The sequence below is a fragment of the Gloeotrichia echinulata CP02 genome, from assembly GCA_038087035.1.
In the GTDB taxonomy this organism is placed as follows: domain Bacteria; phylum Cyanobacteriota; class Cyanobacteriia; order Cyanobacteriales; family Nostocaceae; genus Gloeotrichia; species Gloeotrichia echinulata.
In genome coordinates this window covers 6,265,073-6,380,415 of record CP051187.1, presented here as the reverse complement: position 1 = coordinate 6,380,415, position 115,343 = coordinate 6,265,073, and the positions used below count along the sequence as shown (strand labels likewise).

Here is a 115,343-nt window from a genome sequence, read left to right as displayed (position 1 = left end):
ATTCTAAAGGATTAAACGGTTTAGCGATCGCAGTTGCTATTCCCATTTGAGCATACCGACGCCTGTCTGAAGCTTGGATTTTCGCCGTCAACAAAATCACCGGGGTTGCTTTGGTTGCTGGATTTGCTTGTAACTGCTCAAAGGTAGCAATGCCATCCATATCTGGCATCATCACATCTAAGAGGATAGCATCTGGTTGCCAAGTTGCGGCTTTTGTAATGCCATCCTGACCAGAATTAGCCGTCACCACTTCCCAGCCTGCGACGGTTTCTAAGCAAATTTTGGCAACTTCTTGGATATACTGCTCATTATCAACCACTAGAATTCGCTTTGTTGTCATTGCTTGTGCCCTCTGCTCGATTTTGAGTAATTCGCTGCAGTAATTCCATTACCCGTTGTTCAAATTCTTGGGTGGTCACACGTCCTTTAGTCAAAAATTCCGTATGTCCTAATTGGAGTCGATTGCGTTCGGTCTGTTGCAAATCCTTGGCGGATTGACATCCTCCCACCACTAATTCGGAGTACCGAATATAGTGGGGGATTCCAAAGATCGCTCTTTGGGTTTCCTCTTTCCACGACCCGACTTACTTGGAGGAGTTTCCCCACCCATACAGAGGTCGATGTCTCCAGAGGCGTTAGTTCCGACGTGACCCGCCGTACTTAATGCTTTTTCTAGTATGTTCCGCGCTGCGTTCCAATCCCTATCTTGGGTATACCCACAATGAGGACAAACATGAGTTCTGGTGCTAAGAGTCTTTTTGACAACCTCTCCACAATTAGAGCAATTCTGTGAGGTATAATGTGGTGGAACGGCAACCGTGACAACACCAAACACCTTACCAAAATACTCAACCCATTCACGAAACAGCGACCATGAAGCGTCACTAATCGACTTAGCCAAGCGATGATTCTTGATCATATTCCGCACCATCAAATCTTCATACGCCACAAGGTCGTTAGACCTCACCACGCACCTTGCTGTCTTAACAGCAAAGTCTTTACGCTGGCGACTTACTTTGAGGTGTTTACGAGCAAGTTTATTTCTAAACTTAATTCTATTTTGAGAACCCTTTCTAGTCTTAGACATCCGCCGTTGCAAACGTCTCAAGGACTTTTCACTTTTACGAAGATGTCTAGGGTTGGCGACTGTTTCTCCGTTGCTATCTGTATAGAAGTGGTTTAACCCCAGGTCAATACCAATAGTTTTACCAGTTGGTTCTCGCTTTTCTACTCGTTCATGGTCAATGCAAAACTGGCAATAATAGCCATCTGCACGACGCACAACCCGCACCCTCTTAAACTGTTTCCTGTGGTAGAAGTGCAGGTCACGGGTTCCCCAGAGTTTGAAAGTTCCCGCTTTAAATCCATCAGAAAAAGTGATATACCTGCGGTCATCAGAAAGTTTCCATCCACAAGTTTTGTATTCAACAGAGCCATGTGTTTGTTCTTTCTTGAACTTTGGAAATCCCTTTTTTCCTGGCTTATTTTTCTTGCAGTTATCAAGGAACCGAGCAATTGCAGACCACGCTCTTTCAGCACTGGCTTGACGAGCCATCGAGTTCAGCTTGGCGACCCAAGGAAACTCAATATTAGCCGCAAGTACAGCGCAGAACTTACTGAGGTCGTATCGCCCAATACCCTTGTTATCCATCCAGTATCTAAGGCTGGCATTGCGAACAAAACGCGCAGTTCTAATTGCTTCATCAAGCGCTTGATACTGTCCGTCTTCTCCCTCAAGTTTGGCCTCAAATACCAGCATATTTACGTCATGTACATTAACGTAAACCATAACATAGATTTGCAAAAAACTCAACTGTTCCCTTTCCCTTACTGGCTTGCAGCCAGTTGTGGTCGGGGAACGTTTCGTTTTTTGCCCTCGATTCATCTCGCCGCCAAATCAAAGATTATGGCGGGAGCCTTCTCTCCGATTTAGGTAACTGGGCTAAATCGTGATCATCCTCAACAATCAAAATTCGGAGGCGCTTGGAAGATTTAGTTACAAATTGCCTAAGTGATTGTAACAGGTAACTTTCTGGGACTGGTTTACTCAACCAATCGGCAAAGTCTGTACTAGGTTGACTATTTGTTGTTGCTTGGTAGACGCTGCAAATCACAATGGGGATTTCTTTGGTATCCGCCCGTTCTTTTAATACTGCCATTGTTTCCCAACCATTCATCCCCGGCATGAGTAAATCGAGTATAATCACATCTGGTTGTTGAGCAGCGGCTACGGCGATCGCTTCCGGACCATTAGCCACTGTCACCACTCGATATCCGCCTTGTTGCAGTAGTCTTTGCAGTTCACTGGGGATGGCGAGATTTTCCTCACAGACTAGGACTAGTGGTGAGTGCTGAATTGGGTCTGGTAATTCAGGAGTTAGGGGAGCCTCTAGAATCGGTAATGTAAAGCCAAAGGTGCTACCTTCACCCAATTTACTTTCTACCCAAATATTTCCCCCATGCTGCTGGACAATGCTTTTGCAAATTGCCAAGCCTAAACCGCTGCCGTCATGGTTGCGGGAATCGGAGGAATCGACCTGTTGAAAGCGTTCAAATACACCCTCAAGTTTATCATGGGGGATACCACGCCCAGTATCTTGGACTGTTAATAAAACTTCATACTTTTGTTTTTCAGCCCGCAGCCAAACTGTGTTTCCAGGGGAGGAAAATTTAATGGCGTTACTCAGCAGGTTAGTCAGAGTTTGGACAATGCGGTCTTCATCAGCCCACAATTCGATAGATAAGCTAGATATAGATAGTTTGACTCCGGCTTTATCTGCCAGGGGCTGCATGATATTGACAGATGATTTGATCAAGTCAGCCAGATTGCAGGTTTGTTGTTCCATTTTCACCCTGCCTGACTCAATCCGCTCAATGTCTAGGATATCATTGATCAGGCGTACTAGACGGTTTGTGCTATCACAAGCAATTTGCAGCAGGCGTTTTCCCTGCTCCGAGTCGGCTTTGAGCAAACCACTGGCTAACATTCCCAGTGAACCGTGGATTGAAGTCAGGGGGGTGCGGAGTTCATGACTGACGACGGAAACAAATTCATCTTTCATCCGTTCAACTTGTTTACGCTCTGTGATGTCACGCAAAATTACTGTGTAAAATATCCCTTCGCCCATATCTAATTTGGAAATCGAAGCCTCAGCGGGGAATTCTGTACCATCCTTATGACAACCAAATAATTCGCGCCGTTCTCCCATTCTCCGCGCCAAGCTAGGAGATTTGCCAAACTCAGTTACATAATGACGATGGGCGTCGGTAAAGCGCAGTGGTAAAAGTAAGTCTAGCTGTTGTCCGATGACTTCTTGAGCGGTGTAGCCAAAAATCTTTTCTGCTCCTTGGTTAAACAAAGTGATCCGTTGATCTGCATCAATGGAAATAATTGCATCATCAGCAATATCTAAAATTCGAGCAAATCTGGTTTGAGAAATCCGCAATTCTGCTTCTATGCGTTGACGTTCGTCGAGTTGTGACTGCAATTGTTGATTTACACCAATTAACTCACCCGTGCGCTCTGCCACTCGCAATTCTAGTTCATTATTAACTTTTTGCAAATCTGCCTGACTTTGTTGCAATGCGATTTCAGCTAGGGTGCGATCGCGTTGATTTCGCAATGCGATAATACCATAAGTTAGGTCTGCTGCCAGCTTTTGCAAGAGTTTAACTTCATCAGCATCAAAGGCTTCGAGTTCTGAGGCGTAAATATTCAAGACGCCTAAAGGTTGACCATCAGCCATTAAGGGTAAAGCAATAGATGAAGCATAACCTTGTTTGGTCGCCTGACAGCGCCAAATTTCATAACTGGGGTTGGTGAAAATATTTTGAATAATACAAGGTTGACCTGTGCGAATTGCGCTTGCTGATGGGGTTTGTCCGCGAATTGTGTCAGACCAGGTGAGGTTCAACGATAGTAAATATCCATCTTCATAGCCTGCTTGAGCCACTGGGCGAATAGTTTGCTGTTGATCATGTTCAGCAAAACCAACCCAAGCCAGACGATAACCCCCAACTTCGACAATAATTTGGCAACTTTTCTGTAGCAAGTCTAACTCATCTTTGGCACGGATGAGTACCTGATTGCAATCACTCAAAGTTTGCAGGGTGCGATTTACCCGGCTAATTTCTGCCTCTGCTTGTTTTGCTTGACTAATATCTCGCGTAATTGTCAACATGAGCATTTTACCATCAGCTTGGTTAAGCAGAGGTACTGCATGGGTTTGCGTCCAGCGACGATTACCTTTACAGCTAATCATCTGACACTGTAAAGTACCCTTACCACCTTGACAAACATTGGCGTTGAGTTGGCGAAACGCCTCGCGATCTTCTGGAACAATGAAACTATAAACTGACTTACCAATTACGGCAACGCTGCTGTCTGTTTCCAGCATCAAAAATCCCGCCGGGTTAATTTCCAACACAGTCCCATCAGCCGCAATCATTATCACACAATCTGGCTCGCCTGCAAAAATGGCTCGCCAGCGGGTTTCATATTGGTTAACTTGCTGACTGTGAGTTTGCGCCATGCGTCGTAGCAGTTTCATTCGCTCTAAACGATTGATAATGCGAGTAACTAGTTCAGGTCCAACAATTGGCTTGCTCACAAAGTCATCAGCACCAACGCTAAATACCCGATTCAAAATCTCAGCATCGTTATGAACCGTCAGAAACAGGATGGGTAACTCACTCCAACGGGGATCATTCCGTACCACCTGGCACAGTTCAATGCCGTTAGTGTAAGGCATTTCCACATCCAGAATCAATATATCTGGGGTAACAGCTTCTAAAGTTTCCCAAAACTGGCGCGAGTCATCAAGAGTAATCACCTTGAGTCCCCAAGGACTGAGTAAGGTTTGCAACCATGCTAAAATTTTGGGGTCGTCGTCTACAACTAATACCTTAGCTTCGGAGTGGGGAGATTCTTCTAAGACTTGGGTGATAGCTTCTAAGACCTGTGTAGTCCCCATCGGCTTCTGTAAAAAGGTATGTCCACCGTTGCGAGCAATTTGTAGGCGATTGAGAAAATCAGTTTTCTCGGTTAAAACTAGTACAGGTAAGGGAGGTTTGCGCCCAGAAAGTTCTGCTAAGAAGCTCAAGCTTTGCTCTTGCTGAGAAGAAACACCCAAATCTAGCAATACCACATGAGGACTTTGGCGGTAAATCTGATTTCTAGCTGTTTCAATGTTAGTGGAAATAGCAAATTTTAACCCCCATTTAGCAGATTCTTTAGTTAACTCTTCAGTTAAAATAGATTTGCGAGCAATTATCAATACTAAAGGAAGAGTTTCAGCAGTAGGCGATGAGATTGGTGGATTATCTTTGCCTTGAATTTCTTTACGTAATAACCTCACCCAATTTTGCAAATTTTTCGTTTCCGCAGCAGTCAATGTTTTCTTGGAGTTTAGCAAATGTTCTATTTTTCGCGCCAACTTCGAGCCAATAGCCAAGCCAAAAGTGCCTAAAGAACCCGCCAGAGTATGAGCTTCTTGAGCTGCTTGCAAATGCAATTCTACATTTAAACAATCGCCACCATCTGCGGCTTTCTCCAGTACCCTTAACTGTTCATCAATGCGCCCTTGAAATCTGTGCCAAATCCCCGCAACCCCTGCGAGTGTTTGCTGCTGTGATTTGAGATCAGAGATTTTGGAATGGGGATGGTCTAGCCCTTTCCCTTTCTCACCCTCCTCTTCCAATGGCTTGAGCCGATAGCCAATACCATAAACTGTTTCCACCAAATCACTATTAGCTCCCACCGCTTTGAGTTTGTGCCGTAAACCTTTGATATGGGTACGCACAGCTTCTTCTGTGGGAGTATCATCATAAGACCACAGATGTTCTAAAATCATGCCACAGCTAAATACTCGGCGACTGTTTCGCAAAAATAACTCTAACAGGGCATATTCTTTTGGAGTTAATGATAGTAAATCTTGTCCAAATGTGACTTCATAGCTACTAGGATCAAGCCTTAAATTACCCCATTCCAACACAGGTTGAGATGTTGCGCCTCCCCGACGCAATAAAGCCCGTACACGCGCTACTAACTCTTCTGCATCAAAAGGTTTAACTACATAGTCATCAGCACCTGCATCTAGTCCAATTGCCTTCTCGTGACTACTATCACAGCCGGTCAATAACAACACAGGCATTTGCAAACCAGCAGAGCGAATTTGACGACAAAGACTGATGCCATCGAGCTTCGGCAACAAGACATCTAAGATGATTAAATCATAGTCATAAGTTTCAATTAAATCAAGAGCCGCATCACCATCACTGGCAACTTCAACAGCATAGTTTTGGGTAGTAAGAATGGCAGTGAGGGCGACCGCAAGTAAACTATCATCCTCTACAACTAAAATCTTCATATCAAAAGCTGTGATGATTTAAAACTTAAAACAAAAAATAAACACTAAATTAAAAACATAAATTATATTTTATATTTATTCTATCTTACATCTTATAGAAGAGAACTGTACATGTCGTTTGAATTAGTTAACAAATAGTAACATTGATTAATCTTATCGCACTTTTCACAAAAATTAGCTTGGTTGCGTGAGGTACAACCCACCACCCCCAACCCCCTAGGCGAAATCTATATGTATCAGCATTTTGGTGGTATCATATAAGACGTTGAAATCGCGGAACTAGCCCCTAAGCGTAAGCAAGGAGGGGAATAAGAAGTTTTTTTCATGTCTCCTGCTCTACGCAGTTCATGAAGGCTACTTAACCCGAATTTCTCACCACATCTCAATAATTAAATAAGTAATGAGTAATGAGTAATGAGTAATGAGTAATGAGTAATGAGTAATGAGTAATGAGTAATGAGTAATGAGTAATGAGTAATGAGTAATGAATCTTACTTCTTACTTCTTACTTCTTACTTATTACTTCGCCCGTGAGGTTCGCGCTTTGGGAGAGTTCAATCTGCGAAGTTCAATCCCTTCTCTCCTTGTGAGAAATGCGGGTTAAGTCCTATAGCAAAAACCATAATTATTTGCAGAAGGAATGATCTTGTTGAAACTCTACCACAATTGTAACTTCCTCAAGTTGTTGCTTTAACCAAGTAAAAAACAAATCTTGCAAAATTTTTAAGCGCAGTTGCTCATTTAATTGAGGTTTAATTATTTCCTCAACCCAAATCAGATGCACTCCTTTTTGTGTGAGAATAGGCTTAATAATTTGTGGCGGACAAGCAGCAAAAACACAAGCTGCAATCTCAGATTTAAAATCATTGCGGTGTTGGATTCCGCAATATCCACCGGCGCGGCGTCTTTCTGGTTCTTCTATATATTGACGGGCAATATCTTGGAAATTAATTTCGTTTTCTTGTAGAGCATAAAAAAGTTCCCAAGCCAAATCTTCGTCATCTAAAATCACTTCATAAGTAACAGATGCAGTATAATCAATTTGATGTTCAAAAAAGAATGGTTCGATTTGATCTGCAAATAGATAATTGGCTAACTTTGCAGAAAGCAAGTTAATTGTAGCTAATTCTTTAAATTCATCTAACGAGAGATAATGTTTTTGTAGCCAAGCCCAGGTATGTTCAACCTTTATCAGATTATTAGCTAATCGCAGGTTATCTACAGCCTGTTGAAGCTCTGCTTTATCTACCTTTAATCCTGCTTCTTCAGCAGCATCAGCAATAATTTTCCGAGTCGCGATTGCTTCAATTATCTCCGCAATTTGGCAGGAAAATTTGATTTGATAAATGATGTCATTTGGCGAAATTTTCAAAATATTTGTCATGCTTCACCTTGTTTTGCAAAAAAATCGATACTGCTTGGTATGACGCCACATCAGTAATAATATTTCTGTCTCAGGTAACAACAAATGGCTAGCAGAGAAGGAGGGCATTATTTTTAATAACTGATATAATAAATTCTTCGTCCTCTTCATCAGAATTATAAATAGCGCCGAAAGTAATTAATTCTGGTAACTGTGGTAAATGATCTAGTGCTGTTTGCCAATCAAAATAACTGAGACTGTAAACTATTGTTGGCTTAATTACTTGCCAACTTTCCTCTCTAGTATTGCGACGCCGTTTGTTAGGATATTCCAAAGGAAGAGGCGCATAAATTCTCCCAGGAGTGAGAATGCGACCATCTGAGTTTAGCAGTTCCCCATGACGTAGTAGCCACAGTTTGCTGTCTTGTGTAAATTTTATCGGTACAGAGCCAATCTCTAAATTATGTCGTTGGAATACAGATAGTACTTTCAGCATCCTTTCAACACCAATAATGCGCGGAAAGGGACATTTTTGAACATATAGCAGCAGCAAATCCCAAATTTCTGCTTGATGATAAAGATGCTCGCGAATACTGGGGTATTTGCCCATTAAGTTGTACAATAAATTTGCTTTGACATAGCAAAGCCTTAAATTTGTAGAAGCTCTGGCAGTGTAAGGGTGAAATTCTGCTTCTGGAAACAGAGTTATTTCACCAAATGAACCTGTACTAGAAAACGTAGCAATTAAATTATTCGATGTATCCAGCAGTCTAACTTTACCAGTTAAAACCATATAAATTCCCGGTTCTGCATCTAATGCTCCCCAGAACAGCTTTGTTGTTTGTGGTTCACGAATTTCTACTGTTTTCAAGCAGTCTGTTAGTTCTTGTTCTGCAAGAGTTACACCCAAGGTTTGGGTGAGTGGTGCAGCTAACTGTTGATGCAAAAATTTTAATGGCATATACTCACATGTATAACAAAATTATCAGAAATATTCGGATAAATACTTGTCATTGCGAACCGCTCGTAATGACATTTTCTAAGCGATCAACCGAACATGATATTAATCATGGTTATTAACTGTTGACTGTTAATTCATTTAATGAAATTTAGTGACCATTGACAACTAGGCTCACAGGGTAATTGCAACTCGGAAATTGTAATCTCAGAATCTGGGATATCGTCAGTTTTTTGTATGAGGCTATTGTTTTGTTGTTGAGTAGATAGCCCCATTTGTTTGAGCAGACGATTGATATGGCGTTTGGTAATTTTAATTCCCAGTTCACTGGCTAAATGCTGGCTTAACCATTGCGCTGTCCAGTGTTGAAATGGATAGCCATATTCACCAGGGCTATGGCTGACCAATTCTTGTAAGCGTGCGAGATATTGCTTGTTCACACTCTTAGGTCTACCGATTGGCTGTTCTTCCCATTGATGAGCTAAACCAGCTTTTGCTACACCAACCCAATATCGCGCCATATGGTAGGAACAACCCAATATTTGACAAATTTCGGTTGGAGATTTTCCCTGATCTGCCAACAACATAATCTCGATCCGAAGATGGTATTTTGGTGGTAAACTAACTTGGATATTTTTTAGCAGAACTTTGCGCTGAAAAGGCGTTAAAAACTTGCTAGTTTTAACGTTGTATTTTTCCGAATATGGAAATTCCTTGGTATCATCTGACATAAATCTTACATGTGAGTAAGGGTTAGATGCCGTAAAGTGAATAAGTGAACATTTATAGTAAAAACTTCACAAATATTCCTCGTGGTATGCTATGATTATAGTATTGATTATTTTTCATCACGAGTGTATAAGTCCTAATATATTTTTCACTACGGTTATCCCCCCAATCCCCCTTTCAAAGGGAGACTTAGGGGGATCTAAGACTTTGAAAACATGCCCAAGGGGATTATAGCAATTTGAAAAAAGAATGGGACAGATAGGGTAGGGGCGCAAGGCCTTGCGTCCCTACAGATTATCGATGTGTTGCAAAGATTTTTTGAATTGGTATTAGGTTTCACCTTGATTTTTCCACATGAGGTGAACGCGAAAACTTAGGTTATAGCGCTGTACAATTGAGTGAGGTACAAAAATTTTGCTCCCATGATTTTATAGCAAGGTTTTTGGTGTTCTCATCCAATCGATAACCGCTATCACAAACAACACATTAGTTCACGTCCCCATACCCCATACCGGGATATGGATAGCCCGTCTGCTTGGGACACCAGCACTTACGCTGCTTAGTCCTACCGCCATCATATGGGTAATCATAATCGCGCTTTCCTCCAGATAGAAGCTCTTGCTCCTCTGTGGAAAGCTCTTCCAACAAATTGGATTGAATGACTTGATCTGACATAATTGTTACCCTCAATTTAGCTACATAGGTTTTACACACATATAGAAAAAACATATGTAATACCTATAGTCACTTTTAACTATAAACCTATTCCACGGGTAATAAATGATCCAAAAGTTATATATTAGTGAAATAAATTTACTGCTTTTGGCTGATAAAAAATAAAAAAATAAATTACATTTTCCTATTTATTTATCGTACATAAATCATCTGTCATGGTTCTCAAGAGTAAAGGGTTAAGTGTCAAAAATCCTGGGTGGACTATTGACTTTTAATGTTAGACAACCTCAACGAAAAAAATATGACACGTAGCTTTATTCCTAACTTCTTGAATTTCCCTTACGTGACATTCTCCAACACTGTAAGCATAGCCTACAGTATCAGCATCCCAACCTCGCGATTGAGAGTTCCTGCTTCATCGGAGTGCTGACGCACTAGCCTCCACAGGCACCTTCACCATGTATCCCACGGCTGCTAGACCGCGTTGCTCGACTACTTGAGCAGCAGCGACATCTCGGTCTGTTGTATATCCACATTCAGAACAGTAGAAATCGAATTCATTAACTAAAAACTCTCGTTTCCAGGTAGAGTTGATGTTAAAAAATTCAGTTTCTTTCCTGTCTGTGCGTAAGTTTTGGCTGTGTTTTTTTCCGCTACGCGCTCCACAGTTAGGGCAAATTTGACTTGTCTGCTTGGAGTCAACTTTGAGGAAAAATACACCTCGTTTGAAGCAAACCCACTGGAGAATTTCTAGGAATTGGTTTGGCTGCATTCCGTAACTATTAACTTTCGGGTTGCTATCTTGAGCAAAAATCATTCCAACTCCGTTGCAGAGTTGATGAGCAATGTCAAACTGAAACTCCCGACGAAGATTGTGAATGTGTTCATGCAATTTAGCAATTTTATGCTGTTGTTTACGGTAGTTATGGGAGCCGCACTGTTTGTTTTTCAGTTTGCGTTGCAGCCATTTCAGCTTGCTTTGCAAGTTCAGAAAACAACGAGGATGTTCCACCAACTTTCCCATTGATACAGCCAAGAACTTTTTTAATCCCAACTCAATACCGATGGAATTTCCTTGTGGGATTATATCAGGAATAGAGACATTTGTTTGCAATAAAACAATCGCATACCAACCCGATGCTTTGCGAACAATCCTAACTTGCTTGACAGCAAATCCCTCTGGAATTGGGCGATGGAAGTTAATTAACACCATACCAATTTTGGGCAATTTGATTTGATGCCCAGTGATGGGATTATCTGTGAATTGCGGAAACAGAAAAGAGCGATACTGACCAAATTTTTTGAAGCGAGGAAATCCAAATCCTCGTTCTTGCATAAAACAGAATGACTTTTCGAGTCCTCCTAATACATCTTGCAAGACCTGAGAATGAACTGCTTTGAGTTCGGGAATCTCGTTTCTAGCTTGAGTCAGATTGCGTTTTTGTGTGTAGTAATTTGGATAAAGTGTATCAGCCGCAATGATGTATTCCGAGTGGATACTGCAAGCATTAATTGCACATGTACGCGAGTTAATCCAGTCTTTGCGCTCGGCTAGCGCGTAGTTGTAAACGCGGCGACATTGCTCCAACCAGTTCAACATCATCTGTTCCTGAGTCTGGTTTGGATAGATTCGGTATTTGTAGCTCAAGTGCAACATACCACCTATTCCAAAGATTTAAGGGTAATCGCTAAAACTGCAGTAATTAATAATTAGAGAAATTGGGAATCTAGATAAAAAATTTCATATTTCCTAATTTTGTATGTCGATAATTTATAAAAATCTAGTAATTTGCAAGAGTCAAACACCAGAAAATATACCCTATTTTTATCTGAATGAATGGAGGGAAGAGGAGGAAGGTAAATGTTATTACTAGCACTTACTTTTTGTTTCTAGACTGTTGATTTAATATCTAGAGACAATCGATTAAAGCGTCTAATATCTCTTCAAATCAGAGTTATTTAGAGCTAGTTATATCAGTTTTTTCTCCCACCCCACTAATCGTAAGTTTAGCTAACTACGAGCAGTTAAGAAATAACAGATTGCGGCTGAGGCTAGAAGCCATGACTAGATCTTTATCCCTCAACTTGTCTGGCTAGGTTCCAAAATGCTCAATCTAACAGGATACTTCTTGCCTTCTTTGTCTCTTAGAAAGCCTCTAAGATTGGCAGGAAGGTAGAGTTGTCCTCCAGATAGAAACTCTTGCTCTTCTGTAGAAAGCTCCTCAAGTAACTCGGCTTCGATCAATTGAACTGACATAATTGTTACCCTCATTTTTGCTATAGAGGTATTACAAACATACATATCTAAAAAACATAAGCATGTAATACCTATACTTTTATTTATAAACGTAATTGCTAGATAATAAATTATCCAAAAGTCATAAAAAACCAATATACAATTACTGCTTTTGGATTAAAAATAAATTAAATATTTAATCTAAATCTTAATAAGAAATTACCATAATAGTACATATTTAATATTTAATTTTCTCTAGATTCCTTTTTACAAAAAAAAGCACCCATGCAGGTAAAATACCTAAACAGGTGCGTTAATACGCCTAATCCTTTTAGTTTCAGCGTAAAAATTCGTAAGTGAGTCAAAAATAATTCCATCTGGAGGAAAATTTATTAACTAGAATACTAGAATTACTACGTGGTGTTAACAAAATTTAAAGACCAATTAAAACTAGCCTCAAAAGGCAATTGCAAATCACAAATTGTAATTTCAGAATCTTGGATATCGTCAGTTTGTTGTTTGAGGCTATTATTTTTTTGTTGGGTAGACAATCCCATTTTTTTGAGCAGACGGCTGACATGGCGTTCGGTAATTTCAATCCCCAGTTCACTTACTAAATGTTTGCTTAACCATTGTGCTGTCCAGCTTTGAAATGGATAGCCATACTGACGAGGGCTATGGCTGACCAATTCTTTCAAGCGGTCAAGATATTGCTCGTTAACACTCTTAGGTCTGCCGATTGGCTGTTCTTGCCATTGGTGAGCTAAACCAGCTTTTGCTATACCAACCCAGTATCTCGCCATGTGGCAAGAGCAACCTAATATTTTACAAATTTGAGTTTGAGATTTCCCCTGATCTGCCAACAACATAATTTCGATACGACGACGATATTCTGGTTGTAAATTTGCTTGGAGATTTTTCAGCAGAACTTTTCGCTGAAAAGGCGTTAAAAACTTGCTGGTTTTAATGTTGTATTTTTCTAAATCTGGAAATTGATTTGTGTCGTGTGACATAACTATTTAGATTACGAGTACTAGTTAATATCCCGTTTTGGAGAATTAAAAAATAAATCGACTAGCGATGTAATTGTTTGGTTGGACAGTTCTGCAAGTTTCATACTAAATTTATTATCTTCAGCAGTTTTATCCTTCATGGTTTTACCTCCAGTTATTAGCATGGAATCCATGTCAGATAAATTCTCTAAAAGGCTTTCAGTATCTGGAAATGATTCTGAATGAGTAGTGTTGATATTAGTCATTGATTTTCTCCCCATTGCTTGCGTAACTTTTGTATGTTTTTTTAATAAAATTGACACCCTGGTAAATTTGAGCAGGATTAGTTTTTATCCTGCTCATTCATTAATGCATTTGAGTAGAATTCAACTTTTGATTGCTGAATTCTATTCAATGGTGAACTATAAACTATCAACAAAGGCCTCAGCCACCATGAGTAGAACCACCAGGAGCAGAACTAACAGGAGCAGAATCACTAGGAGCAGCACTAAATGACTTCGCTATGGATATAACATTATTAATTGCATAAGCGCCCAACCCAAATTCCAGTAATTTATTGATGTCGCCCCCTACTCCTCCCTGGATAACCATAGCATCCGTATCAGTCAGGTCTTGCAGAAAGCTTTCAGAATCGATAAACAGTTCGGAGCCTGTAGTATTCAGTTCTGACAATTGGATGTTTACCATTGCTTTTGTCTCCTATGTAACCTAGAAAAAACAGTAATCTTGTGAAAGATTAAGCATTTATTTCTTAACCTTATACCTGCAATTATTAGCTACAAAATTAAAACTTTCAAGGCTATTTACTTGATTGTATCGACATAAGATGACTAATTATGTCCTGGCAAATTAACAATACAAAAGCTGCTTAACAGCCGCTAATATTTGATTGGTGAAATATATCTATGGTGGGCATTGCCAAGCCTACACATACTTAGATTTTTCCAAAAATCAAATATGATTCCTGTAGTTCTGCTGATTTCCACAGACTTACTTATAGCAAAGGAGTGGAATGAGCCTAATGCAAGTCTTTTGTCATGCTCACACAAGTAAAACCATCTGAATATTCAAATTTTGCCGATAAATTTTAGAGACATAATTAGACAAGTTTTGTCGTCAAAACTTTGGTGAGACTTATCTGCTCCTAGGATATTACTCCACCACATTTTCTCATAGGTCAATTGATTTATTTGTAGTTGCGCTACCCTACGGGAAAGCTGCGCTAATAGCGCGTAGCTCTACGCTTATCGGCTAGTTTGTAAGTGTGACAAAGTACGAGTAAATTTAACCCAATTATATGGTATAAAGAAATACGATATTTCTCCAACGGGGTAATTATTGTGGAAACCAAAAATTGGTCTTGGGGGTTAAAAATCGTATTTATCCTATTGTTTAGCAGTACATTCACCGTTTTTCACCGTGTGGCTGACGCTCAGATTAAGCCAGACAACACATTAGGAACAGAAAGTTCAAGCATTAATACCTCTGGCCAAGGAGATATTATTGAAGGTGGTGCGATTCGTGGTTCTAACCTATTTCATAGTTTTGAAGATTTCAATGTCTCGGCACAACAGCGAGTTGATTTTGCTAACCCAAGCGGGATTCAAAATATTATCAGCCGAATTACAGGGGGAAAGAGTTCTGAAATTCTGGGAACCCTAGGGGTGTTGGGTAATGCTAATTTATTTTTGATTAATCCCAACGGGATTGTGTTCGGACCAAATGCTCGGCTGAATTTGCAGGGGTCGTTTATTGCCTCCACGGCGGATAGTATCATATTTGATAATGGACTGAAATTCAGCGCTACTCATCCACAAGCGCTACCACTGCTAAAAATTAACGTCCCCATAGGCTTGCAGTTCGGACCTAATCCCGGAAATATTCTTGTGCAAGGATTAGCAAACAATAATCAAAACGTTGGACTGCAGGTGTCACCCGGTCAAACTTTAGGATTAGTGGGTGGTGATATTCGCTTAGATGATGCTTATGTGAGTACTGCGGGTGGAAACATTTTATTGGGTAGTGTCACCAGCCCAGGTTTAGTCAGTTTCATCCCCAGCCCAACAGGCTGGAGTTTAGATTATACAGGTGTGGCAAATTTTGGCAACATTGAGTTATCAGGTACGGCAACAGCTAGAGAATTAAATGGTGGCGCTATCCAAATTAGGGGAGGAAAAGTTTCCTTGCGCGATCGCTCCAACTTGTTCTCTGATACAGTAACAAATATTGACGGTCGGGGCATCACAGTTGAAGCAGCGCAATTCCAGCTTCAAGACCAAGCCTTTTTTGGCACTACTACTTACGGTACAGGCGCAGGAGGTAATGTTGTTATCCACGCTACTGACTCTGTAGAACTTAGCGGTATTGGATTTGACAACTTTCAACGAAACTATCTTGAGCCAGCACTGAGTAGAACTCTTGGTAACTCCCTACCGGCGAAAGGTTTCTTATATGGGGTGAGCCTCAGCACAGGAAAAGCAGGAGATATCATAATTGATACTAAAAAACTGACAGTGGAAAATGGCGCGGCAATCATCAACCTGGCATTTACAACAGGAGATGGAGGTAATATTATCGTTAGGACATCTGATTTAGTAGATGTGAATAGCGCTGCATTACTAACTACAGCCTTTAATCTGGGAAATGCAGGCAGTATAACAGTTGATACAGGCAAGTTGACTGTTCGGGATAGCGGAGTCCTCTCCACCGCCACTTTGGGTGCAGGTAACAGCGGGGATTTAACAGTCAACGCCTCTGAGTCGGTGGTCTTGTCAGGAAATTTCCCAGGTAGTCGGTTTGCTACTGCTCTAAGTACTAATACTGCTGGTAGCACAGGAAATGCAGGAAACTTAGAAATTAACACAGGTTCCCTACTCCTAGAAGAGGGAGCTACTATCACCAGTTCCAGTGGGTTAAACATCAGAAATCTCCAGATTCCTTCTGAAGGTCGTGGTGGAAATCTGACCATCAACGCCAGAGACTCTGTAAAAGTTATTGGCAGATCAGATCGAAGTTTTGTGGCTACGGGAACCCTTGGCCAAGCCGACGGTGGCGACTTGAAGATCAACACTAGGCGGTTAATTGTTCAAGATGGAGGTGGGGTAGGCGCCTCTACTGTTGGTGCGGGACGGGGGGGAAATATCTTTATCAATGCTACCGAGTCGGTGCAAGTGATTGGCAAAACCAGAGATAACAGCGCTTTTAGTGCTGTAGCAACAGCATCTGGAGATATTCTTATTAAGTCTCCTTCAGGAAAATTCACAGGGGCGGCGGGAGAATTAAATATCACCACAGGAAAGTTAATTCTCCAGGATCAGGGATCTGTCAGTGTTGAGAGTTTGGGGTCAGGACGTGCTGGCACTATCAACATTGTAGCCGATGCGATCGCCCTTGACAATCAAAGCAGCATTGATGGTAATACTCGCTCTGGCTCCGGGGGAAATATTCATCTCCAGGCGGGGAATATACTGTTGCGTCGTCAGAGTCGAATTAGCACTAATGCAGGTAGTTTCGATGGTGGCAACATTACGATCAATACTGATACCTTAGCCGCTGCAGAAAATAGCGACATCACCGCCAATTCGACTGACTTTCGTGGTGGTAATATCACCATCAACACCCAAGGAATTTTTGGCATCGCGTTTCGAGAACAACAAACTCCACAAAGTGATATCACCGCCACGGGTCGAAATTCTCAATTACAGGGTGTTGTGCAAATTAATATTTTAAGTGTTGACCCAACCCAGGGATTAACCCAATTGCCCTCAGTTCCTAACGACCCAACAAATCAGATTGTCGCAGGTTGTCCAGCAGAACGTGGCGCTCGTTTTGTGGTGACAGGACGCGGTGGTTTACCAGAAGACCCCCGACAAATGCTCCACAGTCAGGTAATCATGCAAGATTGGCGAGTGACTACTACTAACAAAAATTTGCCCATCCCCACTCACCAATCCCCACTCACCAATCCCCAATCCCCAATTGTGGAAGCACAGGGATGGGTGATTAACAGGGAAGGAAATGTGGAACTAGTAACAAATTTTCCTCAAAACAGTCCTAGTTTTAGGGATGATCAAATGAAATGTACTCAGTTGCCACGGGATAGTAGACAGTCGTGAATCTTTACCGCCAGTTATTAAACCTGTATTGGTTTGTAGTAAGTGTTTTAGCGCTAAAATGCTTACTACAAGATAAATTTAGGTTTACATTCAAGCTTGTACTGCCATTTATTTTAGGCATTCTGACTTTCTTATTCGTAATCACAGTTATACCTGCTCAAGGGAAAAATAGTGTTTCAGTCCGCCTCATCCCATCCGAAACCCCTGTAATTGCCCATAGTCACAATACCCTACCTCTAACGCTTCCCAACCAGGGGCAAGGGGCGCAGGATTCCCAGACAATTATCTCTAATCAAGTGAATTCCATATCACCGCCTAATCTGCAATCCCCAATCTCCCTACTTGAACAAGGTAAGCATCTGTATAATTTAGGACGGTTTGCCGAGGCAGCAGAACTCTGGCAACAGGTGCATCAAGTATCAGGGAAAGAATTATCTACTCAAGCTTTAAGCTACAATTACCTAGCAATTGTATATCAAGACCTGGGACTTTGGCAAGCGGCAAAAACGGCTATTTCCCAAAGTTTAGCATTACTTAACAACTCAAAATTTAAGACTCCAGACGCAGAACTGATTTTGGCTCAAGTTCTCAATACCCAAGGCAGTTTACAACTTAACACAGGTCATGGGGAAGATGCCCTCGCAACTTGGAAACAGGCTGAGAAACACTATCGTTCTGCGAAGGATGGGACGGGGATTATCCTGAGTCAGATTAACCAATCTCAAGCCCTACAAACTTTGGGCTTTTATCGACAGGCGCGAACTATCCTAGAGCAGATGAAACAAGATCTAGCAGCCTTACCTGATTCCTTACTCAAAATCAATGGATTGCATAGTCTGGGGCGTACCCTGCAAATGGTGGGAGATTTACAGGAGTCGGAAGCGGTTTTATCGGCAAGTTTAACTATTGCCAAGAAGCTTGATTATACAGCAAATATTGGCGAAATCCTCTTTAGTTTGGGAAATACGGCTAGGGCAAAATTGGAATTTAAGACAGCGTTGAAGTTTTATCAACAGGTACAAGATACAGCCAAAAATCCGCAGACTCAGTTAGAAGCTTTACTTAATCAACTTAGCATTTTAGTCTACACCAAGCAAACCACAGATACCTTGGCACTAATCCCCCAAATTCAACAGCGTTTAGCAAACTTACCTCCTAGTCATGGGGTTATCTATGCCCAGGTCAATTTCGCGGCAAGCTTAATTAAAATTGACAGTATGGAGTCGGGAATTGGGAGCCGGGAAATAGCGGAACTGTTAGCTAGAGCAGTGCAACAAGCCAGGGAATTGCAAGACCCCAAGGCAGAATCCTATGCATTGGGGGAATTAGGGCATTTATATGAACAAACTCAACAATGGTCTGAGGCTTTGTCTTTAACTCAACAAGCCTTGTCTATCGCTTTGAGAATCCAGGCAGCAGATATTGGGGTAACTTGGTATTGGCAGCAGGGACGAATTCTCAAGGCGCAAGGGGAAGTGACACAGGCGATCGCTGCCTATGAGGAAGCGGCAAATATTTTACAATCTCTACGTCAGGATTTAGTAGCGGTGAATCCTGATGTGCAGTTTAGCTTTCGAGAGCAGGTTGAACCTGTATATCGTCAGCTGGTACAATTGCTGTTACACAATGTCGATAGCTTGCCTAAAAATACTCAGCAAAAATATCTGCAACGTTCTCGCGAAGTGATTGAGGGCTTGCAGCTAGCGGAGTTAGACAACTTTTTTCGGGAAGCTTGCTTAACCTATAAAACCAAACCTATTGAGAGGATAGACCCGAAAGCAGCGGTAATTTATCCCATAATTCTTGACCAACGTTTGGAAGTAATTCTCTCCCTCCCCGGTCAGCCGTTGCAACATTACGGAACTGACCTAGGGCCAGCGACAGCCGAGAAGGTGTTTAATCAACTGCGTCAGTCTTTAAACCCTGTTTTCTTGCCTGGGGAGATTTTAGCTCCTGCACAACAAGTCTACGATTGGTTGCTGCGTCCTGCTACTGTTGAGTTAGAACGTCAAGGAATTCAAACTTTAGTATTTGTCTTAGATGGATTCTTACGCAGTTTACCTATGGCAGTTCTCCATGATGGTCAGCACTATTTAGTCGAGCGTTACAATATTGCCCTGACTCCAGGATTGCAGCTTTTAGAATCGCGATCGCTCTCTCCCCAACAATTTAAAGTCTTGGCTGGGGGTTTAGCTACAGCCCGACAAGGCTTTTCTACTTTACCTGGGGTAGAACAAGAAATTAACCAGATTCAAGCCAAAATCTCAGCTAAAGTTTTGCTCAATCAAGAGTTTACTCGCCGCAGTTTCCAACAGCGCGTTGAGGCGCAACCGTTTTCTGTAGTTCATCTAGCCACCCACGGTCAGTTTAGCTCAAAAGCTCAAGACACTTTTCTTTTGACTTGGGACGATCGCATTAATGTTAAAGATTTAGATCAACTCCTGACTGGCGTTGGTAAAAGCGCTACCCAACGCCTACGAGAACCAATTGAACTGTTGGTTCTCAGTGCTTGTCAAACTGCCAAAGGTGACAACCGCGCTACTCTAGGACTAGCAGGGGTTGCTGTCCGCTCTGGAGCTAGGAGTACCCTCGCCACCCTGTGGTCAGTACAGGATCAGTCTACTTCCCAACTCATCGCTGAATTTTACCGCCTGCTTACCCAATCTGGCATGACCAAAGCCGAGGCCTTACGTCAAGCGCAACTATCTTTGTTAAATTCCGCTCAGTATAAACATCCTTATTATTGGTCGGCGTTTGTCCTGGTGGGTAATTGGCGTTGACCCTCCGAATTTTAGATTTTGGATACTTCTCTACGAGAGGCTACGTAGAGAAGTATCCCAAATCTAAAATTGTTTGCCCCTTGTGGTCGGGGTCAATCCAAAATCGGTTGACCAAAGGGGCATGGACTACATGCAAAGTTACGTCAGCTTGGCTATGAATTCTATTCAGAATCATACACCATTTTCAAATGCTCAGGTAAATCTATTTCTTGAAATTGTTCAACAGAAGTTGTAGGCATACCACTTAATTCTGATAAATCTCTAATTTTCCTGGTTAATACTTCAATTAATGTTCCATTTTTTGTTAATTGAAATAAATCATCCTTATCTAGAACAACTATAATTTTATTTGTTTTGGCATGAAAAATTATCTGCCGAAGTCTGCAATCACTAACTGCTCTTTGTCTAGAATTCCCTAATTTAGGAAAACCTGTTGCTCCATTGAGTGTAATAAAAATACCAAGACCTGCACCTTTTAAATTCAAATCCATTATGCTGCACAATCGAGCAAACTGCTTGTCTGGCAAAGGTGCTTTTGTAGCTTTCGCTTCAATAACTATATCTCTCTTTTCCCAGTCAAGATATAAAGTTTTACAGACTGCTTTCCAAGAAAGGTCATCGCCACTAACTAACAAATCATATTGGGGACCTGCGGACTGAAAACTCTTGATACTTTGAACCCCTTTTAGTCCTTTAAACACTAAAATTACAATCTGTTCTAGAAGCTTTCCTGCTTCCTGCGTTTGTTTTAGTGTAGGTTTTTCTAATTCTGTAAATATTTTCAGTTTATCTAAATATTCAGAAAGTTCATTATCTGGTTGATACAAATAAGAAGCGAATTTATTTAATGCTGGAGATCCTGATTCCAGTAAATCCATAGCATTAATTATCGATTCCACAAGTTCATCTTGACTTGGCATGATTCAATCAAGCAAATTCAATTGGTTGTTTAGATATTGCCATAAGATCAAAAGATAGCTCATCATAATTTTCTACAATGCTTTCACAATGCGGACAAGTCCAAGGTAAATCAGGAAACCCTGTACCATAAGGAATTGCACCTACATAGACATCCGGCTCACAATTATGGTATATGAGAAGCTTCATTTCACAAACTCCCTGTGCTTCTAGGTCTGCTAAGACTGCTAGAGCATGAGAGTATTCTATACCCAAATGTACAGCAAGTTGATGCGGCATTACATTGGTTGATGCCGTCATAAAGTATTTGCTCAGTTCAGCCTTCTGTTGGTCAGATAAGAAGTCCAAATGACCCTTGTGGATGAAGCTAGTCATGACGTTAGCCTTAAAATCCAAGTTCTTTTAGCAGAAACTCAAGAACACCCGTACTACCACCATAGTACCCTGAATAGCACTTGAGGTGCTGGAGAGAATCTTGGGTTGTGGAGTGAGGTTTGAGTCCAAAATAGCAGTGTGCTTTGATCAGACGTTTTACTGTATTTTTTAACTTTTCTTTCTCTATTTCAGTTGCAGTTAGTTCCCTGTCTAGCTGAAATTCGTAAGATTTAGTACCCCACTCTTTAATCAATGTTAATAAAATTGCATCTTCAGCGTTACTCATCTTTTCTGGATCACCTACTAAACCGAGTTTATTTAAAACTGAATTAGCTAATTTTTCTGACAAAGCTTGTAATCCTTCAACATCAATCTCCTGAACTCCTGCACTATGAGCATTTATAGCCAGTCCAGATGCTTCTGCTCTAATCCGTAAGTGCCGCCATTTGTAAGGCATAGAATTGAGATACTTATTCCACATATCATGCAGAACAAGTTTATGAAGATTAGGATGTTCCCAGTTAGCTTGACAATGATTAGCTAATTCATTAATAAATTCAGAAATATAATGCCAAAACGGGAATTGAGCGGCTTCTATGCGCTCATTGGTTGTTGAACGCAAACTAAATCCATTCCAGGATAAAGCGACATAATCTTTTGTTACTTCTGCAATGACAGACCAGCGAATATCACGTTTATCTAATTGACTACCTGAATCGTCAATTAGATAAGTTCGGATATACCATTTCTTATGCGGTTGACTCGGTTCCTGAATTGGTCCATACCAACCATCTTGACCAAACTCTTTTAACAAGGATGCAGCAGGTTTTAGGTTTGGTGTACAAACGCACTTACCCAGTTTTAAACTCAACCATGTTCTTGACTGCTTTACATACGCAAGCAAGATTTCATCTGAAGTAAGCTTACCTTTTTCAAATTCATCGACTATATCTACTACTAATTCAGCTTTTTTAAGCCGACCTGACCCTGAGCAAATAAGTTGCAGAGTTTCAACAGTAAACTCACTACTAGAGAGAAATTTCTCACAAAACTCTCTACCTGGGTCATACCCATTATCAACAAAAGCGTTAATACTCATAGACTATTAGTTGAGATGTGGTGTCAATGCACTTGAAAGGATGTTAAAAAAAGAGCATACCAACTAAAAAGTATCCACGCTAGACTAATTTACAATAAGGCAGGCAAGATGCCTGCCCCACAAGAAAATATAATTAACCCAAGCCAGCTTTTAAATCACTCCGCGCTTGTTCTAACGCCTGGGGTAATTTACTCCCATCGCGTCCCCCAGCTTGGGCTAAATTGGGTTTTCCACCGCCACCACCACCGCAGATTTTGGCGACAGCACCGATAAATTTACCTGCTTGCAAACCCTTTTTATTCACCTCTGCACTAAAAGCTGCAACTAAGCTGACTTTATCGGCTTCGGGAACCGAACCCAGCACCACTGCGCCGTTACCCAGTTTTTGCAGTAAGCGTTCGGCTGCAGTTTTCAAAGATTCGGGGTCAACGTCGTCTAATTGGGCAACAATAATTTGATAATCGCCCACAGATTCGGCTGTTTGCAACAAACTGTCAGATTTTGCGATCGCCAATTGTCCTTTCAAAGTTTCCAGTTGTTTTTGGCTATTTCTCAGTTCGGTTTGCAGACTTGTAATTCTGTCTGGTATTTCTTCGGGTTTGACCTTGAAGCGATCGCTCAAATCTTTGACTACTTTATCTCGCACGTTGAGATAATCCAATACCGCAGGACCAGAAACGGCTTCAATGCGGCGCACTCCTGATGCTACACCCGCTTCAGTAATAATTTTAAACACGCCAATTTCTGCAGTATTACTGACATGTGTCCCACCGCACAGTTCCATTGATACGCCTGCAAAGTCAATAACCCGCACTTCGTCGCCGTATTTTTCCCCGAACATGGCGATCGCTCCTTTAGCCTTAGCCTCGGCGATGGGTAATACTTCGATGTTGGCGCTGTGTGCTTCTGCAATCCAGGTGTTAATCTGTTCTTCTACTTGCTGCAATTCTTCTGCGCTCAAAGCACGGGGACAGTTAAAGTCAAAGCGTAACCTGTCAAAGGAAACCAAGGAACCGGCTTGGGATATGCCATCATCGACAAATTTCTTTAACGCTGCTTGGAGTAAGTGGGTGGCGGTATGGTTAGCTTGCAGACGACGGCGACAACCGCGATCAATTTGGGCAGTTACAGCATCTCCTATTCGGATTGTACCGCGTTCGATGCGTCCGAAGTGAACAAAGAAATCAGATTCTTTTTTGACATCTTCGATTTGCACGACGACACCATCACCGGTAATATAACCGCGATCGCCGATTTGTCCGCCTGACTCTGCATAAAATGGCGTTTTGTCAAGGACAATTTGCACCTGGGTTCCGGCTTCTGCTTCTTCTTGGGAAACACCACCAACCAGCAATACTTCTACTTTTGAATTAGCCGCAGCTTGGGTATAACCTAAAAACTCCGTCGCGTGGATGTGTTCTGCAAGTTTGTCGAGGGAACCTTGGACAGTTAAATCGATAGTTTCGTGTGCTGCTTTGGCGCGTTCCACCTGCTTTTGCATTTCGAGCGCAAATCCCGCTTCATCCACAGTCAGGTGATTTTCTTCAGCGATTTCTTGAGTTAATTCTAAGGGGAAGCCGTAGGTGTCATACAGAGTAAAGGCGCTTTCACCGCTAATTTGGGTGTTTCCTTGTTGTTTGACTGTGAGAATGATATCTTCCAGTAGTTTTTCGCCTCTATCGAGAGTTTTCAGGAAATTTGATTCTTCCCGTTGCAGTTCGGCTGTAATTACGGTTTCCCGTTGACGGACATTGGGGTAAGCTGATTCGGAAAGTGCGATCGCTGTTTCTGCAACTTCGGTAATAAATTCCCCCGCAATCCCAATTAATCGTCCATGACGTACCACCCGGCGAATTAACCGGCGCAAAATATAACCCCGACCGACATTAGAGGCGCGGATTTCATCAGCAATCAAGTGAACAACAGCCCGCACGTGATCGCCAATTACCTTCAAGGAGACTTTGGTTTTCTCATCGCTGTTGTGGTAGTCAATCCCCGCAATTTGCGCTGCTGTTTCGATAATGGGGAAAATTAAATCGGTTTCGTAATTATTCGGCACTTTTTGCAGAATTTGGGTGATTCTTTCCAAACCCATGCCGGTGTCAATGTTTTTATTTTGCAGTGGTGTTAAATTACCGTCCGCATCCCGATTATATTGCATGAAGACGAGGTTATAAAACTCGATAAATCGGGTGTCGTCTTCTAAATCAATGTTGTCGTCACCAAGTTCCGGGTGGAAGTCGTAGTATATTTCTGAACAGGGGCCACAAGGGCCTGTGGGGCCAGATACCCAAAAGTTATCATCTGCACCCATGCGCTTGATTCTTGCTTCCGGGACGCCGATTTGATCGCGCCAAATGGCAAAAGCTTCATCATCTTCCTCAAAGACGCTGACAACGAGACGGTTTTGTGGTAAGCCAAAGACTTGTGTGGAGATTTCCCAACCCCAGGCGATCGCTTGTGCTTTAAAATAATCACCAAAGCTGAAATTACCCAGCATCTCAAAAAAAGTTTGATGCCGTTTCGTGCGTCCGACATTTTCGATATCATTAGTGCGGATGCATTTTTGCGATGTCGTCGCCCGCTTAAACTCCGGTGTCCGCTGTCCGAGGAATATCGGTTTAAATGGTAGCATCCCCGCGATTGTCAGCAGCACAGTCGGGTCTTCTGGTACAAGGGACGCACTTGGGAGAATTTGGTGTCCCCGTTGGGCGTAGAAGTCTAGGAATAGGTTGCGAATTTCGTTACCGCTGTTAGCGAAGCGGGGCGTAGCCCTGTTCTGGGGATTTGAAGACATGAGTATTTACAAAAGTAGTGTCAACTGAAGTATCAAGATTATCTTGGGTTTCCAGACCCTGGAAACACAGATGCGTATTTTCTCCAATGTTGACATACTCACTGCCCTTGAAGGGCAGTGATTCTTGACGGCTCACAGCTGGCTACTTCATGCTTGATCCTAGTACTCTGTCAAGATAAAAATGATGGACTGTAGTGCGGGCATCTTGCCCGCGTGAGCGAGACGCTCACACTACCAAAAATCCCTCAAAACAAAATTGACAGACTACTACTGTGTCAAGATAAAAATGATGGACTGTAGTGCGGGCATCTTGCCCGCGTGAGCGAGACGCTCACACTACCAAAAATCCCTCAAAACAAAATTGACAGACTACTACTGTGTCAAGATAAAAATGATGGACTGTAGTGCGGGCATCTTGCCCGCGTGAGCGAGACGCTCACACTACCAAAAATCCCTCAAAACAAAATTGACAGACTACTAGCCTTTGCCAAACCCTATAGCGTTTCTCGCCCTAGTGAGGTACATCGGTAAGGGCACGGCAGTGCCGTGCCCCTACATCGCGTGATACAATTTTGTACCTCATCTGAATAGGAAGTGCTATAAGTCGGCGGTGGGTTGGATAAACCGCCGACTTCCAATGACTATGCTTAACTGACTATTGCTTCAGCTTTGGCTACCACTTTTTCCTTGACAGGGGGGACATAAGGTGTTTCTGCGCCTTGTGCAAGATAGGCTGCTAGCTGACTTTCAATTTCATCGCGTACAATTTGGCGATACTCTAGAAAATGCTCGTTGTGGGCGCAGGCGGCGAGATAATGATCTGCCACTTTTGGGTTATGCTTGATGATGCTGAATAAGTGATGCCAGAATTTCCAGCGGGTTTCCCGTTTGATTCCTTGTCGCCAAATTACAATTAATAGTGCTTTGACAACCACCCATTCTGGCATTTTAAATGGTGCTGTCCAACTTGGTCCACCCATCATCAAGAAACAGCGGTAGGTGCGGTCTAAATATTGTACTGGGTCGTATAAAGCACAAAATGCTTCAACATATTCTCTGGCAATTTCTTCCAGGGGACGGGTGGGGATGAAGTTCATCAAAGTGGTTTGGTTGATGTTTCCATCTGTACCTTCCCGGAGTCTTCCTTCTTTTGTCAGACGATGCCAAAGTGCTGTATTGGGTAGCGCTTGTAACATGGCGAAGGTGGTGGAGGGGATTGCTGCTTGTTCAGCAAAACGGACAATGCGATCGCCTGCGCCGGCTTTTTCGCCATCAAAGCCGATAATAAATCCAGCCATTGGGCGCAATCCAGTTTTAATGATGGTTTGCACTGCATCTGTCAAGGAACTGCGAGTATTTTGGAATTTCTTTGTCAGTTGCAAACTATCTTCGTCTGGGGTTTCAATTCCCAAAAATACTGCTTTAAAACCAGATTCAACCATTAATTCCATCAATTCTAGATCTTGTGCTAAATCCACAGAAGCTTCAGTGTCAAAACTGAAGGGATACTGATGTTCTGCCATCCAGACTTTTAACTCTTTCAACAACAATTTAACATTTCGTTTGTTGCCGATAAAGTTGTCATCGACCATGAACACGCTGCGGCGCCAACCTAATTCATAAAGATAATCTAATTCTGCCAACAATTGTGCTGGAGATTTCGTCCGGGGTTTGCGACCATAAAGCACAATAATGTCACAAAATTCGCACTGGAAAGGACAACCCCGCGAAAATTGAATTGACATTGAATCATAAGCATTCAATTCCAATAAATCAAAACGGGGGATGGGTGTAGTTGTGACATCGGGTTTTTCTGTGGTGCGGAATGTCCCAGATTTTTCACCTTTTTGAATTGCTTCGACAAACATCGGTAGGGTGATTTCTCCTTCATCAAGAATGAGAAAATCTGCACCAGCTTCTTGAACTCCACTAGGTACTGAAGTTGGGTAAGGACCACCGACTGCAACCAATTTACCACGTCTTTTTGCTTCGCGGATTTGTTCTAGTAAATCTTGTTTCTGGACAATCATCGCCGAGAAAACTACCACATCAGCCCAAGCCCATTCTTCTTCAGTCGCGGGGCGAATGTTGCGATCAACCAGCTTAAATTCCCATTCTTGGGGCAAAATGGCCGCTACTGTCACTAAACCTAAAGGTGGTAACAAAACTTTGCGATCAACTAACTCTAGAATTTTTTCGTATGACCAAAAGGTTTTGGGAAATATCGGGTAAACTAGTAAGATTCGCATCAGTATCAATCCTCACACTATGATTGTTATCCCACTGTAACGAAAATAAAGACTTATTGACTTTTTTCCATATTTGTTTTAGCTTACCACTATTATTTTTGTTTGCATCTCAACTAAAATAATAAAAAGTTGCCCAGAACACATCCTGAGCCTACTAATTTTGCAAGAGAATACATATTGTTGATAGTTACTGGACGCTATTTGCGATCGCCTAGTTCCCGATGGCGAGCATCTGTTATTTGTGATACTTAATACTCAGTAATATTTTTCGAGAGGAGAACGCCAATTTTCGATTTGTAAACTGGGCACTCTTTGAAATTCTTTCACGTTAGATGTGACGATAAGAGGATACTGTCTTCTACACCTTGATATTCCATGATTATTTCTGGCCAAGTGGTGGGCTTGATTTCCAAGAAAGTAACAAAGACCGGACTTTCAGTAATACCCTCTGGTGTTTCGTCTAGTTCAATTTTGCCGTTTTTATAAATTCCTTTAATAGTTTTTAACATAGACTTTCCTCCTAAATCTAGGGGTTATTAATTCAATCCAATACATTGTGGTATGGGCGTCTCGCCCGTCCTAGGCGGACAGGATGCCCACCCCACAAGAATGTTATTATTTTTTTACAGCACCATTTTGCACACCGCTAATTTGCAAAATATCAGTCATGGTTGCACAGTAATTTGGCAACCCAAAACTGGACGGATTGATGACATTATCATAACTAAAATAGCGATAATTCATGCAGAATCTATCCCAAGCTGCCATTTGAATGCGAAACACAGCAATAATCAAATTAGCTAAGGATGTAGATAGGGGGATGCGGAAGTAAATCTTTTTAGAAAGATAGGCGCAAACTTCTGCTATGGCTTGGTCTATAGTTAAATCAGTTTGACCTAAAACAAACTTCCGGGGTTCATTTTCTGCGGGTGGATGCTCAATTAAATATCCCACAACAGTGGCAATATCTTGCCCGTGAATAAAGTGAAAACTACCCTCAGCCTTCAAAAACCGAATTAAGTTAATATATTTCGTAACTTCTGGGATACCAGATGTGAGGTGAGAATAGGGTTTATGAGCATCACCGCCCAAAACTAAAGTGGGAAATACAGTGGTAATTTTGGATGCTACTTCTAATTTTGATAACCGATGTAAACAATCATATTTAGAACGCACGTAATCTGTACCGATTTCTCCTGCTTGTTTTAGTGGATGATTATGGCGATCTAAAACACTAGCGGTAGAAAAATAAATTATCTGTTCGCATCTGTTTGGATCGAGCAATTTCATCAATTCTAAAGTCTTGAAGACATTAATATCAAAGGTATTATTACCGCCCCAAGCCGTCGCTGTTAGCACCGCTATATCAATTGTTGCTAGCAAGTCGGCAAACAGGTTAATTTTGAGCATATCACCCTGCAAGACGGTGATACCTGGACGTGCTTGGGTATCTACTTGCAGTTTACTGGGGTTTCTTACCAGTAGATAAAGTTCGTGATTTGTTTCTTGAATTAAGGCTTCACTTATATAGTGACCTATACAGCCACTAGCACCAGTCACGAAAATGCGTTTTGGACTCATAGTCAATTAAGAGTTAGGAGTTGAGAGTTAGGAATTAGGAGTTAGGAATTAGGAGTTAGGAGTTAAGAGTTAGGAATAAAAATTTACTCCGCGTCTGACAGCTAATAACTAAATAACTCATAACTCATAACTTATAACTTATAACTCATAACCCCTAACGCCTAACTCCTAAGTTGTAATTTACGACACAACTGCATTGAGTTGTTTTGCGGTTTCAAAGAAGAAAGCGACGTTTTCTTCTGGAGTTTCAGGTAGTACACCATGACCGAGGTTGAGAATGTGACCCCAATTACCGGCTTTGCGAACGGTATCGAGGATGCGATCGCGGATAAACTCTTTAGAGCCAAATAGGACTCCAGGATCAAGATTACCCTGAACTTTGACGTGTTTGCCTAATCTGGCTCTAGCATCTGCCATATCTACTGACCAGTCTACAGTGACGACATCAGCGCCAGATTGTGCCATTCTCTCTAAAACACCGGCGCTTCCGCTAACGAGCAAAATTAAAGGTGTGTCGGGATGGGTTTGCTTGACTTGTTGGAAAACCCGTTGCTGATAGGGAAGGGCGAAGGTGTCATAATCTTGAGGACTTAATTGACCTGCCCAAGAATCGAACATTTGCACAACTTGGGCGCCGCTGTCAATTTGGTAGCGCACATAAACTGCGATCGCATCTGCTAATTTGGTTAACAGTTGATGCAGTACTGCTGGAGAGGAAAATGCCATGTTTTTGATGACGGAGTAGGTTTTGGAACCTTTCCCCTCGACTACATAGGCTGCTAATGTCCACGGCGCACCGACAAAGCCTAAAACCGTTGATTTGTTGCCTACTTCTGACCGCAGGGCCTGCAAAATTGTTTTAATAAATGACAGGGCTGTTTCTGGGTCTAAGGGACGCAGGAGATCAACTTGTTCTTGAGTGCGAATGGGCGAGTAAATAATTGGTCCTTTTCCTTCTGCAATGTCCATGTCAATGCCTAAAGCAGGCAATGGGGTAACAATGTCAGAAAATAGGATTACTCCGTCTGGTTGGAAAGCTTTCCACGGTTGCAAGGAAACTTCAATCGCTACTTCGGGAATTTCAGAGCGATCGCGGAAAGAAGGATACTTCTCCCTTAAGTCTCGATAAGCTTTCATATATCGTCCGGCTTGGCGCATCATCCATACAGGGGGACGGTCTACTACTTCGCCACGAGCTGCCAGCAGGAGATTAGGAGCTGTTGAGGAAACACCCATTTAGCACTTCATCCTAAGTCACTTTTTTATGCCACTGTTTAGCTTATCATTCTGAGATTACGCTTTTTCAGGAGGTTCGCCTCAAAAGCTGTAATCGCTGCTTAATTTAACTTAATATGCAAACCGACTCTCACCGTTCCACTGATCATACATCAACTTACAAAGCTCCCAATCCAGGCAGGTTTTTGATTCCTCCTTCCCAGCGTCGGCGATTCTTGATTCAATTTACCTTCATGACCTGCTTGGGTTGGGTTGTGGGTGGCCTTGCTAGTTTAGCTTTAGAAAATATTCTGGTTAGTTTACCATCTGCAGTTTATCAAGATTCCCAGATAGTTCATACCTTAAGCGGATTTCTCAGCAGTCTTCTGTTTGCGCTGATTTTTGCGGCTGATCAAGCACTGGTTGTCCGTCGATATTTATCCGGTTGGTTATGGATGCTAGCCACTAGTGTTGGTTGGCTAGTTGCTAACAGCATTTCTACTGCCTGGATTAACTATATTTCCTCTATTGCTTCATCTTTAAATGAAAGTTTATCAACTGATGCAATGCTTGTCTTAGGATTTTTGTCAACACTTTCATATATTATTTCGGGAATTTGGTTAGGACTTTTTCAATGGCTGGTGTTGCGGCGATGCACAGTAGGTGCTTGGTGGTGGAATTTTTTACCCACAATTTCCTTTTTCTTTATCAGTATGTTGGTATGGCTACTTTCCCTCATCCACGATTTGATTCCTGTAGCCTACCGTGCTGCAATATTGTATTGGAGTCAACAAGGATTTACGGCAGTTATTCTCTCGGTTATACCAGCAATAGGCTTGTGTAAATTAAAAATCAACTCACACCACAAAACTGGAATTTATAGCTCAACATAACAACAGCATGTGATAAGTTAATTAGTTCGTAGTTAGCAGTTTAGTGGTTAAATATTTAATTACTAAACTGCTAACTACAAACAAATCATAATTAATGTGATTTGCTATACATTTACCCTCTTAACAAAAGTATGAGTAAAAATAACGCTTTACAAAAAATTGTCACGCCACCTATCGCTGACAAACAGCCGCAGGTTTTGGAGTTGCATGAAGACCGCCGAATTGACAACTACTTTTGGCTACGGGATATGGACAATCCCAAAGTTATCGCCTATCTCAATGCCGAAAATGCATATACGACAGCGATGACCCAGCACACGGAAGAGTTGCAAACACAACTCTACAACGAAATGCTACACAGGATTAAGGAAACTGATTTATCAGTACCATACCGCAAAGATGACTATTACTATTATTCACGCACAGAAGAAGGTAAAGCTTATCCAATTTATTGCCGGAAAAAAGGCAGTTTAGAAGCTCCCGAAGAAGTGCTGTTAGATGAAAATGAACTCGCTAAGGAACACGAATTTTTTAGTTTAGGTATATTTGATATTAGCCCCAATCATCAAATATTAGCTTATTCGATTGATACTAGCGGTTCTGAAGAATACACTTTATTTTTTCTAGACCTAGCTACATGTCAATTATATACCGAGACCATCCCTGAAACTTATTTTTCTTTTGCCTGGGCTAACGATAACCAAACAGTTTTTTACACGAAAATAAATGATGCTAACCGTCCTTATCAACTGTTTAGCCACACTTTAGGCACTGACCCAGTTGCAGATGCTTTAATTTATGAAGAACCAGATGATAGCTATAATTTATATGTGGAAAAAACTAGTAGTGAAGCATATATTTTATTTATTTTACAAAGCAGCATTACCACAGAAATTCATTATTTAGATGCTGCTCATCCCCGTGGAGATTTCCAGCTAATCCACCCACGAACTACGGGAATAGAATATGAGGTTGAGCATCATACTGATTACTTCTATATTGTAACCAATGACGCAGCTACCAACTTTAAATTAATGAAAACGCCGGTAGCCACGCCAGCAAAAGAAAACTGGCAAACTGTAATTCCCCATCAAGAAGATGTGCTATTATCAGGAATTAGTTTGTTTGCCAATTACTTGGTAATTTATGAAAGAAAGGCTGGATTACAAACTGCACGGGTGCGAAATCTATCAACAGGTGAGGAAAATAATCTAACTTTTCCAGAGCCAACATATGAATTTGACGAAGGCAATAACCCAGAATTTAATACTACCATCCTGCGCTTTAATTATACTTCTTTTATTACTCCCGAATCAGTTTTCGATTACAACATGGAAACCCATCAACGGGAATTGCTCAAAGAAACAGAAGTTATCGGTGGTTATGATAAAACTCAATATCAGAGCGAGTGGCTAATAGCTACTGCTCAAGATGGTACACAGATTCCCATTTCTATAGTTTACAAACGAGGAATCAAAAAAGATGGTCAAAACCCCTTGGTACTCAAAGGCTATGGGGCTTACGGTTATTCTTCCTCTGCGTCATTTTCATCAACTCGACTGACACTGCTAGATCGAGGAGTAGTATTTGCGATCGCCCATATTCGCGGTGGTCAAGAAATGGGGCGTAAGTGGTATGAAGATGGTAAATTTTTGCAGAAAAAGAATACCTTCACAGATTTTATCACCTGTGCTGAGTATTTGATTGCCGAAAAGTGGACAAATAGCAACGCCCTTGCAATTACCGGTGGTAGCGCTGGTGGCTTATTAATCGGAGCAGTAATTAATATGCGTCCCGAATTATTTAAAATAGCAGTCGCCCATGTCCCCTTTGTCGATGTAGTGACTACTATATTAGATACATCTTTGCCCCTCTCAGCGCAGGAGTGGGAAGAATGGGGAAATCCCAACGACAAAGTTTATTATGACTACATCAAATCTTACTCACCCTACGATAATACTGAGGCGAAAGATTACCCAGATTTGTTAATTACTGCAGGCTTAAATGATTCTCGCGTCAAATATTGGGAACCAGCCAAATGGATAGCGAAACTGCGAGAACTGAAAACTGATAACAATATTCTCTTGTTAAAAACCAACATGGATGCAGGACACAGCGGCGCCTCTGGACGTTATGAAACTTTGCGCGAAATTGCCTTTGAATATGCTTTTATTTTAGATCGACTGGGTTTGGGAAATACTTGAAGTCATTTTTCAGCCCAGCATAGTAAGATAAAGGAGTCATAATTAGAGGCTCTCATCAGCCTTAAAATTCTAATTAACCAAGTTTTTCAACATATTCTCATCCCGCACTAACTGAACTAAAAACATATGACTGATGGCACTTTCTCTTACACTTCAGACTATTTTCAAAGCTCGGATTTTGATACAGACTATCAAATTATAGCTTTGACTATTGTGGAAATTTATCAACCAAAAACGTTAGTAGAGTTTGGTTGTGGTCCTGGACACCTAACTCGAGAACTTGCCAAACTAGGAGTACAAGTTACAGCAATTGACGGTTTTTCTCAACCAGATTTCTCTGGACTATCTGTAGAATTTAATACTCTAAATTTGAATGAACCTACTTTGATTGCAAATTTTTTCACCGGAAAATCTTTTGACCTAGCGGTGAGTTTAGAAGTAGCTGAACACCTAGAACCAGAAATGTCAACTACGCTAGTAAATTGGTTAACTAAAGTTGCACCAGTAGTGGTATTTTCAGCAGCAGTTCCTGGTCAAGGAGGACATGGACATATCAATCTGCGTCCTCGTGATTACTGGCACAGCTTATTTACTCAACATAATTTTACAGTTGCTGATCGCATACGCGAAAGGTTACGCCCTCATCCTAGTGTTGCAGATTGGTATCGCTACAATGTTTTAGATTATGTTCATATTGACGACCCTCGAATTCCCCAACCCAATGAAGTTATTCGTCGTCTCATAGCTTCTGAATCGGCCGCAACTACAGCTTATTATGCAGAAAATTTAAAGCTTTACTTTCTTGAGCAGGAAAAACTAACCCCTAATTAGTCATCCCAAATCAGATCTAAACGCTCTTGGGCTGATTTAAGAGCCTTTTCTGGCGAAGACTTACCCAATAATGTAGACTCAATGGCTCGACCAAGGCTGTCAGAAAGACGACTATATCCAGCAATAGTAGGTCGAGCCTTGGCTACAGGTATTTGGTCCATAAACACTTTTAACCAAGGTTTTTGTTGCAGGTATTTCTGATAAGCTTGACTTTGAGCCGCTTTGATATTAACAGGTAAAAAACCTGTTCCTATACTCCATTCTGTTTGGAATTCTGCACTCAAAACATACTCCAAAAATTTCATTGCAGCTTTTTCTCTTTCTGGCGTAGTTTTCATCAAAAACATATTTCCCGTACCTGTTACCGTAGCTGGCTTCACATTAGCAGGTATCGGAAATACGCCATAATCAACGTTAGATTTAGTGATGTAGGTCCAAGGGCCTGTAATTTGCATCGCCACACGACCGGCAATAAAAGCATCCTCCTCATAACCCCGTTCTGGAGGAGACAGCGTTGCTGTACCATTCTTTAATAGGTCTTGCCAAAATTGTAAAGCTTTAATAGCTCCAGGGTTGGTCAAATTTGGTTGGCTATTTGTCACCACTTCTCCCCCAGCGCTCAATAAAAAGGGAAACCAAGTAAATACAGTCCATTCTGTCTTTCCTAAAGGTAATAAAATGCCATACTGTTCAGGTCGATTATCACCATTGCGGTCTATAGTCAGTTTTTTAGCAACTTCTTTTAATTCTTCCCAATTCTTCGGCGTTTCTGTGATTCCTGCAGCTTGAAAAAGCTTAGGTCGATAAAAAATACCAATATTACTAGTAGTATATGGCACTGACCAAATATTACCTTCTAACCGTAGCTCCTCAAACAAGCTGGGGGGAATTTCTGACTTTATAGGCAATTTTTCCAGCCAATCATCTAGAGGTTGAATTGCTCCTAAATTTACAAATTGGCCTGTAACTTGCGGGTAAAATAACAGGATATCTGGAGCCGAATTGCCAACAACTGCTGCTAAAATTTTTGGTAATTGGTCTGTGGCGCCTGCAAAAATAGATTCAACCTGAATATCAGGATGAGTCCGATTAAATTTGTCTACCAGATGTTCAAATACATCCCGATTCGTAGGGGGATTAATTCCCTGCCATAATGTCAGATGAATTACTCCGCTATTTTTCTGGGCTGGACTCTGACAACTACATAAAAATACGAGACAGAAAATCACGATGATTTTCCGAAATTCCCAAGGACGAATAGAAGTAAACAGACGGTAAACAAAACTGCTAATTGAGGATACAAACAAGGGAATTTTCATGCCCAGTAGTTAGTTAGATGAGGACATCTGATCTAAAAAAGTTTTGGTAGTACTAGTTTCTGCTCTAGTATAAATATAGCTTTCTGGTTGTTTAATTTTGTAAGTTTTGAATATTTTTTCGGCACGTTCCCATAAATCTGTATCTTCCCCATAAGCAAGACTCTTAAATCCCTTTAGTTCAAAAAATACGTGTCTTTTGCCAAAAAATGTGGCTCCTACTACGCATTCCCTAACATTAATTAATTTATTGGGTTGATAATAATCAGGAAGCCAAAACTCCTCTTCAAGTTCACATCCACCTTCAATTAAGTCAATTTCTGGATTAGCTTTCATAAATTCCAGCCGCGACTCCAGATGATTTGGCTTATAGCTGTCGTCACTGTCAAGAAATGTGATGTATTTGCCAAAAGATGCCTGAATTCCAGCATTTCTGGCATAACCAGCAAGGCGATTTTGATGTTTAAGATAACGGATATTATTAAATTTTTCTAGATAAGGATTGATAATTTCAAATGTGTTGTCTTTGCTACCATCATCAACTATAATCAGTTCCCAATTTGAAAAAGTTTGAGAGATAACACTATTAATACAATCATTTAAGTACTGCGCTCGGTTGTATGTACACGTGACCACAGAAATCTCTGGTTCTAAGTTAAATTCTATACTAATCATTGTTAATTCCAACGTTGATTGGTGGCTATAATAGCGTTTTCAGCCATATTATTGTTACCGCTAAGTGCTTTAAATAGTCCTTTCCAGATACTGGTGCGATTGCCATAAATATCGTAGATATACTTAAAGCTGACCAGACTCTGTGCTAAATCGAAATGAGCCTTAATCAATTTAATTGCTCGATTTAGATTTAAGGGAAGTTTCTGACTAGAAGATGGATCAATTAAGAGAAACTCTGGATGAAGAGATAGGTAAAGCACTATGGGTTGATAATTTTTGAAGAAGTTGACTAATGTGGGTAACAGTGAGTATTCTCCACCTTCAATATCTATTTTGATAAATAAAGGTGAACGCAACCCTTGTTTTTCGACAAACTCTGGGAGATTAATGGACTCAACTAGCCAACTTGTTTTCATTTCTGAAAACAATACACTGCTGGTAGAATCACCTCCTTCGTCTCTACTTCCCAATCGGGTTTTACCAGATTCAATCCCTATCAGGGCTTCGTAGGTCTGAATATTTGTAATCTCTGGATTTAATTGTACGTTAGCCAACATCTCCTGATAGGCTAGAGGATCTGGTTCAAAGGCAAAGGCTGCTTTAGCTCGCTGTGCTGCGTAAAGTAAAGTTGGACCTATCCATGCTCCCACATCTATATATGTCACATCTTGGGAAATAAATCGATCAAACACTTTGAAGGTTTCGGGTTCCCATCCACCATCATTAAGGTCTTCCCAAAATGACTGATGTTTACTTTTAATGACTTGAAAAAATAAACCATTTTTCTTGATTGAAAGTGTATTCATCTTGATGAATTTTTCCTGTGGCGAAAGCAAGAGTATCTTAACATATTCAGAAGTGACTTATATTTAGTTCATTTCCTTATGTGTTAATTTCCAAAATCCCCTGCTCGCCATCTAAAGTTACCGCCACACCCACGGGTAATGCGGCATTCGGGCTATCATGACCAAAAGGTAAACCTGAGACAACCGGAATCCCTAAATCACCCAAACGTTCGCGCAAAACTTCCTCTACCCTAAAACTGGGTACGTTAGCTGGCGCGTCACATTTAGTAAAATCGCCCAAAGCAATTCCCCGCACTTTGGATAATACACCACTTAAGCGCCATTGAGTCAACATTCTGTCTATGCGGTAGGGTGCTTCGGAAACATCCTCAAACGCCAGAATTACATTCTCAAAATCTGGTTGCAAGGGTGTACCCAAAAGATGCGTTGCTACCGTAAGATTACCAGGGAGTAAAATGCCCTGAGCTACACCACCACCCCAACCGCAACCTTCCAACGGTTCTAGGGGACGACCTTCCACCCAATTAAACAACCGCTCAATTGACCAATCAGGCTCATTAGCCAGGGTGGTCAATACTGGGCCATGAACGCTGGAAATTCCTATATTATAAAGGCTCCACAACAGTCCAGTGATGTCAGAAAAGCCAATTAGCCACTTGGGAGATGCTGCATTTTGTTGCCAATTCCAGTTTTCCAAAATGCGGGTACTGCCAAAACCGCCCCTAGCGCAAAGGATACCACGACAATCTGGATCTGACCATGCTGCGGCTAGGCGATCGCGTCGGTCTTGGTCTTTCCCTGCTAAATATCCCCATCTGTCATCTATCTGGGGGATGATTTCTACTCGGTAGCCACGCGATCGCCAAATTTCTACACTGCGGTCAAACGCCTCAAATTCTCGCAAAGCACCACTAGGAGCAATTACTCGGAGTAAATCACCTCTTTTCAGGGGGGGTGGTAAAATTTTAGATTTTAGATTTTCGCTTTTGGATGACATGAATAATCTGCTAGCAGTAAAAATTACAGATATATCTGGGTAGTAATTAATAACTAATTGGTTATAGTTTTAGCTCATCACCCATTACTAATTACCAGTTATCCATGACCCATCAGGTAAAATTTAAAATTTATTTCACTGAATTACGTGTAATAGTTTTTACACAAATATCCTAGCAGCGGAGCCTCTATAAATTTCCAACTGTAGAACTTAACAAGAAAATCTCTTGTTAAGTGAAAGAGCTTGTTATCAATTTTTTATCTTGTTAACTGACTAGCTGATTGTTTAAGATCACTTCATCAATAATATCAACAGCGCGGCGCAGTCCTCCTGCTTGATTCATTGCGGTTTTTAGCCTCAAAGCATTCTTTTTGTAAGATGGTTGGGTCAATACTTCTTGAATATCCTGACGTAATCTAGGAGTGGTTAACCGTGAAGTGGAAATAAACTTTCCTACACCAGACCATACAATCCGTGCGGCTACTCCTGGTTGGTCATTAGTAATAGGAATAGTCACCAAAGGTACACCATAAAACAATGACTCCAGCACAGTATTAGTTCCCGCATGACAAATAGTTAAACTGGCTTTTTGTAACAGTTCTAACTGTGGTGCATATTTCACAACTATTGGATTTCCTGGTAGGTCTGGTAAGTCTTGCGGTTCTAGTCCACCTCCAAGAGCAAGAACTAATTGAGCATCTAGACCTACACAACTCTCAGCAATATGATAGAAAATATTACGCAGCCGATTTTGTAATGTTCCCATCGACGCATAAATAAGAGGCTTTCCATTCAATTGTTCAAACGGAAAATCAACAGATTTTCTAGCGGTAGAATCAAAGTGAGGTCCAGTAAAATGAAGTAAACCAGCTAAATTAGGTCTTGGGTATTCAAGCTCGGCGACTTGTTGACTAATAATGGCTAATTTGGAAAGCGAGTAAAAATCGTTGATATTAGTACAAGGGGGTAAATTCCACTCGCGACGGACTTTTGAAATTACCTGTCGGATAGGCTTACCAAAACCCAACATTAACTCATAACCTGCACGATTTCTTAAGGTTCCCCACCATGTTGAGTTATATTGCCAAGTTGTAAAATATGGGGGAATAGAATGATCAAAAGCATTCACTAGAGAGGAACAGACAGTCACAAAAGGTATACTCAAAAAGTCTGCTACTGTACTTCCCCCAAATATAGATTCATCAATTACTAATGCTTCTATTCCGACCTCTTGAATAACTTTTGGCGCATCCCGCAAAAATAAAGCGGTTGTTTTTTCAGATAAAGAAATTGTGTAACTTAATGCTGCGATTCCTTTGAGTTTCCCCAACTTCTCATAAAATATAGCTGTTGTGCCAACTGGAAACTCATCCCCAGAAATAGAACCAAATTCTAAGCCAGCAGCATTGCCATTAGCTTCTGCATCAGGCATTCCCAGCAACGTGACACGATGACCTCGCTTTTTAAGTTCGCGTCCTAAAGCAGTCATAGTGTTTAAATGACCAGTAGCGGAGGGGCAAATTAGTCCGAAATGCGTCATAACTTTAAGAAAATATAATATATTTGATATAGTAATACGGTTTGATTCCTGAAATTGTTTGCGTAGACAAGAGGATTTTAGAGAATTTAGTGGTATCGAGTTTTATTCAAAAATCACATAGGAGTGCTATATGTATTAAGTTAACTTTGACGGCAATTAAGTAATGCTACCATATTCCTCCGCAGTTAGGGCAAAATTTGGTATTTTCAGGAACTGGCGGGTTATGACATTCTGGATTGAGACAACATCTCTCGTTCATGGGTGGTGGCATGATTTAACCTTGAGCAGGTAGAATTGCGGAATGGGGGATATGAGGAGATGGCGAAAAATAACAAACGACACTAAATAAAACTTATTAATTCTAAAGCTTGCTTGACCAGCGATACTCGATCTACCATATTTCCTAAAGCGATCGCATCATAAATGCCACCAAAAGCTTCCAAAGCAGCATTATCTAAAGCCTGATCATAAGCCTCAGCCAAAATCTCCTGTAGCTCTGTACTGCTAAGATAATATCCCCCAGCTTTGCGGCGTTTATTCACCCGACCAATCCCAGCGATCGCATTACGAATCGAAACATCCCAGGAGTGAGTTGTCCGTTTTTCGGAAGATTGCTTAATTAAATGAACTAACAAGACTACACAATAACTATAAATTTTATTGATTTTATCTTCCTTGCTCATCTCCTCTAACTCATCAATTAAAGATAGAGCCTCCTCCACCTTACCAGCAACCACTAATTGTCTGAGTTCTAGCAATTCTTCCATAATTTATCTTTCCTTCTCTTTCGAGGAAAATTTGTTGGGGATTGTCTAAAACAGATTCAACCAGGTCAAGAGGAATATTTCGTCTTTCCATTTCTGTTTTTGCGTGACGAGAAATTTTATATTCCATTTCAAATCTATATCCAGATTAATGACATTATATATTTGTCGTAGTCGTAGATATACTTTGTTCATCCATCGTGCAAGAATAGCGATCGCCGATAATTCGCCGTTGCAAAACCCCGTCTTCAAGAAAGAAAGCGGGGTTCTGCTGAAAGTTAAGATTTGAGGATTAAGATTTCAGCGCCTGTGCTGTCTTATTCTTATCCAACTTGAGAATCAACACACCCAAAGGCGGTAAACACAAATCCAGGGAATAGGGACGATTATGCAATGACCAATCATCAGTCCACTTACCGCCCAAGTTACCCATATTACTACCGCCATACTGACGGGCATCGCTATTGAACAACTCGGTATAAAATCCCTTTTCCGGTACACCGATACGATAGTGGGAATGGGGTTGAGGGGTAAAATTGCAAACCACGACCACAAAATTATCAGCATCCCGATCACGGCGAATGAAGGAAACTACACTGTGACGGTTGTCGCTACAATCAATCCATTCAAACCCAGATCTGTCAAAATCCCAGGTGTACAAAGCAGGCTCAGAGCGGTATAGTTTATTTAGCTCACAGAAAAAGCCCTTTAACTGTTGATGGGCTTCATACTGGAATAAATGCCATTCCAAATCAGCCCAGACATTCCACTCACTCCATTGTCCAAATTCCATGCTCATAAACATGGTTTTCTTGCCTGGGTGAGCAAACATATAGCTAAATAAACAACGCACATTGGCGAACTTCTGCCATCTATCCCCTGGCATTTTACCAATGATATTGCTCTTGCCATGCACTACTTCATCATGGGATAATGCCAGCATGAAGTTTTCGCTGTGGTTGTACCACATACTAAAGGTGATGTTGTTTTGGTGGAACTGGCGAAACCACGGGTCCATGCTGAAGTAGTCTAGCATGTCGTGCATCCAGCCCATATTCCACTTCAAGTTAAAGCCGAGTCCCCCTGTGTAGGTCGGCCAAGATACCATTGGCCAAGCTGTGGATTCTTCTGCAATTGAGAGAGCGCCGGGGAAATAGCTGAAGATGAGGTGATTTACTTGACGCAGGAAATCTGCAGCTTCTAGATTTTCTCTACCGCCGTATTGATTGGGTAGCCATTCCCCTGGTTTACGACAATAGTCATTGTACAGCATGGAAGCGACAGCATCGACGCGAATCCCGTCAATGTGGTACTTGTCAAACCAAAACAGCGCATTTGCTACCAAGAAATTCCTGACTTCGTGGCGACTGTAATTGAATACCAGCGTCCCCCATTCTTTGTGTTCGCCTTTGCGGGGGTCTGAGTGTTCGTATAAGTGACTACCATCGAAGAAGGCTAAACCATGTCCATCTTTGGGGAAGTGACCGGGAACCCAATCCACCAGCACACCAATGCCGTTTTGGTGACATTTGTCAACAAAATACATGAAATCTTCGGGAGTCCCAAACCGAGAAGTGGGGGCATAATATCCAGTTACTTGATAACCCCAAGAGCCATCAAAGGGATGTTCCGCAATGGGTAAAAGTTCTAGATGGGTGTAACCGAGTTCTTTAACGTAGGGAATCAGTCTGTCTGCTAATTCGCGGTAGGTAAGGAAGCGTGCGCCAGGATTCAGTTCGGAAACCGGAACTACAGCTTCAGTTTCACCGTTAGGTAGTTTGGCTGGTTCTGCACTAGAACCGTGTAACCAAGAACCTAAATGCAGTTCGTAGACAGAGACTGGCTGGGTCAGGGGGTCAGTTTGACGCCGCTGTTCTAACCAATCTTCGTCACTCCAAGTGTAAGTATTTAAATCTGTAACGATTGATGCGGTTTTGGGACGGGGTTCCTGCTGGAAACCGTAGGGGTCAGATTTTTCGTAAATGTGTCCTGTCAAATTTTTGATTTCATATTTATAATGCTCACCCACGCCCAATTCAGGAATAAACAATTCCCAAACACCGGTAGCGCCTTTACGCATCTGGTGTTGGCGACCATCCCAGAGGTTAAAATCTCCCAATACAGAAACATTTCGCGCATTGGGTGCCCAAACGGCAAAATAAACGCCCTTGACGCCGTTGACTTCTGTGGGGTGCGCTCCCAGTTTCTCGTAAATCCGGTGATGGTTTCCTTCCCCAAACAAATGCAAGTCAAAGTCAGTTAAACGGGGAGAACAGAAGGCGTAAGGGTCGTAGGTAACACGCTCATGTTCCCCTTCTTTAATCTTTAACTGGTAGTTTGCCAATTCTAGGGTTTCAATCGTGCATTCAAAAAAGTGGGGGTCATGCACTGATTGCATTGGGTATTCCTTGCGTTCTTGGGGAAGGACTACCCACACTGCACTGGCGTTTGGTAGGTAGGCTCTCACAGCCCAGACATTTTTACCATTCTGCTCGATGAGATGAGAACCCAGTATTTCAAAAGGATCGTGATGTTGATTCCAAACGATGCGGTTAACCTGTTCAGGGGCTATCGTGGTCATGGACATGAAGCTACCTACGTGAAATAACGTGATTGAGTGACATACTCCCACACTGACTGCAAGCATTACAGTGTGGGCTTCTCAGCGACTCCCGGTATCCCGTCGGACATTAACTGAGCTTTGTTTAGACTGTACGAGATGCCCCTCCGCACAGTTGAACAAGTACAAAAAAAATGTTCAATCCTTTGTACTGCTCATCGCTCCTGCTTCGCAGTGAGCGAGAGGCTTGTTTTTGTTTAAGCTAAAACTGGTTTTGTAATATCTATTTATATTGTTTACATTTATTTGCATATTTGTCGCCACAGTTATCCTACCTCACAATGTGTCACCATTCGCTGCTGGGAATTGGGGATTGGGGACACTTCGACAAGCTCAGTGCATCGCTGGGGATTGGGGATTGGGGGAGGAAAATTTTAGGTTTTGAGGCTGACGGTTGAGGTTTTGAGGCTGAACGTTGAGGTTTTGAAGCTGAAGGTTGAGGTTTTGAGGCTGAACGTTGAGGCTTTGAAGCTGAACGTTGAGGTTTTGAGGCTGAACCTTGAGGTTTTGAGGCTGAACGTTGAGGCTTTGAAGCTGAACGTTGAGGCTTTGAGGCTGAACGTTGAGGCTTTGAGGCTGAAAATTTAACCATCCTAATCCCCAACTATTATATAGTTTGTATATTGTTGTACACAGAATCTGGTACACCACCAGTTATATTTTTTCATATGAAACCTCCGCGAAAATGCGGTATATTTTTCTTGATTAGAAACTAACAGCATCAATCATATGATCTGCTGCCTAAATCCCGATTGTGCGAATCCCCTCAATCCTGATGGGACAAAGTTCTGCCTGAGTTGTGGAACAGAATTGGTATCGGTCTTGCGAAATCGTTACCGCATTATCAAACCACTGGGAAGAGGAGGATTTGCTCGTACCTATGTGGCTGAGGATAAAGACAAGCTAGATGAACAATGCGTGGTTAAGCTGTTGGTCAGAGATCAATTTTATGGTGGTCGCGGTAGTGAAGCACAAAAAAAGGCGACTGAGTTGTTTGAGCGAGAAGCAAAGCGTCTACAGGAGTTAGGAAAGCATGACCAAATTCCCACCCTGTATGCTTACTTTAAAGAAAGTGACTATCTGTATTTAGTACAGGAGTTTATCGATGGACAAAATCTTTCACAAGAGTTACAACAACAGGGTGCGTTTAATGAAGCCAAAATTCGCCAACTTTTACAAGATTTATTACCTGTAATTGATGTGGTACATCAGGCACAGGTGATTCACCGAGATATTAAACCAGAAAATATTCTGCGCCGGGAAAAAGATCACAAGTTAGTGTTAATTGATTTTGGGGTATCAAAACAAAAGACGAGAACACTAAATTCTGACCCAAATACAATAGTTGGCACCCCTGGTTATGCGTCGCCAGAGCAAATGCTCACGGGTGAAGTTTATCCTAGTAGTGACCTCTACAGTTTGGGAGTTACTTGCTTTTATCTGCTGACACAAATTCCCCCTGATGCACTGTGGAAAAAGCAATTATATGGCTGGACTGCTACCTGGGAACAGCATTTACAACAGCCTATAAGTGATGAATTAAGGCGGATTTTCACTAAATTACTGCAACAAGACCACGAAGAGCGTTATCAATCGGTACAGGAAGTCTTACAAGACTTAAATCGTCACCCACAATCACAAACCCAATTCATTCTTACACCAGCAGTCGCCCTGGGTGAATTATTGCCTTGGGCTATAATTGCAGGTTCTGGTAGTTCTTTTTTAGCCATCGCCCTGCTCAGTTTTAGTATAACTGTTTGGATTAGCTCTACATTACCTTTGTTAATTATTGGAGCGTTAATATTTACCCGCTCTCGCTCGCTTTTGGAAAAGAATTATTTATTTATAATTGCTGTAATTACCACTTTATTTATTGTCTTTTTATTCCAAACTTGGCAAATTAATAACGCCATAATCGCTGCAATTATTGGCGGATTTGTGTCTTTGATTATTATGGGATTCTCTGATTTATTGAATAGATTGATGTCTAAATATTTCTGATGGGGTTAAATTAATTTTCTCTAATTAAGGTAATGATTTATGACACGAAAAAAAGAAGGTGCCCGTCTGCTAATTTCTCTGGGTTTGACTGCAATAGTTATAGCAGCTATTTTATTTCTATTGAAGCAAGTCACGTTAAAACCGATAGTAACTACACAGGAACCGATAATACCTCCATCAAACCCTTCACCAATATTGATGAGTTTAGGTGGAGAGATTGTAGTAAAAGTCCGAACATCCCCTGACAAAGAGAATGGAATTGCAGCTTTTGCTAAGGGAGATTTTGCGACTGCTGTTGAAAAATTTACCGCTTCTCTCAAGAATAGTCCCAATGACCCTGAAACCTTAATTTATTTAAATAATGCCAAAATTGCTCAAGATACATCAGCAGCCTTAAAAGTTGCTGTAATCGCACCAATTAGTTTCGATCCTAATCAGGCGGAAGAGATTTTGCGCGGGGTAGCTCAAGCTCAAGATGAGGTTAATAGCAGCGGCGGAATTAATGGTAAGAAGCTGCAAATTATGATTGCAAGTAGTATTAGAAGTAGTGGGAATAATAGCTCAACAAACTCTGAACAGCTAGATAATGAACTGATTAAAGACAATAGCCTGTTGGCAGTAGTAGGGTCTAGACGCAACTCATCAATTTATAATGACAAGGGTTTGGTGTTAGTCTTCCCTATCGAACCAGCAAGGGATACGGGAAATCAAGAAAACTCCTCTCAAGCAGTCAATAATCAATCAAATCCTGCTGAATCAAACTATATCTTTTATGTAAATTCATCTGATGTTTTAGTTGACACTCATTCTCGCCACATTGTCCGAGAAGCCAGAAATATCGCTATTTGTGGCGATTCTAGCCGGGGAAATAATTCAACAAATAGCAGTAATGCGACCGTTTCATTCAATAAAATTCTGGTAGATAAATACACTAACGCTATCAATAAATATGGTGGTCAAGTTATCAGTTTTCCTTGCGATTTGGGAGACAAGAACTTTCAACCCAGTGCTTTTGTCAACGAAGCTATAGAAACACAAAAAGCAAATGGCTTTCTATTCATCCCGACCAACAGAAATATCTTCTATGCTACCAAGGTAGCCCAAGAAATTCGCGGGAGAAAACCATTTTTCGCTTCGGAAATTATGTACAAACAAACAACTTTAGATAATGGCAAGGATTTCCAAGGAATGGTATTACCTGTATATTGGCATCGTGACGCTAATAAAAACAATCCCTTTGCTGACAAAGCCTTGAAGCTTTGGAATGCACAGGTAAATCATAGAACAGCCGGCGCTTATGATGCACTCCAAGTAATTATCGCTGGCTTGAAACAGGATAATACCCGCCAAGGGTTGAAAAATGTCCTCTCTAATGCCAATTTTTCGGCTTCAGGCGCCACAGGAACAATTAAGTTTTCCCCTTCAGGTGAGCGTCAAGGAAAAGCCTTTTTAGTTAAAGTTGAGTCATGTGATGCAAGTAAGCCTTGTGCTTCTGGTTACGAGTTTGTACTTTTGCAGTAAATATCAAGTTTGAGACTTACTCCAGCAGCGATCGCCAATCAGTCATAATATATATCATAATTCCCAAGGGCTTTGTTGGCAGAATCAGAATGAACATCGAGCAAGCTGTTTTAGAAAAATTGCGGCAATTACCTGTAGATAAGCAGCAAGAGATATTAGATTTTGCTGAATTTATCCATTAAAAATTTACTCCTAAGCCTGTCGCCAGACGAAGCGTCAAGGGTCTTTGGGCTGGCTTAGATTTGGTTTCCTCCTGTAATGCGCCCGTACCCAATGACCACTTCTCAAGTAACCCTTGACATAAGTATAATCTCTTTGATTGACAATTCTCCTATACTCTTCCTCACTAATTTTTGACTCCGTAGCCCTTTGTTGGGGAGGTTGTGGTTGCTTTGGTGGTGGTGAAGATGGCGTAGTTGGTTGTGCTGGTTTTTGAAACGGTGGCTGAAATGAGTTTATTTGGGGAGGTTGTGGTTGCTTTCGCGGTGGTGAAGATGGCGTAGTTGGTTGTGCTGGTTTTTGAGATGATGGCTGAGATGATCTGTTAGGACGTGCCGATGTTGGTCTATTAATCCTTTGCTTGATTCTATCAGCAGAACTTTTTTTGATATTGCTTACTTGATTTTTTAGTTGAATAAAATCAGGAAACTGGTTGGGAATTTCAGGGTTTCTGTCGGCAAATTTTCTAAGTAAATCTTGAGCCAAAGCTGATGCAGCAAATGCTTTGTTAAGTTGGTATTCATCCTCAATAGCATTTAATTCTGCTAATTTTTCACATGAAAAATCATAAAATAGACCAAAACTAGCTGCTAATCCGCCAAAAAACACCATTGCCCAGTACAATTGAGCAAGTTGCCCCAGGGTTATATAACCTGCCATACACAATATGGCTAGTGTCCAACTCCAGTCCACTATTTCTTTAATGCGCTGAAAATGCTGGCGCAGTGATAACATTTGAATATGCTAAAAAATTTAACGGTTAGAGGTCGATTTCTTTTTAGACGTTGAACATTTCAATAAAATTGGTTTAGGTCTATCAGGGTTACTTTTCAGATTTAAGTCCTGCTTATAAGGCTCACAACCACTTTGATATATACGAATTTTAACGTAATCTGTATTGGGTATTTGAACTCGAAAAGCGCCTAAATTATCAGTTGTATCTGTATCAGAACCCCCTTCAGATTCCATTATTACTTTTGCTCCAACTATAGGAGCTTGAGAGACTTCATCAAAAACGCTAACTTTGACACTACTGGCGTTTGGTGCTGTCGAAGCTTTATTCTCAGCCTTTTCTTTATCTGAGTCATTAAGCCCTGGAACGTGAGTTGCAGCTCCATAGCCTATAGTCAATAAGAGAAGTGCAGTAAGACCATACCAAATGGGTTTCGGTATATTACTCAGATCCATAGAATTGGCAAATGGTGATTTCTATTGATTAAACAGGTTAGATGCTAAAAACACTTATACTTATACTACCTTAGAGGTAGGAGGGATTCCGTAATTCCCATGACTAAATGTCAGCAGCCAATAAGACTGACCGCATCAAAGTAAAATTCTGCCTCCTTCTGCGTTTACTCCCTTCCCGGTCTAAGATTACCTATAATTTTCCTTCTTTGCGCCTTTGCGCCTTTGCGTGAGCTAAAAATTATTTCCCTACGGGACGCTCCGCGAACGGTAATCTTCCAGCGGGAAGGGAGTAAATACTAAATCAAAACTAAATTATCCCGATGAACGACAGTTTGGGCGCCTGCGTAACCCAAAATATGGGGAATATCCCGCGAATGACACCCGCGAATTTTTTGTAGTTCCTCGCTGCTGTAATTGACTAATCCCCTGGCGATTTCGTTACCGTTGCGATCGCACAATTGCACGGCTTCTTGAGAATCAAACTCCCCCTCAACAGATTTTATACCAGCCGCCAACAAGGATTTCCCCGCCTGAGCAATCGCGGCGATCGCCCCCGCATCTAAATGCAATTTCCCCATCGGTACAAGGCCGTAAGCTATCCAGCGTTTCCTGGCTGAGGTTGGTTCTAGTTGCGGTTCAAAGTGTGTCCCTAAATGTTCACCTTGTAATATTTTTTGGATATTTTGGGGAGATTTTCCTTCGGTAATTACGGTACGCACCCCAGCGGCGATCGCAATTCTGGCGGCGGAAATTTTTGTCATCATCCCACCTGTACCCCATTGTGACCCAGCAGAGCCTGTTTGGATCTGTAATTCGGCAATGCTACTCACCAAGGTAATCGGTTGGGCGTCGGGTACCGAACGCGGATCGGCCGAGTACAATCTATCGACATCGGTCAGCAAAAATAGCCAATCTGCTTCTACTAAACTGGCGACCAAAGCCGAAAGGGTGTCATTGTCGCCAAATTTCAGTTCTTCTACTGCTACGGTATCATTTTCGTTCACCACGGGAATGACTCCCAAGGCGAGTAATTCCTGAAAGGTGTTGTAAATGTTAAGATAGCGACTACGCTGTACCAAGTCGCTGCGCGTCAGTAATACTTGGGCAATTGGTTGTTGTAGAGTAGTAAATAAATCATCGTATATCCGCATTAACCGTCCTTGTCCAACCGCTGCTACTGCTTGTTTGAGAGCGATCGCTTTCGGGCGTTCGGTTAAACCCAGGCGCCCACAACCCACCCCCACCGCACCAGAGGACACCAAAATCACCCGATGACCTTGTAGCCTTAAATCAGAAAGTATTTCCGTCAAGGTCGCAATGGTGGAAAGTGCTAATTTTCCAGTTTGTGGCTGGGTTAGGCTAGATGTACCGATTTTGACGACTATCGTTTTGGTCATTGGTCATTTGTTATTGGTCATTTGTTATTGGTCATTTGTTATTGGTCATTTGTTATTGGTCATTTGTTATTGGTCATTTGTTATTGGTCATTGGTCGTTGCTCATTGGTTATTGGTCATTGGTTATTGGTCGTTGCTCATTGGTTATTGGTTATTTTCGCTTATTCACAACTGACAAATGACAAATGACAACTGACTAAAAAAATTGTAAAGCGCCAGTCCCTCTATAGGTGAGGGCTGACGCTCTACGGTTTTATAGTTATTTGGTATGGGCTAGGGTCTTTTTTGGCTGACCCCATGTTATTAATACTTATGATCCCCGATTTTTGTCATCAACTGAGATTCCTTAAGCATTTCTTTAGATTTACTTTCCTGATGATTTGTCACGGTTTGTGAATTTTTGTGTGTTTGGGATTAATAGACGCACCGAGGATTTCCGATACCCAGACTTCAAAATTGCGGATGGGATGGGAGCGGAGGGCGGTACCGGGAGGGATAATTGGTTCAACCAAAATGGTGAACATTCCTAAGCGATTACCGGCTAAGACATCGGTAAACAAGCGATCGCCTACCATACCCACTTGGTGGACTGGGAGATTCATGGACTCGAGTGCGGCCCTGATTTTGCGTCGTGAGGGCTTGGCTGCACCCAGGTAATAAGGTAAATTGAGAGAACGGGCAATACCACCAATGCGGGCTTCACTCAGGTTATTACTCACCAACCATAGGGGGGTAAAAGTCCTAATTTGTTCTACCCACTGTCGTAGTTCTGGTGAAGCTGTCCCTGTTGTGATCGGTACTAAGGTTTCATCTACATCCAATACCAGCCCTTTGATCTGATATTGCTGGATAATATCTGGTGTCAAATTCAAAACTGAACCCGACAAAATCAAATCAGGGTGTAAAAATTTGTTCCAAGTCATAGTCAAGAGTCCAGAGTGAAAGGTCTATAGTGAAAAGTCATTAGTTAATGACCCATGATCAATAACTAACGACTAATAACTATATCTTGACTTTCTGCAAAACGTTCAACTAAACCCGCAAGGAGTCCCACACCGTAATCTTCTCTACGTTCGCGGAGCGTGTCGCAGACAGACGCTGCGCGAATGATTCGGTGTCGGGACCAATTGCGGGGTTGTTTTGTCGCGTCCCTGTGACCATTTTCTGGTCACTGAGCGTAGCCGAAGTGTTGCACAGCAAGAAGAGGGAGGAGGACAGCGACAAAACAACCAATCTTTTATACACGAATCATGGAGATAATCCTTTCGTGCAAGTTGTAAGTCCCTTAGCTCACCACTACCAAAATGTCCTTTCTGCAAGCACTACTAATCAGGTAGTTTGTAAATAATCCAGACTAGGGAAACATCTGTTCGTACGTGTCAGGTAATGGCTTGTGAGCTAGTCATCTCTTAGTTACAAGCTGATTCTTGTAAGCCTACACTGTACCAAAGGTCAGTGTAGGTAGTTGACCTTGTTAACGAATATCGTTAAAAATCGCCAATTAAAAATTTTAAAATATTATAATTTTTTAATTTTTAATTTTTAATTTTTCAGATTATTCGACTTCATTAAAAAGATGTTCTTCTAACAAAGGCTGCACTTTGCGAAACTCTTCTGGGGATAGTAACTCAGGTTTACCTGTCTTGGATGTGCGAGCAAAGAATAATAGTGGATCTACCGGCGTATAAATTGCATACTCCTGTTCTTCATCATAGAAGCTAGTAAGTAGCTGTAATTGCTCTGGCTCTAAATCTGTCTCTTCGTCTTCAATTTCTAAAGTGAAGAGTTCTGATTCTTCGACGGATGGTAATTCACCTGCTACAGTCAAAGCATAAGCAGTGTTTTTCAACAGCAAGTTCTGTTCAGATAAGACTGCTTGAGCGGTGCTGAAAATTTTGTCAAGGGTGTCATCATCTTCTACAAGAATAGCTTCTTCTTCCTCGCCTTCACCTTGCCAAGCAAAAATTTCTACTGGTGAGTCAACAGGAAGAAGTAAAACGTATTCTTGTCCATCCACTGAGAGGGAATGCTCAATATAACATTCCAGGGTTCGCCCTTTGTCGTCGCTCAAAGTGACGGCACCTGCATCATCGTGATCATTTTCGTGAGGAAATTGAGAAGAAAACATGGTCTTGTTGTGAAACTTTATAAATACCAGCAAATGTGGAAATCGCTTAACTGTCGAGTAACAGTATGATGTCAAACAAATAGCTTGACTTAGATACAACTGCTGGGTAATAGCTTTCAGAATATTATCTTAAAAGTTATCAATAGTTGCTAATTATATGTTTACAATAACTAGTTTATTAGTCTTACCCAAATGGCTAAACCATATAGCCTATATCCCATCATTGCTTTTGGGACTGGTTTTGTTGACATTCCCGATTTTATTACCTCGCTAATTTAGTTTCTCCTTTCTAGGATATAGGTTAACTACTTTGAGGTTATAGGCTGATGCCTTACCCAACTAGATAGGATTTTCCCCATGCCAAATTAGGTCACTGGCTATGGGAATACGTCTAGATTTTAACACAAATGATTATAGAATCAGCAAAGTTTTTCAATACTCCACAGTTATGAGTGTACCGTTGAATTTAGCTCGCCTGGCATCCAGCCATTGTTGCAAAATCAATGCTGCTGCCTTCCTATCAATCATAGCTTTATGACGTGATGGCGAGCGTTTTTCATCTCTGAGCATTTGTTCTGCTTGATATGAAGTTAAACGCTCATCAACGTATTCCACAGGGAGTTTAAGAGCCTTACTCAGTCTGGTCGCCAACTTCTGTACATGACGCGCCTGAAACCCCAAGGAGCCATCCATTGAATAAGGTAAACCAATAACCAGCAGATGTACCTGGCGCTGATTCACTAGTTGTCGTAGTTGCTCGACATCCTGATCAAAAGAACTGCGCTCAATTGTAGTGATCCCCGTAGCTATCAAACCTGTACCATCGCACCCTGCTACACCAATGCGTTTGCTACCGAGATCTAATCCTAATGCTGAAATCAAGGGCTTTGGTTGGTCTTGGGGTGTCACAGTACTTCTGCTGTTTATTTAATAGACTTTTTTGGACATTTTTGGATAATTATTACCAAAAAAACTGGGTCTAGAGCCGCCGTCCTTCTAGGACGGCTTTTTGGTAAAATAGTGGCAACAGGCAGGGCATTGTCTGTCGGGCTAGGTGATGTAAGACGGGCTATGCCTGCTATTGCTGTTTGAATCCAGAATCCCTGAACTTTCAGATCAGGGAGTATGTCAATACCCTTCTCCCTACCCAGACGCTGCGCCAGCTAGGGACGAAGGTAGGGATACCCAGCCCCACTCGCCTTCGGTTTTGCCTTGGGCGAACTTCTGGGTTACGTTAAATTCTGAGTCAATCCTACTCCTGTGGTGCATCTGCTGACTCAGATGCCGGCGATGCTTCTATACTAGCGTTATTAGACCCAAAGTTCATAGGTTCTGACTTAGTTGGCGTTGGTCTATCTGAGGGTGGGTGCTGTACTGGTTGTGCCCATGACATACCGCCGGGTATCGGTTTACGTGTAGGTTGCAGACCTTGTAGCACCTCAGTCCACTGAATCCCTTCTAAGGAGACAAATTTCGACTCCCGTAGCTTGTGCCACACTGAGCGAGACATAATTAGGGTATGTTCTATGCGTTTTGCCCCAATTCGCTCTAAATACTCTTCTCGCTCTGCCTGATAATCTGATGAAGCTAGTTGTAAACCTTGTTGGGGAAAATCTTGAGCAATCCGAGCTAGTTGAGACAGCAACTCTGGATAAAGCCAGGTATAAGCTGGGTGAACTGTCAACGTTGCTACATGGGGGCTAAGACCCTTACGGTCAAGTTGCACCTGAAAATAGCCAATTGCTGCTTTACGTTGGGGTTCAAACACGTAGCCACTGACTACTTCTATTTTCGTCACCCATTGTTTGACAGCATCAGTTAAAGCACCGAACAAACTGGTTTTGAAGTCGCGAGTGTTGCGGTCAAATACCTGACGCACCAAAGGTGGCATTGAGGCCGTATCCAGTTGATATAGTAACTGGGCATCGGCATTACTCACAGGTAGAAGATTCGGCAAATCCGGTTCAGCATTCGCCAATTCTGCTAACAATTCGGGTGAAATTTCCCAATATGTCATTTCCGCTAGGCGCTGAAATCCATTTGTCCGATAAAGTGCTAAGGCCTCAATATCATTGACATTTACTTCTAGTATCCAAGTGCGAGCCTCCAAAATCGACTCGAAGCAATGGCGCAGAAGTTGGGAACCAATTCCTTGCTTATCCGCAGCACGGTCTAACATCACCCGATCAATCCGCCAAGTACTGCGCGTCCTGTTAAAGGGTGATACTTGAATCATCCCTAGCAGGGTACGCCCTTGCTCTGCTACATAGGCACAGAAGAGGTATTGTAACGGGTTGGGAAACCAACTCAAAAATTTGAGTAGCCCATACCAGCGACGGAGCCATTGCATCTGGCGCATGGCAAAACACGCTCCCTGGGGAGTGAGGGCTGCGAATGACTCTTGAGTTAGGCGTTCGACGCCATCCAAGTCCCGATATTGGACCGGTCGGATGATCACGCTGAGATTTCGAGGAAGTAATGAAGTCATTTTGATTCGAGCCGCCATTGAGCCTTGAGTAACTGCTCTTGCTGATTAACTACTGCAATAATAATATTAACGGCTTTCCGCTACTTGGTATTGTTCCAAAAGAGTGATTTTAGCAACTAAATACTTAAAAAATCAGAAAAAGCAGATTTGATGAGAACACCACAGGCGTTGACCCAACAATCATCTGCTTTTATTTTACGTTAATTTTGATGAAAAATTGTATATTTCACAGACTTTGCCGAGAAATTACCTTTTCAAAGTTGGCTTGGGTTTGATGGAGTAATTGCTCTCGACTATCTTCTTTCGTCTGCTTCAGGGTTGGAACCAGATTGCGAGCTTGCAGAGTCATGTGCAGCTGTAAGTGGGCAACGTATTCGCTGAAATCTTCATTCACTACACCTGTGCCCGGTAAGAGATTTGATTCCATTGCCACTGTATTCTCCTTTATTAGTCCTGTGCTGTTTGTTCACATTACCAAAACTTATCACGTTGTTTCACATACTTTGCAATTTGCAATGAAGTTTAACGGATTTGTCATTTGTCATTTGTCATTTGTCATTTGTCATTTGTCACCCCCAGTCCCTAGTCCCCAGTTCCCTGTCCCCAGTCCCCAGTTCCCAGTTCCCAGTCTCCAGTCCCCAGTTCCCAGTTCCCAGTCCCCAGTCCCCAGTTCCCGATCAAAAAAATCAAGTTGACGTTGCTTGGATTAGTGATTTGACTCGACCATTTGTGATTGTGTTGATCAAAACGGCGAAAGTCAACCGATTTTGGATTTTGGATACTTCTCTACGTAGCCTTCGGCGTCGCAGACAGAGGCTACGCCAACGACTTCCCTGCGGGACGCTGCGCGTAGCTTGCTTCCACGTAGTGGTACGCTCAGTACAAGTTTTGGATACTTCGACTTCGCTCAGTACAAGTTTTGGATTGACCCCGACCACAAGGGTACCTTGCTCAAGGATTTTGGATACTTCTCTACGTAGCCTTCGGCGTCGTAGACAGAGGCTACGCCAACGACTTCCCTGCGGGACGCTGCGCGTAGCTTGCTTCCACGTAGTGGTACGCTCAGTACAAGTTTGGGATTTTGGATTGGTTAGGCACACAAGGAGCCTTGCTCGTACTGAAACAATCTAAAATCTAAAATCTAAAATCTAAAATTGGCTTGGTCAATCGATTTTGGATTTTGGATATGTCCAACCCAAACCCTTGATGCGCGAGTTACTCATGCGTAAGTCCTAATTATCAATTACCACTGTTCAGCCCAATAAACAATGTCTGAGGTGGAACTATCAATCGCTACCCCATAGCTATCGCCATGATTCCACTTAAAGCCGGGACTACCTCTGTCCTGTGCGCCCAATACTAATATTTTATACGTGGGGGGAAAGGATTCTTCTGGGGAGTCGCTGGTATAAAAAAACGTTGTTGGTACTCCTTGGGGTAGATTTGTATGGTCGTTGGTGTTACCACCTCTATATTCGTGTTTAGCAATATCTTTGTATTGTGAAAGTAATTTTTTTATCTTATCTGGTGACTGTTTGAGCCTGATTTGAAAATAACTACCGCCTTGTAAAAAGCCTGGAGTGTAGGAAATCTTGACATTTTGAGCATCAGCAGGAATATCTATAGGAAAATGTTTTATAGGGTAGTTAGCAGAACTTAGTGATTCCCGAAGTTCTCGATAACGTGATGTATCAGTGACTATCTCAGGTGTAGTGGAACTACTAAAGGCTTTTCTGAGAAAAAAACTTCCCCCAACAACACCAAGACTGCTAAGGGAGAATAAAAATATTATGGCGATTTTGACAAGGTGCGATCGCTTCATGTAGTTGGGTACGTGTAAATTACGTGGTCATATACCCAACTACTAAACTAAAGCGTAATTTTCCGGATCTAGCTCTAGAGAGATTGACAAGTAAAATTTACAATTTACGCAAAAATACGGGAGAAATATAAATTTTTCATGAAGTTGCCAATATTTGACTCCGTGGATTCCCAGCATCATAGATACTTCCTCGTCCAGAGTAATTCTCATAAACATGCTGGTAAACTTCCTGACACTTCTGCTCATACAGTTCAGCAGAATAACTCTGAGGTAATCTATCCAAATTATCCTTAATCGCCACTTCTACCGATGCTCTGGTTTGCTGTCTCTTCTTCCAATCCAAAACTAACTTCTCTTGTTTGAGAGTTTTCAGTAATTCTTTTGCAACTTGTTTAACTTCCTGTTCCTCTTGCTTACTCAGTTGAATTTGTGGTTTAGTCAGTAAATCAAAAATTGCTAGTTCTTCTTCAGTGAGATTTTTGGCGATCGCTCTTTTATCTTCAACACCCAATTCTTGAGCAAAGTTAATCAAATCCTGGAAGAACATCTGCACGTTGCGGGAGTCAGCATTGTACTCTGCTATCATCTGCTGGAATTTCTCCAGGTAGTCGATGCGTGTTTTATTTAACGTCACCATCTGCTGGAGTTTTTGGTTGATGGTTGTTTTCAGCTTTTCTGTCTCTGTTCTCTGGTAGTCAGTAGTAGCAAACTTATTTTTTAACGCTTCAAAGTCGATTTGACTTAAGTCAATGAGTTGAGAGTGGGATTGTGCGATCGCAAATTCCCCAGCGGTGATGGACAGATCTAACAGTTCTTCCACTTGTTCCATCACTTCGGACACATCAACTTCTGGTATTTCTGCGAGAATTTTGTCTTTGATTCTCTGCAAGTGAGTATTGATAGCGGTAAACTCATTAGCAACAGCATCTGGGAGGATAGCTTTGTAAAGTTTGTTAACGTTACCTGCTAGGGAGAGATAAGTTTTTTTGGCATCATCATTAATAATGATGGATTCTACCGCATCTGCCAAAAACTTGTTGCGTGCAAAACCTTGTGCTGAATCCAGAACAGCAAAATCAATGCCTTTTTGGGTACAGAATGTTGTAATTTCTGATATTGCTGCTCTCAATTGTGCCACTAAAGCAGTTTTCGCTTTAACTGGAGTATCTCCTTCTCGAACACCACCACCAGATGCGGAACCATAAATAGCTAGTGCTTTCTGTAAATCGCGGAACACACCAATATAATCAACAATTAAGCCATTGACTTTACCAGGAAAGACACGATTTGCTCTGGCGATGGTTTGCATCAGGGTATGATTTTTCATCGGTTTATCCAGGTAAATGGTGGAACAACTGGGGACATCAAATCCAGTCATCCACATGGCGCAAACAAATATAATGCGTAGGGGATGAGATGCATCTTTGAATTTTTCATCCAGTGGCGGAGATTCATTCACTAACCTTTGACGGTGAGGAGTGATATTTAATTGTTTTTGCTCAAATGCTTCTACTTCATTTTGAGATTGAGATATGACTACTGCCATATCTGTTTCTGCCATATATTTAATAGTGGCTGATAATTTTGGTTCTTGCGTACTTAGCGTGCTTAATTATCAATTAAAGTCTATAAATTTGCTTTAAAAGTAAGGCTTACAGGCGTTCATAATTTAATTTCTAGCAATATGATATAAAATACAGAAAATAATGGCTATTATCTTAGCTCTGCAAGGGTTTCAATCTGATTATTTAATAAATTCAGCACGCTAAGTACGGAAGAGCCAGAATTCTCCCCCCTTCTGTCCCTCAGTCATCGCAAATTTACCCAGGAAGTATTCATAAATCTTCCCGAAAGCATCCCCTGATAAATCTGTGCCTAATTCGACTTTGTTAAAATTTTTCAGCAAGTCAAATAACAGGTCATTTTCCAGGCGATTGTAAGTTTTGGGCAGAATATCCTTTAATTCTTCATTCTCCGCTTCAATGGCACGCATGGCATCATTGATTGCCTTGCCAATATCTGCTCCTCCTGGTAAGTTAAGCAGTGTGGAGAATCTAGCAGCATCAGGTAGGTACATGACACCCTTTGCTTGGTAGTCTGTTTTGGTAATTCCACGTCTTCTACTACCTGTATTTTTCAGTTCCTCCTCAGCATGGGTAAATTTCCAGTCAGCGTAGCGCAGGAAAATTAACCCCAATACAGGGATGGAATACTCACTGGATTTGAGCTTGGAGTTAGCGCGTAACTCATCCGCTGCTTCCCATAGGCGTTTCTCTAAATCAGTAGTGTTAGCAGCCATAGTCAGACATGAGATTACCAAATCTACTGATTATAGGACAATACGGTTGAGTTAACGCTGATTGTCGCGACGGTCTTTAAAATTAAGGGACAGCCGAAATGGCTTTTGTAGTTGCCGAAATAGCAATTGTAGTCTCAGAAATGGCTATTGTAGTCTCAGAAATGGCTATTGTAGTCTCAGAAATGGCTATTGTAGTATCAAAAGCCATTTTCGAGACAGCCGAAATAGAAATTGCTGAACTATCCCACGGATTTATCCGCGCCTAGTCCCGCGATTTCAAACTATTTGTTTAGCCGCATAAATTTTTAGATACCCCGAAATCCACACGATATGATACCAGCTTCCGGGGCACGGCATTGCCGTGCCCCTACGCGCAATCTACATGTATCAGCGTTTTGTTGGTATTGTATAAGACTTTTAAAACACGCCCTAGCCCGCATAATATAGAATTTAGGGGCTACCCTGGCGCGGTTAATTTGGTGTAGGGGCGCAAGGCCTTGCGCCCCTACTGCGTAGGTTTCAACTGGAGTTTGGGAGGGTTAAAAAAACCCAGCAATCATCCCCGCGAGTAAGATAAAACCAATCCAGACATTTTGCCGGAACATTTGGCCGTAAGCTGGGTTAGGTAGGTCTTTTTGTGTTAAGCGGACAGACTGCCAAATCCAGCCGATGGTGCCAATTGCTAGGCTAATCCAAAAAGCAATGTGAAGGTGGATGGAAGCCCCAAGCCAAGCGAGTAAAATTATTGTGCCAGCAAAGAAAATGCCAATAGCGGCTGGGGCATAATTACCAAAGAATAGGGCGCTCGATTTAACCCCAATGCGCTGATCATCTTGGCGATCGCTCATGGCGTAAACTGTATCAAATCCCAATGTCCATAATACAGTGGCTCCCCAGAGTATCCAAGTTGGTTGAGATATGGTTTGAGTAACTGCACTCCAGCTAATTAATACGGCAAAACCCCAAGCAATAGAAAGCACTAGTTGGGGTACGGGAAACACTCGTTTTGCACCTGGATATAGCAAAATAATTGGTACCGCTGCCACAGATAACCAGAAGCTTAAGGTGTTAAGATAAAAGGCGAGGACTGCTGCACATGCTAAGGCAACTATCCCGACAACAACACCCACTTTCATTGACAGTGTACGGGCAGCAAGGGGGCGATCGCGTGTTCTTTCCACTTGTGGATCAATATCGCGATCCCATAAATCATTAACAATACACCCGGCCGCACTTGTGGCGAGGGTTCCCAAGATAATTACGCCAATCAGGGGTAAAGGCGGTTTACCAGCAGCGGCTAAAAATATAGCCCAAAGGGCAGGTATCATCAAGATTAGCCTTCCTTCTGGTTTATGCCACCTTAACAACTTGATAATAACAAGCCACACGGGTTCTTGGTTTTGTTCTGGCGTCCTTAGCATAGAAATCAAGAAATTTGTTGAACTAGATGTATTAACACATCTTTACATCTACCTATAGAATATCCTTATTTGCTATTTGTAAAATCACAACTTATAAATGACTATTTAGATACATCCAAATAGTTATGATGTTGTCTGCAGCAGGGTGAAGATTCTTGACTCAGCCAGAGTCATCAGACACTGAACCTGAGATTAAATTGGTTTCGCATAATACTAGTGCGGTTGACGCCGACAGACCAGCTTTTACCATCCTTGTTGAAACAGAGAGAATACTAGATGCTGAATTTAGTTTCAGCTAGCTGGGAGAGTGTGCCGACTCTTACAGTTAAGCCACACCGGATTATTGCTGCGATTGACCTAGGAACAAATTCTCTGCATATGGTAGTTGTGCGGATTGAACCGACACTACCATCGTTTAGCATGATTGCCAGAGAAAAAGAAACTGTCAGACTAGGCGATCGCGATATATCTACAGGATACCTGAAACCTGAGATTATGGACAAGGCGATCGCCGCCCTGGGACGCTTCCAAAAAGTAGCCAAAACTTTCAACGCTGAAACCATCGTTGCTGTGGCGACTAGCGCTGTGCGCGAAGCCCCGAATGGGAAAGATTTTTTACATCGGGTATCAGTCGAGTTGGGTTTAAGTGTTGACTTGATTTCTGGTCAAGAAGAAGCCCGGCGGATTTACCTAGGTGTGCTGTCGGGGATGGAATTTCACAACCAGCCCCATATGATCATCGATATTGGTGGTGGTTCTACGGAAATAATTTTGGGGGATAGTCACGAACCGCGCACTCTGACTAGTACCAAAGTTGGTGCGGTGCGACTCACCAGCGAATTAATTACCACTGACCCCATCAGCAATACTGAGTTTCAGTACCTCCAAGCCTATACACGGGGTATGTTGGAACGTTCCGCACAAGAGGTACTAGCCAGCCTCCAGTTTGGTGAATCTCCCCGGTTGGTTGGGACTTCTGGCACCATTGAAACCCTGGCGCTGATGAATGCAAGGGAAAAGTTGGGTTTTGTCCCTTCTACACTCAATGGCTACGAGTTGAGTCTCAAAGATGTGCGCGATTGGGTCAGTCGGTTACGGCGACTAAGTAACGTTGAAAGGGCGACAATTCCCGGAATGCCGGACAAGCGGTCTGAAGTTATACTTGCTGGCGCAGTAATATTACAGGAAGCAATGACCCTTTTGGGTGTTGACTCCCTCATTACCTGTGGGCGTTCCCTGCGGGAAGGTGTAATTGTAGACTGGATGTTAGCCCACGGTCTAATTGAAGATAGATTGCGGTTTCAAAGTTCAATTCGCGAGCGCAGTGTGCTAAAACAGGCGAATAAATACCAAATTAACTTAGAACATAGCGATCGCATCGCAGCATTTGCCGTAAGTTTATTTGACCAAACTCAAGGCATACTACACTACTGGGGCGAAGAAGAGCGGCAATTACTGTGGGCAGCTGCAATATTACATAATTGCGGTTATTATGTCAGCCATTCGGCACACCATAAGCACTCTTATTATTTAATTCGTAATGGTGAATTACTCGGTTATACCGAAAACGAGATGGAAATCATTGCCAATTTAGCGCGTTATCATCGCAAATCGCCGCCGAAGAAAAAACACGAAAATTACCGGAATCTGCTCACAAAACAGCATCGCCAAATAGTCAGCCAATTAAGTACTCTCTTAAGATTAGCAGTAGCGCTGGATCGACGGCACATTGGCGCAATAGAACGAGTGCAGTGTCAATATTTTCCCCATAACCAGGAATTTAAACTGCAAATTGTGCCATCTCATCCTGATGATGACTGCGCCTTAGAACTCTGGAGTTTAGATTACAAAAAAGGAGCATTTGAAGCGGAGTTTGGGTTAAAATTAGTGGCAAATTTAGAAGCTCCTGGACTTGCCATTATCTCTTAGGATGTCGGGTGTAAAATCAGGTTTTTTGGCGTCGTTGCAATATCTTCTGGGGCGCAAGGCCTTGCGCCCCGACAATCGTCCTCACATGGGCGATAAAATGGGTGTTATCTGCTATTCGCGACTCGGTATCCTACAAGGGAAGGAGGGTAGGGATGCCAGGCCTTGCGTCCCGGATGCTATCACAAAACTACATAATTATGTAAAATTAGCTTAACCCGGCAGAAGCCCCACACCATACCCGAAGTTGGTGTGGGATGAATGACGGGATAAAAACGAGACGCCCTCTAATCTGTTTTACCTGCGGTAAAAAACAATTAGAGGGCAGTTGAGTTTTTATCAATATCTTGAGATAGGTAATCACTTTTTGCTAGAATATATCAGTGACGACAAAGCCTAAAATGCTGGTCTAACATAGTACCTTCTCCCAAAGGGAGAGGCTGCGCCAAGAAAACTGAAAATATGGGGTTTTATAGGGAAATGCAACCGTGTATGCGTTGCTGCCTCCTGTAAGTAAAATTTTCAAGGAAACTAGGTTGGACTTGGAATTTTTTTTAAGACCAAGAGTGGGGCAGGGCACGTACCTCACTATAAAATGCTGTAGTGGGAAAAATGGAGTACCACGTTCGCGTAGCGTCCCGCAGGGAAAGAAGTTCCTGATATCCTTAACAGGACTCGGAAGCCTACACCACATTGCTTGCAATTGGTGTAGGAGTGTCACGTAACGCAATTTTTACATTTGTTCAACAAAGGCATCAGCAAACCCATGCAACTGAAACTCAGTGCATCAAGACTACCCTTCGCCCCCCTACTACTCATCGCTCCCTTTTTCCTCTGGGGTACGGCGATGGTGGCGATGAAAGGAGTGATTCCCCACACCACGCCCCTATTCATGGCGGGAGTGCGGTTATTACCAGCTGGGGTATTAATTCTGATTGCAGCAGCATTGATGGGTAGACCGCAACCCCAAGGTTGGGCTGCATGGTTGTGGATTGCCTTATTTGGTATAGTTGATGGCACCCTATTTCAAGGCTTTTTGGCAGAAGGATTAGTCAGAACTAAGGCGGGTTTGGGGTCTGTGATGATTGACTCTCAACCCTTAGCTGTCGCCTTACTATCTTTATGGCTATTCCAAGAACATATTGGTTTATGGGGATGGTTAGGACTAGGATTGGGAGTCTCTGGTATTAGTTTAATTGGCTTACCAGATGAGTGGATTTTCCATGTTCTCGGTTTCGGTGCAAATATTACAATTGGTAACTGGCAACAGCTGTTTGTTTCCGGCGAGTGGTTAATGTTATTAGCAGCGTTGTCAATGGCAGTGGGTACCGTTTTAATCCGGTATGTCTGTAAATATGCCGATCCAGTGACCGCAACGGGATGGCACATGATTTTGGGTGGCTTGCCGTTGTGGGGATTGTCATCAGTGGTAGAATCCCAGCAATGGCAGAATCTAGCAGGAACTGAGTGGCTGGCTTTGGGATATGCCACAGTATTTGGTAGTGCGATCGCCTATGGATTATTTTTCTACTTTGCTTCTAGCGGTAGTCTCACTAGTCTCAGTTCTCTCACCTTCCTCACACCCATCTTTGCCCTACTATTTGGCTATTTCTTCCTCTTTGAAGTCCTCAGTCCATTGCAGTGGGTAGGAGTCTGTTTGACTTTAATCAGTATCTATCTCATCAACCAGCGCGATAAATTGTCAGGAGAAATTGACACTCCCCGTCCTAAAGGAGCGGGGATTCTTGGATCTAAGACATAACTTGCTCATGCAGGTTTTCACCAACAAGAGTAGAGGTTTCATCTCCCCAAGCGTTGCTTGCATCTAGTGCAAAGGTTCCGGTATGCCCTACCGTACCCAACCCTCGACTCAGGATAATTCTAGCTGCGTTCTCATCTCTATCCATCACACAACCACATTTACAAAGATGGGTGCGAGTAGATAGTGTCTTTTTGACAATTTCACCACAGCTAGAGCATTCTTGGCTACTATATTGCGGGTTAACCGCAACCGTGACACGCTTAAATACTTTCGCGAAGTATTCCAGCCAAATACGGAACTGATACCAAGATGCGTCATTGATGGACTTGGCTAGACAATGATTTTTCACCATGTTTTTAATTTTCAAATTTAGCCTTCGGCAACGGCTTCGCCGAACATAGGCGATCAAGTCGTTAGACTGAACTACGCACCGTGCTAATTTCACAGCATGGTCTTTACGTTGCCTACTTATTTTGAGGTGGCGATTGCCTAAAATCTGCCTAGCTTTACCCCGATTTCTTGAACCTTTTACTTTTCTAGAAACACGACGCCCGGACCGTTTGAGAACTTTTTCACCTTTACGCAAAAATTTAGGGTTCTCAACGAAGAGCCCGTTAGAGTCGGTGTAATACTCTTTTAACCCAACATCTAAGCCCAGCGTTTTACCAGTTGCTTCTATGTTTTCAGAACGGTTTACGTCAACGCAAAATTGAACATATACACCATCTGCGCGTTTTACCAGTCTCACCCGTTTAATCTGGTTGATTTGGTAGAAGTGCAAGTCACGAGTACCTTTGAGTTTTAGCTTTCCAATACCTTTTTTATCAGTGAAAGTTATTGATTTGCGATTATCCGCAAGCTTCCATCCAGTCGATTTGTACTCAACCGAGCGACAATCTTTCTGGAATTGGGGAAAACCTTTCTTGCCAGAGATACCCTTTTTGCAGTTTTCATAAAACCTGGAGATAGATGACCACGCCCGTTCAGCACTAGCTTGTCTAGCCATTGAATTGAGTTCATTTGCAAATGGGAAATTAGCTGCAAGCACAGCACAATATTTCTGCAAGTCATTTTTACTTATGCTTTTAACATCCATCCATAGCCGAATACAGCTATTACGAATGAATTTAGCAGTACGGATTGCATCATCTATTGCCGCTAATTGCGGTGACTTCCCATAAGCTTTGAATTCAAAAACTAGCATCGCTTTACCTCCTGCCTTATACTACCATGCTTGGTATAAGACTAATCAAATTCAATAAAAAGCCGTCGTAGAACGACGGTGGCTCTAGACCCAATTTTTCGGTAACAAGGTCGCCGTGAGTGCAAACACTACGACTCAACAGCAACCAGTTTTAGAATCTTCTCCCACGCAACAACTGAAGCCCCTACCCATACAGGTGAGGGAATCGGAAACTGAAATTTTGCGATAACCTGTTGCGGACATGGGGCGGATGAGGGGAAATAATCATTTTTCTAGCCCAATCCCCAGCGATGCACTGAGCTTGTCGAAGTGTCCCCAATCCCCAATCCCTGTGACGCCAAATTTTTTGTCAAGATAAATATGAACATTTGGGCAGCTTAAAGTTATCGTGGTATCGATGAATTCAAAAGTACGTTCTGGCTGAAACTTGAAATATGAGGCTATGCCCTTCCTCAATCCTAATATTCACCTGTTTTTCTGGTCTGGGTGTTTACCAAATTCCCGCTAGCGCAGCTACAGCACACCTAACCCCGGAAATCTTCAGAATTGCCCAAGCGACTCCCACACCAGCTACCAAACCGTCTGTTCTCAAACTTGGTAGTACAGGGTCGGATGTGGAAACTTTGCAAACCCAATTAAAAGAATTGGGATACTACAATGGCGAGGTTGATGGACAATATAGAGCAAATACAAAAATTGCTGTATCTGAATTTCAGAAAGCACAGGGTTTACTAGCAGACGGTATTGCAGGTAGGACAACTCAGGAAAGTCTGCAAGCAGCAATGACCGCCAAAACTTCCGTACCCCCTACTACCCCCTCTCCCGCACCGAGTGTTCAGCCTAACTCAACCGCGTCTGGTTTCATTTGGTGGTTACTCTTGGGTCTAGGAGTTCTCGGAACTGTTGGCGCATTTTTGTACGTGATCAGAAGGTTTGGTGGGGTCGAACAAGTACAATATACCAAAATCGCCAATATTGAAACTGAGATCAAAGTGCAAAACGACCAAGTTATGTTGTCATCAACAGACTTGGACAGCACGCCCAATCAACAGGATAATATGCCATCGGTGGCTAGTCCCCAACCCGTGACCGCAAAAATTTCGCCAAAATTATTACCAACAGAAAAAACTTCCCGTCTTACCAAAGTCAATATTGTTGACGAATTGATTATAGACTTACACAGTCTGGAACCAACCCAGCGGCGCAAGGCGATTTGGGATTTGGGTCAGCAGGGAGATTCACGGGCAATTCAGCCGCTGTTAGACTTGATGATGGACGCAGATTCTCAACAACGCAGCTTAATTTTGGCAGCTTTGGGAGAAATCGGCATCCGCACACTCAAACCGATGAACCGGGCTTTAGCAATCTCCTTGCAAGATGAAAGTCCACAAGTGCGGCAAAATGCTATCCGTGATCTGACCCGAATTTATGATATGATGACTCAAATTAGCCATCTATTGCGTCATGCCCTCGAAGACCCAGATCCTGAAGTTCAGTCAACAGCAAGATATGCTCTGGCTCAGATAAATCGGATTCGGACAGTGCCAGAACCAGAAAATTTATCCCCTGATTCGCACAAGCAAGCACCATAAGGGTTTTTCATTTCTGATTCAGCAACGCCAAAATAAGATTTATAAATATTTGAGATGAATTTTGATATTCGTGTTAGGTCCTGCGACTAAAAAAGCTGCTTCACCAAATTTGGGGGGACTGGTGCTAACTTCTGGGTTTCTGGAAAAACCAAAGCCTTCAGTGGGCATACCAAGGTCATTACGATTGAGGATGAGGTCTTTATTCTCATCATGCATGACCGCAACGGCGTAATTAGTTGCTGTCAAGTTTTCAAATTTCAGCTTTACAGTATTATCAGTAATCTTGGTACACTGCCTTTGAACGACGCGATCGCGTTTGTTAGGAAAACCTTGACTATTGGCAAAGATGCTAGCACACACTTGCCCTTGTTTATTTTTCAAGCCATCAATTTCGACACTGAGGGTGCCTTTAAATCCAGCCCTAGCACTAAATGACCATCCGAGATTTCCCAAAACTGCTAGCAGCAGCATACTGACTCTCAATTTTTTATTCATCGTTGACGCTTGCGCTTTGATTGTGGACTGTGACGTATTGCTAAACTTCGCTGATTATACAGCCAGTTAAGAGTTCATAATCCATGCCCCATTCCCCATGCCCCATCTAAATAAGCTAACCTACAGATTAATAATATCTGCTGAGTCAATGTAGGCGTGTAGCATCCTACACAACTACAACTTGTTAACGCATTGAGGAGTGATGTGGATGAGGAAACTTTATTTTTTACTCCCTGGGACAGATGGCAAATTTGCCTGCGGTGGTCTATGGGCAGAGTTGAAAACCCTGAAACTTGCCCAGGAAATCTGTAACGCTGATATCGTCACCTATCGTCAACGGGAACAAGACAAGCTATTTCTAGATGATTTGCTCAAACAGCCCAATTTAGATGATGTGATTTTCGTCATCAGTTGGGGCTTTGATATCGCGCAACTTGCTGCTAAACTCAAACAATATAATGTGGTTTACCATGCCCATAGTGCAGGTTACAAATTCAAACTGCCTGCGAGTATTCCCATCATCACCGTGAGCCGCAACACAATGGGATATTGGGGACAACATTCACCTAATTCCCTCATCTATTATTTGCCTAATCAAATTTCCGATGAGTTCCACAATTTACATCTTGAGCGAGACATAGATGTTTTAGTTCAGGCGCGAAAATCTTCTGAATATTTAATTCAAGATTTAATTCCCGCCTTACAACAGCAGTGCAAAGTCTTAGTTGTGAATTCCTATGTAGAAGATTTGCCAGGATTATTCAATCGAGCTAAAGTTTATCTGTATGACTCCGCTGAATACTGGGCACAGCAAAGTGTTAGTGAAGGATTTGGCCTGCAACCAATGGAAGCCCTAGCCTCTGGCTGTCAAGTCTTCTCCAGCCTCAACGGCGGCTTATCCGATTACTTAGATCCTGGATTTAATTGTTATAAAATTGCTGGCTATTCCCAAGAGTATGATATCCAACGTATCTTAAAGGTACTGGAATCTGGACTCACGCCTACTTTGCCAGAAGAGTTTTTTGCAGAGTATCGATACGCAAATATTATTCAGCGTTTACAAGTGATATTGAATGAATTAAACGAATTTTTTGACCACAAAATTCATCACCCATCCAATATTAAGAACTTGACTAAAATTCGGGCTGCAAAATTACTCACCCAGAGCATCTACACTAAGTTGAGGAAGAAATATTTGCAGCGGTTGTGAGGACAAGGTAATTAGGTCTGCACAAATCAACGTAGGGGCGCAAAGCCTTGCGCCCCTACTGGTGGTGGTCATTACTCAGCCGAAGCATCAAGCACTAGCCACTGACTTGTGATTGAACAATTCCCACAGGACAAGCAACATTTGTCCCACCTAAGCCACAATAGCCATTGGGGTTTTTAGCCAGGTACTGTTGATGGTAGCCTTCTGCATAGTAGAACTCAGGCGCATCGAGGATTTCTGTGGTAATCTTGCCATAACCTGCTTGGTTCAGGGCTTGCTGATAAGCTTCCTGCAATGCTTCGGCTAGCTGTTTCTGAGTTTCAGAATACACGTAAATACCCGAACGGTACTGAGTGCCACTGTCATTACCTTGACGCATACCTTGGGTGGGGTTGTGGCTTTCCCAAAAGACTTTGAGTAGTTGGGAGTAACTAATTACTGTTGGGTCAAACACCACCAAAACTACTTCATTATGTCCAGTCAAACCGCTACATACCTCTTCATAGGTGGGGTTGGGCGTTAAACCTGCAGCGTAACCTACGGCAGTGGTGTAAACTCCGTTAAGTTGCCAGAATTTACGTTCTGCACCCCAAAAACAGCCCAAGCCAAAGATTGCCTTTTCTAATCCACCGGGGTAAGGTGGTTTGAGCGGATTACCGTTGACATAGTGAGCATCGGGTACCTGTAAAGCCTGGGACCTTCCTGGTAAAGCTTGCTCAGGAGTAGGCATAGCTAACTTCTTACCGAATCCAAATATTCCCATTTTCTTTGACTCTGATGTCTCATAAATATCTTTACTTTACTTAATATTTTAACGATTTTGCGATCGCTTGGGTTTAGTCCACAGTCCAGAGTCAAGAGTCAAGAGTCAAAATATTAACCAACCCTTGAGTCTTGACCCTCCGAATTTTAGATTTTGGATACTTCTCTACGTTCGCGTAGCGTGTCGTAGACAGAGGCTACGCCAACGACTTCCCTGCGGGACGCTGCGCGAACGCTCAGTACAAGTTTTCGATTTTAGATTTTTTGGGGTACGAGCAAGACCCCATGTGTCTGTAAAAATCTAAAACACGCTCCTACTGCCCAATGCCCGATCTCCACAAATAGCCTAGTGCGTAATTCCTGATGACTTTTGAGTCTTCTGAATTTGTCGCTCTTCTTGTTTCAGTAATAACATGTAGAATAGCCCAAAAATCAGGATGCCTGCTATACCAAAAGAATAAGAAGCATTTCCCCCATGCCAGCTATGAAAAGCCTCTTTGTTTGTGCCTTCAAATATTGCCAGCAGAGCAATCCGAATGGCATTGAGTACAAATCCCAAGAGAGTGGCAAATATCAGCACAAAGAAGTTCTTTTTGCGGGCGATGGGGAACATGGACAGAGCAATTACTGCTATACCCAAGATATAATTGATGGTATCAACGCCAGAGCAGCTATAAACAACCTTGACGCTCCCTTGTCCTACAGACAGATAGATGCCTTGTAATTTCACATCAAAGCCTGAATACCATAAAAGAAAACCAGCCATTTTGGCACTCCAGGGGGAAAGATCAAAGATAGAATGTTCATACAATAGTTCACTAACTAAACTTGGTATCCCCAGGACAAACAGAATCATTAGTTCCCCCAAATATTGCTTTAATCCCTTAAAGCCAGAAGCCAGCAAGGCTACACCCAGGGCAGATGTGAAAGGGAACAGACGCATGGTATATTCTACATTCAGCGTCGAACTCTCCCAGAGTACCCATCCAATTAGAAGCAAGCCTACTACACTGGAGAATACATCACTCTCGAAGCGCAATTGATCGCGTTTATCCCACAATAGGGAACCTGTAGCAAATAAAAATAGAAAACTCATTCCCAAATGGCCGACATCGTGGGCCCGCCAAACCAAGGTCAGAGTAATTGCCTGTAGCCCAGCAGCAATACTCAACAGCCATAATGGTTCAATTTTGAGGAATTTGACTGAGGTTAAATTAGTTATGCTCATTGCAATAGTGGGTTTGGTAACGCCAAAAAAGTTGGAGTTAAATAGGTTTTTGTATGAAAAATTGCTTCAAAAATTGCTCACTTACTTTTAGGTTGTGCCATGTAGCACATATAACACTTCACGAGTATGTGCCGTGGATTAAACCAATGAACCCAAGTTTTGTGAGTTTTTATTGAAGTAAGTGTTATCCCTAGGTAATTAATGTAATAAAAATTTTGTGTAAAAAGACTAGTGTTATGTAAAGTTTTTGTAAAAACGAAGCTGGCATTGGCAAATTTTCTGTAAAGTTACTGTTTAGCAACAGGATTTACCAAAAAAACTGAGTCTAAAGCCCCGTCCTTCTAGGACGGCTTTTTGGTAAAATAGTGGCAACAGGCAGGGCATTGTCTGTCGGGCTAGGTGATGTAAGACGGGCTATGCCTGCTATTGCTGTTTGAATCCAGAATCCCTGAACTTTCAGATCAGGGAGTATGTCAAGGAGATGGGACTTTAGTAGGGTGCGAAATATGCGAAAAATCTGAAATTTGACGCACCCTACACAATAGATCTGATTTAACTGGATGCGTTACCTGGCAAGTTTCGCATCCATTTTGACGAATTATCAGACATATTCTAGATTTCACTTATGACAAGTATTTATCCGAACATGATCCTAACTTTAGGTATCTACAGGCTCAGAAACCACAGACACACAGGCATGAACTAAGGGTAACAGAGGTCCTAATTGTTCTTGCCCATTTACAGCCAAATCGCTGTGACACAAATAAACTCTCTCGGATACACGAGACAGCAAATCTGTCAAAATTCTTCTGAGTCGTTGTTCTTGAGCTAATTTGTCATCTTCTGCGGTCCAAGGTGCGCCTAACCTTTCTTTCAGAAATAATGGCGCACCGAACAAAGTCGCCGCACCACCTTTAGCCCAGAGGGGTGAACCAGCATCTAGCCAAAAATGCCAATGGTGAAATCGTCTACTAGAACGGTATTGGAAGATGTTTGCTAAGGTGACAGCCTGGGAAGCTGTGCCCATAGGACGCATGGGGTAGGCGTTGGCGGTGATGGTACCACGTCGTAGTAGTTGAATGAATTCGGCAATAATAGTCGGGAGTGGGGAGTGAGGAGATAATTTTGAATTACTTTGTTGCAGTCTAGCATTAATTTCCCAGTAGTGTTGGGCGGTTTCGAGTAATTCCCGCAGGACTGCTAATTGGTCGTAGGGTGGATTGCTATCCTTACACAGAAAGTCTTGAATTGCTAGATATAATAAAGAGATGGGATTGGGAAGGAGACGCTCTTGAGCTTGCGATCGCTGTTTCTCTATCCACTTTAATATCTGACCATAGGCGGTGGTGCTGGCATAGCCGATTCTATCCCAGCGCTCGAAGGCTGTGACGGGTAGCAATTTAGGGTGATCGGGATGTGGTACAAAGCAGTAGTCTGCAATCAAACCAGCGCGTACCGGGTCAATCTCACTGCTGAGTTGTGAAGGGTTATCTACTGTTTTTTGTCGTCTACTCAAGATTACCAACATCTCTGCTACGGCATCGCGATCTACGAGGCGTCCCAAACCGGGATAAACTAGAGCAAGCATGGTGAGCAATGCGCGAACTGCAGGTGAGCTAATTAAGGGGCGTTGGTCGTTAAGTGGTTCAACCTGGATGTTTTGCTTATTGAGTATTTCTATCAGGGTATAACGGGCGATCGCATCTAAACCTGGTGCTATAATTACCACTTGTTCTGGTTCCACTTGCCCAGATTTAATTGCATCGGCAATCACCTCTGCGGTTTGCCGTAACAATTGGGCGCGGGAGGTAGTTTCAATTGATTGTACAGTTTCTGGTAAACTTAATGTTATCATCGGTTCTGTGACTAGTTCTACCATTGGTCTAGCTAGCTTATTTGCTAGAGACTCTGAAAATGGTGCATCCAAGGTTTCTACTCGACACCTTACAGCTAAACCTTCTAAATAGTTGGGGTCTGCTCCCAAACCTAATCTGACAGCACCATCAGGATTGTAACTAAACGCCCCGACAGCACCTCGATCTAACAAGAATTCAAATAGGTGCCGTGCGATGGCAGGGTAATCATCTACATCATCCGCTAGTACTGCCTGATAGCGTTTAGCCAAATGCTGTTGATAATTTTTATTAGTTAACAAGTGCTGACTATAGAGTTCCGTAATAATTCCATAAGTCAGCAATCCCTTTTCTAAACACCAGTTGCGCCAATCTAGTAACAAAGATGCGAGGAATTCTGACTCTAAATTTATACCATTGTCCTCTAAGCCACTTGACAAAATTTGAGCCATTTGATAGGACGGGGTACCACTATAAGCTGCTAATTGCAATAAATCCAAAATGCGCCGCACCAACCGATACTCATTCACTCCCGCAAGACGCAAAATTTCTGCGTCTAACTGGGAACGCCAAAGTTTTGTCGCTAATTCCTGCTCAGTTTCTGGGCGTAATCTTACCGGAAATTGCGCTTTGATCTGCAACGACTCAATTAACAATGGCCAAAATAAAATAACTTCATCCTGAAAAAAACCTAGTGGTGTTTTGGCGCGAATCGGATATTTACCCAGAGTGGCTGTCACAATTTTATCGCCCAACTCCCGGCGATTATCATCATTAGCAGCTAGGAGTAAAACCCCTGGTTCTGTTAGGCGAAGATATAAAGGCTTGGGTATGATATTGCCTATTTCTTCTCCTGTTTTTTTGGTATAAAATAATTCAGGATTTTGATTTCCTCTTTGTACCCAATGACAAAGCTGCTCCACCAAGTGAGTAGTTTTACCACTGCGACTAGGACCAACAATCCAAACAGAATGAGAAACCACAAACTGTCTCCTTAGTAGATTTAGTATACCTTGTGCGTTAACTTAAGGTTAAGAATCACCAAATAATGCTGGATGATTACCAACGATGAATAACTCTGTATTTAGTCAAAAAATTTACCCTTTCTTACTGGCTGCTTACCGTTGGTACTTACGCACACCAGAGCGTTCTCTGGATGAGGCTTACAAGGCGGCTTTAAAAATTAAGGAAATGGAAGACGAGTATTTTGCTGGTAATAAAATAGACTGTAAATTAAGCATATACACCAGCAACGTCATTGATTTTTTTAAGTCTGACTTGAAACAACAATTGAAACTTGTGCGGATGCGGTTGACAGAGTTTAAAAGTAGCCGTTGGTTCTTAAACGAGGAGAATCAAAAAGCTGCTTATAAGGCTGGTATAGAATATCCTAATTCTTCCTTGATTTTAGAGAAATTAAGATTCATTGATCAAGTTACGTCAAAATATACTAAAGTCGATGAGCAAACAAGTTCCATATCTTTAGGTGAAAAGCCTTCAGATAGTATATCTCAAACTGGGAATATTCAACCTTTAAAGCCAAATATTCCCAATCAAGCTGCAAATAAAAAGAGGCGGAGTAAAACCAATACAATTGGGATATTACCCAGATCGATTTTCAATACTGTTGCTCGTCTGCAAGTTGAATTAGATCCAAATTCTGAACAAGATGTTGTTGAGAATTTCCGTCAGGCTCAAAAAAGAACAGTCATATCTATTAGATTTGTTTTACTATTAATTATTATCCCTCTTTTAACTCATCAGCTATCAAAAGCATTAATAGTGGGTCCGCTTGTTCAACATTTTAGAAATTCGGAAGCAGTCCAAATATTCCTGAATGCTGAAATGGAAGAAGAAGCCCTGGAAGAACTGCAAAGAGTCGAAGAAAAAATCAGATTTGAAAATCTCATTACTAAAGCACCTCCAATATCTCCTGAAGAGATGGAAAACCACTTGAAAGAAAAAGCTGGTGAGATTGCTCAGGAATTTCGTCACGAAAGCTCGGATGCGATTAAAAATGTATTTGCAGATGTTTTTTCGGTGGGTGCTTTCATCTGGTTTTTGCTCGTTAGTAAGTCTTCGATAGCTGTGGTTAAAGAATTTTTCGATAATATTGTCTATGGTCTCAGTGACAGTGCTAAGGCATTTATTATCATTTTGCTGACTGATATATTTGTCGGATTCCACTCTCCTCATGGCTGGGAAGTCATTCTCGAAGGTATATCACGTCATTGGGGTTTAGCAGAAAATAGAGATTTTATCTTCTTATTTATTGCCACGTTCCCAGTGATTTTAGATACCATTTTCAAATACTGGATTTTCCGCTACTTGAACCGGATATCACCTTCTGCAGTTGCTACTTATCATAATATGAATGAGTAATTTGTCGTTTATCATTCAATACGGTTCAGTTAAGGAAAATTGTAGGTTGGGTTGAGGAACGAAACCCAACAAACCCGCCAAATTTTGGGTTTCGCAAAGCCTCAACCCAACCTACATGGGTCAAGGTTTTTGGCTCTAACTGAACCGTATTGGTTTATCATTGGTAAGGGTTTGGGGAATATTTACATGTAGTAATAGGATATGGCGATTTTTGGGATGAGAAAAATACTTGGGGGTATTAGCATCAGTCTACCTGTTGTGCTATTAATTTTCCTGGTGCGTATGCCATCCTTGGGGAATCGGAAACTCAGTCCGTTAGAATGTCGGGTGACAAAGTGGGATTTACCAGTTTCCTTGGCTACTAAATCGACGCCAAAACAAAAAACACCACCGCAGCCAGTACTGATCCAAAGATTACCAGTTACTTGTTGTCAGGATGATAGCTCTTGTTCACGTGAAATACATCATCTATTAGGAACTGCAGAATCTGTCTCCACCACCAGTCCTGATGGGGATATTGTTCAAAAGCGAAAAGCTAAGAGCAACTGAAACTGCTGTAGGGTGCGTCAGTAATCAAATATTGTCAGCATATCAGTAGGGGCGCAAGGCCTAGATCCCCTACCCTAGCAGGCGAAAAAATCAGTGATCATTCCCTTGAGCCATCTGCCACAAAGTATCAACAGTCACAAATTTATAGCCTTGTTGTAGTAGTTGAGGAATCAAGATTTGGATTGTGGCTGCAACATCTTGACCGCCGTAAAACCCATCATGCAAAACAATCAGCGAGCCATTTTCTACCTGATTGAGAACTCGCTTTACCACAGTGGCGACTCCTGGTAGTACCCAGTCTTCTGGTACAACACTCCACATAACTGGGCGGTAATTCCACTGACGAAATAATTTTAAAGTCTGGGGTGTAAATAAACCGTTGGGAGGTCGGACATCCAGTACTTGTGCGGGTAGCAGGTTGCAAGCATTGTAGATTGCAACTTGGGTTTTTGCTAAACTGTCCTGGAGTTCAGTCGGGGAGAGCATGGGAAAAGAGCGATGATCATAACCATGCAATCCAATCCAGTGTCCGCGATCGCACACTTCTTTGGCAATCCCCGGTGAAGCGTTGACACAAGCACCCAACCAAAAAAAACTCGCTGTCACCTTGTAATGGTCTAAAATAGCCAAAACTTGGCGGGTGTATTGGGGATGGGGTCCATCATCAAACGTCAGCGCGATCGCTTTCAAATCGCGATCGCCTCCCCAAAGACAATTAGGAAAAGTCGGTTGGAGAAGGCGGTAAAAAATCGGAAACAGCGGTGCTAGCTGCATTTTGACTCTTGGCCTAGCTGGGAAAATTTATAAAGTTATAGGACTAAGGAGTAAGGAGTAAGGAGTAAGGAGTAAGGAGTAAGGAGTAAGGAGTAATAGGAGTTAGGAGTTAGGAGTTAGGAGTTAGGAGTTAGGAGTTAGGAGTTAGGAGTTAGGAGTTAGGAGTTAGGAGTTAGGAGTTAGGAGTAAGGAGTAATGAGTAAGGAGTAAGGAGTAAGGAGTTAGGAGTTAGGAGTTAGGAGTTAGGAGTAAGGAGTAAGGAGTAATGAGTAAGGAGTAAGGAGTTAGGAGTAAGGAGTAAGGAGTAAGGAGTTAGGAGTTAGGAGTTAGGAGTAAGGAGTAAGGAGTAAGGAGTTAGGAGTAAGGAGTTAGGAGTAAGGAGTAAGGAGTAAGGAGTTAGGAGTAAGGAGTAAGGAGTTAGGAGTTAGGAGTAAGGAGTTAGGAGTAAGGAGTTAGGAGTAAGGAGTTAGGAGTAAGGAGTTAGGAGTTAGGAGTTAGGAGTTAGGAGTAAGGAGTAAGGAGTAATGAGTGGATTATTTTTTATTTTTCTTTCAACTTGTTGATTGAAGTTGTTACTCCCTTCACGGTCTAAGATTACCTATAATTTTCCTTCTTCTCTACGTTCCCTGCGGGACGCTACGCGTAAGCGGAGCTATGCCGCAGGCTTTACGCGTAGCGTGTCGAAGACAGACGCTCCGCGAATGCGCCTTTGCGTGATATCAAAATTATTTCGGTAATCTTCCAGCGGGAAAGGAATAATATCTTAATAACTTTTTCATTACTCATTACTCATTACTCATTACTCATTACTCATTACTCATAACTCATTACTCATTACTCCTTACTCATAACTCATTACTCCTTACTCCTTACTCATAACTCATTACTCATTACTCCTTACTCATTACTCCTTACTCATTACTCATTACTCATTACTCCTTACTCATTACTCCTTACTCATAACTCATAACTCATAACTCATAACTCATAACTCATAACTCATTACTCCTTACTCATTACTTAAAGAACACGAAAAATAACTTTTCCCCTAATTACCCTGGGTAGGTGTAGGTCCATCCGTCGGTTCCGATATCGGTGTCACCGTATCTGTAGGCGTCGGTGTCGGTGTAGGGGTTTCCGTCGCAGTTGGTGTTGGTAATGGTTCGGGGATGGGACTTATCGCTGTAATGGTGAGTTCATAATTTAAAGGTTGTGACCCTACAGAAACCACAACAAACTCATAAAATCCATTTTCTGGTAGTTTTTTTGATAAACTGCGTTCTCTAGAATCTGTTAAAAATTGGATTTTCCCAGAAGGCGAATATATAGACAACAAAACTTTCGCATTGGCGTTTAACTTGACTTCCAAATCTTGTTCTTTCGCCAATCCAGCGATGAAAACTTTACCAGTACCAGGTTCCAAAGTCCCACTAACTGTTTTACCCGTTGCATCTTTGTCAAACACAACTTTTTCAAACGCACTACCAGCTAGTATTGCACTGAGTTTATCACTGACTAACCCATACCAAACTTGTCCAATAGGCTGATCGATAAAATTCTGTTGGCGCTGTTCGGGAAATAGCTTGTAAAAAGCTGCATCCCCTAAATCGTATAAAGAACGACTACCAACGTTGATTTGGTTCACTTCCACCTTCCATCTGTTGAGTTCGGCTCCGGTGTAAGTACCTAGTTGTTGACGCGCTTTGGTACTCAATGATTCTAGTTTATCGAGTATGTCTGCGGCTAGTTCATCCCATTCGGCGCGTAAACTTTCATCTTCGGGGCGATCGCTCAAAGTCCGTCCCTGTAAATTGGGATTTTTTTGGGAAAACAGTTGATTCACCAATTTTACATAGAAATTAGAGTCAATACCCAACTGTTGCCGACGATTATCCAATTTTTCTTTACGTCGTCGTTCTTCTGGTGAATATTGCGCCTCTGCTGTATTAGTGACGGTGGGACTTGATGTGACTGTACTTCCCCCGTTATCGCCGCCAGGGGAATGTAACAAATTATTCACTCCCCACAAACCGAATCCCCCAACACTAGCCAACACCAGCACTGTGAGGAAGGTTTGGGTTGGTGTCCAGGGGTTGGAGGGAGGGGGAGAGGGTGGGACGGGAGATGGGGAGATGGGGGGAGGGGGGGAGACAGCGACTGTGGCTGAAGTGGGTTTGGGTATGGGTGCGGGGGGTTGAGTAGGGGGATAGGTAACTTGTGAAGGGTTGAGTGCTTCTTGGACTTGACGGGCTGATTGATAGCGATCGCCTGGTCGGGCGGATAGCATTCTATCCAATACCTGTCCTAAACTGGGACTGAGGCTAATTTCTCGTTGCCATTGCCAAGTCAAGTTGTAAGTATCAATTAATTCTTGGGGTAATTTACCTGTCAGTAAAACTAACATCGTCACCGCCAAAGCATATAAGTCACTGTGGGGAGACACCAACCCAGTTTGCATCTGTTCTGGGGGTGCAAATCCCACCTTACCCAGGAGAGTTCCGGCTGGGGTCGCGTTCATTTCACCGGGTTGATAATATTGGGAAGCGACAACTGCGGCTACTTGTTTAACACCGCCAAAATCAATTAACACCGGTAATTGGTCTGCAGTGCGAAGCATTAAATTATCGGGAGAAATATCTCGATGAATCACGCCTACTGAGTGGATGTACTCCAACACCGGCAAAATTTGTAGTAATAGTTGACGTACTTCAGCTTCCGTAAACTTACGACTTTGCTGTTGACGGCTATTTAACAAAGAACTGTAAGCTTGTCCTTCGACAAAATCTTGCACCAAAAACAGGTATTCCTTCCCCTGAAAATTCGTGCGGAACAGTTCGCGAAAGCGAGGAATTTGGGGATGTTGTAACTTGTAGAGAACACTCGCTTCTCGCTGAAACAGTTCTTCAGCTTTTTGTAAAACGTAGGGGGTTTGAACTTGGGGAGAGAATTCCTTTAAAACACAAAGTTCTCGAAAGCGGTTGACATCTTCCGTTAAATAAGTCCGACCAAAACCACCTTGACCTAATTGACGCACAACCACATAGCGATCGCCCAAAGTTTGTCCCGGTTGGATACCATAACCGGAAGGCGTATCCAACAACTTCTCACCACAATTGAGGCAAAATCGACTACCAGCAGGATTTTCGTGACCTTTGGTGCAATAAAGGGAATTCATGATTGGTGGTTGGTGGTTGGTGGTTGACTTTTGACGGTTGACTGTTGACTGTTAATTGTTGATTGTTGTAATTCTCCCATGCCCAATGCCCAATGCCCAATGCCCAATGCCCAATACCCATCTCAATTGTCAGATTGTACTTTACTTACTTGATCAGCTGCGATCGCATACCAAATTTGACCGTAAGTCGCTTGATTTAGGTTCCCACGCTGTTGACCGGGAAACAAGGGAGCGAATTTTTTATAGGTGTCTGTTTTTAGTTTTTCAATTGTAGTATATTTACCTAACTTTCCTGCTTGTGCTTGCTGCGTCCAGATAGTGACATCTTGTTGACTATAGCTTCCCAGCTTTCGACGGGATGCTGTAGTTAGTTTCGCCTGTTCTAATTTATTCAGCAAGTCTTCGGCGATACCTGACCATTCATCCCGTAAAGCTACATCTTCTGGTTTAGATGTCAAGCTGCGTCCCTTTAATTCAGGATGTTTCGTATAAAACAAACTATCTACCATCCGCGTAAAAAATCCGTCAGGAATTTCTAGCTGTTGACGACGATTTAAGATTTTTTGGATATCACGATTTTTTCCTGGACTCACTGACGGACTAGGCGTAGGTAATGTTGGTAGAGAAATTGGTGGTACAGAGATCGAAGAAATTCCCTGAAAGGCTGCATTTACCAGCGCCCAAGTACCTGCTACAGTTAAAATAACTACAGTAGTCCCCACCAGACTGACGCCAAAGGGACGCAGCCATACAGGTATTGGTAAATTTTGCACAACCAATTGAGTTTTGTTGTGAAATTTAGTCGCCACAGCTTGAGCGCGTTTTGCTCCAGGAGCAACTATCATCGTCTTAATCTTGGTAATCTGAGAATTTGCAGGTTTAGTAGACATTTGCGATGGTAAATCCTTGAGAACTTGATCAGCAGTTTGATAGCGATCGCCTGGTTTATACGCCAGCATCTTTTTGAATACAGCTTCCAGTTGCGGACTCACATTTATTTCCTTCCCCCAGCGCCAAATCCCCTGATAGCTGTCATAAAGTTTTTGGGGTTCCTTTCCCGTTAGTAACACCAGCACCGTCACCGCCAAAGAATATAAATCACTACTTTTAAATACTTTACCCTGGCGTAACTGCTCTTCTGGTGCATAACCTTTTTTCCCCAACAAAGTATGATTGATAGCCAACTGGGTAAACCAGAAACCTTGAGAAGCCGGTAATTGCTTCACCCCACCAAAATCAATCAGCACTGGTAGATCATCCCCACGTCGTAAAATCAAATTATCGGGGGAAATATCGCGATGAACCACATCTTGTGAGTGAAGATAGGATAAAACTGGTAAAATATTTTTTAACAGCTTGAGAACTTCCTCCTCACTAAAAGCCTGCCCCTGAGCTTGACGCCGTTCTAACAATTGGTAACAATTATCACCATCTATATAATCTTGCACTAAAAAGAAATAATCCTTACCGCCTAACTTTTCTTGCAACCACGAGTGAAACCGGGGAATTTGAGGATGCTGGAGTTTTTTGAGGACATTCGCCTCCCTCTCAAACAACTCCTTAGCTTTGTGTAAATCTTGCGGTTGTTGTACTTGGGGTGCAAATTCCTTCAGCACGCACTGTTGATGGGGTTGATTTTGATCCTCAGCCAAATAAGTGCGTCCAAAACCCCCTTGACCTAATTGACGTATAATCCGATAGCGCCGATCCACAACCTGCCCTACAGGAAGAGGCAATGGTTCACCGCAATGAGTACAAAAGCGGTTACTCCCATTATTTGCATGTTGTTTAGTGCAATAGACCTGCATGGTGGTGAAGGATGAATGAGGGTTTTTATTAATTGCTACAACCAGGACAGTCCCATTTACGGAAATTATGTCATTTTCTGCGATTGGGGACTGGGGATTGGGGATTGGGGATTGGCGATTGGGGATGAGAAACCTCACAAACCCTGACGAATGAGGAATTAATACTGACCGAAATTAATGGGATACAAGCCCCGTCCTTCTAGGACGGCTTTGTGTTATTATAGCACTTGATACCATACAAGCCAGTATCAAACGTGTTGAGCTACGAGTATAAAGTCAAACCAAAACAACAACAAATATCCGCCATTGATGAAGCAATCCGGACATCTCAATTTGTCCGCAACAAAGTGCTGCGTTATTGGATGGATAATCGTGGTGTTGGCAAGACGGAAATGTTTAGATATAACACGTTGTTAAGGAAAGAATTTAAGTTTGTAGAAGAACTAAATTCTCATGCCTGCCAAACTGCTGTAGAACGAGTCCTCAAAGCAGTTAACCGTTTTTACGATAACTGCAAGCGTGCGATTCCTGGTAAAAAAGGGTATCCCAGGTTCTTGAAAAATACTCGCTCGGTTGAATATAAAGTCTCCGGGTGGAAACTATCATCAGACCTCAAGCATATTACTTTCACGGACAAGAAAGGAATAGGCAAGCTAAAGCTGATAGGGACTAGAGATTTAAACTTCTACCAAATAGAGCAGATTAAGCGAGTCAGAATTGTACGTCGTGCTGACGGGTACTATGTACAATTCTCGGTACAATTAGACCCCAGAGATCCGGTAGAGCCATTAACCCCTAGCCAAAAAGCAGTGGGTGTTGACGTGGGTATTAAGTATTTCCTTGCAGATAGTCAAGGCAATATTGAACCCAATCCAAAGTTTTACCGCCAAGGTGAAAAACAGCTAAACCGCATCAATCGCCAAAAGTCTAAAAAGTACAAAAAAGGTAAACTACAGTCTCGAAATTATCACAAAGCTAACAACCGATATGCCCGTAAGCATCTAAAAGTAAGTAGGCAGCGAGAAGAGTTCGTCAAGAGAGTGGCACTCCGTTTAATCAAGTCTAACGACTTAGTAGCCTACGAATATTTAAATGTTAAAGGCATGGTGAAAAATCGGCGTCTAGCCAAGTCGATAAGTGATGCAGGATGGTCAAAGTTTCGCCAGTGGTTAGATTATTTTGGTTATAAATACGGGAAAATAACTATTGCTGTTGCTCCTCACAATACTAGCCAGAATTGCTCTAACTGTGGCTTCAAAGTGAAGAAATCTTTGTCTACTAGAACCCATGTATGCCCTCATTGTGGGTATGTAGAGGATAGAGATATCAACGCGGCTATCAACATCCTGCAAAAAGGATTAAGTACCGTGGGGCACACGGGATCTTATAAGCTTGGGGAGTTTGATCCTCTGGCTTCGTTGGAGCAATCCTGCGAGGTTAAGATTGGACTGTGAACCAAGAATCCTCGCCGTTCTACGGCGATGGAGTGTCAAAATACCAGTCTGTTAAGTCAAGTGTGCTGGGTTGCAAGATTCCCAACTTGTTGAAAAAGTCGCAAATCTGACAACTTGTAGAGATTTGCGAAAAACAAAGATGTTAGAATCAGATAATTGCCCTCAAGAGTATGATTTCTCATCTGGAAACAAACTGGAGACGTAAATGACCGCAGCAACAGTTGCTATACCCACAAAGGAATCACCCCTTCTGTTTGAGGGACTGACCTGGAGAGAGTTCAAAGCCGTTGAGCAATTGTTAGAGCGTCCTGGATATCGCTTCTCATTTCTGGATGGATTATTGGAGATTCGGCGAATGCCAGGAGAACCACACGAAACCGTTAAGAAGAGAATTGCTGCCTTATTAGAATTATACCTGCTCATGGCTGGGTTTGACTTTACCCCAACTGGCTCAATGACCCTGGAAAGTGAAGGAGTCTCCGTCAAGCGAGAAGCTGATGAATCCTATAAACTTGCGCCTGGTCGAGTGCGTCCCGATTTGGTAATCGAAGTGGTGTTCACCAGTGGGGGTATCAATAAACTCGAAGCATACAAGCGGCTGAAGATTCCCGAAGTTTGGTTGTGGGAAGATGGCGTTTTAGAGGTGTATCACCTGCGCGTAGATGGTAACACCCTCGACTATGAAAGGATATACAGTAGTGAAGAAGTCAAAGGAATTGATTTGGATTTATTATTACGTTGCATAAATATAGTAAATCATGTAGATGCGCTCAAAACTTTTCAACAGGCACTTGCTCAATAGCTGCAGAGCAAGGAATATAACCACAGATCCTCGTGGGGGCGCAAGGCCTTGCGCCCCTACCTAATCTATATAATTTGGTCATATTGATTGGTGTCGTCTTCTGGCAATTCTTTCATCTGGACTAACACCTCTGCCAAAGTTTTTTCATCTAGCCATTGATGACGTTCTTTGGTATAATCTCCCTTACCAGAACTGAAATATTGAATAAAGCGAATAGTATCGGCAACTCCTAGAGAATTGATTAAAGCATCGTAGCCCTGTTTGATAATTTCATTTTGCGTTTTCATCATTACTTTCCTCAGCTTGTATGACATCAGCTAGCCATTGAATGGGATTATTAATCTTAACGTTTATTAATTGAGAATTTTTCTGCGCTTTTTTGAATAGTCTATCATCTGTTGTTAAAAATACATCTGCCTGACTTCTTTCGGCGCTGGCAATGTGGGAAGCATCATAGCTAGAAAATCCTAATTTTTGGAGTTGAGCCGCTCTGTCTTCAATAAAGGCACTACTAATAACTTTGATTTTAGCAATAGAGAGTAATTTTTTGACGTTTTGTAGTCTTTCTAAATCAGGTATTTGATTTAATTCGGCAATTAATTTCCAAGTTCCTGTTTGACATTGATTTAGAATTGTTATAACTGCCTGCGCTTCTAAATAAATACGGGATTGCGTTTGGTCATCAAATGGACGATTCAAACAACAAGCATCTAGATATATTTTATATTGTTTGCTCATGGTGTGTAATCATCTGAATCATATTGAGTAATTATTACATCAAATGGGTATTGATGACTGAAAGCAACAAGATAGCAAATAGTAGGGTGTGTTAGGCGCTAAAATTTGACAACACCGCCAGCAAATTTGGCAGTTTGCGCCTAACGCACCATTTTTTATTTTTATAAATCATCTGCAGTTGACGGCGAATATATAATATTGTAGGGAACATTGCCGTGCCCTTACGAGTGTATTGGACTCAACCGAGAACCGCTACATATTGTAGGTTGAGAAAATGCTGGGCAGACCTAATTGCTGTGGGTTGTTTTGATGCTATTCGCCACATATATATATTGTAGGGGCACGGCATTGCCGTGCCCTTACTGTCTGCTGAGAAAACAGTGTTTCCATTAATTCCGCTCCTCAAAAAGAGAAGCGAGAGCTACAAAGTCCTGGTTAAGTCCTTTGTAATTAGTTTCCATTAATTCCGCTCCTCAAAAAGAGAAGCGAGCTATCACTACTTCTAAAGAATTCATCATCAGAAATAAGTTTCCATTAATTCCGCTCCTCAAAAAGAGAAGCGAGTGGCTAAAGATGAAATTAGAGAAGAATCTAGCTTTGTTTCCATTAATTCCGCTCCTCAAAAAGAGAAGCGAGAAGAGTGCGCCAAGTACGCTGGCATCTTGGATCGTTTCCATTAATTCCGCTCCTCAAAAAGAGAAGCGAGCTGTTGATACACCCGATGATATAATTTCCTCTTCCGTTTCCATTAATTCCGCTCCTCAAAAAGAGAAGCGAGTCGAATTACCTAAAAAAGCTTACTGCCTGTGGGATTCGTTTCCATTAATTCCGCTCCTCAAAAAGAGAAGCGAGATACCCAAACAATACTACTCGTCAACTTATTGTTGTTTCCATTAATTCCGCTCCTCAAAAAGAGAAGCGAGCGGTGCAATAGACCACAGACAATATGGTGGGTATGTTTCCATTAATTCCGCTCCTCAAAAAGAGAAGCGAGGTTGTTTTACTACTTGAACAAGCATGGGTATAACGTTTCCATTAATTCCGCTCCTCAAAAAGAGAAGCGAGTGAAAGCACTAGGAATTAATTTGAACATCGAAAGTTTCCATTAATTCCGCTCCTCAAAAAGAGAAGCGAGCTGCGGGCTGTGGAAGAATCTAGGCGAGGCTATCGAAGTTTCCATTAATTCCGCTCCTCAAAAAGAGAAGCGAGATTTCACCCTCAAGAATGAGTTCATCGTGATAGGTTTCCATTAATTCCGCTCCTCAAAAAGAGAAGCGAGTTGACGACCAAGAACAAAGAGTAGTGACTATTATCTTTGTTTCCATTAATTCCGCTCCTCAAAAAGAGAAGCGAGAGAAGAAATGACTGAATTAATCGATGAGTTTAAGTTTCCATTAATTCCGCTCCTCAAAAAGAGAAGCGAGCCAGTAAGGCTATTTACGGATACTCAAGATACAAGTTTCCATTAATTCCGCTCCTCAAAAAGAGAAGCGAGTGGCTGGAGAACTGGACTATAGCCACATTTTGGTTTCCATTAATTCCGCTCCTCAAAAAGAGAAGCGAGCTTGCCTTGCGCGAATACAACAAAACACAATTAGAGTTTCCATTAATTCCGCTCCTCAAAAAGAGAAGCGAGCTGTGCATATCAAAAAGTTCATTGTTGCGATGCCCGTTTCCATTAATTCCGCTCCTCAAAAAGAGAAGCGAGCCTATGGTTGCAATTGTGAACCGTTTTACATCACTGGTTTCCATTAATTCCGCTCCTCAAAAAGAGAAGCGAGAAGGTTGTTAACAGGGTGTGGTGGTGGATATGTTGTTTCCATTAATTCCGCTCCTCAAAAAGAGAAGCGAGTTGAAAACATTGCAAGAATCGGTTGCGACAATAGATTTTTGGTTTCCATTAATTCCGCTCCTCAAAAAGAGAAGCGAGGAAGTTCCATCCAAGGAGATGTGGAGGATAGAGGTTTCCATTAATTCCGCTCCTCAAAAAGAGAAGCGAGTTTTCACCCAGCATTGGGTAAAATTTTTTATTTGTTTCCATTAATTCCGCTCCTCAAAAAGAGAAGCGAGAAAAATTAATTTCTTGTGGGCTGAAGACTGGCGCAGTTTCCATTAATTCCGCTCCTCAAAAAGAGAAGCGAGCCAGAAAGAAACGGTACAATTTTAATCCCGAATGTTTCCATTAATTCCGCTCCTCAAAAAGAGAAGCGAGAAAAGAGAATTCATAGCTTATTTTGAGCAACTTAAGTTTCCATTAATTCCGCTCCTCAAAAAGAGAAGCGAGATTTTGATGTCTGGATGAAATTCCCGTTCGATGCATGTTTCCATTAATTCCGCTCCTCAAAAAGAGAAGCGAGCTGCACCGGGCTATAGAAGCTGGCTGTTATAACGTTTCCATTAATTCCGCTCCTCAAAAAGAGAAGCGAGAATCAACAAGCAGAAGTAAGATTGTCTGAGGCTCGTTTCCATTAATTCCGCTCCTCAAAAAGAGAAGCGAGTGCAGCCTTGTGAAACCATTACAGAGCAAGAGTTTCCAGACGCAATTCCGTAGACCTGGAATAAAAGTAGCATTTCAGCCAATAGCTAGTCAAGATGCAATGATTAAAAATCACCTCAAAAGCATAACTGACAAAGGTTTCAAGATTTCCGTCAATCTCAAATTTGTAGAGAGAGCATTCAAAGGCAGATAGCATAAGGTTTTGAGCCAGAAAAATTGCATCAAATTTCCCAACACCTACTGGTTGACGGAAAACCAACATCATTAACTCATATCCTCATTTTAAAGCAAGACCTTGGTAGGGGCGCGGGCACCGTGGCTAGATAGCCAAAAAAGTTTCGTCATTCGCATGAAAAGTACTTTACACCAGCGAGTTATCCGGCAAGATATAAATGTCACATGAATTTGCCCAGCGTTACATAAGTCAAAAAATGCACATATTACTTACATATTAAATGTACATATAGTGTTTCTCGACCTAGTTAGGTACACCCGTAAGGGCACGGCAGTGCCGTGCCCCTACACAAGCGGGATATAATGTTGTACCGCATCTGAATGGGAACCGCTATATTTAGCTTGCTTTTTTACTTGTTTACTGCCTAAAACACCTCTCAAGCCTTAGCTAGCAAATTCCCAGTCCAAAAACGTTAAAAAGCATAAATACTGATTTAAAAAAACAAAATTATACTGTAAATTAGACAAGAATGCATCTAGCAAATATGGTAAACGTGACCAACTATACAGCAATTACCTTTGCTCCCGTACAAGGATTTATCGAAAAATCGCGTAAACTTCGAGACTTGTACGGTGCATCTCTGATTCTCTCTTATCTCAGCCAGCAGCTAGTAAAAGAAGCTGAAAAAACCACAACTGTAATTTCCCCTGCACTCGTCAACCTGCAAAAAGGAATGCCAAACCGCATCCTTCTTAAGGGAGATTTTTCGCCAACCCAGGTAGAAAACACCCTGTTATCTGCATGGAAAAGCATATTACAAGAATGTCGCACTTGGATAGAAAGGAAATTACCAGACTATACCTACCGTTGGGAGAGGGAGTGGACAAACTGGGAAAACCATACCTGGGAAATCTTTTGGGGAGAAGGGGAGAGTATTCGAGCGGCGATGGATAATTTAGAAACTCGCAAACTTTCCCGTGGCTGGACTGCAGTTAACTGGATTGGTGAGAGTTCTAGTTTAACAGGTACCGATGGCATTGCTTTTCCTGGTTTGGGTGGCGCGGGGAGAAATCCTAAAAATCTCTCGTTTCGTTCTGAAAAGAAAGAAATTGAAGAGTTTTATACAGCGCTAGCACAAATCACCGAAATTGTTGAAGAAGTAGAGGAAGAATACCCAGAAGGTAAATTTATTGCACCTAATGAACAACTGAGTATTCCCGAATTAGTCAAACGCCTAGTGACATGGTATGAAATAGCCCAAAAAATAGGCATTGAGCAACTAGAGAAAGGCTTTAAAGAAATTAAACGCAAACCAACTAAAGATACACCCGGACAATGGACAGGCTGGTTTATGGGTGATGGCGATAAAGTTGGTAATCACCTCAAAGATTTAGCGAAAAAAGAAAATGCTGCAGAGGAGATTACAAAATTTAGTTATGACATGGGTAATTGGGGTAAAAATTTTAGTCAACAATTCCCCAAAGGATTAGGAAGAGTAATTTACGCAGGCGGTGATGATTTTTTAGGCATAATTTATAGTAAAAATCCTCAAAAGCCCATTCCCGGTTTACATGCTTTTGAATGGTTAATGACATTACGAGATAAATGGCGAGAACATGGGCAAGATATTAATTTAAGTGTGGGGTTTGTGTGGGTAGCCGGTAGCGTTCCCCAAAGGGATATACTGCAACATTGTCGAGAAGCCGAGAAAAGAGCTAAATCTTTAGGACGTGATCGAGTCACAATTAGAATTGTCTTTAATAGCGGACAGTATATTGATTGGACTTGTCCCTGGGATTATTTGCATATTTTAAAGCAATATCAAGACAGAGATGGTATAAACTTTGCGACATGGGAGTGCAAGGGACGGGATAAAAAATATTTGCCTAATTGGAGTCACGTTTACAGTGATTTAGCACAACTCAAAAGTCGTCATGCTTTCGGTTTAGCAGAAAATCGGCGACTCAGGAACCTTGATAGCCAAACATTTAATGGTCAGCAAATAATTGATAATCTCAGCGCTATCCTCGATTTTTTTGAGCTTTACTTCCCTAGCTATAAAGATAAATTAAAGAAAGATGAAAAATATATAGTTGGTGCTAATAATGACGCTTCGCTATCGAAAAAAGCCCAGGAAATGATTGATTGGATTGAAGATTTAATTACAGTTGGGTGGTATTTATGTTCACATACCTTATCATCATTAGACCATTAGGTTTTTTATATGGTAGTGCAGGCGCGTTTTTGTCTCCAGAAAACCTTGTAGGACGTTCAGGAGAAAAATTTCCCCCCAGTGCAGCCACTGTTTCTGGATTATTTTTTAGCGCTAATTGGGGTAAAGAAGACATCAAAAAGGAACTGAAAGAAAATTTATACATAGCAGGCCCTTTTTGGGCTAAATCTGGTTACGAGCAAGATTTTTATGTACCAATACCTTGGCATAAAATTATTGCCAAAGACAACAAAATAGACGAATGGGTATTAAATGCACAACGTAATTGGCAAAGAAAAATTAAATATCAAGAACATGAAGATAAATTAGAACCTGCTTTTACTTGGCAGACTATTACTTCATGGAACAATCAAAAACCTACAACTGCTAACCATCCTTGGGACTATGTATCTATCCTACATCCCCAGATGAAGCCAGAAGAACGGCATACATTACCTAATGATGGGTTATTTTTAGAAAACGCTGTGCAAATGCCAGAAGACTCTTGTTTAATTTACTTATCAACCCATGAATTGCCAGATGGATGGTATAGATTTGGCGGTGAAAATCACATAGTGGAAATTGAGTCACAAACAATTAAAAAACAAAGGACTTTAGAAATATTAAAAGAACCAATTAAACATGGGTTTGCTTTAATTACACCAGGTGTTTGGGGTTCAACGCGCTTTTCCTATCGCTATCCACAAAATCCAGTATTTCAAGAAGCCAACTTAAAACTGTTAACTGATAAAGCAATACCATATCGTTACATCACTGGTGGAAAATTAGGCCGTGGACATTATGCAGTTCCACCGGGAAGTGTGTATGTATTAGACAAACCTTTAAATATGTCTTGGTGGGAATGGGACAAAAAATGGTTTCCCAATAAAGGCGGTTTAAAAAAGTTTGGTTGCGGTTTGAGTCTACCCGTAGAAATTGCAGGTTTACCTAATCTAAGTATTAAATAAGGAGTTAGGGAATGTATCAAAAAGCTTATGGAATAATAGAAACTTTAGCGCCACTGCATGTAGGTGCAACAGCAGGAGAAGAAAATGGCAATTTAAACTTGATTTTTCGCGACCAATTTACCCAAACAGGGATTATTCCTGGTAGTTCGATTCGTGGTCGCCTACGAGCAGATATGCGACAATATCGCCTGAGTTTAAAAGCAGTTCCTCCAGAAATTGATGAAGACTTTTGGTATGGAAAAAAAGCAGAACAGGGACAGCCAGATAGTACGAGTGAGGCTTACATTAAATTAGAACATGCTTCTATTGTTTGGCTCCCAGTATTTTGTCCTGGTCAGCCTATTGTTTGGGTAAGTTGTCCTAGCTTATTAAAAAGATATCAGCGCATTACTGGAATAAACAAGGTTAAAATACCTGAAAAATATACAGCTTCAACAGAATTATGGTCAAAGGCGTTAGAATCTCAAGATAAAAAAAATAAAGGGAAAAAATTTCTATTTTTTAATCTTGGTTTTTTAACAATTGAACAGCAGGCTGATTTATCACATTGGTTTCCTTTAGGTGAAAAACTACCCGCAGTTATAGTAGACGATAATGACATGGGCATGATTCATGATATGGCTTTATATCGTCAAAGTCGTGTAGCATTAGAAGAAGATATAAAAAAGGCTAAAACAGGAGCTTTTTTTAATACCGAAGCACTGCCAGAAGGAACTTTTTTAGCTTTTCCTGTTGCCATAAAACCTAGTGATAAACAGTGGAAACCCATCAATGGTAGCACGAGTGGAGATATTTATTTAGGTGGACTAGAATCTATTGGTTTAGGTCACTGTTCTTTAACTATTCAAGAGGTAAAATAATGGCTTGGCATTCCTATGAATTAGACCGGGAAGCACAAAATATTGTACTCAAATACCGCGACAAAGAAGTATTAAATGAATCTCACAAAATGCGAGTAACTGCTGCTTATGGTTTAGAACGCTTTTGGGGAGAACATCTGCGGTTGATGGAGAAGAAAAAAGATAGTGAAGACTACATAAAAGGCGAATATTGGCTAGCAACCTGGAATATTTTAGTCAAAATCATGAAAACATCTGGCATTATCGTGCCAAATGAACAAATAAATCGTGATGAAAAAGGAAAGTTTAAAACAGAAGATATTCAAAAAATGACACAACAACTCTGGGATAAGGAAAAATTTCCTGTGGAATACCAGAGAGTGACTCTGGCTGTATTAACCCAATTCTGTGACTGTTTAGTGTGGTGGACACAGCGATATAAAAAATCTACTAAAAAAGAGAAATCATTATGAATCAAGATAAGGTACCCATGATGTTTCGCGCTCAAATCAACAGTCGTTGTCAACTTCATCGGGTAGATAAAAATAAACAGCGTCAGGATGCAGATAAATGGGTGGATGAATGGAAGCAAATTTTTCCTCAGGAAGCACTTCCGGTTGAGGAAACCCCTCAAATTAATCAACCTGTATCCCGTCAACAAGAATGGAATAATAGAAATAGTAGAAATAATAGGTCATTGGCTCATCCTGTCCAAAACAATTTAGCTTTAGCACGTCCTACTAAAGCCAATTCTACAGCATCGCTACAAAGCACTAAGCTAAAAATGCCTCAATTTGGCTCAAAAGTAAAAACATGGGAATACACCATTAGCTGGCGGTTAGTTTCTAACAGTGGACAAGATGAAGGTGTAATTCGTCCCATTATCAGCGCCAAGGGTTTTCCTTACTACTCTGGTGCTAGTATGAAAGGTGCTTTTCTCCGCGCTTGTCAGCAAATATGTACAACAGAAGAACAAAAACTTTATTTAGGCGAAAAACTACTGGATGGTAGTATTAAACCTGGAATTCTACGTTTTCATGGTGCTTATCCAGTGAATATGGACTGGACTAAGCGCTTAGTAGATATTATTCACCGCCAAGATGAAAAACAGGTAATTGCAGATAAAACAACCAATGCTAATGCACAAATCTCTCTTTATCAACCCAAATTAAAATTTGGCATTTCCAGTAAACAAGAATTATCCCCAGCACAATGGAGCAGAGTTGAGCAAATCTTAAAAATAGCCTTATCTGAAGGAATTGGTTCTAGAGTTAGTGCAGGTTACGGGCATTTTCAAGAATTTAATCATCATAATCAATTATTACAAATTAAGCTTAAAGGGCAGGGCGCAACATCTCAATTAGTTAATCGGAGCAAAGAATTTCGCCCTAATATGTTTAAAGCTGCCTTACGTGGTCATACCTTACGCTTATTAGGGGGAATGACTGATGAAAAAACTGCCAAAGATATTACTCAAAAACTTTGGGGCGGATTTGCTAAAAATTCTATTGTAGGCTTGTTGGGAATAGATTTCGATTTTAATCCTCAAACAATCAGATTTGAGAAAAATCAGCAATTTTACCAAATACAAGATAGTCAATTAAATATTATCTGTATGCATCGGCAAATAGATGATAAAAACCGAAAGCAACTACTAGAAACTGCTGAAGCATTGATAAAGTTTACCATCATGTTTGGCGGCTTTGGTAAATCGTGGCGTAGGATTTGTCACCAAAAGTTTTTTAAGAGTTATTTTGATAATCCCGAAAAACAAGTAATTGGCTGTCACTGGGAATTTGTTGATAATTCACTTTATTACCCTGTGAATGACCTCAAAGATATTGCTAGATTTATTAATCATACCCGTCAGGTAATTCGTGGTTGGATAGACCAAAATAAAAGAGTAAACGACGGTGTAGAAACATGGCGTGAAGCATGGTATCAGCCAAAAGTTCAAATATGGGGACGCTTGGCTGAAAATGGTCAAAGTGAAGCTATTAAATGGTTTCATGGTGCTTATAAAGGTACAGATTCCATCAAAAATCCAGATACATTAGCTGGGAGTATGGAAAATACTGGACGCATTTGGCATCGGATGTATCCAAGGTTTGTTAGTAATGGTAATACTTATATTCAACCAGGGAAAGGATATGTAGAGTTACTAACTATTTTCCCTGATGAATCTGACAATACCAAAAAGTTTTTGAGATATTTAAAAGACGAAAGCGGATTTGAGCAAATTTGGTAATTATTAATTAGGAGAATAATCATGTCAATATGGATTGTTACCACCGGGAATAGTGATGTGCAGCTAAACACTAACGAGAGATGGGAAGATTTTTATGAAGAAGTGCGTTACAGCACAGATATACAATATGGTGATAAGTTTTTAGATATTAAGCGTGATGAATTAACTAAACGCTTTCCTGTGCCTGCTAGAGTAATAGGTTTAGTTTATGGCAATCATTTAAATGATGCTTATGATGATTTAGCCTTTCCGCTATTAGATACTTGTTATAAATATTTTGCAGAAAACCCTAAAGAACTGCCATCTAAAGTTATTTTACTATTAACCGACCAAAGAAATGTTTTTAATAATGAAGATTTGGACGATGAAAAAATACCTTATTGGCAAGACACTTGTACTTTGGAATCTATCTTTAAGAAATATTTATTTGAAAAGTTTAAAATAGAACCATTAGTTATAACTCTTAAACCAGAATCTGAGAATGGGTTAGATAAATGGAATGATACACTCAAATTAGTTGAGCAGAAATTAGAAGAAGTTAAACAAGAATTAAATGCCGTTTTTGAGGAAAATCGGGAAACAACGGTGTATGTCAGTCATCAAGCTGGCACTCCCGCCATATCATCTGCAGTACAATTTGTAAGTTTAAGCCAATTTAACAACGTTAAATTCTTGTCTAGTAACATCTATTATCAAGATTATGAGCAAAAATCTCAACCTGAATTAATTGATGTTTCTTATTATTGGCGGGGAATGCAAATTCAAAAAGCTAAAGCTTTGTTAAAAAATTTTGATTACTCAGGTATTAAAGATTTATTCAGTAGCTTATGGAAAAATCCGGAAGATGCACTCAATTCTCAAGAACAGAAATTACTAAATATGGCGATTCAATGGAATTGCGCCAAATTTCAAGATTTTGGTCAAGCCAGAGGAGAAGCTGCTAAAGAACGTATTCAACAATGGTGGTGGACTGGTTATGAAGAAGCTTATTTAGCAGTTGTGCGGTTAGAACAAGGTAATACAGTAGAAGCATTATTTCACAGTTTTCGCGCTTTGGAAGGATTGACTTATGAATGGGTTAGAACTAATTTTCCGCAATACATTAAAAATAATAAATATAATGTTCCAATATTTAATAAACCTGATATTTTAAACGGAAAAAAATTTCGTCTTTATGGTAAGGATTTGTATGAATTGCTCATAGAAATCAAAAAATCATGCTCACATTTTCAACAAGAATCTCATATTTATGTCTGGGAGAATTTAGCCCATGAGAGAAATAAATTATTTCATAAGTTATTAGGAATGGAAAAGAAAGAAGTATTTAAAGCATGGGATACTAATAATAATAGCGAGTGGCAAAATAGAGTATTAGGGTGTTTAAACTCTGTCTCAGATAAAGAATTTAAATCATTAGAAGAAGCTAGTTTGATGTTTGAGGTACATCAAGAATTAAAAGCAGCGATTAATAATTACGAACTGAAAAATTCGTAAATTATAGCGCTGTTAATTGAAAGCGGGATATAATAGCCCCCTCTATCCCGTGGTGGAGGGGGTTGGGGGTGGGGTACGTTGCTACAGCCTGCGCGGAACACGGAAACGCCCAGGCGGAAGCTGCTACAGCCTGCGCGGAACACGGAAACGTCCAGGCTGAAGCTGCTACAGCCTGCGCGGAACACGGAAACGCCCAGGCGGAAGCTGCTACAGCCTGCGCGGAACACGGAAACGTCTTGACGGAAGCTGCTACAGTCAAGGCTGAAGCTGCTACAGCCTGCGCGAAACACGGAAACCTCTTGACGGAAGCTGCTACAGTCAAAGCTGAAGCTGCTACAGGGTTCACAGAAGTAACTTCTGCTTTCACAGAAGATGCGTAGTTGCGTAGGTTGGGTTGCAATACTGCTCGGTTAAGCTCAAAAAACTTAAAATTAGTAGGTTGGGTTGAGGAACGAAACCCAACATGGACGGGGCTTTGTTGGGTTTCGCAGAGCCTCAACCCAACCTACCATTTTCCTTAACCGAGCAGTATTGGGTTGGGTTGAACGTTCGCGTAGCGTCCCGTAGGGAAGTGAAACCCAACATCCACAAAGATGTTTACCGCTGATGCAAATCTATAAAAATCAGGTAAAAAGTTAACTATTGCGATCGCCTTGCTGCTTTTGCACCCATTGGCGTAAACTTTGTTCTGCGACTACCTCATCTTTTTGAGCCTGAGCCAGAAATTCATACAGCTTGGTTTTCGGAACCAGAGCAAAGGTGGGACTAATCTCGACTTCCTGATATTGTTCGCCAAGGAGTTGATATATCCGCCAGAGTTGACCGTCAAAACGCCAAAATTCTGGTACCCCCATGCTAGCATAGAGTGCTAGTTTATTAACATCTGTATGAGTAATATCTACCTCCACAACTAAATCTGGTGGTGGGTCTTGTTGTAAATTCACCCTTTTTCCTGCCACTTGCGGTTGGTTTTGGATATAGTAAGCATTATCAGGCTCTGCACCCCGTTGCAAATCTTCACGATCTAGGGTAGTAGATCCCATCGTTTTGATTTTCAAACCCATCTCGACCACGACAATGCGAATAAACAGCCCAATCAGTTCTCGGTAAAATTCATGTTCTTCCAGAGGGATAGTAATTTCTAGAGTACCGTGATCATAGGTGAGATGGGCAGAACGACTCTCGCCAATTGCTTGTAAAATTTGCTGATATGCTTGCCAACTGAGGTCGTGAAATACCACCCGTTGTTCACCTATTGGTCGGGATGAATTTAACAATTGAGGAGCTATAACCATAGATCAGAAGATGAGTAGTGTTTAACTATGGTAGCGAATTGATTAATTATAGCACTTCCTATTCAGATGAGGTACAAAATTGTATCACGCGATGTAGGGGCACGGCACTGCCGTGCCCTTACCGATGCACCTCACTAGGGCGAGAAACGCTATATAGCCTTTGTCACTTGCATAAAATACACCAAACCAATTGAAGCACAAAATTTTCCGGTAATGGTCGATATTCGGTAAACTGTTAGATTAAACCTCGTCCATGTTGAAACCTGGAATTTTGAATTATGTGTTCTGTCATTGCGATGTAGGAAGCAATACAACTTGAAGCGCCTTCTTGTCTATTACCTACCTGGGCAAATACGTTCAAACATCAAAGCTGACTGCTATATCTATTCAAATTGAGGAGGATATGATGCAACTCACACAACATCAATTGTTACACTTGTCCGCAAACAATTCAATACAAGTGCAAAAAATTGACTATGTAGAGTTTTATGTTGGTAATGCTCAACAAGCCGCTCACTTTTTTTGCAAGGCGTTTGGTTTTAAGCCTATAGCTTATGCTGGTTTAGAAACTGGAGTGCGCGATCGCAGTTCCTTCGTACTAGAGCAGTCAAATATTCGCTTTGTTTTCACCTCTGCATTAATAGCAGACAGTCCAATTGCTGAACATGTGAAGTTACATGGCGACGGGGTTCATGATATTGCTCTACTAGTAGATAATGCTCATATTTGCTTTGACCAAGCTATTGTACGGGGAGCAAAACCATTGCTGAAACCAACTATATTACAGGACGAAAAAGGACACATGGTTAAAGCAACTATTGCCAGCTATAGTGGAGACTTAACTCATTCGTTTATCGAACGCCATAACTATACGGGATTTGCACCACAATATAATTCTATCCAAAATCTATCACTGGTCACTCCCTCCGGTTTGAACGATATTGACCACGTAGTTATTAATGTTGAGTTAGGGAAAATTAATTTTTGGGCTAATTTTTATAACCAAATTTTCGATTTCCAGCAGAACCAACAATTCACCAGTGATGAGATATCAACTAAATATTCATCTTTGACCTCAAAGGTACTGCAGAACAACACAGGTTGTATCAAGTTCGCAATTAATGAGCCTGCTCAAGGATACCGTAAATCGCAAATCCAAGAATATCTAGACTTTTATGGTGGTCCTGGTGTACAACATATCGCCCTCAGAACCAACGACATCATTAAGACAGTGCGACAATTGCAAAGCAACGGCATTGAGTTTATAGACACACCCGACAGTTATTATGATAATGTCCAACAACGGATTGGTCAAATAGATGAAGATTTAAATTTTTTGCGAGAACTGAAAATCTTAATTGATCGTGACGACCAAGGATATCTTCTGCAAATATTCACTAAACCCTTAGTTACTAGACCCACGTTTTTTCTGGAAATAATTCAACGTAAAGGTGCAGCAGGATTTGGTAATGGTAACTTCAAAGCCCTGTTTGAATCCATTGAACGTGAACAAGCTAGCCGTGGCAATTTATAATCAACAAACAGCAAACATGGAGGAAATATAACTGTTATAATAAGACTGACGCAACTGTCATATCCCTACAAGGATACTGAGTTGCGAATTGTGGTTTTAACCCCTCATGGCAGAGAAAAATCACCGTTTTTGGCGTTATTCGATGATTTGTAGGGGCGCAAGGCCTTGCGCCCCTACCCACTATTCGCGACTCATATCATGTTCGATTGATCGCTTATAAAACGTTCTCTACCAGACGCTACGCGAGTTTACAGCGATTTTCAGGTAAATGAACCACATCTTTTTTATCTCACGCAAAGGCGCAAAGGCGCAAAGAAAGAAAGGAAGGAACAGAATTGTGGTCTAAATACATGAAAACTGCTGTAACCTATTCCCTATTCCCTATTCCCTATTCCCTATTCCCTATTCCCTAGATAGATGTACAGATGATTTTTGATTGCTAGGGTTAAAGTATCTAGCATTGCTAGGGTGCGAATATGAGTATCTTCCTTGTTGCTGTGATTGATGGTAAAAAAGCACGCTTTTTTACCTTAGAGCCGTCAGAATTACCAGAATTCCAATCTGGACCTAATTTAATTGAGCATGAAGCTTTGTTAAATCCTGTTAAGGACTTTGAAGGTGAAGAACTTTGGGCTAGTACAAAAACTGGACGCAATCGCGGTGCTGGTGCCCAAGCCCACGCCTATGATGATCATCGGGAAAATCATCTTATAGAATTTGAGCGTCGCTTTGCCCAGACAATAGCTACTCACATTGTAAATTTAATACAGGTTCATCACATTCAGCAACTGCTGATGATTGGCGAACCTCAAACATTAGGATTAATGCGAGAAGCTTTGACGCCTGTATTACCCAAAAACATCAAGACCCACGAGTTAGCAAAAGAACTTTCTCAACTAAAACCTCATGAACTTCATGAATATCTGGCGAGTAAAGAATTGTTACCACCACAAAAAAGACTAGGGAGTAGGAAAAATGAGTAATGAGTAATGAGTAATGAGTAATGAGTGATGAGTGATGAGTGATGAGTAATGAGTGATGAGTGATGAGTAATGAGTAATGAAAGAATTATTACTACCTTCCTGGTCTAAGATTACCTATAATTTTCCTTCTTCTCTGCGTTCCCTGCGGGACGCTACGCGAACGCGCCTTTGCGCCTTTGCGCCTTTGCGTGAGCTAAAAATTATTTCCCTACGGGACGCTCCGCGAACGGTAATCTTCGAGCGGGAAGGGAGTAATATATTAATAACTTCAATCAACGAGTTGAAATAAAAATAAAAAATAATCCACTCATTACTCATTACTCATTACTCATTACTCATTACTCATTACTCATTAACTTGGAAATTGGGGGACTCGTCCCCACCGTAAAACCGCGACGTGTGGGTTTAATCTTGGCTAACTGGACTTGAAAACTTACCTTGTCGCTGATGGCACCATTTTTAGCTTCTAAAATCCAGTTACCAGGGCGCATCTGCCAAAATAAGGAATTAACTGAGTCTGTAGCTAGTTTTTCACCATTTAGCCACCACTCTACAGCTATTGATGTCTTGTTGAGCTTAAACTCTAGTTTTTGCTGCGTCTGTTCACCAGGATACAGCAAAAATAAATCGCCGTTATGGGGAGATAAAATCCTCAGTTTGTTAGCACCTAGATGAGATTGCTGTTTTGCTAACCATTCGTTATATTCTGATGGTAAACTAAAACTATCCTGTTGTAGGTAAGCAATTTTATCTTCAAGATAGAAATATTCCTGTACAACAGTTGCACAATCGGGTGTAGGCTTTAAACCAGTAACTGCACAAATAGGAAGTTGGATCATTCCTTTTGGCGGTGGAAAACTACCCGGTTCTTGATGTTCGTGCAGATGTAACATAATCCGATTCCACAAGGGGGCTGCGCCTGTAACTCCTGATACTTGACGCATCGGTTTGCCGTTGAAATTACCTACCCAGGTAGCGACGGTGTAATCAGTTGTAAAGCCTACTGTCCAGGTATCGCGGAAGTTTGAAGACGTGCCTGTTTTGACCGCAGCGGGGAAAGGCAAATTTAACACAGATTCTACACCAAAAGCTGTAGCACGGGCATGGCGATCGCTCAAAATATCGGTGATTAATTCCCAATTTGTCGGGTTGGGGATTCGGGATTCGGGATTCGGGATTCGGGATTCGCGATTGGTAATTAGTGGTGTAGATTGTCCAAGTCGTGCTATAGTTAAATAAGCATGGGCGAGTTCCCAGAGGCTGACTTCACCACTACCGAGAGTTAAGCCTAAACCATAATATTCTGCCGTGTGGTTGAGGTGTTCAAAGCCTAATTGTTGTAGACGTTCGAGAAAATTCTCCACACCAACTTTTTCCAGAACTCTCACCGCAGGTACATTTAAAGAATTTGCTAAAGCGACGCGCACCCGCACAGGACCGAGAAATTTTTCTGTGTAATCTGTCGGACTGTAAAGTTTTGCGCCGGGAATGGCGTAGTGGGCGGGGACATCTGCTAAAATCGTATTTGGGCGAATTACACGATTTTCTAAAGCTAATTCATAGACAAACGGCTTGAGGGTAGAACCTGGTTGACGGAGCGCCTGGACTCCATCATTGCGTCCGAGTTTGGCGTCGTTAAAATAATCGGGTGAACCGACATAAGCCAAAACCTCGCCGGTGTGGTTGTCAATTACCAAAGCTGCTGCGTCGTGGACATTATTAACAGCGAGATGAGAAATTATCTGCTTTACCTGTGCTTGGACAAATTCTTGCAGAGGTCTATCTATTGTAGTGCGGATGGGTGAAATTCCCCCCCTCTGCTCCTGGGTCGCTAACCAAAACAAAAAATGGGGTGCGGTAAAAATTCCCCGTTGACCAGACCCAAAGACAACTTTTTCGTTTTTTGCACGTTCGGCTATGGATTGGGTGATATAACCATCCTGTATCATCCGATTGAGGACGTATTTTTGGCGTTGTTGGAGACGTTCCCAATGTTCGTAAGGATTAAAATATGTGGGATTATTAGGAATAGCCGCAAGCAGACTAGCTTGAGCGACATTCAAATCACTCGCGCTGAGATCAAAATAAGTCCGGGATGCTGCTTCTACACCATATATATTCCCTCCCATTGGTAAGCGATTAATATAAGCACAGAGAATTTCATCTTTATTCATCCCTGCTGTTAATCGCCATGATAACCAAACTTCTTGGACTTTCCCCCAGATATTACGAGGAACAGGATTTAACATCCGCGCCAATTGCATGGTAATTGTAGAAGCACCGGAGACAATCTTTTTGGCGCCAAAGGCTGCTTTGATAGCGCGGACAATCGCTTTCATATCCAAAGCGCCGTGATGGTAAAAGCTGCTATCTTCCGCTGCTAAAATCGCCTGGATAAATTGGGGTGAAACCTGATTTAATGGGACTACGGCTGTATGTTCTTGATCGCGGGTGAGTATAGTTCCTAGAGGTAGTCCATTGCGATCGCTAAATTCCATTGCGAGTTGATTTTGGACTATATCTGTAGCGCGTATTGGTGCAAAATAAGGTAGTAAGCGGACTAGGAAGCATATAAGTAATAAAGCTAGGATAATTTTAATAGTTGGTTTTTGCGTAATTTGGATTAGTTTTGGTGAAGTTATTTTCATTTTAACGTTGTGAATTTATGGGAGAAGTGTCTCACGCAAAGGCGCAAAGGCGCAAAGGCGCAAAGGCGCAAAGGAGGAGGGGGAGAGATTTCTGCTGACAAATTGTTTTTGGGGAATTTTAAATAAATATTAAGAATTAAGAATTGTAGTGATTGTTGGCAACAATCACAAGAGAATTTGTTATCTATATATCTATACAAGTATCTCTTCCTCTTTGCGCCTTTGCGCCTTTGCGTGAGACAACTTTATCTTTATCTTAACTAAGTTAAAAATATGATTATCAGAAAATTAAGATGGTTCCTCCTGGCTATAACTATTTTTTTTATCGTGGTAGGCTGTCATTTCTTTAATATTAGTTCAACTAAACAACAATTAGCAGCGATTTCCCCACTCGCACCGCCAAGTTTACCAGATTGGATTGAACAAGTTAGTCCGATTGGTGATGCGAAATCTCAAAATCAAATCCGTGTCCGGTTTAAGGAGGCTTTGATTCCGGTTGAAAGTTTGGACAATCTACAGCAGCAACAGTTATTACAAAAATTTCAACTTGAACCGTCTTTACCTGGAGAATTTCGCTTTTTGACTCCGCGTATGGTGGGTTTTCAGGCTGAGAAGGCTTTACCGCAAGCGACGCGGTTTCGAGTTACTCTCAAATCTGGTTTGGCGGATTTGCAAAATCATCGTTTGGCTCAGGATTTGGCTTGGACTTTTAATACTGAATCGATTAAATTGACGAATTTACCAGGTGTGAATCCGATGGAAAAGGCCCAGAGTCAACCGATTGATTTACAACAGAGGTTAGAATTTACATCTAATGTGGAGTTAGATTTGGCTTCGGTGCGGGAACATGTACTGTTGCTTCCAGAAGGGAAACAGGAAGGTGTCCGCTTCAATGTTGAGTTGAAGCAGCAAGAGAAACCAGCAGAAAATACCGATCCTTTGGAGAAGTTTGACGTTTCAGCACGTGATTGGATTTATCATCTCACACCACAACGGAATCTGGAAAAAGCCCGTCGTTATCGTTTGGTTTTTTCTCCAGGGATAGTTCCTGCTCTGGGAAATTTATCTACTGATCAGGAATTTGTCAGCAAGTTGGCGACTTATTCACCTTTGGCGTTTCAAAAGATTAATTTTTATGGTCAGCCAGATGCAAATGGTACCTATGGTAGATTTTTGGATGGCGCTCCGCAGTTAGAGTTTAATAATGTGTTGGTGGCTGATTCTGTAAAGGACAATATTAAAATTACTCCCGCACCAAAGGTGAAGGTGGGTGTTGTTCAAGTTAATGATGGTGATAGTGTTGTGACGATCAATCCTTATGCTCTGGCTCCAGCTACTACATATACAATTACGATGGGGGAAAATCTCAAGGATAAGTTTGGTCAAGTTTTAGGTAGGTCTGTCTCGGTTAATTATGAAACTGGCGATTTGGCTGGGGATATCTGGGTTCCCGCAAATTTAAATATTTTCCCTACTCTTAAGGATTTACAGTTAAATATCAATACTTTAAATCTTCCAGAGGGTAGTTATAAGGCTGCTTATCGGGTAGTTCAGCCGACTGATTTGGTTTATTTCAATAATAGTAATGATTTATTACCTCAACCTGCTGATTGGCAAAGCTTTCAGGTAACAGGTTCCAAAAATCAGCCTGTTGATATTACTGTTCCTGTAAAGGAAAAATTATCTGCGTCTACAGGTATGTTAGCTTATGGTGTCCAGGCGCGGACGAATAAGTATCGCGAAAATGGTCAGGAACTTTGGCGCGAACCTTTGACTTATGGTTTGGTGGAATTGACGAATTTGGGTGTGTTTTCTCAGTGGTTTCCTGATTCGGGTCTGATTCGGGTTCATCATCTGAGTGATGGAACACCTGTCAAAGCAGCGACGGTGGAAATCTATAAATCAAAATTAGCAGCGAAATCTCGTCCCCAACCTCTACCTTGTGCTTCTCTTAAAACTGATGAGAAGGGAAATCTCTCTCTCAAGCGGGAGAATTTAACACAATGTTTTTCGGGAACGCAAAGATTTGTTAAGTCACCAGAATTATTGGTCATTGTCCGCGAAAATCAAGATTGGGCATTTACTCGCACTGAGGAGTATAGCGGTGTGTATGGTTATGGGATAGATGCAGGTTGGCAAGATGGGACGCCAGAATCGCGAGGGATAATTTTCTCGGATCGACAGTTATATCAACCAGGGGAAAGGGTTTGGTTGACTGGTTTTACTGATTATTTGCACAATGGCGTCATCCAAGAAGATAAAAATGGCGTCTACAAATTAACTTTGGTTAGTCCTGATGCTCAAAAGACTGATTTAGGCGAGAAAACTACCAATGAGTTTGGGACGTTTTCTCTGGAGTTACCCCTCCAGAAGAATCAGCGGTTGGGATACTATAGCATCCAGGGGAAGGGGAAAAACGGTCAAGAAATTTCGGGAGAATTTCGCGTCGCGGAATTTAAACCGCCGAATTTTCAGGTGGAACTGAAATTAGATCGGGAATTTGCCTTGATTGAGGATAAAGTTGAGGCGAAAGCTGCGAGTAATTATCTATTTGGTTCTCCTGTACAAGGGGGAGAGGCGAAATATTTTGTGACTCGTCAACAGACGAATTTTATTCCCCAGGGTTGGGAGGAATTTTCTTTTGGAAGACAATGGTTCTGGCCTCAAGAAAGTCCCAATGTCCCCAGTGATGTCTTACAAACCAATACTCAGTTAGATGATCAGGGTAAAAGTAGTCTAACTGTGACAGTCGCGAAGGATTTACCATATCCGATGACCTATCAGGTGGATGTCCAAGTCGCGGACGTTTCTAATTTATCGGTCGCAAATTCCCAGAAATTTACCGCTTTACCCAGTAATCGCTTGATTGGGTTGAAAAGTAATTTTATTGCTGATACTCTTAAAGCTTTACCGATTGAAGTGATCGTCACTGAACCTTCAGGAAAACCCATCACAGGTCAACGGGTGAAGGTGGAATTACAACATATAATATATAGTAGTGTGACTCAGGTGGTGGCAGGTAGTCAGACACCAAAAAATCAAGTCGAATATCAAACAGTCGCCCAAGTAGAAATTACATCCGCCGAAAAACCGCAAGTTCTCACACTCACACCCAAAGAATCTGGTGCTTATCGTTTGCGAGCTAATTTTAGCGATACGAAAGCAGAATTGACAGCCACGGATTTACAAATTTGGGCGACGGGAGATAATCCTGTATATTGGGGAGCAAAAGAACGGGATTTTTTGGAAGTCAAGCTGAATAAGAAAGAATATAAACCAGGGGAAACCGCAACCGCACTGATTCAATCTCCCTATCCAGACGCTGAATTATATTTTGCGATCGCCAAAGATCACCCTCTCTATCAACAGATTATCAAAGTCAAGGGCGGCGCACCACAAATCCAGTTTCAAGTTACACCAGAAATGTTACCAAATGCAGCAGTTCAAGCTGTGTTAGTTCGTCAAGGTGTTCCTTTAAATCAGTTGGAAGTGGGAAGTTTAGAGAATTTGGTGAAAATTGGTTTTGCACCTTTTCATGTCAACTTACAAGATAAATATTTAAAACCGCAAGTCACCCCCACCCAAGCATCAGTCACACCAGGTGGGGAAGAAACCATTCAACTACAACTGAAAGACAATCAAGGAAACCCCACCAAAGGACAATTTACAGTCATGGTGGTGAACGAAGCGGTACTCCAACTTTCAGGATATCGTCCACCAGATTTGGTAAAAACAGTTTACGCTGAACAAACAATATCTACCCGATTCAGCGATAATCGTCCCGATGTCATCATCCAACCCCAAGATATAACCAAACCCAAAGGTTGGGGTTATGGTGGTGGTTTGTCATCTGGTGTCGCCAATACTCGCACTCGGACAAACTTCCAAGCTTTAGCTTACTATAATGGTGCTGTGATGACAGACGCGAATGGAAAAGCACAGGTAAGTTTTAAATTACCCGACGACTTAACCACATGGCGAGTGATGGTAGTCGCTACTGATGGAAATCTCCGTTTTGGGAATGGCGAAACCACCTTGATCAGCACCAAACCACTCGTAACTAATCCCATCTTCCCACAATTTGCCCGGATAGGCGATCGCCTCGACGCCGGTTTATCTGTCACCAACAACACGGGAAGTTCTGGAACTCTGAAAATTAATGGTGAAGTTAGCGGTACCCTCAAGTTTGTAGAACTAAACCCCAATCTCTCCACCAAAGCGGAAACTTCAACCCAAGCTTATCGCTTTCCCATGTTAGCTGATACTGTCGGTGACGCCAAAATTCGCTTTACCACTCAGTTAAATAATACAGGCGATCGCTTTGAAGTTCCGTTAGAAATTAAGCCCCTGGAAATTACAGAACAAGTCGTAGAAACTGGCGTTACCGAAAATCAAGTAAAAATTCCCCTCAATGTCGAGAAAAATATCTTCCCGAAAATGGGAGGTTTAGATATTCAACTCGCGACTACCTTGATTCCCGAAATTAAACAAAGCGCAAAGCAAGTTTTTGGCGATGATGAATTACCATTTACAGAACCTGCAGCCAGTCAACTGATCATAGCCGCAAATTTACAAATCTTGGGACTGGGGACCGAGGACTGGGGACTAGGGAAAATTACCAATCAAGCAATAGAAACCCTCGAAAAACTCCAACTGACAGATGGTGGTTTCGCAGCTTTCCCCGGACAACAAAAATCAGACCCTTGGATTTCTTCCTACGCAGCGGAATCTTTAGCCAAAGCTAATCAAGCCTTTCCCGGTTTAGTCGATTCTCTCATGCTATCTCGCCTAAAAAATTACTTACAAAAAGTTTTGGCGAACCCCGGAGAATACGACTTCTGCAAACAAAAACTCTGTAAAAATCAACTCCAACTTAACGCCCTGATCGGTTTAGCAAAACTAGGCGACAAACGCAACAGCTTCCTCACAGATATTTATCAACAACGCAACGCCTTTGATATCGTCACCCAAATAAAACTAGCGCGATACCTCTCCCAATTTACAGAATGGGAAAAAGAAGCCCAAGAAATCTTGACCCAGGTGCAAAAAAATATCTATGAAACTGGACGCACCGCCGTTATCAGTTTACCCCAAAGTTGGGGATGGATGAGTTCCAATACCGCAACCCAAGCCCAAGCTTTACGCCTATTTATCGCCCAAAAAGCCCAACCAGAAATTATCGATAAATTATTCCGCAGTCTCCTCGCCCTAAGAAGAGACGGCACATGGCAAACTAGTTATAACAATGCCCAAGCACTCACAGCCTTGGTAGAATATAGCCAATTGCAACCCACACCCCCCAACTTGATCGCCACAGTCGAATTAGCCGGTCAAAAACTCGCTGAAAATAAATTTGCAGATTCCCGCCATCCCAGTTTACAAATAAACGTGCCGATGGAGAAATTACCCCGTGGACGCCATAATTTGACGATCAAAAAATCAGGTAAAGGCAAATTACATTATCTAGCCGCTTACAATTATCGCCTGCAGGGGAATCAACCAGGCAAATTTAACGGTTTACGCATCACCCGCGAACTCGAAAAAGTCGGTGAAGCGAAGATTCTGCAAAAATTTGGTTTGGGAGTTGGGAATAACCCCTTGACATTACAGACAGGGGAGGTGTACAATGTGAAATTAGAACTTATAGTTGACCATCCGGTAGAGCATGTGGTAATTAGTGACCCCTTAGCCGCCGGTTTAGAAGCAGTAGATGCCAGCTTTGAGACTACAACCGCGGCATTACAAGCCCAAGCCGACAGTTGGGAACTAGGATATAAAACAATCTACCGCGATCGCACCGTCGCCTACGCCGACCACCTGGAAGCAGGAGTGTATAGCCTCAACTACTTAGTACGTTCCGTTACTCCTGGGACATTTTTCTGGCCAGGGTCCCAAGCCCATCTGCAATATGCACCAGAGGAATTTGGCCGGGCTGCAGATTCTACGGTAATTTTGCTTGGTGGGAGGTAACAAAAATATCCTGATACACTGTCTAAAGCGGCGTTGCTGATTGATGGGATGATTTTTGTCTCACGCATTCGCGGAGCGTCTGTCTTCGACACGCTACGCGAACGCAGAGAAGGCGCATTCGCGGAGCGTCCCGTAGGGAAGGCGCATTCGCGGAGCGTCCCGTAGGGAAGAGGAAGAGTTTTCAAAGTTGAATTTAACGATTTCATCCCGCAATTATGCAACGCCCTTTTTTTAATTGATTTTCGCCGTAACATCTACACCATTGCTTTTTAGTTGTCCGTCTTCCATATATATGATGCGATCGGCAATGTCGAGGATGCGGTTGTCATGGGTGACGAGCAATATTGTACAACCTTGTTCTTTCGCTAGCCGCTGCATTAATTCTACCACATCGCGCCCAGATTTTTTGTCTAGTGCGGCTGTGGGTTCGTCTGCTAAGACAATTTTAGGATGGCTGACTAAAGCCCGAGCAATCGCTACTCGTTGTTTTTGTCCCCCTGATAAGTTTTCGGCGTAGTAATTTACTCGATCACCCAAACCAACAGTTTCTAGCATGGCGATTGCTTTTTTGTTCATATCCTGATTCAGATATTGTTCATGTAACTCTAAGGACATTCTGACGTTTTCTTTGGCTGTTAAAAATGTCATCAGATTATGGGCTTGAAAAATATAACCAATCTGGCGACGTAACTGGGTTAATTGTCGCTTGCTAGCACCACAAATTTCCTCTCCTAAAATTTTCAAACTACCTTCTTGGGCTGAACGTAGTCCACCCATGAGAGTCAACAGCGTAGTTTTTCCTGAACCTGATGGACCTGTCATAATCACAATCTCACCAGCATTAATCTCCAAATTAATATTGAATAATGCTTGTTTACGCAGGGAACCTTGACCAAAATAATGGTTAATATTGGCAACAGAAATTACAGGTGTAGATTCTATAAACATGGGATTTTAATAGTTTGAATTTGGCTTTCCTATGATCAGATAATTCAAAATTAAAAAACATCTGCGGGGTCGGCGGAACGTAGCTTTCTCATGGCGATCGCCCCTGAAAAACTACACATAATAATTGTTAAATTTAAAACATATATTGCTCTTTCTGTTTTCATAAATATGGGCAGCAGTGTCGCAGTGGCGGTGAGATTATATAGCCCAATAGAAAGTAAAAATGCTGGTATATAACCTAACACAGCTAAAAGCAATGCTTCTTGTAACAAGACTCCTAGTAGATAGTTATCGCCATAACCCATTGCTTTGAGGGTGGCGTATTCTGGCATATGTTCGGAAACATCAGAATACAGGATTTGGTAGACAATGACAATACCGACAATGAACCCGACTGCTGTACCTAAACCGAAAATGAACCCAATAGCAGTACCAGTTTCCCAGTATTTTTTCTCGATTTGAGCAAACCCTTCTGGGGTGAGAACTATGACATCTTTGGGTAGTGCTTTGCTTAGTTGCGATCGCACTTTTTCAGGATCTACACCCGGTTTGAGTGTCAGCAATCCCACTTCAATTTGCTCTGGTTTACGGGTGGGAAATAGTTGTAAAAAGGTCGAATCACTGGTAATAACATTTCCATCCGCAGCAAAGGAAGCACCATCAGTAAACAAGCCTTTAACTTTAATTGCTTTACTATTCAGTTCTGTCTCAAAGAAGCCTGTTTTCTGCAAGATATCGCCAACAGCACCATATTCTGGACGACCGGCTTGATCAAATAGAACTTGATACAATTGTTTGAGTTGATAACTGTTTTCTTTGATGTCGGCTGATTTAAACGGAGGTTTTGCTGGATCGACACCCCAAACCAAAATAGCTCTTTCTAGACGGGTTTCGGGATTTCGCCACTGTCCAGTACTAATGTAAACTGAATTCACTGACTGTACACCGTCATAAGCTAATGCTTGATATAATCGTTCTCTAGAAAAACTTTTGACTGAGAACAGGGTTTGAAATTGCGGATTAATTAAAACTAAATCAGCCTCTAAATTGCGATGGGGTTTAATAGCTGCATCAAATAGCGCACTTTCAAATCCCAACTGAATAAACATCAGCATGTCAGCAAAGGTAATACCTGCAACTGCTATCGCCAGCCGGGTTTTTTCTTTCATTAACTGCCGCCATGCTAGCGGTGTTTTCCGAAACATTTTACCAATCATTTTATCATACCTCAATATATCCTAAATATCCGTTATCCTCATGGTAATTCGTAATTCGTAATTAGTAATTTATGGGTTGAGTGCCTGTTATGAGTTGGTGTACTTTTCATAAGCTAATTAGGCGCTTTGTGGCCGATTACTAATTGTTAATTGCTATCTGTACCTGTAAGTTAGTCAACCCAGCAACACGCGTGCTATCTTCAGCATTGAGATGAATTTTTACCTCAACAACTCGGCTATCAAGATTTTCTCCTGGCTGGTTGCTAAAAACGTTTTGTCGGTTCACCTGTAAGCCAATTAAGGAAACGGTACCGCGCAGTTCACCAGTAAATCCCTGACTGGTAATCACCGCTTGTTGTCCCAGTTTGACTTTAGCGATATCAGTTTGATAAACTTCGGCTACGGCAATCATTTGGTCATTTTGTGCCAAGTCTGCAACGCCAGCATCACCAATTTTTTCTCCCGCTCGTTTATGAATTTTCAGGATTTGACCCTTGGTAGGAGCTTTGATGTAAGCTGCTGCTAATTCAGTTTGGGCACGTTTGAGAGAGGCGATCGCATTTTCCACTTCTGTTTGCGCTATCTGTACATCCACCGGTCGGACTTCTGCTATACTTTTAAGGGTGGCTTGAGCAACGTTTACTTCCTTGTTACCAGTGGTGTTAATGCGCTTGAGTCCTACTTTGGCTTCGGCTATTTGCTTGTTAGCAGTGTCGTTAATGCGGTTGAGAACTGCTTTGGCTTCGTTGAGTTGCTGAATGGAGGTTTCCCAACTTAAGCGTTTATTGTCAAATAAAGAATTAGAAATTGCTCCTTGTTTCGATAGTTGCTGATAGCGTTGATATTCGGCTTCGGCATTGCTGAGTTCTGCTTCTAGCTTTCTAATTGTCGCCTCTTGAGCAATTCTATCACCTTGCCATTGGGCTTGCAGGCGCGCGATCGCTTGTTCTTGCTCTTTTCTATCTCCTTGGGATTGGGCTTGTAAGCGTTCAATGGTTGCTTGCTGTGCTTGAATTTCGCCAGTTTTCGCACCAGCTTTAACTTGCGCGAGTTTCGCTTGAGCCAGTTTAACTTGTTTTTGTGCCTGGAGTACGGCAGTTTGCAAGCGATCGCGTGAGTCTAAAATGGCGACAACTTGTCCGTCTTTGACGCGATCGCCTTCTTTGATTAAAATTTCGGCAATGCGATCGCCGTCTAAAGCCAAAGGTGCAGACAGGCTAATTACCTCTGCTTCTGGTTGTAGTCTTCCTAATGCTGTCACTTTTTCGCTAATTGGCGCCGCTGCTACAGTCTCTGATGAGGAAGTTTTACCAACTTGTCCAAACTGAGATATAGCATAAACGACAATTCCACCTGTAATTACAGTAGCACCAATTACTAATGCAATTAATTGTTGATTTTTTGGTTTAAATAACAGTCTGTTAGTCATTTTTACCCCTCTATTTTGTTTTTTTATGAAACTTTGTGCAAATAAGCCGTCAATATCCTTCCCAGCAGATTGCATTGTTCAGGAATATTAATCATTTCATTTCCCTGTAATCTTCCTAAAAATAAACCATCTACAAGGCTCAATACCAAGGAGGCTAATACCAAATCTTCAATCCCTAAAAAATCACAAATCACCTGCTGATATCGCTGAATTACACGCCTAAATACATGCTTTCCCGATATTTCTTGAGAATCTTGATATTGGCAAAAATCAACTACCAGATAAGTCCACTTAATAAAATAATCCTCATTTTTCACCAAATATTTTCCTAGAACTTCCATCGCCTCTTGTGGTGTTTTCCGTTCTCCCAATTCCGCCAATGCTGCACTTATATCCTGTTGACACATCTCTTCCACTAATTGCTCAAACAAAGCTTGTTTGCTAGAAAAGTAGTGATATAGAGTTCCCGTAGAAACCCCTAAACACTCAGCAATTTGCCGCATGGTAATGGCAGCATAGCCTTTTTGGGCAAATAAATCAAAGCATTTGCCGAGCAGTTCTTTGCGGTATTGTTCATGATCAACAATCTTTGGCATATCTCGGAATATTTATATCGAACGCTCGTTTTTTTAACGATACAATCCTTAATACTTGTTTGTCAATATATATTTTTGCCTAAGTCAGCATTAATTGTGCAATCACGACTAAAAATGCCTATGGGGGACTTCGAGTTAAAAAATAAGTCTGTTGCTTAAGTCCTGATATTATTTGTAATGTATGCCCTGTGAGGTTTAATGTGGATACTATTGCCATCCCTGCTCTAAATCGCCCAGTCGATGCCACCGTAGAGATTCCTGGTTCTAAAAGTATTACCAATCGGGCATTACTCGTGGCTGCATTGGCACTTGGAGATTCCCTATTAGAAAACGCCTTATTTAGTGAAGACAGTCAGTATTTTGCCAAATGCGTAGAGCAATTAGGCATTCCCATTGAGCTAAATTCTGATTTGGCGAGGATTCACGTTGCGGGAAGAGGGGGGGAAATTCCGGCTACACAAGCAGATTTATTTGTAGGTTTAGCAGGTACCGCAGCTCGGTTTATTTCGGCGCTGGTGGGATTAGGGAATGGTGAATATCGCCTAGATGGGGTTCCTCGGATGCGGGAAAGACCGATGGGGGATTTGCTGACGGTACTGGAAACGGGGGGAGCAAAGATTAATTTTGAGGGCAACCCTGGTTTTATGCCCTACACTATCTACAGTCAGCAATTTAGCGGCGGACATTTTCGTTTGAAAGCCAACCAAACCAGTCAACAACTGTCGGCATTGTTGATGATTGCGCCTTATGCTCAACAGGACACCATCATTGAGGTTGAGGGTACACTGGTTTCTCAATCTTATGTCAAAATGACCTCTCGCCTCATGGCAGATTTTGGCGTAGAAGTAATAGAAACTGCCGAGAATCAATTTAAAATCAAAGCGGGTCAGCGTTACCAAGGTAGACATTATACCATAGAACCAGATGCCTCGAATGCCTCTTATTTTTTTGCCGCCGCCGCCGTTACAGGTGGAAGGGTGCGGGTGAATCATTTGACCAAAGAATCCTGTCAAGGAGATATTCTGTGGCTGAATGTATTAGAACAGATGGGTTGCCAGATTGAACACGGCGATAATTATACTGTAGTTAGAGGACCGCAGCAATTACAGGGCATCGACATTGATATGAATGATATGTCAGATTTGGTGCAAACATTAGGAGCGATCGCCCCATTTGCTAGTTCACCAGTCACCATTCGCAATGTCGAACATATTCGTTATAAAGAAACCGAACGGATTAAAGCTGTGGTGACAGAGTTACAACGGTTGGGAGTCAAGGTAGAAGAATTTGCCGACGGTTTGCGGATTGAACCAAGTGCGATCGCTCCTGCGGCAATTGAAACCTATCATGATCATCGCATGGCAATGGCATTTGCTGTCACCGGCTTGCGGGCGCCAGGGATTGTGATTAAAGACCCTGGTTGTACAGCCAAGACATTTCCCGATTATTTTACCCGATTTTTCCACATGTTAGAACAATAGGCGCAAAGCCTGGCGTCCCTACAGATGGATGATTGAACGACGCCAAAAACCCTAATTTTCCGGTACGATAAATCAACTTGTGGTAATTCGTCGCAGAACCTCGACATTGAGATCTAGCTTGTTTCCCAGCCACAAGGCATGATCTGTGTGGTCTGCTACAGCATCCTCCGTATTTGGGTGGATAAGAACATCCAACCCCTGATGATTGAGCATTAACCAGGGGATGACTTGATCAAACTGATTCGGTAAGAAAGCAACTTGATACATCGCCTGTGGGTGCGGTCCGACCGGTTCATCACGCCAGCGCCCAAGCTGCACATCAAATCTAGCGCCCAATTCTTCGCGTATACGGACAGCGATATCACGACTCTCGGTATCGTAGTAGACATGAGCGTGAAAACCAGTGATTTTGCTCGTCTGTTCCGTCATTGCTTTGAATCTGTTATATAATTTTCTCAACATAAGTATTCAGAAAAACCAGTTCGTTCGCCATCTTCTGTGCTGATTGATCAGCAGCTAATTTAAGCAAACCGCGTAACTGCTGTCCAACAGAGTATTGCTGTTGTGGGGCTAGAACGATACCAGCATGACTTCTTTCTTGAGCCATAAAGTCACTGTGCAAGCGACAAAAATCTCCAATATTAAAACTGTAGATCACTCGCTCTTGCTCTGTTGCCCAAATTAATTGTTCTTCATCGGGATAGCCTAATCTGCCAGCCTCGGCAACTGTAACGACATCTAAATCTGCATTTCGCAGTGCTTGTATCAGCGCTCCTTTAATTGTATCTTCATCCAAGTACAAGCGAATTCGGCTCACAATTGATTTCTTGCTTTATACTGGGCTTCCAAGCGCCGACATTCTTCATCATAGGCAGCAAATTGGGCATCTAGCGCTTCTTTGTTAGCAAAATAGTAGGCCAAAGCGCTATAAATCCCTGCAAGCGTCAGGTGTGGTTTATCTTCTAGGATTTCTTCAGGCGTGACACCTGCTTTGATCTCATTTACAATGTATTGTACCGTAATACGGGTGCTGACGATGCGGAGACGACCACCGCAGGTTTCTGGTGTCCTGACAATCAGCGTGCCAATGTCATTAATGGTCTGCATGGCTTACTTGCTAAATTTTGCTCCCATATAAGTACTCTACCACTCATCATAGGGGTGTGGAATGTTTCCTACATAAATAATATCAGCCAAATTTGCAATCAGGATATGGTGGTTTTGCACGCGCTTTCAGATTTCATCGACTCTAACTATACAGTCCAGGCTTCACCCCCCAGCTATGACTATCAAGGGCGTTGTCCGCAAACAGGTAAAATACTAAAACTTCCTCGCACTCCAATAGTGGAAGCGATCGCACATAGTTTAATGCAATTCCTGTCCACTAATGATCTTTATGCTCGTGAAGGTAAAATGTATGGGGTATTGCTAGTTGAATTACCGACTGGCGAACAAGGGGTACTCAAAGCCTTCTCCGGTCTGCTGAATGGTTGCAGTATAGTTGATAGTTGGGTACCGCCAATTCCGGGAAGGGAGGAAGTAGCCCTAGAGGAAGCCCACACATTGGCGCAATTGGATGAGATTAAGCAAGAACTGATTACCCTCAAGCAACTGAGCGATCGCCAAAAATACGAAACGAAGTTAGCCCAGTTTCAGCAGCAGTTACAAATTATGAGCGATCGCCATCGAGATTGCAAACATCAACGACAGCAAACACGCCTGACATACACAGCCACGCTTTCACCAGCAGCACTGACTATAGCGCTGGAACAACTCGATCAAGAAAGCCGGATGCAGAAAATAGAGCTAAAACAACTCAAACGCCTGCAAAATGAAGTTTTACAACCGCTAAAAGAAGTAATTACCGCAGCCGATATGCGGATTAGTGAACTCAAACAAAGGCGTAAACAACTGTCCCGTCAACTGCAAGCGCAGATGCACGCTGCTTATAGCTTAACTAATTTTTCCGGGCAATCTCTATCTTTACAGCAATTGATGCCAACAGGAGCGCCCACTGGTACAGGAGACTGTTGCGCTCCAAAACTACTACATTATGCCGCCACACATCAACTCAAACCCCTAGCAATGGCAGAGTTTTGGTGGGGAGCATCCTCAGAGGAAAAAATTCATGGTCAATTCTACGGCGCCTGTGCTGAACGCTGTCAGCCATTGATGGGGTTTCTGTTGCGGGGACTGGGGATGAGGGAGAATAACGTTTCATCTCCCTCCAATTCCCAATCCCTAATCGCCAATCCCCCAGAACTACCGATTATTTATGAAGATGAATGGCTAATTGCTGTGAATAAACCCCCAGGGTTACTATCTGTACCTGGTCGTTATCGTGACACCCAAGATAGTGTTCTGAGTCGCTTGCGTTGTTTGTTAACTGATGATATAATAATAAACACTGTACATCGTTTAGATCAGCAAACTTCGGGTATTTTATTACTGACTCGCGATACCGAAACTTATCGTCAACTAAGTCAGCAGTTTCAGAGACGACAGGTGTACAAGGTTTATGAAGCGATACTTTCCGGCTCTGTAACAGCCGATGCAGGTGTAATTGAACTACCACTATGGACAGACCCCCAAAATCGCCCTTATCAGCAAGTTGATGAACAGCGAGGTAAACCCAGTTTGACACAGTTTCGCGTGATGGCGAGAGAGGGAAATTACACTCGTGTAGAATTTATCCCGCTAACAGGACGCACCCATCAACTGCGGGTTCATGCTGCGGATGCGCGAGGACTGGGAGTGACAATTTTAGGCGATCGCCTTTATGGATGTAGTGCTGTGGTGAGTCGGTTACATTTGCACGCCAGGGAATTGCAGTTTGAGCATCCGCAGTTGGGGGAAAGGGTGCATTTAAGGGTGAAAACGCCGTTTTGATAATGTTGCAGCATTTTGCGTCAGAATAGTTAAGAGAACTCATGAGAAAACCCCTTGATATATGCCTGCCTATTGGGATTTAGCAGTCTATAATCGCGATAGTCAATTGACTCTTGTCGTTGAGATCAAGAATAAATTCAATGCTTCACCACAGTGGGCGACCCAATTGCGACGTAATATCCTCGCCCACGGTATATTTCCCACAGCGCCTTATTTCCTAATGGCTTTTCCTGATCGATTCTATTTGTGGACTGATGCTCATGTGCGACTAGATGAAAGCGAACCAAATTACATTATAGATGCACGTCCTATTCTTCAGCCCTACTTAGAAAAAGCTGGGGTGAGTGCTGATCGAATCAGTGGTCAAAGTCTTGAACTGATTATTGCATCTTGGCTGGGCGAAATTATTCATGCACAGAAATTATCTCCAGAAATGACTACATCTTGGCGATGGTTGATCGAGTCAGGTCTGTATACCGCTATATCTGGCGGAAGGTTCGATTACGAGGCTGCTGCGTGAAGATTTACGTTGAAAGTAATTTTGTTTTAGAACTCGCGTTTCAGCAAGAGCAATTTGCAAGTTGCGAACAAATTTTGCAACTTTGT

93 protein-coding genes and 1 CRISPR repeat array (2 of these 94 running past the window's edge) are annotated in these 115,343 nt (G+C 41.9%); of the genes, 32 read left to right on the top strand and 61 right to left on the bottom strand.

Translation table 11 applies throughout. The features are described 5' to 3' along the window. The 12 genes from HEQ19_28390 to HEQ19_28335 form a co-directional block, all read right to left on the bottom strand. Positions 1-340: the 5' portion of a response regulator gene (locus HEQ19_28390; protein WYM02817.1), read on the bottom strand. Its footprint begins 47 nt before the window's first position; the window shows 340 of its 387 coding nt (coding positions 1-340); the start codon lies at positions 338-340; its stop codon lies beyond the left edge, outside the window. Beyond that, positions 312-482, bottom strand: coding sequence for a hypothetical protein (locus HEQ19_28385; protein WYM02816.1), 171 nt, complete (start codon positions 480-482; stop codon positions 312-314). The genes HEQ19_28390 and HEQ19_28385 overlap by 29 nt, the downstream gene beginning before the upstream one ends. A 29-nt stretch (positions 483-511) precedes the next feature. Continuing rightward, positions 512-1,759, bottom strand: coding sequence for a transposase (locus HEQ19_28380; GenBank protein ID WYM02815.1), 1,248 nt, complete (start codon positions 1,757-1,759; stop codon positions 512-514). Between the two features lie 145 nt (positions 1,760-1,904). Continuing rightward, positions 1,905-6,368, bottom strand: a complete 4,464-nt coding sequence (locus HEQ19_28375; protein WYM02814.1) for a response regulator — start codon at positions 6,366-6,368, stop codon at positions 1,905-1,907. A 625-nt stretch (positions 6,369-6,993) separates the two neighbouring features. Next, positions 6,994-7,752: a peptidylprolyl isomerase gene (locus HEQ19_28370; GenBank protein WYM02813.1), complete on the bottom strand. Its 759-nt coding sequence runs from the start codon at positions 7,750-7,752 to the stop codon at positions 6,994-6,996. 88 nt (positions 7,753-7,840) lie between these two features. After that, positions 7,841-8,692, bottom strand: coding sequence for a cyclic nucleotide-binding domain-containing protein (locus HEQ19_28365; protein WYM02812.1), 852 nt, complete (start codon positions 8,690-8,692; stop codon positions 7,841-7,843). Between the two features lie 134 nt (positions 8,693-8,826). Beyond that, a complete protein-coding gene (locus HEQ19_28360; protein ID WYM02811.1) occupies positions 8,827-9,420 on the bottom strand; it encodes a helix-turn-helix domain-containing protein in 594 nt (197 codons plus the stop codon). Positions 9,421-10,508: 1,088 nt separating this feature from the next. Continuing rightward, positions 10,509-11,750, bottom strand: a complete 1,242-nt coding sequence (locus HEQ19_28355) for a transposase (GenBank protein ID WYM02810.1) — start codon at positions 11,748-11,750, stop codon at positions 10,509-10,511. A 423-nt stretch (positions 11,751-12,173) separates the two neighbouring features. Further along, complete coding sequence (locus HEQ19_28350) at positions 12,174-12,350, bottom strand: hypothetical protein (GenBank protein WYM02809.1); 177 nt, start codon at positions 12,348-12,350, stop codon at positions 12,174-12,176. Between the two features lie 392 nt (positions 12,351-12,742). Then, the gene (locus HEQ19_28345; protein WYM02808.1) at positions 12,743-13,342 is read right to left on the bottom strand and encodes a helix-turn-helix domain-containing protein; all 600 of its coding nucleotides are present in this window, start codon (positions 13,340-13,342) and stop codon (positions 12,743-12,745) included. Positions 13,343-13,362: 20 nt separating this feature from the next. After that, positions 13,363-13,587: a hypothetical protein gene (locus tag HEQ19_28340; GenBank protein WYM02807.1), complete on the bottom strand. Its 225-nt coding sequence runs from the start codon at positions 13,585-13,587 to the stop codon at positions 13,363-13,365. A gap of 178 nt (positions 13,588-13,765) precedes the next feature. Beyond that, entirely contained in the window at positions 13,766-14,029 is a 264-nt protein-coding gene (locus HEQ19_28335; GenBank protein ID WZI67045.1) for a hypothetical protein, read from the bottom strand. A gap of 653 nt (positions 14,030-14,682) precedes the next feature. Between HEQ19_28335 and HEQ19_28330 the strand changes: the two genes are divergently transcribed. Both HEQ19_28330 and HEQ19_28325 read left to right on the top strand, forming a co-directional pair. Beyond that, on the top strand, positions 14,683-17,457 hold the full coding sequence (locus tag HEQ19_28330; GenBank protein ID WYM02806.1) for an S-layer family protein: 2,775 nt from the start codon (positions 14,683-14,685) through the stop codon (positions 17,455-17,457). Further along, positions 17,454-20,237 carry a CHAT domain-containing protein gene (locus HEQ19_28325; GenBank protein ID WYM03672.2) on the top strand — a complete coding sequence of 928 codons (2,784 nt, stop codon included), beginning with the start codon at positions 17,454-17,456 and terminating at the stop codon, positions 20,235-20,237. The genes HEQ19_28330 and HEQ19_28325 overlap by 4 nt, the downstream gene beginning before the upstream one ends. A 161-nt stretch (positions 20,238-20,398) precedes the next feature. Here the strand turns inward: HEQ19_28325 and HEQ19_28320 are convergent, their stop codons facing one another. The 8 genes from HEQ19_28320 to hemE all read right to left on the bottom strand — a co-directional run bounded on the left by HEQ19_28320 (position 20,399) and on the right by hemE (position 30,492). Then, positions 20,399-21,157 (bottom strand): hypothetical protein, encoded by a 759-nt coding sequence (locus HEQ19_28320; protein ID WYM02805.1) that lies wholly within the window; start codon positions 21,155-21,157, stop codon positions 20,399-20,401. Positions 21,158-21,164: 7 nt separating this feature from the next. After that, positions 21,165-21,455: a hypothetical protein gene (locus HEQ19_28315; GenBank protein ID WYM02804.2), complete on the bottom strand. Its 291-nt coding sequence runs from the start codon at positions 21,453-21,455 to the stop codon at positions 21,165-21,167. A gap of 85 nt (positions 21,456-21,540) precedes the next feature. Further along, positions 21,541-22,629, bottom strand: coding sequence for a hypothetical protein (locus HEQ19_28310; protein ID WYM02803.1), 1,089 nt, complete (start codon positions 22,627-22,629; stop codon positions 21,541-21,543). A gap of 133 nt (positions 22,630-22,762) precedes the next feature. After that, positions 22,763-25,426: an alanine--tRNA ligase gene (gene alaS, locus HEQ19_28305; GenBank protein ID WYM02802.1), complete on the bottom strand. Its 2,664-nt coding sequence runs from the start codon at positions 25,424-25,426 to the stop codon at positions 22,763-22,765. A gap of 647 nt (positions 25,427-26,073) precedes the next feature. Continuing rightward, the gene (locus HEQ19_28300; protein ID WYM02801.1) at positions 26,074-27,675 is read right to left on the bottom strand and encodes a DUF4070 domain-containing protein; all 1,602 of its coding nucleotides are present in this window, start codon (positions 27,673-27,675) and stop codon (positions 26,074-26,076) included. Positions 27,676-27,998: 323 nt separating this feature from the next. Next, positions 27,999-28,184 carry a hypothetical protein gene (locus HEQ19_28295; GenBank protein ID WYM02800.1) on the bottom strand — a complete coding sequence of 62 codons (186 nt, stop codon included), beginning with the start codon at positions 28,182-28,184 and terminating at the stop codon, positions 27,999-28,001. Between the two features lie 106 nt (positions 28,185-28,290). Beyond that, positions 28,291-29,256 (bottom strand): NAD(P)-dependent oxidoreductase, encoded by a 966-nt coding sequence (locus tag HEQ19_28290; GenBank protein WYM02799.1) that lies wholly within the window; start codon positions 29,254-29,256, stop codon positions 28,291-28,293. A gap of 180 nt (positions 29,257-29,436) precedes the next feature. Next, a complete protein-coding gene (hemE, locus tag HEQ19_28285) occupies positions 29,437-30,492 on the bottom strand; it encodes a uroporphyrinogen decarboxylase (GenBank protein WYM02798.1) in 1,056 nt (351 codons plus the stop codon). Positions 30,493-30,608: 116 nt separating this feature from the next. Between hemE and HEQ19_28280 the strand changes: the two genes are divergently transcribed. From HEQ19_28280 to HEQ19_28270, 3 genes are all read left to right on the top strand, one after another. Further along, positions 30,609-31,364 carry a hypothetical protein gene (locus tag HEQ19_28280; GenBank protein WYM02797.1) on the top strand — a complete coding sequence of 252 codons (756 nt, stop codon included), beginning with the start codon at positions 30,609-30,611 and terminating at the stop codon, positions 31,362-31,364. Positions 31,365-31,495: 131 nt separating this feature from the next. Next, positions 31,496-33,568, top strand: coding sequence for a S9 family peptidase (locus HEQ19_28275; GenBank protein ID WYM02796.1), 2,073 nt, complete (start codon positions 31,496-31,498; stop codon positions 33,566-33,568). Between the two features lie 126 nt (positions 33,569-33,694). Next, complete coding sequence (locus HEQ19_28270) at positions 33,695-34,399, top strand: methyltransferase domain-containing protein (GenBank protein ID WYM02795.1); 705 nt, start codon at positions 33,695-33,697, stop codon at positions 34,397-34,399. Here HEQ19_28270 and HEQ19_28265 read toward each other — a convergent pair. From HEQ19_28265 to glgB, 9 genes are all read right to left on the bottom strand, one after another. Then, positions 34,396-35,718: an ABC transporter substrate-binding protein gene (locus HEQ19_28265; GenBank protein WYM02794.1), complete on the bottom strand. Its 1,323-nt coding sequence runs from the start codon at positions 35,716-35,718 to the stop codon at positions 34,396-34,398. The two genes, HEQ19_28270 and HEQ19_28265, sit on opposite strands and share 4 nt — an antisense overlap. A 9-nt stretch (positions 35,719-35,727) precedes the next feature. Beyond that, the gene (locus tag HEQ19_28260) at positions 35,728-36,390 is read right to left on the bottom strand and encodes a glycosyltransferase family A protein (GenBank protein WYM02793.1); all 663 of its coding nucleotides are present in this window, start codon (positions 36,388-36,390) and stop codon (positions 35,728-35,730) included. 2 nt (positions 36,391-36,392) lie between these two features. Beyond that, positions 36,393-37,196 (bottom strand): FkbM family methyltransferase, encoded by an 804-nt coding sequence (locus HEQ19_28255; protein ID WYM02792.1) that lies wholly within the window; start codon positions 37,194-37,196, stop codon positions 36,393-36,395. A 76-nt stretch (positions 37,197-37,272) separates the two neighbouring features. Continuing rightward, positions 37,273-38,193 carry an LD-carboxypeptidase gene (locus HEQ19_28250; protein WYM02791.1) on the bottom strand — a complete coding sequence of 307 codons (921 nt, stop codon included), beginning with the start codon at positions 38,191-38,193 and terminating at the stop codon, positions 37,273-37,275. A gap of 265 nt (positions 38,194-38,458) precedes the next feature. After that, positions 38,459-39,733 carry a glycosyltransferase gene (locus tag HEQ19_28245; protein ID WYM02790.1) on the bottom strand — a complete coding sequence of 425 codons (1,275 nt, stop codon included), beginning with the start codon at positions 39,731-39,733 and terminating at the stop codon, positions 38,459-38,461. 341 nt (positions 39,734-40,074) lie between these two features. After that, a complete protein-coding gene (locus HEQ19_28240) occupies positions 40,075-40,500 on the bottom strand; it encodes a DUF29 family protein (protein WYM02789.1) in 426 nt (141 codons plus the stop codon). Next, complete coding sequence (locus tag HEQ19_28235; protein ID WYM02788.2) at positions 40,457-40,591, bottom strand: hypothetical protein; 135 nt, start codon at positions 40,589-40,591, stop codon at positions 40,457-40,459. The genes HEQ19_28240 and HEQ19_28235 overlap by 44 nt, the downstream gene beginning before the upstream one ends. After that, the gene (locus HEQ19_31440; GenBank protein WZI67246.1) at positions 40,546-40,749 is read right to left on the bottom strand and encodes a hypothetical protein; all 204 of its coding nucleotides are present in this window, start codon (positions 40,747-40,749) and stop codon (positions 40,546-40,548) included. The genes HEQ19_28235 and HEQ19_31440 overlap by 46 nt, the downstream gene beginning before the upstream one ends. 40 nt (positions 40,750-40,789) lie before the next feature. Beyond that, a complete protein-coding gene (gene glgB, locus HEQ19_28230) occupies positions 40,790-43,084 on the bottom strand; it encodes a 1,4-alpha-glucan branching enzyme (protein WYM03671.2) in 2,295 nt (764 codons plus the stop codon). Positions 43,085-43,498: 414 nt separating this feature from the next. On the opposite strand from glgB, the gene HEQ19_28225 reads away from it, so the two are divergent. From HEQ19_28225 to HEQ19_28215, 3 genes are all read left to right on the top strand, one after another. Next, positions 43,499-43,705 (top strand): hypothetical protein, encoded by a 207-nt coding sequence (locus HEQ19_28225; protein ID WYM02787.1) that lies wholly within the window; start codon positions 43,499-43,501, stop codon positions 43,703-43,705. A 141-nt stretch (positions 43,706-43,846) separates the two neighbouring features. Then, the gene (locus tag HEQ19_28220) at positions 43,847-45,118 is read left to right on the top strand and encodes a serine/threonine-protein kinase (protein ID WYM02786.1); all 1,272 of its coding nucleotides are present in this window, start codon (positions 43,847-43,849) and stop codon (positions 45,116-45,118) included. A gap of 39 nt (positions 45,119-45,157) precedes the next feature. Beyond that, entirely contained in the window at positions 45,158-46,639 is a 1,482-nt protein-coding gene (locus tag HEQ19_28215; GenBank protein WYM02785.1) for an ABC transporter substrate-binding protein, read from the top strand. A gap of 216 nt (positions 46,640-46,855) precedes the next feature. On the opposite strand, the gene HEQ19_28205 is transcribed toward HEQ19_28215, so the two are convergent. From HEQ19_28205 to proB, 3 genes are all read right to left on the bottom strand, one after another. Then, positions 46,856-47,593 (bottom strand): hypothetical protein, encoded by a 738-nt coding sequence (locus tag HEQ19_28205; protein ID WYM02784.1) that lies wholly within the window; start codon positions 47,591-47,593, stop codon positions 46,856-46,858. An 18-nt stretch (positions 47,594-47,611) separates the two neighbouring features. After that, positions 47,612-48,046 (bottom strand): hypothetical protein, encoded by a 435-nt coding sequence (locus HEQ19_28200; protein WYM02783.1) that lies wholly within the window; start codon positions 48,044-48,046, stop codon positions 47,612-47,614. Positions 48,047-48,342: 296 nt separating this feature from the next. After that, positions 48,343-49,443 carry a glutamate 5-kinase gene (gene proB / locus HEQ19_28195; GenBank protein WYM02782.1) on the bottom strand — a complete coding sequence of 367 codons (1,101 nt, stop codon included), beginning with the start codon at positions 49,441-49,443 and terminating at the stop codon, positions 48,343-48,345. Between proB and HEQ19_28190 the strand changes: the two genes are divergently transcribed. Further along, on the top strand, positions 49,421-49,624 hold the full coding sequence (locus HEQ19_28190; GenBank protein ID WYM02781.1) for a hypothetical protein: 204 nt from the start codon (positions 49,421-49,423) through the stop codon (positions 49,622-49,624). The two genes, proB and HEQ19_28190, sit on opposite strands and share 23 nt — an antisense overlap. A gap of 201 nt (positions 49,625-49,825) precedes the next feature. Here HEQ19_28190 and HEQ19_28185 read toward each other — a convergent pair whose 3' ends face one another. The 8 genes from HEQ19_28185 to HEQ19_28145 all read right to left on the bottom strand — a co-directional run bounded on the left by HEQ19_28185 (position 49,826) and on the right by HEQ19_28145 (position 58,179). Then, positions 49,826-50,365, bottom strand: coding sequence for a YqeG family HAD IIIA-type phosphatase (locus HEQ19_28185; protein WYM02780.1), 540 nt, complete (start codon positions 50,363-50,365; stop codon positions 49,826-49,828). Positions 50,366-50,997: 632 nt separating this feature from the next. Continuing rightward, entirely contained in the window at positions 50,998-51,570 is a 573-nt protein-coding gene (locus HEQ19_28180) for a DUF3727 domain-containing protein (GenBank protein ID WYM02779.1), read from the bottom strand. 432 nt (positions 51,571-52,002) lie between these two features. Then, positions 52,003-52,479 carry a Holliday junction resolvase RuvX gene (gene ruvX, locus HEQ19_28175; protein ID WYM02778.1) on the bottom strand — a complete coding sequence of 159 codons (477 nt, stop codon included), beginning with the start codon at positions 52,477-52,479 and terminating at the stop codon, positions 52,003-52,005. A gap of 343 nt (positions 52,480-52,822) precedes the next feature. Beyond that, on the bottom strand, positions 52,823-54,076 hold the full coding sequence (locus tag HEQ19_28170; protein ID WYM02777.1) for a GNAT family N-acetyltransferase: 1,254 nt from the start codon (positions 54,074-54,076) through the stop codon (positions 52,823-52,825). Between the two features lie 208 nt (positions 54,077-54,284). Then, positions 54,285-54,485, bottom strand: a complete 201-nt coding sequence (locus tag HEQ19_28165; GenBank protein ID WYM02776.1) for a hypothetical protein — start codon at positions 54,483-54,485, stop codon at positions 54,285-54,287. Positions 54,486-55,301: 816 nt separating this feature from the next. After that, positions 55,302-55,880 carry a hypothetical protein gene (locus HEQ19_28155; GenBank protein ID WYM02775.1) on the bottom strand — a complete coding sequence of 193 codons (579 nt, stop codon included), beginning with the start codon at positions 55,878-55,880 and terminating at the stop codon, positions 55,302-55,304. A 136-nt stretch (positions 55,881-56,016) separates the two neighbouring features. Next, a complete protein-coding gene (locus HEQ19_28150; protein WYM02774.1) occupies positions 56,017-57,441 on the bottom strand; it encodes a type I restriction enzyme endonuclease domain-containing protein in 1,425 nt (474 codons plus the stop codon). Positions 57,442-57,645: 204 nt separating this feature from the next. After that, positions 57,646-58,179: a type I restriction-modification system subunit M N-terminal domain-containing protein gene (locus HEQ19_28145; protein ID WZI67044.1), complete on the bottom strand. Its 534-nt coding sequence runs from the start codon at positions 58,177-58,179 to the stop codon at positions 57,646-57,648. Between the two features lie 98 nt (positions 58,180-58,277). Between HEQ19_28145 and HEQ19_28140 the strand changes: the two genes are divergently transcribed. Further along, entirely contained in the window at positions 58,278-58,445 is a 168-nt protein-coding gene (locus HEQ19_28140) for a hypothetical protein (protein WYM02773.1), read from the top strand. A gap of 273 nt (positions 58,446-58,718) precedes the next feature. Here HEQ19_28140 and HEQ19_28135 read toward each other — a convergent pair whose 3' ends face one another. Next, positions 58,719-59,600: a 4-hydroxybenzoate solanesyltransferase gene (locus HEQ19_28135; protein WYM02772.1), complete on the bottom strand. Its 882-nt coding sequence runs from the start codon at positions 59,598-59,600 to the stop codon at positions 58,719-58,721. 276 nt (positions 59,601-59,876) lie between these two features. On the opposite strand from HEQ19_28135, the gene HEQ19_28130 reads away from it, so the two are divergent. Further along, a complete protein-coding gene (locus HEQ19_28130; protein WYM02771.1) occupies positions 59,877-61,529 on the top strand; it encodes a Ppx/GppA phosphatase family protein in 1,653 nt (550 codons plus the stop codon). Between the two features lie 763 nt (positions 61,530-62,292). Beyond that, the gene (locus HEQ19_28125) at positions 62,293-63,288 is read left to right on the top strand and encodes a DMT family transporter (protein WYM02770.1); all 996 of its coding nucleotides are present in this window, start codon (positions 62,293-62,295) and stop codon (positions 63,286-63,288) included. On the opposite strand, the gene HEQ19_28120 is transcribed toward HEQ19_28125, so the two are convergent. Further along, the gene (locus tag HEQ19_28120) at positions 63,278-64,492 is read right to left on the bottom strand and encodes a transposase (protein WYM02769.1); all 1,215 of its coding nucleotides are present in this window, start codon (positions 64,490-64,492) and stop codon (positions 63,278-63,280) included. The genes HEQ19_28125 and HEQ19_28120 overlap by 11 nt on opposite strands. Before the next feature lie 434 nt (positions 64,493-64,926). Here HEQ19_28120 and HEQ19_28115 point away from each other — a divergent pair, with 434 nt between their 5' ends. Beyond that, complete coding sequence (locus HEQ19_28115; GenBank protein ID WYM02768.1) at positions 64,927-66,084, top strand: peptidoglycan-binding protein; 1,158 nt, start codon at positions 64,927-64,929, stop codon at positions 66,082-66,084. 39 nt (positions 66,085-66,123) lie between these two features. Here HEQ19_28115 and HEQ19_28110 read toward each other — a convergent pair whose 3' ends face one another. Continuing rightward, on the bottom strand, positions 66,124-66,579 hold the full coding sequence (locus HEQ19_28110) for a DUF2141 domain-containing protein (GenBank protein WYM02767.1): 456 nt from the start codon (positions 66,577-66,579) through the stop codon (positions 66,124-66,126). A gap of 208 nt (positions 66,580-66,787) precedes the next feature. Between HEQ19_28110 and HEQ19_28105 the strand changes: the two genes are divergently transcribed. Further along, positions 66,788-67,789 (top strand): glycosyltransferase, encoded by a 1,002-nt coding sequence (locus HEQ19_28105; protein ID WYM02766.1) that lies wholly within the window; start codon positions 66,788-66,790, stop codon positions 67,787-67,789. A gap of 94 nt (positions 67,790-67,883) precedes the next feature. On the opposite strand, the gene msrA is transcribed toward HEQ19_28105, so the two are convergent. The 3 genes from msrA to HEQ19_28090 form a co-directional block, all read right to left on the bottom strand. Further along, positions 67,884-68,552, bottom strand: coding sequence for a peptide-methionine (S)-S-oxide reductase MsrA (gene msrA, locus HEQ19_28100; GenBank protein WYM02765.1), 669 nt, complete (start codon positions 68,550-68,552; stop codon positions 67,884-67,886). Between the two features lie 345 nt (positions 68,553-68,897). Further along, positions 68,898-69,779 (bottom strand): cyanoexosortase A, encoded by an 882-nt coding sequence (crtA, locus tag HEQ19_28095; GenBank protein WYM02764.1) that lies wholly within the window; start codon positions 69,777-69,779, stop codon positions 68,898-68,900. Positions 69,780-70,437: 658 nt separating this feature from the next. Beyond that, the gene (locus HEQ19_28090; GenBank protein WYM02763.1) at positions 70,438-72,615 is read right to left on the bottom strand and encodes a recombinase family protein; all 2,178 of its coding nucleotides are present in this window, start codon (positions 72,613-72,615) and stop codon (positions 70,438-70,440) included. 85 nt (positions 72,616-72,700) lie between these two features. On the opposite strand from HEQ19_28090, the gene HEQ19_28085 reads away from it, so the two are divergent. Next, on the top strand, positions 72,701-74,014 hold the full coding sequence (locus HEQ19_28085; GenBank protein ID WYM02762.1) for a proton extrusion protein PcxA: 1,314 nt from the start codon (positions 72,701-72,703) through the stop codon (positions 74,012-74,014). Positions 74,015-74,230: 216 nt separating this feature from the next. Further along, complete coding sequence (locus tag HEQ19_28080) at positions 74,231-74,563, top strand: hypothetical protein (protein ID WZI67043.1); 333 nt, start codon at positions 74,231-74,233, stop codon at positions 74,561-74,563. A gap of 90 nt (positions 74,564-74,653) precedes the next feature. Here HEQ19_28080 and HEQ19_28075 read toward each other — a convergent pair whose 3' ends face one another. The 3 genes from HEQ19_28075 to HEQ19_28065 all read right to left on the bottom strand — a co-directional run bounded on the left by HEQ19_28075 (position 74,654) and on the right by HEQ19_28065 (position 80,320). After that, positions 74,654-75,337, bottom strand: a complete 684-nt coding sequence (locus HEQ19_28075; protein ID WYM02761.1) for a polysaccharide deacetylase family protein — start codon at positions 75,335-75,337, stop codon at positions 74,654-74,656. 1,048 nt (positions 75,338-76,385) lie between these two features. Next, positions 76,386-78,512, bottom strand: coding sequence for a serine/threonine-protein kinase (locus tag HEQ19_28070; protein WYM02760.1), 2,127 nt, complete (start codon positions 78,510-78,512; stop codon positions 76,386-76,388). Between the two features lie 122 nt (positions 78,513-78,634). Continuing rightward, on the bottom strand, positions 78,635-80,320 hold the full coding sequence (locus tag HEQ19_28065) for a serine/threonine-protein kinase (GenBank protein WYM03670.1): 1,686 nt from the start codon (positions 80,318-80,320) through the stop codon (positions 78,635-78,637). A gap of 254 nt (positions 80,321-80,574) precedes the next feature. On the opposite strand from HEQ19_28065, the gene HEQ19_28060 reads away from it, so the two are divergent. Both HEQ19_28060 and HEQ19_28055 read left to right on the top strand, forming a co-directional pair. After that, positions 80,575-81,774 carry a transposase gene (locus tag HEQ19_28060; GenBank protein WYM02759.1) on the top strand — a complete coding sequence of 400 codons (1,200 nt, stop codon included), beginning with the start codon at positions 80,575-80,577 and terminating at the stop codon, positions 81,772-81,774. Between the two features lie 205 nt (positions 81,775-81,979). Next, on the top strand, positions 81,980-82,576 hold the full coding sequence (locus HEQ19_28055; protein WYM02758.1) for a Uma2 family endonuclease: 597 nt from the start codon (positions 81,980-81,982) through the stop codon (positions 82,574-82,576). Between the two features lie 65 nt (positions 82,577-82,641). Here the strand turns inward: HEQ19_28055 and HEQ19_28050 are convergent, their stop codons facing one another. The 3 genes from HEQ19_28050 to HEQ19_28040 all read right to left on the bottom strand — a co-directional run bounded on the left by HEQ19_28050 (position 82,642) and on the right by HEQ19_28040 (position 86,076). After that, positions 82,642-82,863: a hypothetical protein gene (locus tag HEQ19_28050; GenBank protein WYM03669.1), complete on the bottom strand. Its 222-nt coding sequence runs from the start codon at positions 82,861-82,863 to the stop codon at positions 82,642-82,644. Next, complete coding sequence (locus tag HEQ19_28045; GenBank protein WYM02757.1) at positions 82,847-83,314, bottom strand: PIN domain-containing protein; 468 nt, start codon at positions 83,312-83,314, stop codon at positions 82,847-82,849. The genes HEQ19_28050 and HEQ19_28045 overlap by 17 nt, the downstream gene beginning before the upstream one ends. Positions 83,315-83,696: 382 nt before the next feature. Then, positions 83,697-85,812: direct repeats of the CRISPR family, unit length 37 nt; unit sequence GTTTCCATTAATTCCGCTCCTCAAAAAGAGAAGCGAG. 18 nt (positions 85,813-85,830) lie between these two features. After that, positions 85,831-86,076, bottom strand: coding sequence for a hypothetical protein (locus tag HEQ19_28040; protein ID WYM02756.1), 246 nt, complete (start codon positions 86,074-86,076; stop codon positions 85,831-85,833). 454 nt (positions 86,077-86,530) lie between these two features. Between HEQ19_28040 and HEQ19_28035 the strand changes: the two genes are divergently transcribed. From HEQ19_28035 to HEQ19_28005, 7 genes are all read left to right on the top strand, one after another. Further along, positions 86,531-88,201: a type III-B CRISPR-associated protein Cas10/Cmr2 gene (locus HEQ19_28035; GenBank protein WYM02755.1), complete on the top strand. Its 1,671-nt coding sequence runs from the start codon at positions 86,531-86,533 to the stop codon at positions 88,199-88,201. Then, complete coding sequence (locus HEQ19_28030; GenBank protein ID WYM02754.1) at positions 88,168-89,166, top strand: CRISPR-associated protein; 999 nt, start codon at positions 88,168-88,170, stop codon at positions 89,164-89,166. The genes HEQ19_28035 and HEQ19_28030 overlap by 34 nt, the downstream gene beginning before the upstream one ends. 11 nt (positions 89,167-89,177) lie before the next feature. After that, positions 89,178-90,026, top strand: coding sequence for an RAMP superfamily CRISPR-associated protein (locus HEQ19_28025; protein ID WYM02753.1), 849 nt, complete (start codon positions 89,178-89,180; stop codon positions 90,024-90,026). Continuing rightward, positions 90,026-90,478 carry a hypothetical protein gene (locus HEQ19_28020; GenBank protein WYM02752.1) on the top strand — a complete coding sequence of 151 codons (453 nt, stop codon included), beginning with the start codon at positions 90,026-90,028 and terminating at the stop codon, positions 90,476-90,478. Before HEQ19_28025 ends, HEQ19_28020 begins: the two co-directional genes overlap by 1 nt. Further along, a complete protein-coding gene (locus HEQ19_28015) occupies positions 90,475-92,253 on the top strand; it encodes a hypothetical protein (GenBank protein ID WYM02751.1) in 1,779 nt (592 codons plus the stop codon). The genes HEQ19_28020 and HEQ19_28015 overlap by 4 nt, the downstream gene beginning before the upstream one ends. A gap of 21 nt (positions 92,254-92,274) precedes the next feature. Then, on the top strand, positions 92,275-93,747 hold the full coding sequence (locus tag HEQ19_28010; protein ID WYM02750.1) for a hypothetical protein: 1,473 nt from the start codon (positions 92,275-92,277) through the stop codon (positions 93,745-93,747). Between the two features lie 68 nt (positions 93,748-93,815). Then, the gene (locus HEQ19_28005; GenBank protein WYM02749.1) at positions 93,816-94,127 is read left to right on the top strand and encodes a hypothetical protein; all 312 of its coding nucleotides are present in this window, start codon (positions 93,816-93,818) and stop codon (positions 94,125-94,127) included. Between the two features lie 255 nt (positions 94,128-94,382). On the opposite strand, the gene HEQ19_28000 is transcribed toward HEQ19_28005, so the two are convergent. Beyond that, positions 94,383-95,042 (bottom strand): Uma2 family endonuclease, encoded by a 660-nt coding sequence (locus tag HEQ19_28000; GenBank protein WYM02748.1) that lies wholly within the window; start codon positions 95,040-95,042, stop codon positions 94,383-94,385. Positions 95,043-95,445: 403 nt separating this feature from the next. On the opposite strand from HEQ19_28000, the gene hppD reads away from it, so the two are divergent. After that, complete coding sequence (hppD, locus tag HEQ19_27995; GenBank protein ID WYM03668.2) at positions 95,446-96,576, top strand: 4-hydroxyphenylpyruvate dioxygenase; 1,131 nt, start codon at positions 95,446-95,448, stop codon at positions 96,574-96,576. Positions 96,577-97,052: 476 nt separating this feature from the next. Next, the gene (locus HEQ19_27990) at positions 97,053-97,559 is read left to right on the top strand and encodes a host attachment protein (protein WYM02747.1); all 507 of its coding nucleotides are present in this window, start codon (positions 97,053-97,055) and stop codon (positions 97,557-97,559) included. A 338-nt stretch (positions 97,560-97,897) separates the two neighbouring features. Here HEQ19_27990 and pbpC read toward each other — a convergent pair whose 3' ends face one another. Further along, positions 97,898-100,207: a penicillin-binding protein 1C gene (pbpC, locus tag HEQ19_27985; GenBank protein ID WYM02746.1), complete on the bottom strand. Its 2,310-nt coding sequence runs from the start codon at positions 100,205-100,207 to the stop codon at positions 97,898-97,900. 273 nt (positions 100,208-100,480) lie between these two features. Here pbpC and HEQ19_27980 point away from each other — a divergent pair, with 273 nt between their 5' ends. Beyond that, positions 100,481-106,177 (top strand): alpha-2-macroglobulin, encoded by a 5,697-nt coding sequence (locus tag HEQ19_27980; GenBank protein WYM02745.1) that lies wholly within the window; start codon positions 100,481-100,483, stop codon positions 106,175-106,177. 231 nt (positions 106,178-106,408) lie between these two features. Here the strand turns inward: HEQ19_27980 and HEQ19_27975 are convergent, their stop codons facing one another. The 4 genes from HEQ19_27975 to HEQ19_27960 form a co-directional block, all read right to left on the bottom strand. Continuing rightward, positions 106,409-107,125: a DevA family ABC transporter ATP-binding protein gene (locus tag HEQ19_27975; GenBank protein ID WYM02744.1), complete on the bottom strand. Its 717-nt coding sequence runs from the start codon at positions 107,123-107,125 to the stop codon at positions 106,409-106,411. Positions 107,126-107,175: 50 nt separating this feature from the next. Beyond that, positions 107,176-108,342, bottom strand: a complete 1,167-nt coding sequence (devC, locus tag HEQ19_27970) for an ABC transporter permease DevC (protein WYM02743.1) — start codon at positions 108,340-108,342, stop codon at positions 107,176-107,178. Between the two features lie 139 nt (positions 108,343-108,481). Then, the gene (locus tag HEQ19_27965; GenBank protein ID WYM02742.1) at positions 108,482-109,771 is read right to left on the bottom strand and encodes an ABC exporter membrane fusion protein; all 1,290 of its coding nucleotides are present in this window, start codon (positions 109,769-109,771) and stop codon (positions 108,482-108,484) included. 23 nt (positions 109,772-109,794) lie between these two features. Further along, positions 109,795-110,367 carry a TetR/AcrR family transcriptional regulator gene (locus HEQ19_27960; GenBank protein ID WYM02741.1) on the bottom strand — a complete coding sequence of 191 codons (573 nt, stop codon included), beginning with the start codon at positions 110,365-110,367 and terminating at the stop codon, positions 109,795-109,797. Between the two features lie 200 nt (positions 110,368-110,567). On the opposite strand from HEQ19_27960, the gene aroA reads away from it, so the two are divergent. Continuing rightward, positions 110,568-111,848, top strand: coding sequence for a 3-phosphoshikimate 1-carboxyvinyltransferase (aroA, locus tag HEQ19_27955; GenBank protein ID WYM02740.1), 1,281 nt, complete (start codon positions 110,568-110,570; stop codon positions 111,846-111,848). Positions 111,849-111,920: 72 nt separating this feature from the next. On the opposite strand, the gene HEQ19_27950 is transcribed toward aroA, so the two are convergent. The 3 genes from HEQ19_27950 to HEQ19_27940 are packed head-to-tail and all read right to left on the bottom strand — an operon-like array spanning position 111,921 to position 112,955. Further along, positions 111,921-112,277: a DOPA 4,5-dioxygenase family protein gene (locus tag HEQ19_27950; GenBank protein ID WYM02739.1), complete on the bottom strand. Its 357-nt coding sequence runs from the start codon at positions 112,275-112,277 to the stop codon at positions 111,921-111,923. A gap of 13 nt (positions 112,278-112,290) precedes the next feature. Further along, positions 112,291-112,665 (bottom strand): DUF5615 family PIN-like protein, encoded by a 375-nt coding sequence (locus tag HEQ19_27945; protein ID WYM02738.1) that lies wholly within the window; start codon positions 112,663-112,665, stop codon positions 112,291-112,293. After that, a complete protein-coding gene (locus HEQ19_27940) occupies positions 112,662-112,955 on the bottom strand; it encodes a DUF433 domain-containing protein (protein WYM02737.1) in 294 nt (97 codons plus the stop codon). The genes HEQ19_27945 and HEQ19_27940 overlap by 4 nt, the downstream gene beginning before the upstream one ends. Positions 112,956-113,060: 105 nt before the next feature. Here HEQ19_27940 and HEQ19_27935 point away from each other — a divergent pair, with 105 nt between their 5' ends. The 3 genes from HEQ19_27935 to HEQ19_27925 form a co-directional block, all read left to right on the top strand. Next, positions 113,061-114,737, top strand: coding sequence for a pseudouridine synthase (locus HEQ19_27935; protein WYM02736.1), 1,677 nt, complete (start codon positions 113,061-113,063; stop codon positions 114,735-114,737). Positions 114,738-114,798: 61 nt separating this feature from the next. Then, the gene (locus HEQ19_27930; GenBank protein WYM02735.1) at positions 114,799-115,257 is read left to right on the top strand and encodes a hypothetical protein; all 459 of its coding nucleotides are present in this window, start codon (positions 114,799-114,801) and stop codon (positions 115,255-115,257) included. Further along, positions 115,254-115,343, top strand: the beginning of a protein-coding gene (locus tag HEQ19_27925) for a PIN domain-containing protein (protein ID WYM02734.1). It continues 519 nt past the right edge of the window; the window shows 90 of its 609 coding nt (coding positions 1-90); the start codon lies at positions 115,254-115,256; its stop codon lies beyond the right edge, outside the window. The genes HEQ19_27930 and HEQ19_27925 overlap by 4 nt, the downstream gene beginning before the upstream one ends.

Coding starts and splice junctions, on each gene's coding strand:
- HEQ19_28265 (WYM02794.1), bottom strand. CDS start 35,718: ATGAAAATTCCCTTGTTTGTATCCTCAATTAGCAGTTTTGTTTACCGT.
- HEQ19_28020 (WYM02752.1), top strand. CDS start 90,026: ATGGCTTGGCATTCCTATGAATTAGACCGGGAAGCACAAAATATTGTA.
- HEQ19_28200 (WYM02783.1), bottom strand. CDS start 48,046: ATGGATCTGAGTAATATACCGAAACCCATTTGGTATGGTCTTACTGCA.
- HEQ19_28335 (WZI67045.1), bottom strand. CDS start 14,029: ATGGTAAACATCCAATTGTCAGAACTGAATACTACAGGCTCCGAACTG.
- hemE (WYM02798.1), bottom strand. CDS start 30,492: ATGGGTGTTTCCTCAACAGCTCCTAATCTCCTGCTGGCAGCTCGTGGC.
- HEQ19_28310 (WYM02803.1), bottom strand. CDS start 22,629: ATGAGTATTAACGCTTTTGTTGATAATGGGTATGACCCAGGTAGAGAG.
- HEQ19_28360 (WYM02811.1), bottom strand. CDS start 9,420: ATGTCAGATGATACCAAGGAATTTCCATATTCGGAAAAATACAACGTT.
- HEQ19_28220 (WYM02786.1), top strand. CDS start 43,847: ATGATCTGCTGCCTAAATCCCGATTGTGCGAATCCCCTCAATCCTGAT.
- HEQ19_28125 (WYM02770.1), top strand. CDS start 62,293: ATGCAACTGAAACTCAGTGCATCAAGACTACCCTTCGCCCCCCTACTA.
- HEQ19_28320 (WYM02805.1), bottom strand. CDS start 21,157: ATGCCAAGTCAAGATGAACTTGTGGAATCGATAATTAATGCTATGGAT.
- HEQ19_28030 (WYM02754.1), top strand. CDS start 88,168: ATGTTCACATACCTTATCATCATTAGACCATTAGGTTTTTTATATGGT.
- HEQ19_28340 (WYM02807.1), bottom strand. CDS start 13,587: ATGACTAATATCAACACTACTCATTCAGAATCATTTCCAGATACTGAA.
- HEQ19_28270 (WYM02795.1), top strand. CDS start 33,695: ATGACTGATGGCACTTTCTCTTACACTTCAGACTATTTTCAAAGCTCG.
- HEQ19_28055 (WYM02758.1), top strand. CDS start 81,980: ATGACCGCAGCAACAGTTGCTATACCCACAAAGGAATCACCCCTTCTG.
- HEQ19_28375 (WYM02814.1), bottom strand. CDS start 6,368: ATGAAGATTTTAGTTGTAGAGGATGATAGTTTACTTGCGGTCGCCCTC.
- HEQ19_28280 (WYM02797.1), top strand. CDS start 30,609: ATGCAAACCGACTCTCACCGTTCCACTGATCATACATCAACTTACAAA.
- HEQ19_28015 (WYM02751.1), top strand. CDS start 90,475: ATGAATCAAGATAAGGTACCCATGATGTTTCGCGCTCAAATCAACAGT.
- HEQ19_28140 (WYM02773.1), top strand. CDS start 58,278: ATGGCTTTTGTAGTTGCCGAAATAGCAATTGTAGTCTCAGAAATGGCT.
- HEQ19_27930 (WYM02735.1), top strand. CDS start 114,799: ATGCCTGCCTATTGGGATTTAGCAGTCTATAATCGCGATAGTCAATTG.
- HEQ19_27940 (WYM02737.1), bottom strand. CDS start 112,955: ATGCAGACCATTAATGACATTGGCACGCTGATTGTCAGGACACCAGAA.
- HEQ19_28000 (WYM02748.1), bottom strand. CDS start 95,042: ATGGTTATAGCTCCTCAATTGTTAAATTCATCCCGACCAATAGGTGAA.
- HEQ19_28370 (WYM02813.1), bottom strand. CDS start 7,752: ATGACAAATATTTTGAAAATTTCGCCAAATGACATCATTTATCAAATC.
- HEQ19_27990 (WYM02747.1), top strand. CDS start 97,053: ATGAGTATCTTCCTTGTTGCTGTGATTGATGGTAAAAAAGCACGCTTT.
- msrA (WYM02765.1), bottom strand. CDS start 68,552: ATGGGAATATTTGGATTCGGTAAGAAGTTAGCTATGCCTACTCCTGAG.
- HEQ19_27965 (WYM02742.1), bottom strand. CDS start 109,771: ATGACTAACAGACTGTTATTTAAACCAAAAAATCAACAATTAATTGCA.
- HEQ19_27980 (WYM02745.1), top strand. CDS start 100,481: ATGATTATCAGAAAATTAAGATGGTTCCTCCTGGCTATAACTATTTTT.
- HEQ19_28355 (WYM02810.1), bottom strand. CDS start 11,750: ATGTTGCACTTGAGCTACAAATACCGAATCTATCCAAACCAGACTCAG.
- HEQ19_28290 (WYM02799.1), bottom strand. CDS start 29,256: ATGAGTCCAAAACGCATTTTCGTGACTGGTGCTAGTGGCTGTATAGGT.
- HEQ19_28105 (WYM02766.1), top strand. CDS start 66,788: ATGAGGAAACTTTATTTTTTACTCCCTGGGACAGATGGCAAATTTGCC.
- HEQ19_28115 (WYM02768.1), top strand. CDS start 64,927: ATGAGGCTATGCCCTTCCTCAATCCTAATATTCACCTGTTTTTCTGGT.
- HEQ19_28205 (WYM02784.1), bottom strand. CDS start 47,593: ATGTTATCACTGCGCCAGCATTTTCAGCGCATTAAAGAAATAGTGGAC.
- proB (WYM02782.1), bottom strand. CDS start 49,443: ATGACCAAAACGATAGTCGTCAAAATCGGTACATCTAGCCTAACCCAG.
- hppD (WYM03668.2), top strand. CDS start 95,446: ATGATGCAACTCACACAACATCAATTGTTACACTTGTCCGCAAACAAT.
- HEQ19_28240 (WYM02789.1), bottom strand. CDS start 40,500: ATGGAAGAATTGCTAGAACTCAGACAATTAGTGGTTGCTGGTAAGGTG.
- HEQ19_28380 (WYM02815.1), bottom strand. CDS start 1,759: ATGCTGGTATTTGAGGCCAAACTTGAGGGAGAAGACGGACAGTATCAA.
- HEQ19_28025 (WYM02753.1), top strand. CDS start 89,178: ATGTATCAAAAAGCTTATGGAATAATAGAAACTTTAGCGCCACTGCAT.
- HEQ19_28315 (WYM02804.2), bottom strand. CDS start 21,455: ATGACGGCATCAACCAATGTAATGCCGCATCAACTTGCTGTACATTTG.
- HEQ19_27950 (WYM02739.1), bottom strand. CDS start 112,277: ATGACGGAACAGACGAGCAAAATCACTGGTTTTCACGCTCATGTCTAC.
- HEQ19_28110 (WYM02767.1), bottom strand. CDS start 66,579: ATGAATAAAAAATTGAGAGTCAGTATGCTGCTGCTAGCAGTTTTGGGA.
- HEQ19_28155 (WYM02775.1), bottom strand. CDS start 55,880: ATGAAGCGATCGCACCTTGTCAAAATCGCCATAATATTTTTATTCTCC.
- devC (WYM02743.1), bottom strand. CDS start 108,342: ATGATTGGTAAAATGTTTCGGAAAACACCGCTAGCATGGCGGCAGTTA.
- glgB (WYM03671.2), bottom strand. CDS start 43,084: ATGTCCATGACCACGATAGCCCCTGAACAGGTTAACCGCATCGTTTGG.
- HEQ19_28170 (WYM02777.1), bottom strand. CDS start 54,076: ATGGCGGCTCGAATCAAAATGACTTCATTACTTCCTCGAAATCTCAGC.
- HEQ19_28260 (WYM02793.1), bottom strand. CDS start 36,390: ATGATTAGTATAGAATTTAACTTAGAACCAGAGATTTCTGTGGTCACG.
- HEQ19_28040 (WYM02756.1), bottom strand. CDS start 86,076: ATGATGTTGGTTTTCCGTCAACCAGTAGGTGTTGGGAAATTTGATGCA.
- HEQ19_27935 (WYM02736.1), top strand. CDS start 113,061: ATGGTGGTTTTGCACGCGCTTTCAGATTTCATCGACTCTAACTATACA.
- pbpC (WYM02746.1), bottom strand. CDS start 100,207: ATGAAAATAACTTCACCAAAACTAATCCAAATTACGCAAAAACCAACT.
- HEQ19_28185 (WYM02780.1), bottom strand. CDS start 50,365: ATGACTTGGAACAAATTTTTACACCCTGATTTGATTTTGTCGGGTTCA.
- HEQ19_28255 (WYM02792.1), bottom strand. CDS start 37,196: ATGAATACACTTTCAATCAAGAAAAATGGTTTATTTTTTCAAGTCATT.
- HEQ19_28050 (WYM03669.1), bottom strand. CDS start 82,863: ATGAAAACGCAAAATGAAATTATCAAACAGGGCTACGATGCTTTAATC.
- HEQ19_28035 (WYM02755.1), top strand. CDS start 86,531: ATGGTAAACGTGACCAACTATACAGCAATTACCTTTGCTCCCGTACAA.
- HEQ19_28345 (WYM02808.1), bottom strand. CDS start 13,342: ATGTCACACGACACAAATCAATTTCCAGATTTAGAAAAATACAACATT.
- HEQ19_28180 (WYM02779.1), bottom strand. CDS start 51,570: ATGTTTTCTTCTCAATTTCCTCACGAAAATGATCACGATGATGCAGGT.
- HEQ19_28245 (WYM02790.1), bottom strand. CDS start 39,733: ATGACGCATTTCGGACTAATTTGCCCCTCCGCTACTGGTCATTTAAAC.
- HEQ19_27975 (WYM02744.1), bottom strand. CDS start 107,125: ATGTTTATAGAATCTACACCTGTAATTTCTGTTGCCAATATTAACCAT.
- HEQ19_28080 (WZI67043.1), top strand. CDS start 74,231: ATGAGAAAAATACTTGGGGGTATTAGCATCAGTCTACCTGTTGTGCTA.
- HEQ19_28215 (WYM02785.1), top strand. CDS start 45,158: ATGACACGAAAAAAAGAAGGTGCCCGTCTGCTAATTTCTCTGGGTTTG.
- HEQ19_28275 (WYM02796.1), top strand. CDS start 31,496: ATGAGTAAAAATAACGCTTTACAAAAAATTGTCACGCCACCTATCGCT.
- HEQ19_28085 (WYM02762.1), top strand. CDS start 72,701: ATGAATAACTCTGTATTTAGTCAAAAAATTTACCCTTTCTTACTGGCT.
- HEQ19_28365 (WYM02812.1), bottom strand. CDS start 8,692: ATGCCATTAAAATTTTTGCATCAACAGTTAGCTGCACCACTCACCCAA.
- crtA (WYM02764.1), bottom strand. CDS start 69,779: ATGAGCATAACTAATTTAACCTCAGTCAAATTCCTCAAAATTGAACCA.
- HEQ19_28295 (WYM02800.1), bottom strand. CDS start 28,184: ATGTTAAAAACTATTAAAGGAATTTATAAAAACGGCAAAATTGAACTA.
- HEQ19_28150 (WYM02774.1), bottom strand. CDS start 57,441: ATGGCAGAAACAGATATGGCAGTAGTCATATCTCAATCTCAAAATGAA.
- HEQ19_28165 (WYM02776.1), bottom strand. CDS start 54,485: ATGGAATCAAATCTCTTACCGGGCACAGGTGTAGTGAATGAAGATTTC.
- HEQ19_28350 (WYM02809.1), bottom strand. CDS start 12,350: ATGTCAGTTCAATTGATCGAAGCCGAGTTACTTGAGGAGCTTTCTACA.
- HEQ19_28235 (WYM02788.2), bottom strand. CDS start 40,591: ATGGAAAGACGAAATATTCCTCTTGACCTGGTTGAATCTGTTTTAGAC.
- HEQ19_28130 (WYM02771.1), top strand. CDS start 59,877: ATGCTGAATTTAGTTTCAGCTAGCTGGGAGAGTGTGCCGACTCTTACA.
- HEQ19_28065 (WYM03670.1), bottom strand. CDS start 80,320: ATGCAGGTCTATTGCACTAAACAACATGCAAATAATGGGAGTAACCGC.
- HEQ19_28250 (WYM02791.1), bottom strand. CDS start 38,193: ATGTCATCCAAAAGCGAAAATCTAAAATCTAAAATTTTACCACCCCCC.
- HEQ19_28120 (WYM02769.1), bottom strand. CDS start 64,492: ATGCTAGTTTTTGAATTCAAAGCTTATGGGAAGTCACCGCAATTAGCG.
- HEQ19_27960 (WYM02741.1), bottom strand. CDS start 110,367: ATGCCAAAGATTGTTGATCATGAACAATACCGCAAAGAACTGCTCGGC.
- alaS (WYM02802.1), bottom strand. CDS start 25,426: ATGTCTTCAAATCCCCAGAACAGGGCTACGCCCCGCTTCGCTAACAGC.
- HEQ19_28135 (WYM02772.1), bottom strand. CDS start 59,600: ATGCTAAGGACGCCAGAACAAAACCAAGAACCCGTGTGGCTTGTTATT.
- HEQ19_28010 (WYM02750.1), top strand. CDS start 92,275: ATGTCAATATGGATTGTTACCACCGGGAATAGTGATGTGCAGCTAAAC.
- HEQ19_28145 (WZI67044.1), bottom strand. CDS start 58,179: ATGGCTGCTAACACTACTGATTTAGAGAAACGCCTATGGGAAGCAGCG.
- HEQ19_28075 (WYM02761.1), bottom strand. CDS start 75,337: ATGCAGCTAGCACCGCTGTTTCCGATTTTTTACCGCCTTCTCCAACCG.
- HEQ19_28070 (WYM02760.1), bottom strand. CDS start 78,512: ATGAATTCCCTTTATTGCACCAAAGGTCACGAAAATCCTGCTGGTAGT.
- HEQ19_28300 (WYM02801.1), bottom strand. CDS start 27,675: ATGCGAATCTTACTAGTTTACCCGATATTTCCCAAAACCTTTTGGTCA.
- HEQ19_28045 (WYM02757.1), bottom strand. CDS start 83,314: ATGAGCAAACAATATAAAATATATCTAGATGCTTGTTGTTTGAATCGT.